The sequence below is a fragment of the Azospirillum sp. TSH64 genome (genome assembly GCF_003116035.1).
Classification (GTDB): domain Bacteria; phylum Pseudomonadota; class Alphaproteobacteria; order Azospirillales; family Azospirillaceae; genus Azospirillum.
On sequence record NZ_LGQW01000015.1, the window covers coordinates 5,368,070 to 5,468,778 of the forward strand.

Here is a 100,709-nt window from a genome sequence, read left to right on the forward strand (position 1 = left end):
CGGAAGGGCCCCAACCCCTCGCCGCCATAGCAGGCATTGGCGGCCTGCCGCACGGCGATGCGGCTGAGGTCCGTGCCGAGAACCTCGACGGTCCAGTCGGTTTCCAGCCCCTGACCGGTGCGGCGGGCGTGCCCGGCGTCGGCCAGGGCCTCCAGCGTCACGATGGCGAGACCGTAGGCCTCCTCCCCGGTGGCGCAACCGGCGCTCCACAGCCGCAGGGTCCGGGCCGCGGCGCGTTCGGCGATCAGGCGCGGCAGCAGATGGCCGCGCAGATAGGCGTGATGCGGCAGGTCGCGGAAAAAATAGGTTTCGTGGATCGTCAGATTCTCGATCAGGCTCAACCAGTCCGGGCTGTCGGCCGGCGCCCTTTCGATCTGCGCCACCCAGTCCTCCAGCACCGCCAGCGGCATCGCCGCCAGGATGCGCACCAGCTTGCGCTCCAGCGGGCGGTCGTGGCGAATCCCCGCCTTGCGTCGGACATCCTCCAGCAGCCGCCGCACCAGATCGTGCAGCGGTCCATCCGACCCGGACGCAGGAGGAGCGGCGCCGCCGGTCACGACGCCCGGAAGCGTTCGGCCAGCCGCCGCGTGTCGTCGGCCAGCCGGGACAGATGGACCATGGTCGCGGTGATCTCCTCCGACGCGGCAGCGTTCTTGGAGGCGACGGTGCGGATGTTGCCGACGTTCGATTCGATCTCGACGATATGGTCCTGCTGGTGGGCCATGGCCGCGGCGACCGACTGGACCATGCGGTCGATCTGTGTGACCCGTTCGGCGATGCCGTCCATCATCTGCACCACTTCCGCCGTGGCAGCCATCCCCTCCTCCGCCATCGCGGCGGCGGCCTCGACGATCTCGGCGATCTGGCGGGCGCTCTCGACGGCGTTGTCGGCGAGCTTGCCGACCTCCTCGGCGACCACCTCGAAGCCCTTGCCCTGCTCGCCGGCGCGGGCGGCCTCGATGGAGGCGTTGACCGACAGGATGTTGGTCTTCACCGCGATCTGGGTGATCGCCTCGGTGATGCGGCCGATGCGCCGGCTGTTGTCTCCGATGGTCTGGGAAACACGGACCAGCCGCGCCATCTCCGCCTTGCCGCGGTCGGCGAATCCGGCGGTGACCCGCACCATGTCGGAGGCGGCGCGGGTGCTGTCGGTGACGTCGGCGATGGCCCGGACGGAGCGGCCGACCGCGTTCACCACCCGGTCGAGATCCTCGGTCTGGATGGCGGCACCGTCGGCGACCTGCGACACCGCGGTGCTGGCTTGCCCGGCGGCGACGGCGACCTGGGCCGCCTGCTGACGGATGTTCCGGAAGGAGGCACGAGCATCCTCCACCAGCGCCGCCATCTCGCCATAGCGGCCGGGGAGAGGCGTTGCGGCCGGTGCGTCGCCGTCGGCCTCATGCGTCAGGCGGCGGAGGGTCGCATGGAGGCCGTCCTGGGTCCGCACGACACGGGCGAGCGCCGCGGCAATGCCTCCGGCCTCGTCGCCGCGGACGGACAACGCGGATGCATCGTTCCGCATCCCAAGAGCCGGCATCCCGGGGTCCGGCGTTCCGGCGGCGAGGCGGTCCGCGGCCGCCTCCAGCCGCGTCATCGCGTCCGACAGATCGAACGCCAGGACACAGCCGATCAGCAGCGCCAGGGCGAGCGTACCGCCTGTGGCGAGCCAGACGGTCTGCGGCGCGGCATCCGGAACCGCCTGGGGAAGCAGAAGGGGAACGAGCGCTGCTGCCGCGGGCAGAAGAACGGCGAGTCCGAAGCGGGGAAGGATCCGCAAGCTGGCCGGAAGGGACATCGCAGTACAGGCTCCTTACGAACGACCAGCGGCATCCCGCGACATCTCGCGGAGACCGCACGCCACCCTTATGACTTGCCGGATGCACCCCAACCGAAGCAAGGTGAATCCGGCAGATGGACCGGGATGCCGCAGGTCACGCGGGGCTTCCGCCGTCCGCCCATCGCTCAACCCGGCGCCGCCCAAGGGGCGGCCTTGATCGGACCCCCACCGGCATGTCCATCGCCACCCGCATCGCCCTGGGCTTCGCCGCCGTCCTGCTGCTGACGCTCGCCGTCGCCGTCGTCGGCTGGAGCGGGCTGAACACCTACGCCTCGCGGGTGGAGATCGCCGCCCAGACCGCCCGTCTGGACACCCTGCTGTACAGCGCCCGGCAGGAGGAATCGCGCTACCTGCTGGACGTCGACCCTTCGGCCAGCCGGCGGGTACGGCAACTGACGGACCAGTTGAGGACGGAGGCCGAGGCTCTGCTGGCCCTGCCCGATCACGCGGTCCCCCCGGAAGCGTTGCGCGAGGCGTTGGAAAAGCTGGCGGCCTACCGCAAATCCTTCGACGAGGTGGTCGGGCTGGAGGTCGACCGCTTCGCCAGCCTGGCAAAGCTGCGCAAGCAGACCGCCGCCCTGCTGGTGATCGCCCAGACGCTGACGCACGAGCAATCGGCACGCTATGCCGACGCGCTGGCGCGGGTGAAAGCGGACCCCGGCGACCGTGCGGCGGTGACGGCGCTGGAATCCTCGGCGCTGCTGGTCGCCATCGCCGGGCGGCTGATCCAGGACACCCGTGGCGCTCTGCTGGATGTGCAACAATTCCTGATCGACCATGGCGGTTCAGGCCGCAACTCCCTCAGCGCCAGCATCGACCGGCTGCTGGCGGTCGTCGGCGATGTCCGCAAGGCGGCCAACGACGGGGAAGCGCTGCGCGAGTCCGAGAAGCTGACCGCCGCCATCATGGGGGTGGAGACGGAGTTCCTGCTGGTGGCCGACATCGTCGTACGGCGCAACGCCGCGCGGGACGCCATGCGCGACGCCGCCAGGATCGTCAACGATCAGGTGACGCAGCTGGTGGCGGCCCAGACGGCCGAGCGCGAGGCCGGGCGGTCGCGTGCAGTCATGCTGTTGTGGAGCGGCGCGCTCGGCGCGCTGGCCGCCGGCACGATCCTGTCCATCCTGATCGCCCGCAGCCTGACCGGCCCCATCGCCGCCACCACCGCGGCGGTCCAGCGCCTGTCGGACGGCGATCTGACGGTGGCGGTGCCGAACACCGGCCGGCAGGACGAGCTGGGATCCATCGGCCGTGCCGTCGCCACCGTCATCCGGGTGCTGCACGGACTGCATGGCGAGATGCACAGGCTGTCCGGCAAGCCGGTGGGATCGGCCGAGACGGTCGGGGCGAAGCAGACCCCGGACTTTCATGGGGCGTATGGCGAGATGGTGGCCCTGCTGCAGGAAACCGGCACGGCCTTCCGCACCATTGGCGAGCAGGCGACCCAGGTCGCCGTCGCCGCCGGGCAGGCCAGCACCGCCATCGCCCATGTGTCGGACGGCGCCTCGGAACAGACCGACGATCTGGATCAGGTGGCGACCGCGGTCGGACAATCGGCCCGCGCCATCGCCCATGTCACCGACAGCACACGCGATGCGTCCGACATGGTGAAGGATGCCGCCGACTTCGCCGACGGTGGACGGCAGGACATGGCGCGGCTGCTGCGCGTCTCGCAGACCATCGCCGACAACAGCCGCCGCATCGGCCGCATCACCGAGGCGATCACCCAGATCGCAGTGAAGACCAACATCCTGTCGGTCAACGCCTCCATCGAGGCCGCCCGCGCCGGTGAGCAGGGCAAGGGCTTCGAGGTGGTCGCCGAAGAGGTCGGCAAGCTCGCCGACAACGCCGTCGAGAGCGCCCGCCAGATTGCCGAGATCGTCGAGGCCGCCGCCGCACTGGCCGAAGAGGGCAAAGCCGTCACCGAACAGGCTCGGCGCCGGATGGACGGTCTGGCCGAACGGGTCGACCGCATCGACGGCGCCTTTCAGTCGGTTGCGGTCGCCATGGAAGAACAGCAGGCCTCCGTCCGCGAGATCGAGCGGTCGGTTGAGAGCGTGCGCACCGTCGCCTCCAAGAATGCCGCCGCGTCGGAGGAGATCGCCGCGACGATGGTGCATCTCTCCCGCCTCGCCGATGAAACACGACGTCAGGTGTCGCGCTTTCAGGCCGGCTGAAGCTTGGCCTTTGCCGAAATTCTGAACAGGGAGTGAGACTGGAAAGCGTTTCCGACGCCGCATGCTTCTGCCCAGGCCCGCCGGTCGCAGTCTCTGAAGTGGTAATTCTTAATCCCAGCCGGGATTACATGGCATTTAAAGTTCTTTTAACCCTATTCCATGCCTAATCGGTTTACGGGAACGCTCGATCCCGAGAAGACGCTCTACCGAACATTAGACCCACACGACACCAAGGGAGTTCCCCATGCCCGCACAGAAGGTCGCCGATGAAGTCCGCCTGGCCAGCCGCATCCACGCGCGCCTGCTGGACGCCTTCATCGATTTGACGGAGCGGGAACTGGCCGGGCTGGCTCCGGGCTTCGCCGAGGAAAGCCTTGCGGAAGCGCTGGAGGCCCTGCGCGCCGCCCGCAAGTCTTACGGCACGACCGCCGGGGTGATGGTCATTTCCAACCTGCAATTGCCGCAGGCTTCGAACGCCGCCTGACCCCGGAAGCCATCCTGCGACCGGTCAGGCCGCGACAGATCAGGCGGTGACCGCCTTGCGGGTCCGCGGCTTGCGCGTCTTCGGGGGCTCGGCAGGCACGGCTTCCGCTTCAGCGGGCTTCACCACACCGCGCGGCTTGGCGTTGGTGGTCTTGCGCGGAGCCTTCACCACGGCAACGACCGGCGCGTGATCGGGAACGGCAACCGCTTCGGCCAGGACCGCGCGTTCTGCCTGGACCCAATGGTCGGCATCGCGGCCATGGGGACAGCCCTCTTCCAGCCAGATCGCATAGGCGCGATCACGGATGCGCTTTTCGACATCCACACTCATTACATCTCCCCGGGGAATGGTGGTCAGTTTTGCTGCAATGCAAAGACTGCCGAATTCCTCGAATGCGCGCAACAAGGCGAAACGTTATCGGCCCTCCGCCCGATCAATCGGCCGTCACTCCGATGACGTTTCGCCGTGCTCGGGCTGGCGGCTCTGCTGGACCTCGCGCCATTTGGTGACGTTGCGGTTGTGGTCGGCCAGCGACTTGGCGAAGACGTGGCCGCCGGTGCCGTCGGCGACAAAATACAGGAACTCGTGCCGTTCGGGCTTCATCACCGCCTGGATCGAGGCCTTGCCCGGATTGGCGATGGGCCCCGGCGGCAGGCCGGTGGTGACATAGGTGTTGTAGGGCGACTCGAACTTCCAGTCATTGCGGGTCAGTGCCCGTCCCAGCTCGCCGCTGCCATCGGTCAGCGCGTAGATCACCGTCGGATCGGACTGCAGCTTCATGCCGGCTTCCAGCCGGTTGACGAAAACCCCCGCCACTCGTGGCCGCTCCGCCGCGATGCCGGTCTCCTTCTCGACGATGGAGGCAAGAGCCAACGCCTGCTGCGGCGTGTCGAACGGCAAATTCTGATCGCGGTTCTTCCAGGCCTCCGCTAGCGCCTGGGTCATTGCCGTCTGCATCCGCTCGATCAGAGCGGCGCGGCTGTCGCCATAGGCGAAGTGGTAGGTCTCCGGCAGAAGGGAGCCTTCCTTCGGCGGCTTGGGCAAATCGCCGGTCAGTCCGGTTTCCCGTGCGAGCAGTGCGACCACCTGGGCGGAGGTCAGCCCCTCCGGCACGGTGAAGCGACGCACGACGGTGCGGCCCTGGCGCATCTGCTCCAGGACGCCTTCGATGCTGATTCCCGCGGGGAACTGGTATTCGCCGGCCTTCAGTTCACGGAAGGTGCCGGACAGCTTGGCCGCGGCGGCGAACACCAGCGGCGAGCCGATCACGCCGGAGTCGCCGAGCGTGATGGCGATGGCCTCCAACCCGCTGCCGCGCGGGATGACGACCGTTTCAGATTGCTCCAACGGCCCGGGGGATGAATAGCGCTGGTAGCCCCAAACACCGATTCCGCCCGCCGCACCGACAGCGAGGACCAGCGTCCCCGCAAAAATCCGGAGACCCCAGCCCATCGCTCACCTCTTGAAGACTGCAGACCGCAACGCGGGTGCGGCGCTTCGTTTACGCAAATTCCTTGAACACCAGCGAGGCGTTGGTGCCGCCGAACCCGAAGGAGTTCGACAGCGCGGCGCGCACGCGGCGCTCCTGCGCCACCTTCGGCACCAGATTGACGCCCAGGCAGCTCTCGGAGGGATTCTCCAGATTGAGCGTGGGCGGCACGATGCCGTGGTTGATCGCCTTGATCGAGTAGATCGCTTCGACCGCACCGGCGGCCCCCAGCAGGTGGCCGATGGCCGACTTGGTGGAGGACATCGCCAGATTGTCCATGGCGTCGCCGAACAGGCGCTTCACCGCACCCAGCTCGATCTCGTCGCCGAGCGGCGTCGAAGTGCCGTGGGCGTTGACGTAATCCACATCGGACGGGTTCATCCCGGCCCGCTTCAACGCGGCCTTCATGGCGCGGAAACCGCCATTGCCGTCTTCCGCCGGAGCGGAGATGTGGTGCGCGTCGCCGGACATGCCGTAACCGACGACTTCGGCATAGATGGTGGCGCCGCGCTTCTTCGCGTGCTCCAGTTCCTCCAGCACGACGACACCGGCACCCTCGCCGATGACGAAGCCGTCGCGGTCCTTGTCATAAGGTCGCGACGCCTTTTCGGGCGTGTCGTTGAAGTTGGTGGACAGCGCGCGCATGGCGGCGAAGCCGCCGACGCCGAGACGGCTGACCGCCGCCTCCGTACCGCCGGCGACCATGATGTCGGCATCGTCCCACATGATCAGACGGGCAGCGTCGCCGATGGCGTGCGCGCCGGTCGAGCAGGCGGTGACGACCGCATGGTTGGGGCCCTTGAAGCCGTGCTGGATCGAGATATGGCCGGAGGCCAGATTGATCAGGCAGGCCGGGATGAAGAAGGGCGACAGGCGGCGCGGACCCTTTTCGTGCAGGGTGACGGCGCCGTCGGCGATGCCCGGAAGGCCGCCGATGCCCGAACCGACCATGACGCCGGTCCGCTCGCGCTCTTCATCGGTCTGGGGAACCCAACCCGAATCCTTGATTGCTTCCTGCGCCGCGGCGATGGCGAAGATGATGAAATCATCCATCTTCCGCTGGTCCTTCGGCGGAATGAAGGTGTCGGCGTTGAACTCGCCCTCACCGTTTCCGCGCGGGACCTGCCCGGCGACTTTGGAGGCCAGGTCCGAAGCGTCGAACCCCGTGATGCCGCGGATTCCCGACGTTGCGGAAATCAGCCGCTCCCAGTTCAGCGTGTGGCCGACGCCGAGCGGCGTGACCATACCGAGTCCGGTGACGACGACACGTCTCATGAGGCTGTTCCTTGACCTTTCCTCGAATAAACTGTCGACGATCTGGTCGTCGACGGCCAGGCCCCGCGCTGCTGGTGTTGCAAATGCGGTTTGCCTGGCCCTCGGGGGCTCAATGCCCGCGGCCCGATCAGGCGGCGGCGTTGGCCTTGATGAAGTCGATGGCGTCCTTCACCGACAGGATCTTCTCCGCGGCGTCGTCCGGGATCTCGACACCGAACTCTTCCTCGAAGGCCATGACCAGCTCGACGGTGTCGAGGCTGTCAGCGCCCAGATCGTCGATGAAGGAGGCGTTCTCCACCACCTTCGACTCCTCGACACCCAGGTGGTCCACAACGATCTTCTTCACGCGCTCGGCGATGTCGCTCATCTTTTAAGACCTTCCAATCCTTGAAACCGCTCGGGATAATCCGGTCGGAGCAACACGCGAAGAACGTGCCGTCCTGCCGCGAAAAGCCCCGTCCGATAACACATTTCAGCAGCCTTGACCAGCACCCGCGAGGGACCCTGGTTGGCGCCGTTCTTCACACGTGGCGATGCCGCCCCGTCTGATCCTCATCAGATCATAGCCATGCCGCCGTTGATATGCAGCGTCTGGCCGGTGACGTAGGCGGCCTCCTCGCTCGCGAGGTACACGACCCCGGCGGCGATCTCCTCCGACTGGCCCATGCGGCCGGCCGGGATAGACGGGAGCAGCTTCTGCTTCTGCTCGTCGTTCAGGGCGTCGGTCATGGCCGTGGCGATGAAGCCCGGCGCGACGCAATTGACGGTGATGCTGCGCGAGCCCAGTTCGGCCGCCAGCGATTTCGACATGCCGATCAGGCCGGCCTTGGAGGCGGCGTAGTTCGCCTGCCCCGCGTTGCCGGTGACGCCGACGATCGACGTGATGTTGATGATGCGGCCCCAGCGGCGCTTCATCATGCCGCGCATGGCGGCCCGCGACAGGCGGAAGGCCGCCGTCAGGTTCACGTCGATCACCGACTGCCAGTCCTCGTCCTTCAGGCGCATGGCGATCTGGTCGCGGGTCAGGCCGGCATTGTTGACGAGGATGTCGACCTTGCCAAGCGCCGCCTCGGCGTCCTTGAACAGCTGCTCGGTTGCGGCGGCTTCCGACAGGTTGCCGGGCACGACGAAGGCGCGCTCGCCCAGTTCGGCGGCCAGGGCCTCCAGCGGGGCGACGCGGGTGCCGGACAGCGCGACGGCGGCGCCCTGGGCGTGCAGCGCGCGGGCGATCGACGCGCCGATGCCGCCGGACGCGCCGGTGACGAGGGCCGACTTGCCGGTCAGGTCAAACATGGATGGCCTCATGACGCTGATTTATCAGAGTGCTGATACAATCACAGGGTTTTCAGGAACGACTCGACATCGGCCGGGGTACCGACCGACACCGCCGCCATATCCTTGTCGATGCGCTTGGTCAGGCCGGCGAGCACCTTGCCCGATCCGACCTCGACCAGCCGTTCGACGCCCTGCTCCTTCATATAGAGCACGCATTCACGCCAGCGGACCATGCCGGTTACCTGCTCGACCAGCAGGCGGCGGATGGCGTTGGGATCGGACACCGCCGAAGCGGTGACGTTGGCAACCACCGGAACCACCGGCGCGGAAATCGTGACGTTCGCCAGAGCCTCCGCCATCGCGTCGGCGGCCGGCTGCATCAGCGAGCAATGGAAGGGAGCGGACACCGGCAGACGCACGGAGCGCTTCAGACCACGTTCCGCCGCCAGCGCGATGGCACGGTCGATGGCGTCGGCACTGCCGGAAATCACCACCTGCCCGACCGAATTGTCGTTGGCGATGCTGCACACCTCGCCCTGGGCCGCGTCGGCGGCAATCCCCTGCGCCTGGTCCAGATCGGCACCCAGCAAGGCCGCCATGGCGCCCTTGCCGACCGGAACGGCCTTCTGCATCGCCTGGCCGCGCAGCTTCAGCAGGCGCGCGGTGTCGCCCAACGAGAAGGCGCCGGCAGCGCATAGCGCCGAATACTCGCCCAGCGAATGGCCGGCGACGAAGGTGGCATGCTTGGACAGATCGACACCGCCCTCGCTCGCCAGCACCCGCATCACCGCGACGCTGACCGCCATCAGGGCGGGCTGGGCGTTTTCGGTCAGGGTCAGATCGGCCTCGGGGCCCTCGACCATCAGGCGCGACAGCCGCTGGTTCAGCGCGTCGTCCACCTCTTCAAAGGTGTGACGAGCGACTTCGAACGCCTCGGCGAGTTCGCGGCCCATGCCGACGGCCTGGCTGCCCTGCCCCGGAAAGACGAACGCCCTGGTCATGCTTCGGTGAAACCCTGGATGAATGCGCCCCGCCCCTGCGGCGGCACCATGGATTGGGCGACAGTCATACCCTCACTTTTGAGCAAGTCAAGCGACGCGCGATGACCAAAGCGACAATGGTGCGATAAAACGCCACGTATTGAGGCAGAAAGCCCACGAAAAACCGCCATTCCAAAGGGGTTGTTCGTGGGCTCGCACAGAGGTGCCGCTCACCGGGTCTTGCACCGTTTGCCGCAGGGCAAATCAAAGGCCTGCGGTCATGCCTTGCCCATCAGCGCCACCCTGGTCCATGGCCTGACCTGCGCCAGCATCTCCAGCACCATCGGGCCGATCAGGCCGGAAAGCAGAGCCCCCCAGAAAATCACGCCGTCCGGAGCCTCCACATGGTGCAGCACCACCCGCGTGCCGGCGGCGAACAGGGCATGATGCAGGTAGATCGCATAGGAGGAGCCGCCGACGGTCCGGAAAATCCGGCTCGACGGCATGGCATGCAGCAGCGTCACCGCTCCCCCCATGCCGCACAACAGGGCAACGCCGCTGTTCCAGCCGAAATGGGGCAGATACCCCCACAGCGACGCCTGATGAAGCGCGACACCGAGGGCAAGTGCAGCACCGGCCGCCGCCTGCATCGTCTGCCGCGGAACCATCGCCCGGAACCGTGTGACGCCCACCCCGAACAGGAAGTGCGGCAACAGGAAGCAGGCCTCGTTGATCGAAAGGATGTTCGATTCGACATGGACCGTCAGGCAGGCCGCCACCGCTGCGGCCATTGCCAGCACGAATCCGCCCGGCCTGTCCATGGCATGGAGCGCGTCGAGCAGCGCCACGACGGAGAAGATCAGGAAAAGCGCCTGCAAATACCAGAAATGGGCATAGGGGTAGACGTAGATCTGCCACATCGACTCGGGGACGAAGCTTCCGTTCGCGCCCGGTGCATGCGTCTGCAGGAAATAGAAGATGGCGGATACCACCAGGAACGGCAAGCCCAGGCGTCGAAGCTTCTTGACGAAGAAGGTCTTCAGCCGGTCGCTCCGGGCCGGGTTCAGGGCATAGACCAAGCCTGAGATGAAGGTGAAGAGCGGCATACGGATCAGCTCGAAGCTGTCGGTGGCGTAGCGGTAGATCGACCCCTCCGCCACCTGCATTCCGGATCCGGGAATGCCGACCACGTGATAGGCGACCAGCAGGATGCAGGCCAACCCCCTCAGTTCCACGACATGGTACGGCAACATGTTCTTGCGCATGGCTACTCCAGGCACCGGGCTGTGATGCCGCCGGCGGAGCATGCGTGGGCGATTCGACACATAGCTCCGCCGGGAACGGCAGTCGCAACATGGCGCCTGGGGCAGTGTATTGCACTTCGGTCAAATGCGCCGGACCGTATCCCGCGCGATATCCACCCTTGCCCCACCCCTACCCAGCCCATTCCCGGCAAGCGCAGCGGTGTTCATCCGGGCAGCACCCCCGTTCATCCGGACAACACCCTATGGCCGACATAGATTTTCCAAAAGGTGGGAAGGTTTTCCACTTGCTACCACCGCCGGCCTGTGCATACTGCGCCGCTTCATAACTCCTTGCCGTCGGTCCGCCGCCGGCTAGGCCCGGGCGGCTGATCCGATCCATGAGGGGTGGGGCGCAGCGCCGGACCATGAACAGCCATGGGGAGTGCAATGGCACTTTACGAGTGCGTGCTGATCGCGCGCCAGGACATTTCGGCCGCCCAGGCCGAGCAGCTCTCTGAGCAGTTTGCCCAGATCGTTCGCGACAACGGCGGCACGATCGCCAAGAGCGAATACTGGGGTCTGAAGACCCTCACCTACAAGATCAAGAAGAACCGCAAGGGTCACTACACCCTCTTCAACATCGACGCGCCGGCCGCTGCCGTCGCCGAGATGGAGCGGAACATGAGCATCAGCGAAGACGTGCTGCGCTTCATGACCGTGCGTGTCGACGAACTCGACGCCAACCCGTCGGCGATGATGCAGAGCCGCAACGAGCGTGGTGAGCGCGGCGAGCGTGGTGATCGTGGTCCGCGTCGCTTCGACGACCGTGGCCCGCGTCCGCCGCGTCGCCAGGAAAACGTTGCCGCCGCCGAAGGGGAGTCCGCGTAAATGTCCGACAAGCAGACCACGGGCGCTCCGGCCCGCACCGGCGGCGCTCGCCGCCCGTTCTTCCGTCGCCGCAAGACCTGCCCGTTCTCGGGCGCGAACGCCCCGGCGATCGACTACAAGGACGTCAAGCTGCTGTCCCGCTTCATCTCCGAGCGCGGGAAGATCGTCCCGAGCCGCATCACCGCGGTCTCGACGAAGAAGCAGCGCGAACTGGCCCGCGCCATCAAGCGCGCCCGTTTCCTGGCCCTTCTCCCCTACGTGGTGAAGTAAGCCCGGCAACGGCCGAATTGTTTCGGTGAAGGTTCTTCAAGGGGTTTCCATGGCCTTGGGTCCGGCCGTTCCGCTGGTGGTCGCCGTCGGCGGCGGTCTGGCGAGCGCGTTCTTCTACCTGTCGGTCACGTTCGGCGGGATGGGTGCGCTGATCCTGGGCTATCTGGCCCCCCTGCCCCTGTTCCTGACGGGACTGTGGCTGGGGGTTCCGGTGGTGGCACTGGCCGGTCTGGCCGGTGCCGCCGCGGTGATGCTGGGCACCTCCGGCAGCATGCTGGTTGCGCTGTCCTACCTGGTGACCGGGGCTGCCCCGGCGATCCTGGTGGTGCGGCAGTCGCTGCTGGCGCGCTCGCGGGAGGATGGTTCCCTTGAATGGTATCCGCCCGGCCGGGTCCTGATGGGCCTGACCGGGATGGGCGTGGCGGCGTTGCTCGCCGCGGTGATCCTGACGCTCGACCAGCCCGGTGGGTTGGAAGGGCTGATGCGGCAGACCCTGGCCCGAGTCGTCGAGCCGGCGTTCCGCTCGCAGGGCCAGCCGGCTCCGGATCCCGAGGCATTCTGGGTGGCGGCCGTCCTGCCGGGACTGGTTGCGGTCTCATGGCTTGTCATGACGATCGTCAACGCGGTGCTGGCGCAGGGGGCGCTGATGCGGTTCGGCCGCAACCGGCGCCCTGCCATGCGTCTGGCAGAGCTGGAACTGCCGAGCTGGTTGGCGCCGCTGTTCGCGGTGTCGGTGGCGGCGGCATCGGCCGTACCGGGAACCGTCGGGTTCCTGGCGGTCAATCTGGCCCTGATCCTGGCAATCCCGTTCGCCTTCGCCGGGCTTTCGGTGGTTCATGTATTCGCCAGCAGTAAATCGGCGCGAACGCTGATCCTGGTTGGCTTCTACATGATGCTGTTTCTCTTCGGGTGGCCGATCCTGCTTTTGGTCGGCCTGGGCATGATCGAGCAATGGATCGGGCTGCGCCGCCGGTTTTCCCCCGCGGCCCCCGGTCAGGAGGACGAGTGATGGAAGTTATTCTGCTGGAGCGGGTCGAGAAGCTCGGCCAGATGGGCCAGGTCGTCAATGTGCGCCCCGGCTTCGCCCGCAACTATCTGCTGCCGCAGCGGAAGGCCATGCGCGCCACCAAGGCGAACCTGGCTGTCTTCGAGAAGCAGAAGGCCCACCTTGAGGCCGTGAACCTCGAGCGCCGCAAGGACGCCGAGCATGTCGCGACCAAGATGGACAACGTGACGGTCGTCGTGATCCGTCAGGCCGCCGAGACCGGCGTCCTGTACGGCTCCGTGACCACCCGCGACGTCTCCGACGCGCTGACCGCCGCCGGCTACAAGACCGACCGCAAGCAGGTCCAGATCGACACCCCGATCAAGACCCTGGGTCTGTTCAAGCTGCGCCTGGTCCTGCACCCGGAAGTGTCGATCACGGTCACGGTCAACGTCGCCCGTTCGGCTGAAGAGGCCGAGCTGCAGGCCCAGCGCGGCGGCATGATCACCGCCGCCGACCTGCGCGACGACGACGAGGAAGAAGAGACCTTCGTCGAAGAGACCGCGACCGAGGAAGAGGAGGGCTGATAGCCCTTCTGCCGCGGCAGTCCCGAAGAGGTCTTCGGGGTTTTCGCGGCACCGTCGCACCGCTCGTCCGGAAGCCGCCCGCCCCACCAGGGGCCGGGCGGTTTTCCGCATTCAGGTCCTCGGCGAGCGTCGCCGCACATAACTCAGCGCATAGGGCAGCAATGCCCAATTGGGTAGCAGCTCTGACCGATTGACGAATTGTCGCACCCCGCCTTGCGCGCGATGCTTGGACGGCACCGCGGAAGGAGTTCGGCATGCTGCTGGTTCGTCTGCTTGCCGCCGCCAAGGGCGACGGAACCCTGAATCTTGTTACGGCCGATGGAAAGCAACACCGGATTGGCTCCGGCCCTCCACATCTGACCCTTCGCCTCCATGACCGCAAGGTCGAGCGTGACCTGCTGATCAATCCCCGCCTGCGTTTTGGCGAAGCCTATATGGACGGCCGCTTTTCAATCGAGGGCGGCACTATCTACGACCTGCTGGCGATGCTGATGAGCGGCGCCGAGGTGCAGGGTGCGCTGGGCCGGGCGTTGGAAACGCTGTCTCCAATGCTGCGCCGTGTGCAGCAATATAACCCGATGCAGCGGTCGCGGCAGAATGTGGAACACCACTACAACCTGTCACGCCAGTTCTATCAACTCTTCCTCGACCGGGACATGCAGTATTCCTGCGCCTATTTCCCGGAGCCGGGACTATCGCTGGACGAGGCGCAGGAGGCCAAGAAGCGGCACATCGCGGCCAAGCTGCTGATCGTGCCGGGCATGCGGGTGCTCGACATCGGCTGCGGCTGGGGCGGCATGGCGCTCTTTCTGGCGCGGCACACCGGGGCACGGGTGACCGGCATCACCCTGTCATCCGAACAGTTGGCGGTCGCCCGCCGTCGGGCGGAGGAAGCGGGGTTGGCCGACCGGGTCACCTTCGATTTGCGCGACTATCGCGAATTCGCCGCCGCCCACCGGGGAGCCTTCGACCGTATCGTCTCGGTCGGCATGTTCGAGCATGTCGGCGTGCCGCATTACCGCGATTACTTCTCGGCGGTACGCGAGATGCTGAACGACGAGGGGGTGGCGCTGATCCACTCCATCGGCCGGCTCGACGGACCGGCGAGCACCAACCCCTGGATCCGCAAATACATCTTCCCCGGCGGCTACTCCCCTGCCCTGTCGGAGGTGCTGCCGGTCATCGAACGGTCCGGCCTGTTCGCCACCGACCTGGAGGTGCTGCGCCTGCATTACGCCGAAACGCTGCGCCACTGGCGTGCCCGCTTCCTCGACCGCTGGGAGGAGGCCAAGTCCCTGTACGACGAGCGGTTCTGCCGCATGTGGGAATTCTATCTGGCCGGTGCCGAGCTGGCCTTCCGCCTGCAGGGGCACATGGTGTTCCAGGTCCAGGTTGCACGCTCGCAGGGAGCGGTGCCCCTGACCCGCGACTACATGCTGAATGCGGAGCGCGACCTTGCCGGTGCGTCGGCCGGTCATCCGGTGGAACGGCGGCCCTCCCGCACACCGGAGTCGGCAACCTGACCGCTCCAGTCGTCGGATTTGCGGCCCCGGCACGGCATTCCGCCGTCAAAGGGCCACAATCCAGCCAACCGGTAATACCAATTGACCATCATTGCCGGGCGCAGGGCCGTGTTGCAAGCGGAATCGTGCGACATCGACGCCTGAACCACCGCCGCGCCTTCCTTTCCGTCACGGGGCGATGCTATATAACCGCGATTGATTTCCGCCCGGGGTACCGGGGAGCCACCCATGCGGCATGCTCCCCGGCAACAAGCGCCCGCTGGACGACGCGCCCGGCTCCCAAGGAATGACAACGCCCTTACCCGTTCGGGGAGATCTCGCACCCATGACCAAGATCAAGGTAGCCAATCCGGTCGTCGAACTCGACGGCGACGAGATGACGCGCATCATCTGGCAGTTCATCAAAGACAAGCTGATCCTGCCCTACCTCGACATCGACCTGAAGTATTACGACCTCGGCATCGAGAACCGCGACAAGACCGATGACAAGGTCACCGTCGAGTCCGCGAACGCCATCAAGCAGTATGGCGTCGGCGTCAAGTGCGCGACCATCACCCCGGACGAAGCGCGGGTGACGGAATTCAACCTCAAGAAGATGTGGAAGTCGCCGAACGGCACGATCCGCAACATCCTGGGCGGCACCGTCTTCCGCGAGCCGATCGTCTGCTCGAACGTCCCGCGCTACGTTCCGGGCTGGACCAAGCCGATCATCATCGGCCGTCACGCCTTCGGCGACCAGTACAAGGCCACCGACTTCGTCGTCCCCGGCCCGGGCAAGATGACGATCAAGTGGGAAGCGGCCGACGGCAGCCAGAAGATCGAGCATGAGGTGTTCGACTATCCCAGCGCCGGCGTGGCGATGGGCATGTACAACCTCGACGACTCGATCGAGGGCTTCGCCCATTCCAGCTTCATGTACGGGCTGGAGCGCGGCTACTCGGTCTACCTGTCGACGAAGAACACGATCCTGAAGGCCTATGACGGCCGCTTCAAGGACATCTTCCAGAAGGTCTTCGACGAGACTTACGCCGACCAATTCAAGGCCAAGGGCTTGGTCTACGAGCACCGCCTGATCGACGACATGGTCGCGTCGGCCCTGAAGTGGGAAGGCGGCTTCGTCTGGGCCTGCAAGAACTACGACGGCGACGTGGAGTCGGACGTCGTGGCGCAGGGCTTCGGCTCGCTGGGCCTGATGACCTCGGTCCTGGTCACGCCGGACGGCAAGACCGTCGAGGCCGAGGCCGCCCACGGCACGGTGACCCGCCACTACCGCGAGCACCAGAAGGGCAAGGAGACCTCGACCAACCCGATCGCCTCGATCTATGCCTGGACCCAGGGACTGGCCTATCGCGGCAAGTTCGATGACACTCCGGACGTGATCAAGTTCGCCCAGACCCTGGAGCGCGTCTGCGTCGAGACCGTCGAGTCCGGCTTCATGACCAAGGATCTCGCCATCCTGATCGGCCCGCAGCAGCCGTGGCTGACCACGAAGCAGTTCCTGGACAAGCTGTCGGACAACTTGGAAAAGAAGATGGCCGCCTGGTCGTAAGGTCGGCGCTTTCTTCAGCCGGCGCTTTCTTCACAGGGTGCGACGCCGCGTCCGGGTCAAACCGGACCGCGGCTCGGCTAGGGTTCGAGCGGGGAGTTTCTGCTCCCCGCTTTTTTCTTGTCCGAATTCAAAAAGGAATGAACCCGATGCCCAACGATCTGTTCCGCGTCGCCGTCATCGGTGCCGGCGAGACCGGAACGCCGCTGCTGCGCAAGCTGCTGGCCGCTCCCTTCGTCGAACTGCTGGGTGTGGCGGATCTCGATCCGGCGGCGCCGGGCATGCGCCTTGTCGAACACCGGGGCGTGAAGACCACCACCAACTTCCACGATCTGGCGGAACTGGGCGATGGTCTGGATGTACTGATCGATGTCACCGGTGTGCCCGCGGTGCGGGAATCGCTGCGCAAGGCGATGCAGGAGACCGGCAACCACCACACCGTGATCGTCCATGAAATGGTGGTGCAGTTGATGTTGTCGCTGTTGAACGGCGAACTGGTGCGGCTGAAGCACGACACCCAGGATTACTGAGGCACGCTGTCGAGGCAGGGGCGGGATTTGCAGCCTCTCCGAATTGGCTCATGATGGGGTGCGAGGGCGTCTGCGACGACGCCCGTCCATGTCAGGAGCGGCGATTGATGGAACTCGGCATTCTGGTCATCGCGGCGTTCGTGCTGGTCGTCATTCTGGCGATCACGAGCGTCCGCACGGTCCCCCAGGGCTTCAACTTCATCGTCGAGCGGCTGGGCCGCTATCAGGAGACCCTGCATCCCGGCTTCAACGTGATCTTTCCTGTCATCAGCTCGATCCGGGCCAAGGTGGATATGCGCGAGACCGTGGTGGACGTGCCGTCACAGAGCGTCATCACCAAGGACAATGCCGCAGTGACCGCGGACGGGGTGCTCTACTTCCAGGTGCTCGACCCGATGAAGGCGACCTACGAGGTCAACGACCTGCAACGGGCGATCCAGACGCTGGCGATGACCACCACCCGGACAGTGATGGGCTCCATGGACCTCGACGAGTTGCTGAGCCAGCGCGAGGCGATCAACGCCAACCTGCTGCGTGCCGTGGACGAGGCGACCGCCTCCTGGGGTGTGCGGGTGACCCGCATCGAGTTGCGCGACATCACCCCGCCCGACGACATTGTCCAGGCGATGGGCCGGCAGTTGAAGGCCGAACGCCTTCGCCGCGCCCAGATTCTTGAGGCCGACGCCGAGAAGGAAAGCCAGATCCGCATCGCCCAGGGCAAGCTGGAAGCCGCCAAGCTGGAGGCGGAGGCGCGCGAGCGGCTGGCGGAGGCCGAAGCCAAGGCGACGCGGCTGGTGTCGGAAGCGGTGGCGCAGGGTTCTAACCAGGCGCTGGGCTATTTCCTCGGTCAGAAATACATGGAGGCGCTGAAGGCCTTCGCCGCCTCGCCCAACCAGAAGACGATGATCCTGCCGGTGGAACTGGCCGGCGTAGCGGGTGCCCTGTCGGGTCTGGGCGAGTTGCTGCGCGACGCGACCCCGCCGAGACCGCCGGAGCCTCCCGCCGCCACCAAGCGCAATCCCTGGTCGGTGCCGCCGACCGCATCCGCTGCGGATGGGGAGTGACGGATGTCACCTCTGCTTTGGGGAGCGTTGGGTGCCGTGCTGATCGCGGCCGAGCTGGTGATCCCCGGCCTGCTCCTGATCTGGTTCGGCGGGGCGGCGATGCTGACCGGGCTGGTCACCGCACTGTGGCATGATTGGGGACTGGTCAACGAGGCCGGATTCTTCACCGTCGCCGCCGGGGCTGCCGTTGCCGTCGCCATGGTCCATGCGCGCCGCCGCAATGCGTCGTCGGACAGCGATGCCGCCCGGATCAACGACCGCGCCGGTCAACTGGTCGGCCGTGCGCTGACGCTGAGCGAACCGATCGTCAACGGACAGGGCCGGGTTTTCGTCGGCGACACGCTCTGGTCGGTCGAGGGACCGGATCGGCCGGCCGGGGCGGCAATGCTGGTCGCCGGCCATAAGGGGATGGTTCTGGTGCTGCGCGATGCGGCGGAGGTCCGGTAGGGTTCCTCCCCATGCAACCAGCCGGCCCACGAACACCCAACAAAAAAGCCCGTCTCTCTCCCGAGAGCGGGCTTTTTTGTTGGGTATCTTACCGAACTGTCAGGCGGCACCGACGTTGCGGTCTTCATCACGCTTCTTGCTGCCCGACGCCGGCTGATAGGCCAGGGCGGCGTGCTCCGCGCAATAGGGCATGCCCGGCAGGGCGGTCTTGCCGCAGAAGTGGAAATCCTGGTGCTTGGGGTCGCCGACCGGCCATTTGCACATCCGCTCCGTCAGAGCGAGGATGGTGGCGCCACGGGTCGGCTTCTTCTTGATGGGCGACGGCCGGCCCGACAAGCCCAGTCGATGGGCCTTGCCGATGACCGCGTTGCGGGTGATGTCTCCCAGAATGTCGGCGATCTCGCTCGCGCTCAAACCCTGGGACCAGAGGTCCTTGAGCTGTTGAATCCGCTCGTCCGTCCAACTCATCCCCGAGTACTCCCGATCCGGTGTCCGGTTATGCTGTGGCAAACAGGTCACGGTCTAGTGCCGTTTTCCATAAGCCGCAACATTTTGTGCCAGCCGGTGAGGAAGCTACCAGATGACGGCCGCGGACGATAGGGGGGCGCGGCAACATTCCTGTTGATAAGTCCGTGGGTAGACTCACGAATTCAGCGCGCCATAGACCTCCTCAGCGACGCCGGACAGGGTATCCCGATCGGTTTCCCCGGCGACGGCCAGAGCCAACCCATTGTCCTGCCAATACAAAGCGCGGACGCCGCCATCCTGGGCGAACCGGAACGCTGAACCGGAGGTGTTGGGAGAGGGGCGGATATACAACGTAATGCGACGCCCGGCCGCATCCTCGTACATGTACATTGCAACAGGTCCAGCGGAATCGGCCAAAAGCCGGCCGCCGATCAGTTGGTACCCCCCTCGTGTGACTTTTGGGCAACGCATATTCTTGCCCAGCCGCTTGGACAGCCAGTTGACCAGATGCGCTTCCTCCTCGACGCCGATCTCGACCGGATGGCGGACCTCGACGGAGAAAACGCGGTGAGCCGCGACGGCGTCGGCGATGAAGGCGGCGGTCGGCGGCTCGGCCCGCACGCCGATGCGGTCGCGCATCACCCAGCCGCTGGCGCCGCCGGCGAGGAACACCAGAAGGGAGGCGGCAATCGCCGTTCCCCACCAGACGGCACGGCCACGGGACGGGAGCGGCTTTTCGGAATGGTCGCGGGCGGTGAAGGGCGGGGTCAGGCGGTCGGGCAGAGGCTGGTCGATCAGCGGACCGAAGCTCTGCCCCAACAGGGAGCGCTGGGCACGGTAGCGTTCGAAGCGCTGGGCAACCTCCGGATGGTCGGCGAGGTGGCGTTCGACGGCGGCCAGCCGTTCCTCCGGCAATTCGCCGTCCAGCCAGGCATGCAGCTCGGCTTCGGTCACGGGATTGCTAATGCCGCTCATCACTTGATCCTCCTGACGACCTGCTGGGTACCACCGTCCAGCAGGAGCCTCAATTTTTCGCGCGCCCGGGCCAGCCGCGACATCACCGTCCCGATCGGCAGTTCCAATACCTCCGCCACCTCGCGGTAGGACAGCCCCTCCATTCCCGTCAGCAACAGGATGGTGCGGTGTTCGTCGGTGAGCTGGGCGAAGGCGCGGACGAAATCGCGCACCGCCCCGCGGTCGGCCGGCGGGGCGCTCAGCGCCAGATCGTCGGCCAGATCCTCCACCGGCACCTCGGCCCCGCGCCGCCGCCGGCCGCGTTGGCTGGAGATGTGCAGGTTGTGCAGGATCGTCATCAGCCAGCCGCCGAGCTTCGACGGGTCACGCAGCGCATGGCGGTTGGCCAGCGCCTTCTCCACGCAGTCCTGCACCAGATCGTCGGCGTCCGGCCGGTTGCCCACCAGGGCGGTGGCATAACGCCGGAGCCGCGGCACATGTGCGGCGATGGCGCGGTCGTCGATGTCGGGCGGGCTCATGTCGGGTCCGGGGATGGCGTCGTCGTCTGTCATGACGCCCTGCCCCGCCGCTTTATTCCCACGCCGCCCATCGGATCACTGGCCCGGCGAGGAGAAGCCGGCCTTGCCGTCGAAATTGCTGAGATTCTCGGTCTGGGTGAAGTCGATCTTGGCCTCGGCCAGGCGGCCCAGCAGCTCGACGATGGCGCCATGCTGCACCGGACCGTGCTGCGCCAGGAAGCGGCAGCGCCAATGATCGGTGCAGAAGACGTCGGCATTGCCGTCCGGCCAGACCCGTTGCGAGCGGTTGGAGATGCTGGTCAGCTTCAACGCATCGGTCGACAGCGGCAGCACCAGCTCCGCCAGATCGTCGGGCAGGCCGCCGGACCATTGCAGGAAGATGTCCACCCCGACCAGTTCCTTCAGCGCGCGGACGCGCGGGGACAGCCGGTTGATGCCGTCATAGGCCGGCCTTGCGGTGGAATAGCCCACCGGCGGCATGGTGACCGGGGTCTGGCCCAGCCGCTCCACCACCGCTTCGGCGAAGGCGGCGGTACCGGCGCGGACCCGGCCCAGCCCGCGGGCGTAGATGTCGGCGGTGTGGATGCCGTCCTCGATGGTCTTCAGCCACGCATTGTGGATGCGGGCGGCGATGTCGCCCTGGCCGATATGGACCAGCATCATCACGGCGGCCATCAGCAGGCCCGAGGGGTTGGCGATGCCCTGTCCGGCGATCATCGGGGCCGAGCCGTGGATCGCCTCGAACATGGCGCAGGTCTCGCCGATGTTGGCGGAACCGGCCAGCCCGACCGAGCCGGTCAGCTGGGCGGCGATGTCGGAGACGATGTCGCCGTAGAGGTTCAGGGTGACGATGACGTCGAAGCGCTCCGGCTGGTCGGCCAGACGGGCGGCGCCGATGTCGACGATCATGTGGTCGGCCTTGATCTCCGGATAATCGGCCGCGATCTCGTAGAAGATCTTCAGGAACAGCCCGTCCGTCATCTTCATGACGTTGTCCTTGACGAAGGCCGTCACCTTTTGCCGGTGGTTGGAGCGGGCGAAGTCGAAGGCGTAGCGGACGATGCGCTCCGACCCCGGCCGCGAGATCAGCTTGACCGACTGGATCACGTCGTCGGTCTGGCGATGCTCGATGCCGGCGTAGAGGTCCTCCTCGTTCTCGCGGATGATGACCACGTCCATGCGCGGGTGCCGGGTCCGCACATAGGGGTGGTAGGAGACGCAGGGTCGGACATTGGCGAACAGGCCCAGCGTGGTGCGGGCGACGACGTTCAGCGACTTGTTGCCGTATCCCTGGGGCATGGTGATCGGGCCCTTCAGGAAGACCCGCGTGCGGCGGATCGAGCCCCAGCCGGCGGCATCCAGCCCGCCGGGATGCCCCCGCTTGTAGACGGCCTCGCCGGCCGGAACCTCTTCCACCTTCAGACGCGCGCCGGCCGCGTTCATCACATAAAGCACGGCATCCATGATCTCCGAGCCGATGCCGTCGCCGCGTGCGACCGTGACGGGGGTGATATCGCGCATGCACTCACTCCAAGGGGACGCGCGACCGTAGACGCAAACAGGGGCCTTTTTCAATGGTTGGAGGCAGCGGCGGATCGCAGCATCGGGTGGGGCGCACTCCCCGCTCCGGGCTTTGCCGAAGCGGGGAGTGCGCGCGTCCGGTCAGTGATGCGCCCCGGCGACGCCGCCGCGGCCATCGGGCACGCCGATGCTGACATTCTGCATCATGCCCTGGTCCTCATGGTCGAGGATGTGGCAGTGCAGCACATACGCGCCGATGAAGCGCTCGTAGCGGGTGCGGACCGTCACCTTGTAGACGCCCTTCGGCGGCTCGGTGGAGGTCAGCGCGCTGCTGTTGTCGCTCTTCACCCAGATGGTGTCCTTCCACACCCCCTTCATGCCGGCATAGTCCGGGTCGCCGGACCCGGGCTCGCTGACGTCGCGCCCGTCGGGACCGATGACCGAGACGATCTGGAACGGGTTGACGTGAATGTGGAAGGGATGGCTGACGAAGTAGGAGGCCAGTTCCCACTGCTGGGCGGTGCCCAGCACCACCGGCCGGTTGTCCAGGTCCGGCCGGTAGGCGGCGGCCCCCTTCGGGCCGTAGGTGCCGTCAGGATTCTCAACCACCTCGAAGCTGTCGGCGACCTGGAACAGCGGGTTGGTGCGCTTGCCCCCGTCCGGCGGCAGGTTGATGAAGAAGGTCAGCTCCTGTTTGGGCTGGTGCATCACCTCATGCTCGGTGATCGGCCGGTGGGCAGTGAACTTCGAGAAGCGCGGGCAATAGGGGGTGTCGGCCATCGTCTTGGCGAAGCAGCGGGCGGTCAGCCCGTCGATGACCTCCTTGGCGACCGAGGGCGCGTATTTGGTCGCGTTGACCGTCAGCCGGCGGATGGTCTCCTTCACCGGATCCTTGACGACGCGGTCGCCCTTCACCCGGACGAAGCCGAGCACGCCGGTGGAGGTGGCGGTCTGGTCGGGGCTGGCATTGGCGGCGGACGGCTTGTTGATGACGCAGTAGATGCCGGGTTCGGGGAAGTTGACCAGCAGATCGTCGCGGTAGCCCGGCTGCATCGGCACGCTGGTGCGCACCTGCCCTTCCTCCATGGTCAGCCCGTCGGAGGCCGCGAGGATGTAGGGCACCGGCTGCCCGACGCAGCGCTCCTTGGCGAAGCGGTCCTGGCCGGCGGCCGACAGGGTCTTCTCGCTCTGGAAGAAGCCGGTCGGGTCGAGCTTGCGGAACTCCACCGTGATGGGGGAGCGGACGCCGCCATGGATCAGGCGCCAGCGTTCCGGCTCGCCGGTCCTGGCGTTGGCGAACATCGGACGGACGCGGCCGTTGACGGTGGTGAAGCGCCCGGACTGCTCCCAGGTGCCCGGACCGAACTGGTCGTAGGACACGACCTCGCCCACCTCGCCCGGCGCGCAGCTCCAGTCGATGGAGCCGTCGGCGTTGATCTTCAGCTTGCCGTCCTTGGTGCAGGCATAGGGGATCTGCTCGAACAGCAGGACCCGGTCGGTCATCGCCACGCCTTTGGGGCTGGTCAGCAGGGTGTCGAGATCGCCGTTCGCCTCGCGCGTCGGCGGACGGTCGCCGCGGATGATCAGCGCGCCGGCCATGCCGCTGCCGACCTGGAGGGCGGTCGAGCCGTGGCGGTGCGGGTGATACCAGAAGGTGCCGGCCGGATGATCGGCCGGAATGTTGTACTCATATTCAAAATCGACGCCCGGATTGAGCGAGATCAGCACATTGTCGCTGTTGCCGGTCGGGCTGACCCAGACGCCGTGGCTGTGCAGGTTGGTGCCATTGAAGCAGTGCGGCTTGTTGATGTCCGCCGCCGGCTGGTCGGTGCAGTTGGGATCGGCCGGCAGCTGGTTGTGCAGCTTGATGCGCACCGTATCGCCCGGCGTCGCTTCGATGGTCGGGGCGACATAGGGATGGTTGGGATCGACGTTGGTGCCGCGGTAGCTGCGCAGCCGCACGGCGTCGGGACGGCCCTGGGCCGGGTTGCGGATATAGCCGTCGGTGAAGGACACGAACAGGTCGTAATTGCGCGCCTGCCCGGTGTGCGGACGGGCGGTCGCCTGCGGCTGGCGCATCAGGAGAGAGCCGACGCGCGGCGATTCGGAATTGGTCAGCAGCGGCGGATTGCCGATGGCTTCGCCGGCCGGCTCCGCACCGTCCTTCGCGGCGGTGGCGGCCAGCGCGCCTGAGGCGTCACCCAGCGCCAAGGGCATCAACAGGCCAAACAAATATGCATGTTTCATGAAATACTCCCTCCGTAACGTCCTATATCGGGAGATATGATTCCTGATAATTGATTTTTGCAACGATGGCACACGCATAAACATATGCCGCCCCGCCCGGATGCGGCCGGAACGGAGGGCCCTGAATCGACAGGGGACGAAGCGGCTGGCGCAATGCAGGGTGGCGCAGCACAATTCATCACCGCTTATTGCTTGCCTGTGCCGCGGAATTCCGCTCATTGCTGCAACCGTGACGGCGAAGCGCCGCCGTGACGCAGCGTTTTGCGCAAGACCCGCCCGACCAGCCGGACCGAACGCGACATCATGAGCGACTCCCCCATTCGGAAGCCCTCCACTGGCCCCGTTCCAAACCCCGGCCGGAGCCTGATCGCATCGGCGATGATCGGGCTGATCGCGGGTATCGACAATCTGGGCAACGGGCTGGCGATTGCAGCACTGCTGTTCACCGGGCCGCTGGCGGCCGGGCTGGGCGCCGGGGTCGGCGTGGTGCTGCTGAGCGCCGCCATCCTGGCGCTGCTGGTCTCCCTGCGCAGCACGCAGCCGAATTCCGTCGCGCTGGTGCAGGAGACCGGCGTCGCCATCCTGGCCTCCACCGTCGCCACCATGGCCGCCGGGCTGGAGGATGCGCCGGAGGGGGTGAGGATCGCCACCGCCTTCGCCATCCTGGGCGGCAGCACGCTGGTGACCGGGCTGCTGTTCTGGAGTGTGGGACGGCTTCGGCTGGGGCGGCTGGTGCGCTTCTTTCCCCACCCGGTGGTGGCAGGATTCCTCGCCGGGTCGGGCTGGCTTCTGGTGGAAGGCGCGCTGGCGATGGTCAGCGGACGCCATGGGCTGGGCGCCGGCATCGCCGGACTGGCGGCACCGATGGTGGCGGTCACCGCGGCGGCGGCGGTCGGGCTGGCCGGACTGCTGGTGCTGGCGATGCGGCGCAGCGACAGCCCCTTCGCCATGCCGCTGGTCCTGCTGGCCGCGGCGCTGGCCTTCCATGCCGGGCTGCCCCTGCTGGGGGTGACGGCGGAGCAGGCGCGCGGCTGGGGCTGGCTGCCCGGCGTGGCCGGCGGCGGCGGGTTCAGCCTGCCGGTGCCAACGGAGGTTCTGGCGCTGGCCGATTGGGGCCGGGTGGCGGCGGCGCTGCCGGCGATGGTCTCGGTCGCGGTGCTGGGCATGCTGGGCCTTCTGCTGAATGTCAGCGGGATCGAGCTGGCGCAGGGGGAATCGGCGCAGGGCCGCGACATCGACGCCGACGCCGAGCTGCGCAGCACCGGGGCGGCCAATTTGCTGGCGGGCGCGCTGGGCGGTCCGTCCGGCTATGTCGGGCTGGGCATGACGCTGCTGGCCGGGCGGATGGGCGCCAGCGGACGCGGCGCCGGGCTGGCGACCGCGGCGGTGATCCTCGGCGGGCTGTTCGTCGCGGGGTGGCTGGTGTCGGTGACGCCGGTGTTCCTGACCGCCGGGCTGATCCTGTTCCTCGGCGTCGAGCTGTTGCAGGAGTGGCTGATCGACGCGCGCCGCCGGCTGCCGCGGACGGAGTGGCTGATCGTGCTGGCCGTGGTGCTGGCGATTGCCGGGATCGGCTTCATGGAGGGGTTGGCGCTGGGTCTGGCGGTGTCGCTGGCGATGTTCGTCTACAGCTATTCCCGGCTGCCGGTGATCCGCGGCCGGCACAGCGGGGCGGAGCTGCGCAGCCGGGTCGACCGCAGCCCGGCGGCCAGCCTGCATCTGACCGGCGCCGGTGCGGCCATCGAGGCGATGCAGTTGCAGGGCTATCTGTTCTTCGGCACCGCCGAGCAGATCGTCGGGCCGGTGCGCGACCGGCTGGAGCGGGCGGGCGGGCAGATGGGCGGACAGGCCGGTGCGCAGCCTCTGCGCTTCCTGATCATCGACTTCCGCCACATCAAGGGCATGGATTCGGCCGCCGCCGGGGTGTTCCGCCGCATCCGCAACCTGATCGGGGCGGCCGGCGCCACGCTGGTGCTGAGCGCCCTGCCCGACGCGGTGGAGGACGCCTTCCGCAGCTGCGGCCTGGATCCCGACCGCGACCCGGTGCTGCGCCGCGCCCCCGACCTCGACCATGCGCTGGAATCCTGCGAGGAGGCGCTGCTGGCCCAGAGTAGCGCGGATGGCGGCGGAGCCGACGCGCCGCTGCTGCGCCATCTGGAGGCGATGACCGGGCCGCACCCGCGGCTGGCCGATGCGGTGGCGGCGCTGGACACCCTGCATCTGGAGCCGGACGAGGTGCTGATCCGCGCCGGCGAGGCGGCCAGCGACGTCTTCATCATCGGGCGCGGCCGGGTGAAGGTGCAGATCGCCCTGCCCGACGGCCGCAGCCTGCGCCTGCGCACCATGACCGCCGGGGCGGTGGTGGGCGAGATCGCCCTGTTGCTTGGCCAGACCCGCGGCGCCGACGTGGTGGTGGAAACCCCCGCCACCATCCACCGGCTGACCGCGGCGACGCTCGCCCGGCTGGAGCGCGAGGATCCGGAACTGGCGCTGGTCCTGCACCGCATCCTGGCGACCACGCTGGCGCAGAAGGTGACGCTGGCGAACCGGCTGATCGAACAGGCGGCGGTGTGAGCCGGCGGTCTGGGGTTGCGGTTTGGGGCGGATGGAACGTGTGAAACGCCGTGAACCGCTTTCCGGGCGGCGTTCCACTGTCGCATCCGCTCAGCGGCGGCGGGGAAACGCCCCTGCCCCGCCCTGGCGCTCCAGGGCCGAGCCGAGATTGGGATAGGGATCGTCGGGGTTGAAGGTCCAGGGATAGGCCCCCTTCGGCCCTTCCGCCTCCGGACGGGCGACGATGGCGGCGATCACCTTGGGGTCGGGCGGGGTATGCTCGCGGATCGCGCCGGGGATGCTGTCGTCGTCGAGACCGGGGAGCGGGGCGGCGACTTCAGCGGCAGTGGCCGGGGGCGCCGACTGGTCCTGCCGGGCGGCGGCCTGCTTGTCGGCCGCTTGCTTGTCGGCGGTCTGCCGGGCAGCAAGATCGTCGAAGTCCCTGAACAGGCCGAGCCGCTCGGCCAGCCAGCGCACGGTGGAGGGATCGCCGGCGGAGACCAGCCGCTCGATCTGCTCGGTCACCAGGGCGCGCAGCGAGCCGAGCCGAAGCTCCGACTCCCGGTTCAGCGCCTGCCGCTCCCACCAGACGCGATGGCGGAAGGCCTGCGAGCCGTAATAGGCCCGCCACAGCGTGGTGCGGCTGCACCCCATGGCGCGGGCGACCTGCTGGAAGGACGCGCCGCGCGCCAGCATGCCGGCGGCCATCACCCACTGTTCCTCGTGGAAGCGCGAACCGGGGACGAGCGAGCCTTCGGGCGGAACCGGCGGCTCCTCGGCCCAGCGGGGGAAGCGGTCGGCGGGGTGGGCGGTGGGGGACAGGCAGTCGGGCATGGGGCGTCTCCTGGGGGCGGTGGGTGGACGCTCCTATTTCAGCGGCGTTTTGCGGATTATGATAGGATAATTTTCATATTTTGGTTTGATTCTGCCTTCCACTGGGTGAGATGCGCGGCGACGCTGTGATGCGGGCATGGAGAAGTCGCGGGCAGCATATTTTCGGGCACAGGCACAAGGTTGATACAGTCATCCTATCGACGATCATATGCGAGATTGCAGGCGGATTGACAACGCCATATACGCCGTTACTCTATGGCGATCATCCACTAATGGTATACGTGTGTGCAGAAATGGATAAGAAAACCAAAGGCGCCTGGATTCTGTCTCAATCTAAAAGCCTCGATCTTGTAACGGGTGAGGGGGCGGCTCGCTTAGAAAATATATCCTATTCCGGAAAAATCGGGCGCCTTTACAATCTAATTAGAAGGAATATGCCGGATGCGATCTCACCGACCATCAATAAAGATGCAGTGCTGAGAGCATGTCAGTTAAATGGAATTGACCGATCAACACGTGAAACTGGTCTCAAAATTCTAAAGGACATGGGCCGAATCGATGTATCAGGTGATGGCTCTGTTTGCGTTCTTGGTGCTAACAGCACCGCTGTATTAGAAGTTACTGCTGAAATTTTTGCAAGCTCATCCCCAACCACTGATGAAGAGGCAGTCTTAGAGTTATCAAACAAAGTCTCTGAGCGACCAGTTGCAAGAATAGAAGCAGAAGAATACATCGGAGATTCTTTTAAGATAAGAAAGGATAGCTTAAGTAACTTAGTGGATCTTTGCAAATTAAGCGCAATTATCGATGAAGAAAAAGATCGAGATAAATCTATCCTTTTTAATTCAAATACTTTTAGAGATGGCAGTTATGCACGTAAAACATACTTGATAATTCAAGGGCTTCCTAAATCAGATGCTGCCACATTAAGCGAGATACAGGAAAGGTTAGCGAAGGAAGGTGCGCTGCATGAGTCTACCGTGGAAGACGTAATTGGAGCAGATCTTTTTAGAAGGTTGCTTAGCGTTGGATTTTTTGATCGTCTTGAAGTTAGCAATAGCGATGAATCTGTAGGATATATAACTTCCCCCAACGACTTTCAAAGATTTGGTAGACCGTTTGAAGAGGATCCAATAGACGATGCAAAAGCTCTCTTGGCATCTCTAACATACGGAAGGACTCGAAGCACATATTTGCGTGGCTCCATCACGATGCCTGACGCTCTGCTAAGCGCACTAATTGATGGAAGAGAAATCGGGAAAAATGGTGTAAAGGCTATAGGGGAAGATTATCACGAACTTGAAGCGCGGCAAGTGGTAAAGGTTACTAAGCGCAGCAACGATCGGTACACCATGAAGCTTCTTAAGAAAGATGTTGGTGAACTAGCTCTATCAATTATTCGGGGAACAGGCGCAGCACAGGGAGCACTTTTATTGGGTGGAGTGGCAGCAAGTGGGTTTAGAGGTCCACATGACGTGAGAACGTCTATCAGACCAAAGAATACTGCAAATGATAAAAAATTCGTAGCAGAGGCGCTCGACCGGCTAAGGAGTGAAGGGTAAAATGGCTATAAGGAAAGGAAGTGATCTCGAAGAGCTGGTCCGCGCCTATTTCTCGCGACAGGGTTTCTTTGCTCTTCGTAGCGTTTCTTACCGTTATGATGAAGAAGAAGTTACGGACATTGATGTATGGCTTTATAGTCGGCAATCAGCAAGCGTCCGTACAAAGATCATAGTTGATGCTAAAGACAAAAAGTCTCCAAAGGCTTTTGAGAGAATATTGTGGACCAAGGGCATGCAGATAGCTCTTGGGTGTGATCGGGCTATTGTTGCCACAACCGACTGCAATCCAAAAGTTGTCCAATTCGCACAACAACAAAAAGTTTCCATACTAAATAAGGGTTTTCTCGAAAAACTTGAGAGGGGAATTGAGACAAAAGGTCGGCTTACCCTTGAACAATTCATCGAAAACATTCAGACTTATCAGTCTCACAAGCAGGATGGAGATTGGCTAAAACGTATCTCTGACGCTAAATCGTCCTTAGCAAGCCTTCATGGATTTCCCGCTTTTAATAAAGCGATGTCTTCTTTCCGTTTTTTTTCTGAACGTGCGGAAACAAGACCTCATCATAGAGAGCAGGCTATACGCTGTGCATTCTTGTCAGCTGCTATCGGATGCATTGCACTAGATTCAGCATTAGAAAGAGTAATCTATGAGGACCATCACGTTCGTTACAACTCTATCCTTAAAGGTGTGACTTATGGAGATGCGGGAGACGCTCGCACGCAAAAAAGTATAGAGACGGTATTGAATATTATATCTCGTGGCGTAGAGAATGGCAGAGTCATAGCAAAGCAAGCAAGGGATGGCATACATGGAATTTTTGAAGGAATAAGGGCAGAAATAATTGCCGAGACATTTTCCAGAGAACAGAACGCCGCAATGCTATTCAGTGTAGCAAGAGAGCTCGACAACAAAGCCTTCGGATCTGAACCCAAAGCTCTTTTAGAGCTAAGCAAAGACGCGAAGTCTATTATCGGAATTTTCGCGGATTTCGTCGAAATAGGGAGAAAATATCTATTAACCCCACCCCAAGAGATAGAAAAAAATGAAAGCAGCGACACTAAGGAGCAGGAACAAATGGGAATGGCCATGCCCCAAAGCGGCAAGAGCGCACCGGATATAAGCCAAGGAGAAGAGCAGAAAAAGTTGTTCTAATCTATTGGAGATTCCCTCTCACCTCCCCAACTCCCGCATAGCCCCGTCCAGCCCCTCCAGCGTCAGTGGGAACATGCGTCCTCCCATCAGGCGCTGGAGCAGGCGGGTGCTTTCCGAGTAGTCCCAATATTGCGGCGCGGTCGGGTTCAGCCATACCGCCTTGGCGTAGACCGACAGCAGGCGCTGCATCCACACCTGTCCGGCCTCCTCGTTCCAATGCTCGACGCTGCCGCCGGGATAGACGATCTCGTAGGGGCTCATGGCGGCGTCGCCGACGAAGACCAGCTTGTAGTCGGCGGGATAGGTGTGCAGCACGTCCCAGGTGGACAGGCGCTCGGTGTGGCGGCGGGCGTTGTCGCGCCAGACGCCCTCATAGACGCAGTTGTGGAAGTAGAAGTGCTCCAGATGCTTGAACTCGCTGCGGGCGGCGGAGAACAGCTCCTCCACGAGGCGGATGTGGTCGTCCATCGAACCGCCGATGTCGAGGAACAGCAGCACCTTGATCGTGTTGTGCCGCTCCGGGACCATCTTCAGGTCGAGCCAGCCGGCGTTGTTGGCGGTGGCGCGGATGGTGCCGGGCAGGTCCAGCTCGCTGGCCGCCCCGCTGCGGGCGAACTTGCGCAGGCGGCGCAGCGCCACCTTGATGTTGCGGGTGCCGATCTCCACCCGGTCGTCGAGATTCCTGAACTCGCGGCGGTCCCACACCTTGACGGCGCGGCGGTGGCGGCTCTCGTGCTGGCCGATGCGCACGCCCTCCGGATTGTAGCCGTAGGCGCCGAAGGGTGAGGTGCCGGCGGTGCCGATCCATTTCGATCCGCCCTGGTGCCGGCCCTTCTGCTCGGCCAGACGCTGGGCCAGCGTCTCCATCAACTTGTCCCAGCCGCCGAGTGCTGCGACCTGCGCCTTCTCCTCGTCGGTCAGGAAGCGTTCGGCCAGCTTGCGCAGCCACTCCTCCGGCAGGTCGGTGACGGGGACCTCGTCGGCGGCCGGGGTGTCGTCGGTCAGGCCCTTGAAGGTGGCGCCGAAGACGCGGTCGAAGCGGTCGAGGTTGCGTTCGTCCTTAACCAAGCATGCACGACTGAGATAATAGAAATCCTCGACGCGGAAGGACGCGGTGCCCTGCTTCATGGCCTCCATGAGCGTCAGGTACTCCGTCAGCGAGACGGGCACGCCGGCCTTGCGCAGATCGAAGAAGAATGACGTGAACATGGGCGCGGTCCTTCGGCATCGGGAGTTCCCGGGGCGGAGAGTAAAGCAATGCCCCAGCCGAGAGAACAGCATGACCTTGCCAAACGCCTCATTGCCAAATTCCTCCTTGCCAGGCGCTCCCCTCCTCGATTTCGCCCGCGCGCTGGATTTCGCCGCGCACAAGCACATCGACCAGCGCCGCAAGGGCGTGCGCGCCGAGCCCTACGTCAACCATCTGTCGGAGGTCGCCCTGCTGGTGGCGGAGGCGACGGCGGGCAAGGATTCCGTCGTGGTGATTGCGGCGCTGCTGCACGACACGCTGGAGGACACCGACGCCAGCTATGAGGAGATCGAGCAGCTGTTCGGCACCGAGGTGGTGCAGGTCGTCGCCGAGACCACCGACGACAAGCGCATGTCGAAGGCCGAGCGCAAGCAGCACCAGATCGACGCCGCCCCCAAGGCCTCGACCCGCGCCAAGCTGGTGAAGCTCGCCGACAAGGTGTCGAACCTGCGCTCCATGGCGCACAGCCCGCCCGCCGACTGGCCGCTGTCGCGCAAGGTCGAGTATTTTGAATGGGCCCATGCGGTGGTCGCCGGCCTGCGCGGCACCGACGCCCGGCTGGAAGCGCTGTTCGACCGCGCCTATCACGACGGGCTGGCGGAGCTGCGCGGGCAGACGGTGTGAGGCGGAAGGGCGGTCGCCCGACCGCAGAGCCGTGTCGCCGCGGGCAACGATTCACACGGATTTTGACACGGATTACACGGATCGGGCCGCTCCTTGGGAGGGAATGTCCGGATATGGAGCGCGCTGAACCGGGGAGGTTCCGTGAAATCCGTTTTTAATCCGTGAAATCCGTGTCGATCTTGCCGGCATCGCCGATGCGTCGGGTTCAAGCGGGCGTTCGCCAGATTAAGCGGGCCGGATTGACATTGCGCAATGCGGCTCCATCACGGAAGTCTTATGGAGAAGGGACGACGCTGACGCCACCCGTGCCGCTGACGGCCGAGGAAAGATGCCATGTCCCTTCGCCAAGAAGACACCACCCTCACCCGCCGCCCGGACCCTGCCGGCAAACCGGCCGCGTCCTCCCATGCCGAGCCGCATGAGGAGCCGGGACGCCACTGGTTCATCAACCGGCCCAAGGTCTATGCCGCCGACGTGAAGGGCCGCTTCCGGCAGCTGAAATGGGCGGTGCTGATCGTCCTGCTGGCGGTCTACTACATCACGCCCTGGCTGCGCTGGGAACGCGGGCCGGGCATCCCGGACCAGGCGGTGCTGATCGACATGGTCGGGCGCCGCGCCTATTTCCTGTGGATCGAGATCTGGCCGCAGGAGGTCTATTACCTGACAGGCCTCCTGATCCTCGGCGCCTTCGGCATCTTCTTCGCCACCACGCTGGCCGGGCGCATCTGGTGCGGCTATGCCTGCCCGCAGACGGTGTGGACCGACCTGTTCATGTGGGTGGAGCGCAAGATCGAAGGCCCGCGCACCACCCGCATCCGGCTGGACAAGGCGCCGATGACCGGGGCCAAGCTGGCGCGCAAGACCGCCAAGCATGCGGCGTGGGTCGGCATCTCGCTGCTGACCGGCGGCGCCTGGGTGTTCTATTTCAACGACGCGCCGACGCTGATGGGCGAGCTGCTGCACGGGCAGATCACCAGCGGGGTGGCGACCTTCATCGCGCTGTTCAGCTTCACGACATATTTCTTCGCCGGCTGGGCGCGCGAGCAGATCTGCATCTATGTCTGCCCGTGGCGCAGCTTCCAGTCGGCGATGGTGGACGAGGACACCTTCCTCGTCACCTATGAGGACTGGCGCGGCGAAGGCCGGGCGCCGCTGCGCAAGTCGCAGAGCTGGGACGACCGGCAGGCGGCGGGCCTGGGCGACTGCATCGACTGCAAGCAGTGCGTCCATGTCTGCCCGACCGGCACCGACATCCGCGAGGGACAGCAGATCTCCTGCATCGGCTGCGGCCTGTGCGTCGATGCCTGCAACGACGTGATGCGGCAGATCGGCCGGCCCATCGATCTCGTGCGCTTCGACACCCAGTCGAACCAGATCGCCAAGATCGACGGCAAGCCGGAGCGGGTGAAGCTGGTGCGGCCGCGCACGGTGATCTACTCGCTGATCATGCTGATCGTGCTGTGCGCCATGGGCATCGCGCTGATGCTGCGGCCGACGCTGGACGTCAGCGTGCTGCGCGACCGGGCGCCGCTGTTCGTCATGCTGTCGGACGGGTCGGTGCAGAACGCCTATACCATCAAGGTGCTGAACAAGACGCACATCGCCCGCAGCTATGCGGTGAGTTTCGAGGGCTTGCGCGATGCGCATCTGTCGGTGGCCGGCTATGAAGCGGCCGGCAGCGGCGGCAGCCTGACGCTGACCGCGGAGGCGGATTCGGTGGCGACCTTCCGGGTGTTCGTGAAGGTGCCGGCGGCGGCGGTGAAGTCCGGGTCGACCGACGTGGCGGTGATCGCCAAGGATCTGGGCAGCGGCGAAGCCGGCAAGCACGCCAGCGTGTTCATGGCGCCGTAGACGGCTGTTTCCGGGGGTCCGTCCCCTCTCCCCCCAGGGAGAGGGTCAGGGTGAGGGGGGTGCGCGGCGGGACTTCGGGGGAGGTTCGGCATGTGGCTTCCCCTCACCCAGCCCTCTCCCCGGGGGGGAGAGGGTTACCGCTCCGAGGGAGAGGGTGTGTTTTACGCCCCCGTCACCTTCGTCCGCGTGCGCTTCACCGTCGCGGGCGGGGGAGCGTCGCCGGTGGGGTCGTCGAGTGCGCTCAGCAGCCGTTCCTTGATCTTGGACAGCTTGCCGTCATGCGTCACCTTCAGGCCGAAGACGTCCTTCACATAGAAGACGTCGATGGCCTTCTCGCCGAAGGTCGAGACCTTGGCCGAGCTGATCTGCAGGGTCAGGTTCGACAGGGCACGGGTCAGGTCGTAGAGCAGGCCGGGACGGTCGCGGCCGTTCACCTCGATCACCGTGTGGGTGGTCGAGGCGTTGTTGTCGATCAGCACGCGCGGCGGCACATGGAAGACACGGGTGCGGCTGGCATGGGGCGTGCGGCGGGTCGACAGCTCGTTCAGCGGCTTCAACTGGCCCGACAGCACCTTCTCGATCATCACCGACAGCTTGGCGAGCTTGTCGCCGCTCTCGAAGGCGCCGCCGCCGGCGGCGTCCTGCACCGAGAAGACGTCGAGCGCCATGCCGTTGGTCATGGTGAAGATGCGGGCATCGACGATGTCGGCGCCGCAGGCGGCCAGCGCCCCGGCGAGGCGGGAAAACAGGCCGCTGTGGTCGGTGGCGTAGATCGTCACCTCCGTCACCGCCCGTCCGCGGTCGACGCGGGTCTCCACCGTCAGCGGCCGCTGCGCCCGCTCCGCCTCGCGGACGATGCGGGCCTGATGGGCCAGCGTGTCGGTGTCGAAGGCCAGCCAGTAGCCGGGATAGCCCAGCCCCTTGTGATGCTCGAACGCCGCCTCGTCGAAGTCGGTCAGCTCGGCACGCAGGGCAGCCTGGGCGGCCTGGATGCGCCGGCCGCGGCCCTCCACCGTCATGCCGCCGGACATCAGCTCTTCGGAGCGGTTGTAGAGTTCGCGGAGAAGCGTGGCCTTCCAGTTGTTCCAGCGCTGCGGGCCCACCGCGCGGATGTCGGCGACCGTCAGCACCAGCAGCAGGCGCAGGCGCTCCGGCGACTGGACCAGCGCCACGAAGTCACGGACGGTCTTGTCGTCCTCCAGGTCGCGCTTGAAGGCGGTGTGCGACATGGCGAGGTGCCAGCGCACCAGCCACGCCACCGTCTCCGTCTCCTCCGCCGTCAATCCCAGGCGCGGGCAGAGCTTCTCGGCGACGCGGGCGCCCAGCACCGAATGGTCGCCGCCGCGGCCCTTGGCGATGTCGTGCAGCAGCACGGCGACATAGAGCGCCCGCTTCGACACCACCTTGTGGATCACCTCGGTGGACAGCGGCAGCTCGTCGGCATGATCGCCGGACGCGATCTTGTGCAGGATGCCGAGAGCGAACAGCGTGTGCTCGTCGACCGTATAGACATGGTACATGTCATACTGCATCTGCGCGACGACCCGGCCGAAGTCGGGGATGAAGCGGGCCATCACCCCGGCCTCGTTCATCCGGCGCAGCGTGATCTCCGGATCCTTCGGCCCGGTCAGGATGTCGAGGAAGAGCCGGTTGGCATCCGGATCGTTGCGCAGCTTCGGGCCGATGGCCGACAACGACCGGGTGATCGACCGGAGTGCGGCCGGGTGGATGTCGATGTCGTTCATCTGCGCGGTGTGGAACAGCCGGATCATGTCGATCGGCTGCTCCTTGAACTGCTTGTCGCTGCGGGCGTTCAGCCGCTCGCCGTCGACGATGAAGCCGTCCACGTCCTTGCGCCTTGCGACCGAGGCCAGGCGCAGCAGGTTGAACTTGGGCGGGCGCTTCGATTCCGCTTCGAGTGCGGCGCAGAAGATGCGCGTCAGGTCGCCGACATCCTTGGCGACCAGGAAGTAATGCTTCATGAAGCGCTCGACGCCCTTGGTGCCGGCATGGTCGGTGTAGCCCATGGCGGCACCGATGCTGGTCTGGACGTCGAAGGTCAGGCGGTCTTCCAGACGGCCGGTCAGGTAATGCAGGTGGCAGCGCGCGGTCCACAGGAAGTTCTGCGCCTTGGCGAAGCGCTGCGCCTCCTCCGGCGTCAGCACATGCTTGCCGACCAGCTCGTCCACCCCCTCGACCCGGTAGAGATACTTGGCGATCCAGAACAGGGTCTGGAGATCGCGCAAACCGCCCTTGCCGTCCTTCAGGTTGGGTTCCAGCACATAGCGGCTGTCGCCCATCTTCAGGTGGCGGTTGTCGCGCTCGGCCAGCTTGGCCTCGACGAATTCGGGACCGGATCCTGCGACGACCTCCTTGTCGTAGCGCTTGCGCAGCTCGGCGAACAGCTTGCCCGGCCCCCAGAGATAGCGGGATTCGAGGATCGCCGTGCGGATGGTGACGTCGGCCTTGGACTGGCGGATGCACTCGTCGATGCTGCGCACGGCATGGCCGACCTTCAGCCCGAGATCCCACAGGATGTAGAGCATGTATTCGACCACCTGCTCCACCCGCGGCGTGCGCTTGTAGGGCAGCAGGAACAGCAGGTCGATGTCGGAGAAGGGCGCCAGCTCGCCGCGGCCGTAGCCGCCGGTGGCCACCACGTCGAACACCTCGCCCGACGTCGGGTTGGCGGTGGGGAAGATGAAGCGGACGGTGAAGTCGGCCAGCGTGCCGACCACGCGGTCGGCGAGGTAGCAGTTCTCCCGCACGCACTGCTCGCCCGATCCGCCGGCATCGAAGCGCCGCCGCACCTCCGCCCTGCCCTCGGCCAGCGACTTGCGCAGGCAGGCGATCAGCGCCGGGCGCAGCTTGTCGCCGGTGCCGTGCTCGGCGACCAGATCCTCAAGCTCCCCCGACAGCTTGCGGCGGGAGATGATGGCGCGCTTGTTGGGGATGGCGGGCGCGGGCGACTCTGGCGGGGCCGGCGTCTTGGAGCGGGAGGACAGCATCGGTCAGGAAAAACCTCGGCGTTCGCGCGGTCCGGACGGGCCGCACCGTTCGCACTATAGCGTTAAAGCCATCAGGTAGCACGATCAGGTAGCGCGTCCAGGATCGAATCCCGGCGCAGGGCGCGGCCCGACCGATCCGCGCGGCGACCGGACCGCAGAAGTTGCGCGCCGACCGCGGCGACGGCCTCACTGCAAGGACGATCATCCATTGGCTGTCGCCTAACGGTGCCTATCGCTTTAGGGGAGGATTTCACTGGACCAATACCCCCTTTTTTAGTAAGAAAATTCGCTGCGCACGAGAAGGTTCCCGCAATTTACGTATCGATTTTCCAGTTCTGACGCTTTTCCTCAACTTTGCGGAGTCATTGGAAGATGAATGGCATGTCTCTGAAATTTTTGCAGAACTCCCTGCTTTCCTTGGCTCTCGTCGTTGGCCTTTCGGCCTGCAATCAGAATCGTGCCAACACCACGCTCGATTCCACCCCGGCCGCGCAAGCGCCGGTGAAAATCAATTTCTCCGCCATCAAGTTAAGGAACACCGTCAACCCCGAAGAAGTCATCCTGATCGACAACGGCCAGCAAAAATCGATGCAGTACCTCACGCCGCAGTTGCGGACGGCCGTGCGGGCCTTGGGTTTTGGTGGTGTCGGACAATATGCGGTGCTGAGAGGCGTTCGCGCGACGCTGCGCCTGACCGGCAAGCAGCCGATGTTCGTGATCGCCGTTCCCAGCAATGCCCAGCCCGAGAGCTACTTCACGCTGGCCAATTTCGCCGTGCGCGACAACGGAACCCGCGAGGTCATCGTCGGCGGCGGCTATATGAGCTACTCGACCGGCGTGAACAAGGACCGCGTCGTTCCGACCTCGGTCGAGAAGATGCCGGATCAATCGAAGGCCCCGAAAGGCTCCATCCTCTACGCGGTGGCGGTGAACGCTCCCCTGAACGAGGGCGAATACGCGATGATCTTCTACAACAGCCAAGTCCGCGCGATCGGTTTCGCTGCCGGCGCCATGGACAGCTACTTCGATTTCGGCGTGGACAAATAATCCGTTCGCGGCCGGCGAAATCGGGAGTCCTCGCGCCGATTGAAGTGATGGGACGAGGGAATCCAGATCAGGGGCCCGATCAGGGGCCCGATCAGGGGATTGATCCGGATTTCACTCGATGCCGCCCCTCGGGCTGGCGGTGCGGACTGCCGCCAGTTTCCGGAAAATGCCACCGAAACGCCGACGGGTGCGGCCCCGGCGTCAGGAGTGTGGGGAAGCGACCGCGTTCCCGACCCTCGGCGCCGGATCGGCGGGCACGAACGCCCGCACTGAAAAAAGCGCCACCGGCGCCGCTGATGCCGCCGGTTGTGACCGCCGTCACAGCGGCACCGCCATCGCGTCGTCAAACTGGTCCCGTGTGGAGCGTAATGCGGGAGACGGGCCATGACCGGCCGGACGAGCACGGGACGCGCGGCGGAGACGTCGCTGAAGGGACGGCGGGAGCTGGCGGCGCTGAACGACGCGCTGGCGCTGGCCGAACGCGGGCTGGGACGGCAGACGGTGGCGGCGCTGATGGCGCGGCTGCTGCGGGTGGCGGCGATGTTCCCGCGCTCGGTGGACGACACGCTGATGTGGCAGGTGACCGACCTCGTCACCGGCGACGACCTGTCGGACGGGGTGAAGCTGACGCTGATCCGCATGGGATGGGCGTCCATCGTCCAGGCGCAGTACCGGGCACACGGGCTGCGGATGGTCGACGCCCCGAAGCGCCGGCAGGCCGCCGCGGCGTGAGGTGAAGGGTCCGCGCAGGCCGGAGCCGGCAGGAACTGGCCGGCAAACCTTGCCCGGCGGCAGGCTCCGCCACCCTGGCGGGCGCCTCAAGCCCCTGGAACGGAAAGACTTCCCGTTCGGCGTTGAAATTGCATCGCGCACCGCACTGCCGGCAGGTGCTGTCCGGCGGCGGCGCAACCGACAGCGGGACCACCGCGATGCAAGTCAACGGCTACAGCGGCTATTCGAACTCCCTCTACACCCAGTCGCAGACGGCGGCCGAGCGCAAGGGCTGGGGCAGCAGTGCCGGGCCCACCACCGACACCGACGCGGTCAACGCCTTCCTGAAGGAATCGAAGAAGACCCCGGCCGAGCGGATCCGCGACGACTGGCTCGCCCGGCACAAGATGACCGAGGACGACCTCAAATCGATGCCGTCGGAGAAGCGGGAGGCGGTCGAGAAGGAAATCGCCGAGGAGCTGAAGCGGAAGCTGACCGGGCAGGATGCCAAGCGCGGCGCCGTGATGAACCTGACCGCCTGACGCCGCCTGCCTGACGCAGCCTCCTTATCCCCTGCCCGACCCTGCCGTTTCCGTCACGCGTCGCGGACGCTCACATGCACGTTGCCGCCGCCCTCGCGATCCAGCAGGGCGGAGGCCTGGGCCTCGCGCTCCGCCGTCTCCACCCGCACCCACAGGATGATGCCGCCGGCCTCCAGCGCGCGGGAGAACTCGTCGGGCTTGGGATGGCTGGTCAGCTCGTCCAGATAATCCTTGATCGCCACGCCGCCGACGCCGGCCGCGACCAGCGCCGCCAGCGCCGCCTCGATGGGGCCGCCGACGATGGCGATCAGGCCGGCGGTGGTCAGGGGGAAGGCGTATTTCAGCTCGCCCACCAGACCGGTCAGCGCCTCGTCGCGCGGCCGGTATTTCGGATCGGCGGCCTCCAGCGAGGTGTGGCTGGCCAGCACCGACAGGTCGGCGCGGTCGAAATCCGCCGCCAGCAGGGCCTCCACCGCGCGGTCGAACGCGGCGCGGGTGGCGAAGAGGGCAACGACCTCCCGCACCTCGGAAGAGGTGGCGGCGGGCACGGTCTGCCCGGTCGATTGCGTCATGATGGCCGTCTCCCTATTTTTGTGGTCGGAGGTTGGTCCGATCATTTCAGGACCGTCGCCGTGGTTTCGCGAGGCCCCACCCAATTTAGCGACCGACAGCGAGCAGCCGTCAACCGCAACGGGGACGCACCCGGAATCGCAGCCGCCCGACCACATGCAGGGGTCGTAACATAGGCCGGACAGTCAGCCGCCGAGCAGATGCTTGGCAACATAAGCCCGGGTGTCGGCGTCGACCTTCTGACTGTGCGACACCTCCTGAAGATATTTCACTGCCGCCGGGTCGCGGCCACGCCGAAGCCACAGGTCATTCCAGTGATCAGGGGCAAAGACGATGGTTTGGAAAAGGTCGGAACTGATCCGACCGGCGCGGCAAAGTTCGAGAAGGCGCCATGCAAGCCCCAGGAAACCCGCGTCGTCCAGCCCTTGCATGGCATAGCCGGCAATTTCCTTTTGAAGATCGCTGACAAAGGGATCCTCCAACAGGGCCAGTGTTTCGGCCAGATAGAGCCTGGGTTGCGCATGGATCGTTCGAAACTCCTCATACCGGGCTAACTCATCGGGAGAGGTAAGATCGACGATTCTGACTTCGATGCCTCGTATGGTAGTCCGAAGTTCTTTCATAGTTCTCTCGCTGGTGACGGTCGGCATGGCCGCAGGTTCGAGACGCGATTGGAAGTGAAACAGAAAGACCAACGTCAGACCCGCTGCGGAAATCGCCACCGCGACCGTCCACATTCGAATCCGCCTCCCGACGGCCCTATTGGCCAACATAGCGCCTGAATACGACGGTCCCCTTCTGGTCGTCGCGGAAGCCCCAGTCATTTTCCACCACCGACTTATCGGTCGCGCTGATCGTTTTCCCATCGCCGGAGACTATCCCGACATGCCCGCTCGCGCCGCCCGCATTCGAGGGGATTGCCGCGACATCGCCCGGTTGAGGATCTGTGACAACCACCCATCCCTGAATGGTATGCGACGGGTCTCCCCATTGACCTGCAAGCGGTGGATAGCTGACATATCCGAAGTTGCTTATGCTCCAGCGTGTTTCAAGCGGCACTTTTGCGCCAGCCTGGGTCAACGCATCATACACGAATAAATTGCATTTCCATTTTCCAGCCCCGCCATAAGGGGGCTTTTCCTTCATCTTCGCCCAGTCGGTGCTATCGACTTTTTCTTTCGCTGTTTCGACAATTTTCTGTTGCTGAGTTTGGGCACTCACGCAAGAAAGGATAGGTGGGTTATAAATCGGAGGTAAATAAATTTGTGAGTTAGAATATTTGAGAGACTCTTCTATGCATTTCCTCAGCTTTTCCTCACGCTCTGCATCTCCATTGTTCTCAGTTGGCATGTATTCCCCCCTGTATACCTTTGACTTTGACATTGGACGGGGGCGGTCGGAAACGCAGCAGAGCTGCGTCGAAAATACGCTCCATTTTCATCGGCAGTGGGTCGCGCAAAATGGAACGCAACCAATCCATTTCCGGCGCTGCAGCGAAATCTTCTCCAAACTCAAATATAAATGATAAAAAAAGAAACAAATCTCTCTCAGATCTCAGATCAAATGGCGCAGATTTTTCGATTACCCTGTCTACAATAATGCAATATTCATGATAAGAAATTCCAGATAATTTCTCTTTATTTGAGTTAGATAAGTAGTTAAATGTTCTCGTTCGGAAATTTTCTAGAGAACTTTTGTAAAATTCTTCTATTTGATTGAAAGTTATAGAAATCATTTTTCTTCACTAGGTTGTTTTGTTAAGTTTAAAAAATCCAAAAAATAGCAATCTTTCGAATGGGTGTACGCTTGGAGAGAGTGTAAAAATAAAAATAAGCGATATTGGTGTTCTTTGCAACAGGTTCGCAGAGCCACTCATGAACCTCTGCATGCCCGTATTCCGTCCTTCAATGTCATCAGGCGAATTGCAGCGGCTACAGGCAGCATTTCAAATAGTTTTTTTCTCGCCCTCTATCCCTCGGCTGCATATCCCGTGATAGGGTGCGCATCCGAAACAACACCCATCCAAGGCTCCGTGGTTCCCGTGTCCGACATCGCAGAAATCGTCATCCCGCCCGACGCCACCCCGATGATGGCGCAGTATCTGGAGATCAAGCAGGCGCATCCCGATTGCCTGCTGTTCTACCGGATGGGCGACTTCTACGAGATGTTCTTCGGGGATGCGGTCAATGCCGCGGCGGCGCTGGACATCGCATTGACCAAGCGCGGCCAGCATCTGGGCGAAGACATCCCGATGTGCGGCGTGCCGGTGCATTCCCACGAGAATTACCTGCAGCGCCTGATCCGCCAGGGCTTCCGCGTCGCCATCTGCGAGCAGATGGAAGACCCAGCCGAGGCGAAGAAGCGCGGGGGCAAATCGGTGGTGAAGCGCGGCGTCATCCGCATCGTCACCCCCGGCACCCTGACCGAGGACAGCCTGCTCGACGCCCGCTCCTCCAATTGGCTGGCGGCGGTGGCGGAGACGGCCGGCGGGCTGGGGCTGGCCTGGCTGGAGATGTCGACCGGCGAGCTGGTGGTGCAGCCGGTGGAGCGCACCGGACTTGGTGCGGCGCTGGGGCGTCTCGACCCGCAGGAGGTGCTGGTCTCGGAAAAGCTGAGCCAGACGCCGGAGCTGTTCGAGCTGTGGGGCGAATGGAAGTCGCGACTGACCATCCAGCCCACCCCGCGTTTCGACAGTGAGAACGGCAGGCAGCGGCTGCTGAGCCAGTATGGCGTCGGCACGCTCGACGCCTTCGGCACCTTCACGCGGGCGGAGGTCGCGGCGGCCGGTGCGCTGGTCGGCTATGTCGAGTTGACGCAGAAGGGGCGCGTGCCCCGGCTGTCGCCGCCGCGCCGGCTGGGGCCGGGTGCGGTGATGGAGATCGACGCTTCCACCGCGCGCAACCTGGAACTGACGCGGACGTTGAGCGGGGAGCGGCGCGGCAGCCTGCTCGCCACCATCGACCGCACGGTGACCGGAGCCGGGGCGCGGCTGCTCTGCGCCCACCTGACCTCGCCGCTGACCGATCCGGCCGCAATCGGCCGCCGGCTCGACATGGTGGAATTCGCGCTTACGGGCGAGCGGCTGCGCGGCGAGCTGCGCGGCGCCTTGCGGAGCTGCCCCGATCTGGAGCGCGCTCTGTCGCGGCTGACGCTGGGCCGGGGGGGCCCGCGCGATCTGGCGGCGATCCGCGACGGGCTGCGGCAGGCCGGGCTGATCAGGGAACTGCTGGCAGGATCCATGCCGCTGCCGGACGGGCTGGCGGCGCTGGACAAGCGGCTGGGCGCGCATTCGGAACTGGTCGACCAGCTGACCCAGGCGCTGGCGCCGGAGCTGCCGCTGCTGGCGCGCGACGGCGGCTTCATCGCCCGCAACTACAGCTATGCGCTGGACGAGCTGGTGACGCTGCGCGACGAGAGCCGGCGGCTGATCGCCGGATTGCAGGCGAAATATGCGGATATCGCCGGGGTGCCGTCGCTGAAGGTCAAGCACAACAACGTGCTGGGCTATCACATCGAGGTCACCGCTGCCCATGCCGACAAGCTGATGTCGGATAAGGGGCGCGAAGTGTTCATGCACCGCCAGACCATGGCGAACGCCGTGCGCTTCGGCACGGTGGAGCTGTCGGATCTGGAGCGCCGCATTTCGGAGGCCGCCGACAGGGCGCTGGCGGTGGAGCTGGAGCTGTTCGCCGGGCTGGTCGAGGTGGTCGCCGGCAAGGCCGACGCCATCGCGCAAGCCGCCCATGCGCTGGCGGCGCTGGACGTCGCCACCTCGCTGGCCGAACTGGCGGAGGAGCGGCGCTACAGCCGGCCGCTGGTCGACGACAGCCTCGCCTTCTCGATCAAGGGCGGGCGGCATCCGGTGGTGGAGGCGGTGCTGGACGCCGCCCATGGCGGGCCGTTCGTGGCGAACGATTGCGACCTGGCGCCGGACAACCGGCTGTGGCTGCTGACCGGTCCGAACATGGCCGGTAAATCGACCTTCCTGCGGCAGAACGCGCTGATCGCGATCCTGGCGCAGATGGGCGGCTTCGTGCCGGCGGAACAGGCCCATATCGGGGTGGTCGACCGGCTCTACAGCCGCGTCGGCGCCGCCGACGATCTGGCGCGCGGGCGCTCCACCTTCATGGTGGAGATGGTGGAAACGGCGGCGATCCTGAACCAGTCGGGCACGCGGGCGCTGGTGATCCTCGACGAGATCGGGCGCGGGACGGCGACCTTCGACGGGCTGTCGATCGCCTGGGCCTGTGTGGAGCATCTGCACGACGTGAATCGCTGCCGGGCGCTGTTCGCGACGCACTATCACGAGCTGACGATGCTGGCGTCGAAGCTGCCGGCGCTGTCCTGCCACACCATGCGCATCAAGGAATGGCAGGGCGACGTGGTGTTCCTGCACGAGGTGACGGCGGGGGCGGCGGACCGCAGCTATGGCATCCACGTCGCCAAGCTGGCCGGGCTGCCGCCGGCGGTGGTCGGGCGGGCCGACGAGGTGCTGAAGCTGCTGGAATCGGGCGACCAGAACGCGACGATCCACCGGCTGGCCGAGGATCTGCCGCTGTTCAGCGCGGCGCTGAAACGGCCGGCGAAGGTGGTGGCGGAGGTCGAGACGGCACCGGCCGGGCCGTCGGCGGTCGAGGTGGCGCTGGCGGGGATCGATCCGGACAGCTTGACGCCGAAGCAGGCACTGGAGGAGCTGTATCGGCTGCGCGGGATGGTAAGGTAAATCCCTTCTCCCCCCTGGGGAGAAGGTTAGGATGAGGGGGTTCGGCGCAGCCGAAGACATCCGGCAGGTGCATCCCCCTCACCCCGACCCTCTCCCCGGGGGGGGAGAGGGGGATTTAGGCAGTCGCTATTGCGCCTGAACCAACTCCCCGTGGCGCTCGCACCCGGCCTCGGCCAATTCCACGAAACGCTCGGTCACGTCGTCGGGCTGGGCGACCTTGGTCGGGTCCTCGCCGGGGAAGGCCTGGGTGCGCAGCTTGCTCGCCACCACGCCGGGGTCGAGCAGGTTGACGCGCAGGGTCGAGCCGGCGACCTCCATCGCATAGGTCTTCACGATCATCTCCAGCGCCGCCTTGCTGGCGCCGTAAGGCATCCAGTAATGGTGCGGCGCCTTGGCGGCGGCCGACGTCACGAAGATGGCGCGGCCGGTGCCCGACGCGCGCAGCAGCGGATCCATCGAACGGATCAGCCGGTAGTTCGCCGTCACGTTCAGGTCCATCACCCGTGACCACAGCTTCGGATCGTACTGGGCGACCGGACCCAGCGCCTCCAGCGCGCCGGCATTGCCGACGACCACGTCCAGCTTGCCGAAGCGCTGGTAGAGCGCATGGCCGAGCTGGTCGATCTTGTCGTAGTCGCGCAGGTCCATCGGCACCAGCGTCGCCGACTGGCCGGAGAGCTTCTGGATGGCGTCATCGGTCTCCTCCAGCCCGCCGACCGTGCGGGCGACCAGGACCAGATGGGCGCCTTCGGCGGCGAAACGCTTGGCGACGGCGGCGCCGATGCCGCGCGAGGCGCCGGTGACGAGGGCGATGCGGCCGGAGAGACGGGACATGGGGACGACTCGTTTCCTGGGATTATTGTTCGTTCACATATGAAAAACCCTCCCCCAGGACGGGAGAGGGTTTTTCGAGGTCAGGCGCGAACCGGGACGTTCGACTCGACCGGCGGCTGGTCCAGCGCGTCGGTCAGCGGGATCGGGTAATCGCCGGTGAAGCAGGCGTCGCAGTAGCCGAGCTTGGCCGGGTCGCGCTTCTCGTCGCCCATCGCGCGGTAGAGGCCGTCGAGCGAGATGAAGGCGAGGCTGTCGGCCTGGATGAACTCGCGCATCTGTTCCACCGTCATGCGGTGGGCCAGCAGCTTGCTCTGCTCCGGCGTGTCGATGCCGTAGAAGCAGGGGTGCGAGGTCGGCGGGCTGGAGATGCGCATGTGCACCTCCTTGGCCCCGGCGGCGCGCACCATCTCGACGATCTTCTTCGACGTGGTGCCGCGGACGATGCTGTCGTCCACCAGCACGACGCGCTTGCCCTCGATCATCGCACGGTTGGCGTTGTGCTTCAGCTTCACGCCGAGATGGCGGATCTGGTCGGTCGGCTCGATGAAGGTACGGCCGACATAATGGTTGCGGATGATGCCGAGGTCGAAGGGCACGCCGGCTTCCTGGGCATAGCCCAGCGCCGCGGGCACGCCGCTGTCCGGCACCGGCACGATCACGTCGGCGGGCACGCCGGCCTCGCGGGCCAGCTCGCGGCCGATGCGCTGGCGCGCCTCATAGACGGAGGTGCCTTCCATCACGCTGTCGGGGCGGGCGAAGTAGATGTATTCGAAGATGCACAGGCGGCGCTGCTGCGGCTGGAACGGGCGCAGGCTGTGGACGCCGCTGTCGTCGATGACGATCATCTCGCCCGGCTCGACGTCGCGGACATAGTCGGCGCCGACGATGTCGAAGGCACAGGTCTCGCTGGCCAGGATGTAGGTGTCGCCGAGCTTGCCAAGCACCAGCGGACGGACGCCAAGCGCGTCACGGACGCCGATGACCTCCTTGGAGGACAGCGCCACCAGGGAGAAGGCGCCCTCGACCTGCCGCACCGCCTCGATCAGCCGGTCGACCGGCGAACCGCCGCGGGCGGTCGCCATCAGGTGGACGATGACCTCGGTGTCGGTCGAGGACTGGAACAGGCAGCCGCGGCGGACCAGCTGGCGGCGCAGCACCTGGGCGTTGGTCAGGTTGCCGTTGTGCGCCAGCGCGAAGCCGCCGAACTCGAAGTCGGCGTAGAGCGGCTGGACGTTGCGGATCGAGGTGTCGCCGGTGGTGGCGTAGCGCACATGGCCGATGGCGCTGCCGCCCTTCAGCTTGGCGATGATCGCCTCGGAGCTGAAATGGTCGCCGACCAGGCCCAGCGTGTGCTGGAGGTGGAACCGGCCGCCGTCGAAGCTGACGATGCCCGCCGCCTCCTGCCCGCGGTGCTGCAGGGCATGCAGGCCCAGCGCCGTGATGGCGCCCGCCTGCGGGTTGCCGTAGATGCCGAACACGCCGCACTCTTCGCGCAGCTTGTCGTCGTCGAACGGATGCGTCGTCAGCATCACCAGAAGTCCTTCGTCCAAGAGGCGCCGTCGGCGCGCGTCAGCACATGCAACGGAAAAAACCACGGTCCCACAAACGTCAATCGCGCCAAAACCGAGCGGTCAAGCTCAGCGGGCGTTGTTCTGCATCAGCCTTTCAAGATCGGCGCGATCGCGGTCCTTATAACCGGTATCGGGCGCCTGCGCACCCCCGGTCTTCGCGGGGCTGGGCACCGGCGTCGACAGGCGGTCGAGCGCCTGCTTGGCCTCCATCGCCTGACGCGCACGGTCGCGCGCCATGTCCATCTGGCCGAGACCTTCCTTGCGCAAATTCTCCGGCACGAAGGCGTAGAGCGTTTCCGCCCCCATCGCCAGGAAGGGCCGGGTCTTCGCCTGCTGGAGCCAGACCGGCTGTTCGGCCTGGTTCGGCACCAGCCACAGGAAGAAGAGGTAGGCGATGGAAACCAGGATCCCACCCTTCACCAGACCGAACGCAAAGCCCAGCGTGCGGTCCAGCGCCGACAGGGCGGAGGCCTGCACCCCGCGCGACAGGCTGCGGCCCAGCAGCGACAGCACGATCAGCGCGACGATGAAGACGCCCACCGCCGAGGCGGCGTAGGCCAGCATCTCGAAGCGGATGTAGATCTGCGCATAGGGCAGGACATGGGGCAGCGCGTAGAGCGTGACGATGGCCGCACCGGCCCAGGCGGCAACCGACACCAGTTCGGCGACGAGGCCGCGGCTGAAGGCGAGCAGTGCGGCCAGGAGCAGCACGGCGAAGACGACGATGTCCACCGGATTGACGGGAAGAGTGTCCATGACCCTGTGCCGATTGCCTGTAGGGATTGATGAGGTGCCGATTGGTGAATGTGCCGAGTGAAGGCGGAATTGCGGTCAGATGTATTCGTCGTCACGCGAGCGGCGCGTGTCGTTGTCGTCATGGCCGCGCCGGGACGGCGGCCGGCCGGAGGAGCCCTGCGGCTGGAACAGCGGCATCAGCTCGCCCAGCTGCTGGAGTTCGACGGTCTTGAGGCCGTTGTCGCCGCGGCTGCCCTTCTTGCCGGCGCGCCGCGCCGGGAAGATGGCGGAGGAGAAGCCGAGCTTCGCCGCCTCCTTCAGCCGGGTGTCGGTCTGGCTCACGGCGCGGACCTCGCCGGACAGGCCGAGTTCGCCGAACACCACCGTGTCGGCCGGCACCGGCTCCCCGGTCAGCGACGACACCAGCGCCGCGGCGACCGCCAGATCGGCCGCCGGTTCGGTGATGCGCAGGCCGCCCGCCACGCTCAGATAGACGTCGTTGGCGCCGATCTGCACGCCGCAGCGCGCCTCCAGCACCGCCAGCACCATAGCGAGGCGCGCCGAATCCCAGCCGACCACGGCGCGGCGCGGCGTGCCGAGCGGCGACGGGGCGACCAGCGCCTGCACCTCGACCAGCACGGGACGGGTGCCCTCCATCCCGGCGAAGACGGCGGCCCCCGACACGTCGCCGCGGCGTTCGGCCAGGAACAGGGCGGACGGGTTGGCGACCTCGCCCAGCCCGGCGTCGCCCATCTCGAACACGCCGATCTCGTCGGTCGGGCCGAAGCGGTTCTTCACCGCGCGCAGGATGCGGAACTGGTGGCCGCGCTCGCCTTCAAAATAGAGCACCGTGTCCACCATGTGCTCCAGCACGCGGGGACCGGCGATCATGCCTTCCTTCGTCACATGGCCGACCAGCAGCAGGACGACGCCGCGCCGCTTGGCGACGCGGATCAGCTCCTGCGCGCTGGCGCGGACCTGGGCGACGGTGCCGGGGGCGCTGTCCAGATTGTCCATGTACATGGTCTGGATCGAATCGATGACGATCACCTCCGGACCCTTGGCGTCGTCGAGCGAGGCGACGATGTCGCGCACGCTGGTGGCCGAGGCCAGATCGACGGGGGCGGTGGCGCAGCCCAGCCGCTGGGCGCGCAGACGGACCTGATCGACCGCCTCCTCGCCCGAGACATAGGCGCAGCGGTGGTCCTGCGACAGCCGGGCCATCGCCTGGAGCAGCAGGGTCGATTTGCCGATGCCGGGATCGCCGCCGATCAGGATGGCCGAGCCGGGGACCAGCCCGCCGCCGCAGACGCGGTCGAACTCGGCGATGCCGGTCATGCGTCGGGGCGGCGCCTCGCTGGAGCCGTGCAGCCCGACGAAGTCGATGCGGCGGCCGCGGGCCGCGCCCAGCCCTTTGGGCGCGCTGTCGGGCGCGGCCTCCTCGACGAGGCTGTTCCATTCGCCGCAGGCGTCGCACTTGCCCGCCCATTTGGGGAAGGAGGCGCCGCAAGCCTGGCAGACATATCGGGTGGTGGGCTTCGCCAAAGGTCTGGTAGTCCAATGGGGATAGGGCCCGCCACATATAGCAAGCCATTCCGCCGAATCCTACGATTGCAGGGGTGGAATGCAGGGGCTTTTTTCAGACGGGTGGCGTGATAGCTTGTTGCGCTGCCTGCGGATGGTCGCAGCGGCCGAAGGTTGGTCAGAGGATTTACGTGACGGATGACGGTTTGATGGACAAGGATGGACGGCGGATCGTTCTGCACGGTCCGGAAGAGTTCGCGGCGCTGCGCAAGGCCTGCCGGCTGGCGGCCGAGACGCTGGACTACATCGCGCCCTTCGTGGTGCCGGGCGTCAGCACGGGGAGACTCGACACGCTGATCGAGGAGTTCCAGCGCGACCGTGGCGGCATCCCGGCGACGCTGGGCTACCAGGGCTATCCGGCCTGCAGCTGCATCTCGCCCAACCATGTCGTCAACCACGGCATCCCCAGCGACGACAAGAAGCTGGTCGAGGGCGACATCGTCAACATCGACGTCACCGTGATCCTGGACGGCTGGTACGGCGACAGCAGCCGCATGTATTTCGTCGGTGAGAAGGTCGGCGTGAAGGCGCGCAAACTGGTCGATTTGACCTACCGCTGCATGATGGCCGGCATCGCCCAGGCCAAGCCCGGCAACCATCTGGGCGACATCGGCCATGCCATCCAGACGATGGCGGAGGCGGCGCGCTGCTCGGTCGTGCGCGATTTCGGCGGTCACGGCATCGGGCGGGAGTTCCACGGCGCCCCGCACGTCGATCATTTCGGCAAGCCCGGCACCGGCGTGGAGCTGCGCCCCGGCATGGTCTTCACGGTCGAGCCGATGATCAACGCCGGCCGTCCCGAGGTGAAGATCCTGTCCGACGGCTGGACCACGGTCACCCGCGACCGCTCGCTGTCGGCGCAGTTCGAGCACCAGATCGGCATCACCGAGGACGGCTGCGAGATCTTCACCCTCTCCCCCGCCGGCCACACCCAGCCGCCCTACGGGAGCGCCGCATGAGCGACGACCGGAAGCAGGACGAACAGAAGCAGGGCGAACAGAAGCCTTGGGACGTGCTCGGCAGCCGTGAGCTGCTGGACGCCAGCCCGTACCTGAAGGTGCGGGCGGAGACGGTGCGGCTGCCGGACGGGCGGACGGTGGATAATTTCTACCAGCTCGACCAGCCCGACTTCGCCCTGATGTATGTGGAGACCGAGGACGGCAAGGTCGTGATGCTGCGCACCTACAAGCACGGGCCGCGCCGCGTCAGCCTGACCTTCCCCGCCGGCGCCATCGAGCCCGGCGAGGATCCGCTGGCCGCCGCCAAACGCGAACTGCTGGAGGAAACCGGCTATGCCGCCGACGACTGGACGGCGCTGGGCGGCTTTGTCGTCGGGGCGAACTCGAAGGGCAGCACCTGCCACATGTTCCACGCCAAGGGCGCCCGCAAGGTGGCGGAACCCGATCAGGGCGATCTGGAGGACATGCGGATCGAGCTGCACAGCGCCCGCGAGCTGATCGACGCGGCGGCCCAGGGCGACTATGCGGTGCTGCCGGTGATCGCCATGCTGGGGGCGATGCTGCTGCCGGAACTGCGCGAGGGGCTGGGCATGGCGGCGCGGACGCGGTCGGTGTAGAAAGACGGGGCGACCTTTCACCGACCGGGAGGGCGGCCATGGCCCTGCGCAAAGAGCGCCGGATGACGCTTGACGAGTTTCTCGCCTGGGAGGAGCGGCAGGACGGCCGCCACGAGTTCCTCCAGGGCGAGATCGTCGCCATGGTCGGCGGAACGGTCGCCCACAACCAGATCGCCGGCAACGTCTATGCCGCCCTGCGCGGCGAGCTGCGCGGGTCGCCCTGCCGGGTGTTCCAGGAGACGATGCGCATCTGGGCCGACGAGTCGGTGTTCTATCCGGATGTCTTCGTCACCTGTGCCAAGCTGGACGACCGCGACCGGCTGGCCCGCGAACCGATCTTGATCGTCGAGGTTCTGTCCGACAGCACCTCCAGCTACGACCACACCACCAAAAGCGCCGCCTACCGCACCCTGCCCTCGCTGACCCACTATGTGCTGATCCATCAGCGCGTGGCGGTGGTCGAGAGCTTCCGCCGGGCCGGCGACGGCTGGACGCATGAGCTGCTGTCCGGGCGCGACGGCGTGCTGGCGATCCCGGCGCTGGAGGTGACGCTGCCGCTGGCGGCGATCTATGAGGACACGCGGGTGTCCTTCGACCTGACCATCCCTGTGAGCGATACCGACAATGCCTGAATACGCCTTGTCCGCCGAGCGGCTGATCGAAATGCTGGAGTTGCAGCCGCATCCGGAGGGGGGCTTCTACGCCGAGACCTACCGTGCGCCGGGCGACGGCGGGCGCGGGGCGGTGACGGCGATCTATTTCCTGCTGAAGGCCGGGCAGCGGTCGCACTGGCACACGGTGGATGCCGTCGAGATCTGGCTCTGGCACGGCGGGGCGCCACTGGAGCTGTCGGTTCATCAGGAGGGCGGAACGGTCGAACGCCACCGGCTAGGGATGGACATCGCCGGCGGCGAGCGGCCGCAGGCGGTGGTGCCGGTGGGAGCCTGGCAGGCGGCGCGCAGTCTGGCCGACGGGCCGGAGGGCTGGTCGCTTGTCAGCTGCACCGTGGCGCCGGCCTTCGAGTTCGCCGGGTTCCGGATGGCGCCGGAGGGATGGGAGCCGACGGAAAAGCTGTGAGGGGCGGGTGACCGTCCCCTCGCCCGGATCGCTCAGTGCTTGATCGTCCCAACGGATCGCCCCGGCACCGGACCGGGAGATCAGGCGATGGCCGGCGCGGCCTGCGTGCGCACCATGTCGGCCAGCGCCTCGGGCGCCATCGGGCGGCCGAACAGGTAGCCCTGCATCATGTCGCAGCCGACCGACACCAGGAAATCGCGCTGTTCCGCCGTCTCCACCCCTTCCGCCACGGTGGTCAGGCCAAGGCCGTGCGCCATGCCGACGGCGGCCCGGACCAGCGCGTTGCTCTTCGGGTTCTCCGGCACGTCGATGACGAAGGCGCGGTCGATCTTCAGCTTCGCCACCGGCAGCTGCTGCACATAGCTGAGCGAGGAATAGCCGGAGCCGAAATCGTCGATGGCCGCCTGGATGCCGAGAGCGGCCAGTTCGCCCAGCGTCCGCACCGCCACCTTCAAGTCGCGCACCGCCGCCTGCTCGGTGATCTCCAGCCCGAGATGGCTGCGCAGCGACGGATGCTCGCCCAGCAACTCCTCCAGGCGCAGGGTCAGGTTGCCGCGCAGGAACTGCTGGCCGGAGATGTTGAGGAAGACGCGGTCGGGCAGCACGCCCTCCGCCTCCCAGGCCGTCATCTGGGCGATGGCGGTGGACAGCACCCAGTCGGTGATCGGCACGATCAGGCCGCTTTCCTCGGCGACCGGGATGAACTCCCCCGGCGACACCGGCCCCAGCGCGTGATGGTCCCAGCGCAGCAGCGCCTCCGCCGAGCGGACCCGGCCGGCCCTGTCGACGATGGGCTGGTAGACGAGGCGCAGCTCGTTGCGTTCGATCGCATGGGTCAGATGCATGGTCAGCATCATCCGCCGCGTCGCCGCCGCCGCCATTTCCGGCGTGTAGAAGCAGATGGCGTTGCCGCCATTGTGCTGCACCGCCTGCAAAGCGAGCTTGGCCTTGGCGTTCAGGTCCTCCAGCGTGCTGACCGTCTCGTCCTGCACCGCGGCGCCGACCGACAGCCGCAGCCGCACCCAATGGCGGTCGGCGTAGATCGACGCGGTCAGCCGGTCGTGCAGCACCCCGGCCAGCGTGCGCGCCTGATCGGCATCAGCCACCCGTGACAGCGCTGCGAATTCGTCGGCGGCGATGCGGCAGATGATGGTGTTGGGTGGCAGCACCTCGGTCACCCGGCTGACCATCGCCTTCAGCGCGGCATCGCCGACATGGAAGCCGAAGGCTTCGTTCACGTCGCTGAACTGGTCGACGTCCAGCGCGAACAGCGCGAACATCCCGCCATTTGCGCTGCCATCCGCGCTGCCGCCCTCCGGCCCGCCGGCGCGGTGGCCGGCGAACAGCGCCTCGCACTCCTCCAGGAAGGCGGTGCGGGTCAGAACGCCGGTCAGCGGGTCGTGCCGCGCGAGGTAGGAGGCGCGCTGCTCCGCCGCCAGACGGTCGGAAATGTCGCGGATGATGCCGACGAAGGTGACGTCGTCGCCCATCCGCGCCTCGCCGACGCTGAGATGGATGGGGAACACCGTGCCGTCCTTGCGCTGGCCCAGCGTATCGCGGCCGATGCCGATGATCTTGGCCCGCTCGGTCCGCATATAGGTGTCGACATAGCGGGCGTGGTCGCGGGAGAAGGGCGGCGGCATCAGGATGGTCATGCTGCGCCCGACCAGCTCGCTGTCCTCATAGCCGAACAGGCGGCAGCAGGCGCGGTTGATCGAGCGGATGGTGCCGCTGCGGTCGGACACGATGATGCCGTCCACCGCCGCGTCCAGCAGGGTGGCGACGAAGCTGTCGCGGCAGGTCACGAACTGGGCGATGCGGTCGGGATCGCCGGTCTGGTGGAAGGTGCCGAGATAGCCGAGAATCGTCCCGGCGCCGTCGCGATGGGCGGTCACGCTGCCGCTGAGAATCGAGCGGCGGCCATCGCAGCCAAGCGTCGGGCAATCGACCGGGGCCGAGCCGTGGGCCGGCGATTGACCCAGGGCGGCGATGGCGGCCCCCAGCGCCGCCGTCACGGGATGGTCGATGGCGGCGAGCGGACGGCCGACCAGCTCCGCCGGCGAACGGTCGAGCGCCGCCGCGAAATGGCGGTCGGCATGCCGGCACACGCGGTCGCGGTCCAGATAGACCAGCGCCATCCCACCCGCCATCCCCCCATCGTCGAGCAGGCTGGCGGCCAGCGAGGCCAGGAAGGCCGGATCGCGCGGCATCCCGGCGGCGTCCGCCGCGCCGGACCCGCTGCACTCGGAACCGTTCATCTGATCCGCCGGTTGTAGGTCCACGAAGCGATCCGTTTCTTCTGTCCGGCCCGAAAGACGGACCTCGTGATACATCGCCGGGATACCGGCTGACCGAATTCGGATACCCGACGGTGGTATTATGACCCCGTCCGGCATCTTTTCCAACGTCAAGCGGACGCGTAAATGCAGGACATTTCCGCAACCCCGCCGCCGTGATGCTTTCGCACTCTAACGGTTGGAAGCCGAAGCACGATTGACATGGTTCAATTCAGGCCGCGGTTTCGGAAACGGACGCGCACCATCCGCCGCATCGCTACATCTTTCGCGCGTGTGGTCTGCGACAATTCGGGGGCATTGGGTCCGGCGTGCTGGACCTTCGGCGGTATACACCCCAAGATATTCGCCGACACCAGTTGCCGGCACCGCCGGTCCGAGAACCGTCCCGGCATTTTTTCAGCCAGTCCCGTCTCTTTGTGCCTGATGGAGGAATAAACCGCAGGTCCCAGGCGTTTTTCCTGACAATGGCCGCAACAACCGACCCCCAGGTCGGCTGGCGCCGGCCCGTCGGGTCCGTCAACGGTCCGCGGTTCGAGAAAAAACGATTGGGAGCATTCCGTCATGACCAACGCATTCAGCCAGATCCGACACACCGACGGCCGTGCATACTACCAGGGCACCCCGCTGTCCCTGGCCGATGCGCAGATCATGCTCAACGACGACATCCTGCGCCGCCGGGTGCGCGTCGGGGCCTATCTGCGGGTGGATGACGGCCGGCTTGTGCTGGTCAACGGCCCTGCCCTGCACCCGTGGGTCAGCCGGCTGGCCCCGTCGGCGCTCAGCCCCCGCGCGGCCCGGCCAGAATAAGCGCCGCTCCGCCCAGACAGATCAGCGCGCCGGCCGCATCCCAACGGTCGGGCCGCGCACCCTCGACCAGCCACAGCCACAGCAGCGACGCCGCGATGTAGACGCCGCCGTAGGCGGCATAGGCCCGCCCGGCGAATTCGGCGTCGGCCCGCGTCAGCAGCCAGGCGAACAGGCACAGGCTGGCCACCCCCGGCAAGACGAGCCACGCGCTGCGGTCCAGCCTTATCCACGCCCAGAAGGCGAAGCAGCCGGCGATCTCCGCCAGCGCCGCCGCGCCATACAGCGCCAGCGTCGCGCCCTGTGTCCGCTCCATCCGCCCGTCCACCCCAGCCCCGCTTCAGACCGGCAGGATGCTGACGGCCGTGCCCCTCGGCGTCAACAGGGTGCACTCCATTGCAAGGCGCCACAGCTCGTTTCAATTTGCCGCCCTAATATTACAGTGCATTCATGGACTTGGCCGGGGGTGCGGCATAAATTCGCTGGGAGGAGGCATACTATGATGCTCATAGACGCTACCGACCCGATGCGGGATGCCATCGAAACGATCCGGGCCACCGACGTGATTTCGGACTCGAAGAAGCGCATCCTGTTCCAGGGGCTGGAGGCGTTGCGGGACCGGCATTGTCCGGACCCGCGTCCGATGGCGGGCCGTTGCGAAGAGTGCTCGTCCCGCAGCCGCTGCCTGCCGGCGGTGCTGGATCTGCTCGGTTCCTGACCACGGGCGGGGAGAACGCGGAATGCGCCTGACGCTCGATGACGAAGCCACGCTGTGTTCCGTCGAGATTATGGCGGAGGCGGTCGAAATGGCCTTCGTTCCCGGTATCCTCGAACTGCGCACCCTGCGCGATTCCCTGAACGATGCCCTGCACACCCGATCCCCGGCGGCCGTGAAGCTGGCCTTCAGCGCCTTCAGCCGGGTCGACCGCGATTTCCGCAACCAGATCACCCATCACGCCCTCCAGCTGGCGGCCCTGCGCCGTCACAGCGCCGGGCCGATGCACCGCGACCTGCCCGTCGATGGCGGCATGCCGGCGCGGTCGGCCGGCCGCGGAGTCGATGGACCACGCCGGGCGTGAGCCGGACGGAAGCGTGGGGCCTGGGCCGCTTGCCTTTCGTGTATTATTTTTAATGGACCCTTTTGCCTTCCGATCCGTTGTCCTGGCATAACCAACACAGATGAGGTTGCCACCATGGACAAGGATCGCATCGAAGGCGCTGCCCGTTCCATCAAGGGTGCCATCAAGGAAGCCGCCGGCAAGCTGACCGGCGACACCAAGACCGAGGCTGAGGGCCGCGGCGAAAAGGCCGCCGGCAAGGTGCAGAACAGCGTCGGCGGCGCCAAGGATGCCGTGCGCGACGCGCTGAAGTAACCGCCGACGCGATCCCGGCGCCCGCGAGGGTTTGCCGATCCGGCGTGACCATCGGACGCCCCGGCCCCGCATTTCGATGCAGGGCCGGGGCGTTCGCATGCTCGGGCCCCGCCGGGCGGGCGCCAGCGGCAACGCCCAAGCCGGAAATGGGCTGTTGCCCCCCCTCTTTCCCCTATCTATGATGCGCCGCCCCGGCCGGATGGCCGAACGACGCGCTTAGATTCGGGTCCCATGCTCCAGTTCATCCGCAATTTCGCCGGCTCCTGGGTCGTCAAGATCCTGTTCGTGCTGTTGATCCTCAGCTTCGGCGTCTGGGGGATCGGCGACGTGTTCCGCTCCTCCACCCCCACCACCGTCGCCGAGGTCGGCAAGGTGGAGATCGGGCAGCAGGCGCTGGACCAGGAATTCCGCCGGCAGATGGAACGGCTGCGCCCGATGCTGGGCGGCAACCTGACCGCCGAGCAGGCCAAGCGCTTCGGCCTTCTGGAACAGTCGCTGCAATCGCTGATCCAGCGCTCGCTGTTCGACCTCGCCGCCGCCGACATGGGCATCGCCGTCGGCCCGGAGGTGGTCCGCCTGCGCATCGCCGACGAGCCGGCCTTCCGCAACCAGCAGGGCCAGTTCGACCCCAACATCTTCCGGTCCGTGCTGCGCAACAACCAGCTGACCGAAGACGGCTATGTCGCGATGATCCAGCGCGAGACCGCCCGCCAGCTGGTCGCCGGTGCGGTGTCCGCCGGCCTGACCCCGCCGCAGCCGCTGGTGCAGGACCTCTACCGCTATCGCGGCGAAAAGCGCGTGGCGGAAGTGGTGACCCTGCCCAACGCCTCCATCGGCGATGTCGGCGTGCCCGACGACGCGACGGTCAAGCAGGCTTACGACGACCATCAGGTCCGCTTCACCGCCCCGGAATACCGCGCCCTGACGGTCGCCCGCCTGTCGCCCGACGCGCTGGCGAAGGACATCAAGATCGACGACGCCCAGCTCCGCAAGGCGTACGAAGAGCGCGCGAACGAGTTCGGCGCCCCGGAAAAGCGCTCGGTCCAGATGGTGGTGACCGACGACGAGGCGAAGGCCAAGCAGATCGCCGAGGCCGCCAAGGCCAAGGGCCTGGCCGAGGCCGCCAAGGATGCCGGCGTCGAGCCGGTGACGCTCGACAACATCGCCAAGGCCGACCTGCCGGAGATCGGCGACGCCGCCTTCGCGCTGGAGCCGGGCAAGCCGTCCGACCCGATCAAGAGCGCGCTCGGCTGGCATGTCATGGCCGTCACCGGCGTCACCCCGGCCTCGACCAAGAGCTTCGAGGATGTGCGCGACCAGCTGGCGGCCGAGCTGAAGAAGGAGCAGGCGCTCGACTCCGTCTTCTCCATCGCCAACCGGGTCGAGGACCAGCTGGCCAGCGGCGCATCGCTCGACGAGGTCGCCCAGGCCCAGGGTCTGGTGCTGAGCAAGGTCGCCGCCATCGACAGCACCGGCAAGGCGCCGGACGGCAAGGACGCCGCGCCGGACCTGCCCGGCCTGAAGGCGCTGCTGCCGAACGCCTTCCAGCTGAAGACCGGCGCCTCCTCCAACCTGACGGAGGGCGAGGGAAGCAACTTCACCGCCGTCCGCGTCGACAGCGTGATCCCCGCCGCCGTCCGTCCGCTGGCCGACGTGCGCGAGCAGGTCATCGCCGACTGGCAGCAGGAGCAGCGCGCCGAGCGCGCCGCCAAGAAGGCGGAGGAGATCGCAGCCAACCTGAAGCAGGGTGCGGAGGCCGCGGCCCAGGACATCGCCACCCAGTCCGGCGCCACCTTCGCCATGACCAGCCCCTTCACCCGCGACGCCCAGGCGGTCCAGGGTCTGCCGGCCGAGATGGTCGCCAAGCTGTTCGCCGCCAAGCCGAACGAGGTCGTCACCGGCAACACCGCCGATGCCCAGGTGGTCACCCGCCTGAAGGAGATCATCCCGGCCGATCCGAAGGCCGCCGATGCCGATCTGGCGCCGGTCCGCGCCGCGGTCGAACAGGGGATGGAGAGCGATCTGGTGGCGGAGTTCACCAACGCGCTGCGCGACAAGTATCCGGTCCGCATCCATCGCCAGCGCATCGACCAGTTCTTCGCCAGCAACTGAGGCTTCGGCGCAGCCGACAGCAATCCGAGAGGTCTCGTGCCGTGAAGGTCCAGCCCGATAACACCAGCTTCGATGCCGCTTACGCCGCCGGTCGGCCGCAGGTGGTGTGGACCACGCTGGTCAGCGATCTGGAGACCCCGGTCTCCGCCTATATGAAGCTGGCGGACGGCCGTCCCTTCGGCTTCCTGCTGGAATCGGCGGAGCGCGGGGCGGGGTCGCGGCGCGACCGCTATTCGGTGATCGGCTTCAAGCCGGACGTGGTGTGGCGGTCGCGCGGCAACCGGGCGGAGATCAACCGCGACGCGCTGCACGATCGCGAGGCCTACAAGCCGCTCGACAACGCACCGCTGGACGAGTTGCGCGCGCTGATCAACGAGAGCCGGATCGACCTGCCGGACGCGCTGCCGCCGATGGCCGCCGGCCTGTTCGGTTACATGACCTACGACATGGTCCGGCTGATGGAGCGGCTGCCGGACAACAATCCGGACGAGCTGAACATCCCGGACGCCATCCTGACCCGGCCCAGCATCGTCGCCATCTTCGACAGCCACACCGATTCGATCACGCTGGTGACCCCGGTGTGGCCGAAGGCCGGCAAGGATGCCGCCACCGCCTACGCCGACGCGCGGGAGCGGCTGACCGACGCGCTGGCCGATCTGGAACGCCCCCTGCCCTACCGGCGGGAACCGCGGGCGGAAACCGAGTTGCCGCTGGCCTGGACCTCCAACACCACGCGCGAGGAGTATCACGCGATGGTGGAGAAGGCGAAGGAGTACATCCGGGCCGGCGACATCTTCCAGGTCGTGCCGTCCCAGCGCATCCGCTTCCCCTTCAAGCCGTCGCCGCTGGCGCTGTACCGCACGCTGCGCCGCCTCAACCCGTCGCCCTTCCTGTTCCACTGCGACTTCGGCGACCTGACCGTCGTCGGCTCCAGCCCGGAGATCCTGGTCCGCGTGCGCGACGGCAAGGTCACCGTCCGTCCCATCGCCGGCACCCGCAAGCGCGGCGCCACCACGGCGGAGGACGAGGCGCTGGCCGCCGACCTGCTGAGCGATCCGAAGGAGCTGGCCGAACACCTGATGCTGCTCGACCTCGGCCGCAACGACGTCGGCCGGGTGGCGAAGGTCGGCACGGTCAAGGTGACGTCCAAGATGATCGTGGAGCTTTACAGCCACGTCATGCACATCGTCTCCAACGTCGAGGGCGACCTCGATCCGAAGTTCGATGCGCTCGACGCGCTGGTCGCCGGCTTCCCGGCCGGCACGGTGTCCGGTGCGCCGAAGGTCCGCGCCATGGAGATCATCAACGAGTTGGAGAAGGCCCGCCGCGGCGTCTATGCCGGCTGCGTCGGCTATTTCGGCGCGTCGGGCGCCATGGACACCTGCATCGCGCTGCGCACCGCCGTGCTGAAGGACGGCATGATGTATGTCCAGGCCGGCGGCGGCGTCGTCGCCGACAGCGACCCGGAAGCCGAGTATCAGGAGACCGTCAACAAGTCGATGGCGCTGATCCGCGCCGCGGAGGAGACCCTGCGCAGCACCGCGCGCGGGTAATCTTCACCGTCACGCCCAACAAGAAGGCCGCATCATGGGGCGGCCTTTTTCATGCGGAAACGGTTGCGGGGCAATGGACCGGCTCCCGCCAATCCGGATTATCCACAGGAAAATGCACGCCACAGGACGGTGGCGTCGCACACATCCGCAACCATGCATCTATAGTGGGGCTGTGTGAACGGGGTGGCGGATTGGCCGCCACCGCCGCACACAAACAAGGGAGAAACGAGGATGGATAAGATCCTCACACTCCTGATCCTGCTGTTGCAGATCGTCAAGGCGTGCCTTGATCTTCTGAACCGCTGATCGGATGGGTGCGTCGGGGCTGGCCGGCCTCGATGCACCTGTCCCTAAAGATAAGCCATTTCCCGCGCTTGCCAAGAGGCTTCCGCACGCCTCCCGCGAGTTGACGGTCAGAGATACCGCCGCTCCAGATGCCGCTTGAACACCGATGCGTCGAGCGGCCGGCCGGTCGCCGCGGTCAGCAGATCGTCGCCGGAGGCATGGAAGCAGCCGGTCTGATGGACATTCACCCGCAGCCAGTTCACCAGCGGCGCGAACTCGCCACGCGACAATGCCGGGACGATCTCCGGATCGGCGCTGCGGGCGGCGTCGAACAGCTGGGCCGCGGTCATCGCGCCCAGCGTGTAGCTGGGGAAATAACCCCAGCCGCCACCGGGCCAGTGGATGTCCTGCAAGCAGCCGAGCCGGTCGTCCGGCGGGACCACGCCGACGAGTTCGGCCATGCCGTCGTTCCAGGCGCCCGGCAGGTCCGGCAGGGTCAGGTCGCCGGCGACCAGCGCCTTTTCCAGGCGGTAGCGCAGGATGATGTGGGCGGGATAGGTCACCTCGTCGGCATTGACGCGGATGAAGCCACGCTCCACCCGGCTGTAGAGGCGGCGCAGATTGTCGGCCTCCCAGGCCGGCCCCTCCCCGCCGAAGGTCTCGCGCACCACCGGCGCCAGCCAGGTGATGAACTCCGCCGAGCGGCAGGCCTGCATCTCCATCAGCAGCGACTGGCTCTCATGCACCGCCATGCCGCGGGACTGGCCGACCGGCTGGGTCAGCCATGCGGCCGGGCGGTTCTGCTCGTACAGCGCATGGCCGGTCTCGTGCAGGATGCCCATCAGCGCATCGGTGAAGTTCGCCTCGTCATAGCGGGTGGTGATGCGCACATCGCCGGTCGCCCCGCCGCAGAAGGGATGCAGCGACACGTCCAACCGGCCGCGACGGAAGTCGAAGCCCAGCCGCTCCATCATGCGGACGCCAAGCTCGCGCTGCTTCTCCACCGGGAACGGCCCCTGCGGCTCGGTCACCGCCGGCGCCGCCGCCTGCTTGTCGAGGACGCGGCCGATCAGGTCGGGCAGGAAGCCGGACAGGTCGGCGAACAGCGCGTCGATCCGCTCCGCCCGCGCGCCCGGATCGTGGCTGTCGAGCAGCGCGTCATAGGCGCTGATCCCCATCACCGATCCGAGCGCCTCCGCCCCCTCGCGGACGCGGGCCAGAACCTCGGTCAGCGAGGGCAGCAGCTTGGCATAGTCGCTTTCCGCCCGCGCGGCGCGCCAGGTCATCTCGCAGACCGACACCGCCTTGCTGGTCGCCTCGACCAGATCGGCGGGAACGGCGGTTGCCTGGATGTGGTGGCGGCGCATCTCGCGCAGGTTGGCGCGTTGCCAGGGGTCGAGGCTGCCGTCGCTCTCCGCCTCGGCCAGCAGATCGCCCATGCGCGGGTCGGTCGCCAGTTCGTGGGCGATCACCGACAGGGTCGCGGTCTGCTCCGCCCGGCCGTCGTTGGCCCCCTCCGGCATGATCGTCTGGGTGTCCCAGCCGAGAATGCCCAGCGCGTCACCGATGGCGGCGATGCGGGCGTGGCGGCGTTCAAGCTCCTGATATGCGGTCATCGGGTCGTCCGTCGGTTCCGGTGTCGGCGCGCTTGCGCTGTGACAGCACGTAGATCCCGGCGAGCGTCACCGCAAGCCCGTACCAGGTCAAGGCATACTGCAAGTGGTTGTTCGGCAGCTCCACCCGCGGCTCGATCCCCGCCAGGGTTCCGGCCGGTGCACCGGGCAAACCGGCGCCCTGCCCGGCGCCATTACCGCTCCCTTGTCCCGGCAGCAGTTCCACCACCACCGGCGCCAGGCCGCTTAGCGACAGCGCGGCGGCCATCGCCGGCGGATCGGCGCGCATCCAGGCGGAACCGGGCGCCGGGGTGCCGTTGCCGGGCTGGAACAGGCCGGGCGGCTGCGGCACGCGGACGATGCCCCTGACGGTCGTCTCGCCCTCGAGCCGGGCGGCGGCGCGGGCCGCCGGGTCGCGGCGGTCCATCGGCACGAAGCCGCGGTTGACCAGCAGGATGCCGGCCCCATCGGCGCGCTCGAACGGGGTCAGCACCTCATAGCCGACCTGCCCCTGGTGCGGGCGGGCGATCACCAGCAGGTCCTTGTCGGTCAGGAAATGCCCGGTGAGCGTCACCGGCCGGAACTCCCAGGCGGCGGGGTCGTCGATCCGGGCGGGCAGCGGTGCCGGCGGCGCGGCCATCTGGCGGGCGATCCGGGCGATCAGTTCCTCTTTCCAATGCAGCCGTTCCAGCTGCCATGTGCCGAGCCCGATGGTGACCGCAAGCCCGGCCAGCGTGACCAAGGTCGCTCCCAGCGTGGGGCGGAAATGTCGCCGCCCTGCCGTCTCGACCGCGGTCGCGCTCAAGAGCCCTTCTCCACTTCGCTGCGGCGATAGCGGTACTGGAGGGCGATCACAGCGGCCTTGGCCGGCCGCAACATGCCCAGCGTCAGGCCCAGCACCACGATGCTCCAGACGATGGCATGCAGCCACAGCGGCCAGTCCACCGTCATCGACACCCAGAGTGCGACCGGAACCACGAGGAAGCCCAGGATGAAGATCAGGAACACGGCGGGGCCGTCGCCGCTGTCGACCTGCGAGAAATCCAGGCCGCAGACATTGCAGCGCTCCGCGACGGTCAAATAGCCGTCGTACAGCCGCCCCTTGCCGCAGCGCGGGCAGACGCTGCGCAGGCCCGCCGACAAGGGGGAAACACTCGGGTAGAGATCGATCACGCCATCACCTCCAGTCCGGACCGTTCCGGCAGCGATACAGACCGCCGCCGGAACGGCTCGGCACCGGTCGCGTCAGTGGACGGCGACCACGCCGCCATGACCGCCCCACCAGTAGACCGACACGAACAGGAACAGCCAGACGACGTCGACGAAGTGCCAGTACCAGGCCGCCGCCTCGAAGCCGAAATGGCTTTCCGGGGTGAAGTGCCCCTTGTTCGTCCGGAACCAGCACACCGCCAGGAAGATGGTGCCGACCAGCACATGGAAGCCGTGGAAGCCGGTCGCCATGTAGAAGGTCGAGGGGAAGATGCCGTCGGTGAACTTGAAGGACGCGTGGACGTACTCGTAGACCTGGAAGAAGCTGAACAGGACGCCGAGCAGAACGGTCAGGCCCAGCGCCTTCGCTGCCACGCGGTTCTGTCCCTCAATGATTGCATGGTGGGCCCAGGTGACGGTAACGCCCGACAGCAGCAGGGTCAGCGTCATCATCAGCGGCATGTCGAAGGCGTCGATGACATGCACATTGGGCGGCGGCCAGATGGCGTCGGGGTTGAGCGGCGACACCTTCGGCTCCAGCGCCGCATGGAAGAAGGCCCAGAAGAAGGCGGCGAAGAACATCACCTCGGACGCGATGAACAGCGCCATGCCATAGCGCAGCCCGATCTTCACCACCGGGGTGTGGGCATGCTCGACCACCGACTCGCGGATGACCGACCGCCACCAGCCGAACATCGTCACCAGGATGGCCAGCACGCCCAGGATCATCAGCAGCTTGCCGCCGCCATGCATGTAGATGACCAGACCGGTCGCGAGAAGCCCGCCGGAAAAGGCGCCGATCAGCGGCCAGGGGCTCGGCTTCAGCAGATGGTAGGGATGCGGGATGCCGGCGCCCGGTTCATGGGCTGACGGTTCGGCGTGCGGCATTTGCCCGTGGGTGATGTCGGCCATCGTCTCACTACCCCATATGGTTCAGTTTGTGGCGGTCGCCCCCGGCTCCGCCTTTTGTTTGCTTGCCCCCGGCGCCGGGGACGTCGATGCGGCGGCCGTGTGCTGTGCCAGCCTGGCCTCGCTGTCCTTGGCGCGGAAGAAGGTGTAGGACAGCGTGATGGTGCTCACGTCGTCCATGTTCGGATCGTCGGCCATCGACGGGTCGACGAAGAAGGTCACCGGCATGTCCACGACCTGACCGGGTTCGAGAATCTGCTCGGTGAAGCAGAAGCACTGCATCTTGTTGAAATAGGCGCCCGCCTTTTCCGGCGTGACGTTGTAGACGGCGGTGCCGACGGTCGGCGCCTTCCCGCGATTCTCCGCCCGGTAGGCGGCGAAACCGGTCTCTCCCAGCTTCAGCACCAGATCCTTCTGTTCCGGCCGGAAGCCCCAGGGAAGGGCGGAGTTGGTGTCGGCGTTGAAGCGGACGGTCACCGTGCGCTCGACGACACGCGCCGCGGCCTGTTCGGCCCGCTGGGTGGTGCCGCCGAAACCGGTGACCGAGCAGAACAGGTTGTAGAGCGGGACCGACGCATACGTCAGCCCGATCATCCCCGCCACCAGCCCGAACAGCGTGCCGAGGACGAGGCGGTTGCGGCGGCGCAGCCTGTCGTCGCGCCCGTTCATCCCGTCACGAGGTATCATCAGTGCGCCCCACCCATCCGCACCACGGTGATCGCATAGAACAGGACCACCAGGGCCAGCAAAGCCGCCAGAACGGCCAGATTGCGCCCGCGCAGCTTTTTAGCCCGCAGGGCAACTTCCTGCCGGCGCTGCTCTTCGACGGAGTTGCGGGTATCGGTCAGGTCATCGCGTTCCATCACCGTCATGCCCACCCTCCAAGGATAAGCCGCTCGCCCATCATCACGGCGAACAGCAGGAACAGGTACAGGATCGAGAAACCGAACATCTTCTTGGCCGGCTTGTCGTCGCTGGCCCGCAGGACGCGGACGGCGCAGCCGACGAACATCAGGCCGAGGATCGATGACGCCGCCAGATAGACCGGCCCGGCGATGCCGAGGAAGGACGGCGCAGCCGCCACCGGCAGCAGGATCAGCGTGTAGAGCAGCATCTGCCGCTTGGTCGCCGCCTCGCCCGCCACCACCGGCATCATCGGCACGCCGGCACGGGTGTAGTCGCCGTTGCGGAACAGGGCCAGCGCCCAGAAATGCGGCGGCGTCCACAGGAAGATCAGCAGGAACAGCATAATCGACGGCAGATCGACGCTGCCGGTCACGGCGGCCCAGCCGATCATCGGCGGGAACGCGCCGGCGGCCCCGCCGATCACGATGTTCTGCGGGGTCCGGCGCTTCAGCCACATGGTGTAGACGAAGACATAGAAGCCGATGGTCAGCGCCAGCAGCGCCGAGGCGGTCCAGTTCACCGCCAGCCCCATCACCACCACCGACAGCACCGACAGGGTGACGCCGAAGCCGAGAGCCTCGGCCGGTTCGACGCGGCCCGACGGGATCGGGCGCTTCACCGTGCGGGTCATCACCGCGTCGATGTCGCGGTCGTACCACATGTTGATGGCACCCGACGCCCCGGCGCCGACGGCGATGCACAGGACGGCGACCAATGCCAGGAAGGGGTGGATGTGACCGGGCGCCAGCACGATGCCGGCCAGCCCGGTGAAGACCACAAGCGACATGACCCGCGGCTTGAGAAGCTCGATGAAGTCACCGGCCGACGCGCCCCCTGTGTGGTTGAGCGCCAGTTCGTTCGTCACGTCCGTCATATCATGTCCTTGTCTTCTAACCCCGGGCCTTCCAACAAAAAGTCGTCACCCCGGCACCCTCACCACCGGCGCCCATGTTCGGGCTGCTCGGCCTGGTCCTGTTTCCCGGACGGGGGGCCTGCTTCTCGGCGACGCCCGCCCGTTAGCACGCTTACTTGACCTGGGGCAACGTCTCGAACGCGTGGAACGGGGGCGGCGAGCTGACCGTCCATTCCAGCGTGCCGGCCTGCGGGCCCCAATAGGCGCCCGGCACCCGTTCGCCGCTGCGCAGGGTCTTCCAGGCGATCCACACGAACAGCAGCGTGGAGGCGAAGGAGAGGTAGGCGCCCAGCGACGAGATCATGTTCCAGCCCCAGAAGGCATCCGGATAGTCCGGGATGCGGCGGGGCATGCCCGACAGGCCGAGGAAGTGCTGCGGGAAGAACACCAGGTTGACGCCGACGAAGGTCGTGTAGAAATGGACCTTGCCCCAGAACTCCGGATACTGGCGCCCCGACATCTTGCCGATCCAGTAGTACCAGCCGGCGAAGATCGAGAACACCGCACCCAGCGACAGCACATAGTGGAAGTGCGCCACGACGTAGTAGGTGTCGTGCATGTAGTTGTCGAGGCCGCCGTTCGCCAGCACCACGCCGGTGACGCCGCCGACCGTGAACAGGAAGATGAAGCCCAGCGCCCACAGCATCGGCACCCGGAACTCGATCGAGCCGCCCCACATGGTGGCGATCCAGGAGAAGATCTTCACGCCGGTCGGCACCGCGATGATCATGGTGGCGGCGGTGAAGTAGGCCTTGGTGTTGACGTCCAGACCGACCGTGTACATGTGGTGCGCCCACACGACGAAGCCGACCACGCCGATGGCGACCATGGCGTAGGCCATCCCGAGATAGCCGAACACCGGCTTCTTGGAGAAGGTCGACACGATGTGGCTGATGATGCCGAAGGCCGGCAGGATCATGATGTAGACTTCGGGGTGGCCGAAGAACCAGAACAGGTGCTGGAACAGGATCGGGTCGCCGCCGCCTTCGGGGTTGAAGAAGGTGGTGCCGAAGTTGCGGTCGGTCAGCAGCATGGTGATGGCGCCGCCCAGAACCGGCACCGCCAGCAGCAGCAGGAAGGCCGTCACCAGCATCGCCCAGACGAACAGCGGCATCTTGTGCAGCGTCATGCCCGGGGCGCGCATGTTGAAGATGGTGGTGATGAAGTTCACCGCGCCCAGGATCGAGCTGGCGCCGGCCAGATGCAGGGCGAAGATCGCCATGTCGACCGACGGCCCGCTGTGCCCCAGCGGCGAGGACAGCGGCGGGTAGATCGTCCATCCCGTGCCGGCACCGGTGCCGACGAAGGCGGAGCCCAGCAGCAGCAGGAAGGCCGGCACGATCAGCCAGAAGCTGATGTTGTTCATGCGCGGGAAGGCCATGTCGGGCGCGCCGATCATGAGCGGCACGAACCAGTTGCCGAAGCCGCCGATCAGCGCCGGCATCACCACGAAGAACACCATGATCAGGCCGTGCGCCGTGATCAGCACGTTCCACATCTGGCCGTCGGAGACGAACTGCAACCCCGGCGACTGAAGCTCCGCCCGCATGATGACGGAGAACAGGCCGCCGATCAGCCCGGCGATGACCGAGAAGATCAGATAGAGCGTGCCGATGTCCTTGTGGTTGGTCGAATAGAACCAACGCTGCACGAAGCCGGGGACGTGATGATCGTCATGCCCGTGCCCATGGTCTCCCACATGCTCACCATGTCCCGGTGTGGCGTTTGCCATGTCTCTACCCTTTGTCGCTGTCCCTGGCCGCCGTCCGCTCCGCTCTGTCGCGGAGCGCCGGCAGCTGGGTTGGGTTCTTCTTATCGCGTCGTCCCTGTGGCGGGCTGTGCGAAGTCCGCTTATTCGACCAGCGTTCCGGTCGGGCGCTGCGCCACGTCGCGGTCACCGTCCTTAGGAGCGTAGGCCGTCTTGGCCTTGGCGACCCAGGCGTCGAACGCTTCCCGAGACACGGCCTCAACCGCGATCGGCATGAAGCCGTGGTTGGTGCCGCAGATCTCGGAGCACTGGCCGTAATAGACGCCTTCGCGCTCGGCCTTGAACCAGGTCTCGTTGATGCGGCCGGGCACGCCGTCCTTCTTCAGGCCGAAGGCGGGAACCGCCCAGGAATGGATCACGTCGCCCGCCGTCACCAGCACGCGGATGGTGGTGTTGACCGGAACGACCACGCGGTTGTCGACCTCCAGCAGGCGCTTCTGGCCCGGCTTCAGGTCGGCATCGGCGATCATGTAGCTGGAGAAGGTGATGTTGCCGTGGTCGGGATATTCGTAATCCCAGTACCACTGGTGGCCGATCACCTTGATGGTCATGTCGGCCTGCGGGATGCGTTCCGCCGCGTAGAGCAGCTTGAAGGACGGAACGGCGATCACGATCAGGATGATGACCGGGACCACGGTCCAGGCGACCTCGAGCAGCGTGTGGTGCGAGGTCTTGGACGGAACCGGGTTCCTCTTCGCGTTGAACCGGACGACGCAGTAGGCCATCAGCCCCGCGACGAAGATCACGATCAGCGTGATGACGACGGTCAGCAGGTCGTTGAACGAGGTCATCAGGTGTTTGACCGGCGAGGCGGAGGGCTGCATGCCCATTTCCCACGGTCGCGGCTCGTTCGCCAGGGCGGCACTGCTCCAGCCGCCCACCATCGACAGGACCGCCGCCAGGCCGGCGGCGTACAGGCTTTGCCTTCTCATCCCCAACCCCTTCTTAGCCGCGACGCTCGTCATGGCCCGCGGTCGTCTCTCCCGCCGACGCTCCCTCCGCCCTGTTGATCCGGACCGGCTTCTGTTCGCGCGGTCCATGGTTGGGCTTATCAGCGAACGTCAGTTTATGCAGGGATCACGCCATCTTAGCGCGACATATACCCGCAGCCGGAGCTTATCCCCGTGCCCCGCTGGGTTACAAGCCTTTCCTCTCGCCCACCGATTGCCCCATCGATTGCATAGACTTTTCCTCACATTCAGATGAGCCGTGGGAACAAAGGTTGAGCGGAAACAGGGGGCATGCCATGCGGCATTCCGCCGCAGTCCGTTGGACCAGCTGATTTTCTCGGGATTGGCTTCGGGACATGAATGCCAGCGCTCAGGCCCTGGCGCGCAGGATTGTTGCGGCGGCGGTGCGCGACTCAGGAGTTGAGGATGGGCAAGGTCCGGGCGTCCCGCCAGATGCGCGAAGGTGATAGACGGCGCCCCTACCCTTCCCCGCCCGGCTAGGGAGGGTTTGCGGCACCTTCAATTCAGATTGGACAGGGCGGCAACCGCGCCGGTCAATGCCCGCCGACCAGCACCTTGCGAATCCGCCTGACACCCGACCAGACGAAGGCGATGACGATGGGGATCATCAGCCCGACCAGCAGGTCGGGATCGACCTTGAGACCGAAGCCTTTCAAGCCCTTGGCCGCATAGCCGACGATGCCGACGAGGTAGTAGCTGATCGCCACCACCGACAGCCCCTCGACCGTTTCCTGCAGGCGAAGCTGCAACTGCGCGCGGCGGTCCATCGACTGGAGCAGCTCGGCATTCTGCCCTTCCACCGCGATCTCGACGCGGGTGCGCAGCAGCGTGCTGGCCCGCGCGACGCGCTGCGACAGCGAATCGAGCCGCTCCTCAACCGCCTCGCAGGTGCGGATCGCCGGGGTCAGGCGGCGGTCCATGAACTCCTGGACGGTCTGCAACCCCTCGATCCGGATCTCGCGCAGCTCCTCGATTCGCCGCTCCACCAGCTCGTGATAGGCACGGGCAGCACCGAATCGATAGGCGGTCTCGGCGGCGATCTGCTCGGTCTGCGCCGCCAGCAGGGTCAGGCGGTCGAGCAGGTCGCGCTCGTCCTGAAGGCCGCGCAGGCTGGCGATGCGGGCGGTGACCTCGGCCAGCCCGGCCTCGATCGGGCCGATGCGGGGCAGCACGCCGCGCGCCATCGGCAGGGCCAGCAGGGCCAGCACGCGGTAGGTCTCGATCTCCAGCAGGCGCTGGACGACGCGGCCGGTCTGGCGCGGCGTCATCGAATGGTCGGCGACCAGCATGCGGGAGAAGCCGTCGCCATGGATGCGGAAGTCGGTCCAGGCGGTGGCCGACCGGCCGGCGATTCGCGAGCCGACATAGCTTTCGGAGCCGAACATCGCCGCCATCATGTTCGCCGAGGGTTCGGGCGTGTCGGGATCGAGCACGGCGACATGGATGCCGACCAGCAGTTCGCCCGGCAGCCCGGCCAGCCAGTCGCGCGGCAGGGCGTGCAGCGCCGGATCGACGAAGGGATCGACGACGGAGCCGGCCGGCATGGCGCTGGGACGGAAGACCGTCCAGGTCGAGAATTCGGTGTGGCGCTCCCATTTCAGGTGAAAGCTGCCGAAGGAGGCGCTGTGGTGGGTGGCGCCCTGCGGCGGACGGACAACGCCGGCCCAGTCGCACAGAGCCTCCAGATGCCGGCGGTCGGCCTCCGCCGCCCCTTCGCCCGACAGCATCGCCAGCATGGTGGCGCGCACCGGGGCGGCCAGCGCCTCCGGCGGGCGGGCATGCACCTCGTTGGTGAGCGTCTGGCGCAGCGGATGGTCGCGCAGCGGGCGCAGGCCGGAGATGGACGCACCGGAGCCACCCGGCCCGGCGCGGTTCAGGGTATCGGTCGTCGTCCGCGCCGCACCGTCGGTCATGATCCCCTCCGCCATCCCAGCACCGCCCCCACTTGGCCGTTCCGTGGCCATCCCCTGGTCTTCCCTGGCCCGTCCGCCGACAGGTTACACAATCGGGCATCGGCGAACTTGCCGGATCGCGCCAGCGTCGCCACACTATAGTCTGTCCGTTAGAACACATCGTACGGTGCGGCGCGAGATCGCCCGCTATGACACTGTGTCCTACCATGGAACAAGGCCGCTACTCCCCGCGGGCCGGGCAGGCCGGGTTCCGCCCCATCACAGGTTCGGAGTTTTCATGAGCGCGCTTGCCGTCACCGACGATCTCTTCTTCAACCGCGCCGGCATGGACCGCGCCCGCGTGGAAGGCGTCGTGCAGGACGCCCTGCACAGTGCCGACGATGGGGAGCTTTATCTTGAATACGCCCAGAGCGAGTCGCTGGGCTGGGACGATGGGAAGCTGAAATCCGCCAGCTTCGACACCACCCAGGGCTTCGGCCTGCGCGCCATCGCCGGCGAGGCGACCGGCTACGCCCATGCCAGCAACCTGTCGGAAGAGGCGATCCGCCGCGCAGCCGCCACCGTGCGCGCCGTGCAGGCCGGCCACGCCGGCACTCTGGCCGAGCCGCCGGCCGGCACCAACCGCGCGCTCTACATCCCCGACAACCCCCTGCACCTCGTCCCCTTCGCGGAGAAGGTGAAGCTGCTGGCCGACATCGACGCCTATGCCCGCGCCAAGGACGAGCGCGTCCGGCAGGTCAGCTGCTCGATCAGCGGCGAATGGCAGGCGGTGCAGATCATGCGCGCCGACGGCGTGCGTGTCGCCGACCTGCGCCCGCTGGTCCGCCTGAACGTCTCGGTCGTGGTGGCCGAGGGCGACCGGATGGAGACCGGCGGCTATGGTGGCGGCGGCCGCGTCACCTACGAACACTACATCCAGCCGGAGACTTGGCGCGGCTTCGTCGACGAGGCGCTGCGGCAGGCTCTGGTCAATTTGTCCTCGGTTCCCGCCCCGGCCGGCGAGATGACGGTGGTGCTGGGCAGCGGCTGGCCCGGCATCCTGCTGCACGAGGCCATCGGCCACGGGCTGGAGGGCGATTTCAACCGCAAGAAGACCTCGGCCTTCTCCGGCCTGCTGGGCCAGCGCATCGCCGCGCCCGGCGTCACCATCGTCGATGACGGCACCATCGAGAACTCGCGCGGCTCGATCAGCGTCGACGACGAGGGCACGCCCGGCCAGTGCACCACGCTGATCGAGGACGGCATCCTGGTCGGCTTCATGCAGGACCGCATGAACGCCCGCCTGATGGGCATGCGCCCGACCGGCAACGGCCGGCGCCAGAGCTTCGCCTACAACCCGATGCCGCGCATGACCAACACGGTGATGCGCAACGGCAACCACAGCCCGGACGAGATCATTGCCTCGGTCAAGAAGGGCATCTACGCCAAGAATTTCGGCGGCGGCCAGGTGGACATCACCAACGGCAAGTTCGTCTTCTCGGCCAGCGAAGCCTACCTGATCGAGGACGGCAAGCTGGGTCCGGCGGTGAAGGGCGCCACCCTGATCGGCAACGGCCCGGACAGCCTGACCCGCGTGTCGATGATCGGCAACGACAGCCGGCTCGACCCCGGTGTCGGGACCTGCGGCAAGGACGGCCAGGGCGTGCCGGTCGGCGTCGGCCAGCCGACGCTGAAGCTGGAAGGCCTGACGGTCGGCGGCACCGCCGCCTGACGCTGCGGCGTCTGACATTTTCCGAGCCTCGATGAAGGGCCGGATCGCTTCTGCGGTCCGGCCCTTTTCGTATTTCGGGCTTGGAGCCGCCGATTGCATCGGTATCGTCACACCGGAGTTTTTCAACTTTCCGGATTGGATGATCACACATGCATTCGTTTTCGCGAATTTTAAAGGCTGCGACGCTCGCTTTCGGACTGGCGCTGGCCGCGGCCCTTCCCGGCCATGCCCAGACCGCCCCGACCGTTGAACAGGCGGCCGCCGCCAAGGCCCCGGGAGCCAGCGCCGACCAGCTGAACGCCCGCGTCGTGGTGGCGAGCTATTTCTACGCCTCCACCGATCTCACTTCCGCCCGCTATGCCGACGATTCCAAGGGAATCGATTTCTCCAAGCCGCTGGAGGTGATCGACGTCGCCGCCGGCACCGGCTGGTACCAGTATGTCCGCACCGGCTACGACAGCGTCCGCTTCGGCAACTTCTTCTCGCCCGTGGTGACGGCGACGCCCGACTGCCTCGGAATCTCCGGCGCCGGCCGGGCCGAGTACAAGGCGGTCCTGCCCGCCGGCCAGGGGCTGAAGTCGGTTGCCGCCCCCATCGTCGACAGCTGGACCACCCCCGGCACCAGCGTGCAGACGGCGGGCGGCTGCGCCCAGGTCGTGGTGCCGAACAGCGTGAAGGCCGGCGTCACCAGCGGCGGTCTGGTACAGTAACGCCCCGCCGCAATCGCAACCCCTTCCATCGCACCCGGAGCCCCGCCATGTCCGACATCGCCACCACCGACGAACTGCGCCGCCGCATCGCGCAGGCCCAGGCCGGGGTTGCCGTGCTGGCGCGGCGGGAACCGGACAGCAGCTGGCTGGCCAGCATCCAGCGCCAGTTGGAGTATGTGGATGGGGCGGCGCGGGACGGGGCCACGCGGCTCGACCGTGCAGAGGAGCTGAATTTCGGCCTGCTCGCCTCGCATTATGTCGACGACGCCGACCCGGCGCTGGCGGCGGAGCTTCATACCATCAGCGCCGCCACCCGCCGGCTGTTCGGTTTCTGAGCGCCATTTTGTGCTGGCGTTCCCGGCACCCCGCTTCGATGATCGCCCTTCCGGACGGCACGGCCGAACCCGTGCCCCTCGAGAACAAGATCAAAACGGGAGATGTGCGATGGCGACGGAATCGACCGCTGGGCTGGCCCTGGTTTCCACCTTCTGCCCCGACCGGGTCGGGCTGGTTTCCGGCATCACCAGCCACCTGTTCGACCAGGGCATCAACCTGCGCGACGCCACCTTCGCCTCGCTGGGCAGCGGGGCCGAGTTCTCCGCCGTCTGTGAACTGCCCGCCGGCCTGACGGTGGCGGAGGTCCAGGCCAGCCTGTCGTCCCTGCCCGTCCTGGCCGGCGCCGAGGTGAAGGTCACCCCCTTCGCCTTCGATCCCCAGCCGGGCCCGCAGGCCATGGTCACCCACCGCGTCGAGGTGTCGGGCGGCGACCAGCCCGGCCTCGTCGCCCGCCTGTCGGAGATCTTCACCCAGTTCGACGCCAACATCGTGCGGCTGGACGCGCAGACCTTGCCCGACCGCGCCGGCGAGCGCTATGTCCTGCGCTTCTCGGTCTCGATCCCGCCGGAGCGGGCGGAGGTCTGCCTGTCGGCGGTGGCCAACACCGCGGAAACGCTGGGGCTGACCTGCCGGGCGGAGGCGCTGTGAGGGGGCTGCCCCCTCACCCATGCAGGACTTTCAGCCCGACGATCCCGCCGACGATTGCCGCAATGCAGAGCAGACGCAGCGCGCCGGCGGGTTCGCCGAACAGCATCATGCCGAGCAGGGCGGTGCCGACCGTGCCGATGCCCGTCCACACCGCATAGGCGGTGCCGAGCGGCAGCGTCTTGAGCGCCGCCCCCAGCAGCAGGATGCTTGCCAGCATCGCCGCGGCGGTCAGCACGCTGGGGACCAGACGGGTGAAGCCTTCGGTGTATTTCAGGCCGACGGCCCAACCGATTTCAAAAAGACCGGCGAAGAACAGCGTGACCCACGCCATGACGGTACCCTCCGTCCTGGAATGGCGGGGTCGTCCCCACCCGGTTGGCCTCTGCAAATCGGCGGGGTCGTCCCCGCGGGCCTGACCGCAGATAGGACAGGCGGCATGCCCCGTCAAGACGGCTGGGTCAAGACGGCAGGGTCAAGACGGCAGGGTCAGGACGGGCGGGGAATGTTGCATCGCCACGCCGGCCCGTGCAGGATGGGGTTCCTGAATGGTTCCCCCCTTCGCCGCTGGTGGCGCTGGGGGCTTTCGACGTTGGACTGCAATGACCGAAAACGGTACCGCACCGGCTCCCGAGAAGGCCGAATCGATCGAAAACCGGCGCAAGCGGCTGCGCTTCCGCTCCTGGCACCGCGGCACGCGCGAGATGGACCTGCTGATGGGCAGCTTCGCCGACGCCCATGTCGGCGACTTCGACCACGCCATGCTCGACCGCTTCGAGGCGCTGCTGGAGCTTAGCGATCCCGACCTCTACGACTGGATGTCGGGGCGCGAGCCGGTCTCGGCGGAGCATGACACTGACGTGATGCGCCTGTTGACGGCGTTCCGTTACACACCACGTCAAGGCTCCTGACGGAGCCCGGTCAAGGCTCCCGACGGAGCCCGGTCAAGGCTCCCCGACACGCACTTCCCATCTCCGAGGCATCCTCCTTTGGTCAGTTACGATCTCCAGCCCGGCCGTGCCGGCCGACTCCTGATCGGCGGCGCGCCCGAGGGTCATGACGCCCGCATCCTGGCGGAGCTGGCGCAGAAGGCCGGCGGCTACGGCCTGCTGCATGTGGCGCTGGACGACACGCGCTGCGCCCTGCTGGCGGAGGCGCTGGCCTTCTTCGCGCCGAAGCTGGAGGTGCTGACCTTCCCGGCCTGGGACTGCCTGCCCTATGACCGGGTGTCGCCCAACGGCGGCATCGTCGCCCGGCGCATCGACACGCTGACCCGGCTGATCGCCCGGCGCGACGCGGCGGCGAACCGCGACGGCCTGGCGCCGCTGATCGTGCTGACCACGGTCAACGCCGTGGTGCAGAAGGTGCCGCCGCGCAGCGCCTTCAGGAATGCGGTGTTCTCCGCCAAGCTGCGCGACCGGATCGACCTGGAGAAGCTGCAGCGCTACCTCGCCGGCAACGGCTACACCCGCGCGCAGACGGTGCGGGAGCCCGGCGAGTTCGCCGTGCGCGGCGGCATCGTCGACCTGTTCCCGCCTGGCACCGAGGAGCCGCTGCGCCTCGACCTGTTCGGCGACGAGCTGGAGGGCGTGCGCGCCTTCGATCCGATGACCCAGCGCACCACCGACAAGCGGGACAGCGTCGAGCTGAAGCCGATGTCGGAGGTCTTCCTCGACGAGACCGGGATCGCCCGCTTCCGCTCCGGCTACCGCGAGCTGTTCGGGGCGGTGACCGACGACGATCCGCTCTATGAGGCGATCTCCGCCGGGCGCAGCTATGGCGGGATGGAGCATTGGCTGCCGCTGTTCCACGAGAGCATGGACACGGTGCTGGACTATCTGCCGCGCGGCATCGTCAGCCTGGACCATCAGGCGGCCGAGGCGCGCGACGCCCGCATCGCCCAGGTGGTCGATTTCCACGCCTCGCGCGACGGCATGATGACCATCGAGAAGCGGGCCGGTTCGCCGGTCTACAAGCCGGTGCCGGTCGCCTCGATGTTCCTCGACGGGATCGGCTGGGACGCGCTGCTGGCGGAGCGCGCGGTGGCGCAGCTCCAGATCTTCTCGACGCCCCCCGGCATCAAGGGGACGGTGGACGCCGGCGGCAAGCGCGGCCATGACTTCGCCGAGGAGCGCAACCGCCCCGACGTGAATGTCTTCGACGCGGTGAAGGACCATATCCGCAGCTTGCGCGCCGACGGGCGCCGCGTGCTGATCGCGGGATATTCCGCCGGATCGCGCGACCGCCTGTCCAACGTGCTGGCCGACCACGGCATCCCCGGCCTGGAGCCGGCGGAGAGCATGGAGGATGTCCGCCGCTTCGACCGCGGCATCATCGGCACAATCGTGCTGGGGATGGAGCACGGCTTCACCTCCGCCGACCTCGCCGTCATCACCGAGCAGGACATCCTCGGCGACCGTCTGGTCCGCCCGGCCAAGAAGAAGCGCAAGGCCGCCAACTTCATCGCCGAGCATTCGGCCCTGCATGAGGGCGACATCGTCGTCCACATGGACCACGGCATCGGCCGCTACGACGGGCTGGAGACGCTGGAGGTCACCGGCGCGCCGCACGACTGCCTGCGCCTGATCTATGAGGGCGGCGACAAGCTCTATGTCCCGGTCGAGAACATCGAGGTGCTGTCGCGCTACGGCTCGGAGGACGCGAATGTCCAGCTCGACAAGCTGGGCGGCGCCGGCTGGCAGGGCCGCAAGGCCAGGGTCAAGAAACGCCTGAAGGACATGGCGGAAGCCCTGCTGAAGATCGCGGCCGAGCGCATGCTGAAGAAGGCCGATCCGGTTTTGACGCCGGAGGGCGTCTATCAGGAGTTCGCCGCCCGCTTCCCCTACCCCGAGACCGACGACCAGCTGAAGGCCATCGAGGACATCTTCACCGACCTCGGCAGCGGCCGGCCGATGGACCGGCTGGTCTGCGGCGACGTCGGCTTCGGCAAGACCGAAGTGGCGCTGCGCGCCGCCTTCATGGTGGCGATGAGCGGCAAGCAGGTCGCCGTCGTCGTGCCGACCACCCTGCTCGCCCGCCAGCATTTCCGCACCTTCTCGACCCGGTTCAACGGGCTGCCGGTGCGCGTCGTGCAGCTGTCGCGCATGGTCACCGCCCGCGAACAGACGCTGGTCAAGAAGGAGCTGGCGGAGGGCACTGCCGACATCGTCGTCGGCACCCATGCCCTGCTCGCCAAGGGCCTCGACTTCAAGCGGCTCGGCATGGTGATCGTCGACGAGGAGCAGCATTTCGGCGTGAAGCAGAAGGAGCGGCTGAAGGAGCTGCGCGCCGACATCCATGTGCTGACGCTGACCGCCACGCCGATTCCGCGCACGCTCCAGATGGCGCTGTCCGGCGTGCGCGAGCTGTCGCTGATCGCCACCCCGCCGGTGGACCGTCTGGCGGTGCGCACCTTCGTCCTGCCCTATGACCCGGTGGTGATCCGCGAGGCGATCCTGCGTGAGCATTACCGCGGCGGCCAGAGCTTCTATGTCTGCCCGCGGGTGGAGGATCTGGCGAAGGTGGCCGAGCGGGTGCGCGAGCTGGTGCCCGAGGTCAAGGTCGTCACCGCCCACGGCCAGATGCCGGCCAGCGAGCTGGAAGACGTGATGACCGCCTTCGACGAGGGCAAGTTCGAGGTGCTGCTCGCCACCAACATCATCGAAAGCGGCCTGGACATTCCCAACGCCAACACGCTGATCGTCCACCGCGCCGACCTGTTCGGGCTGGCTCAGCTCTACCAGATCCGCGGGCGCGTCGGCCGGTCGAAGAAGCGCGGCTATGCCTATCTGACCTATGCGCCGAACAAGCCGCTGAGTTCCACTGCCCAGCAGCGCCTGCACGTCATCGAGACGCTGGACAGCCTGGGCGCCGGCTTCCAGCTCGCCAGCCACGACATGGACATCCGAGGCGCCGGCAACCTGCTGGGCGAGGAGCAGTCGGGCCAGGTGCGCGAGGTCGGCGTCGAGCTGTACCAGCAGATGCTGGAGGAGGCGGTCGCCAGCGCGCGGGCCTCGATGCAGGAGGGGGCGGTCGCCGCCGCGGCGGCGCAGGAGTGGGTGCCGCAGATCAACCTGGGCACCCCGGTGCTGATCCCGGAAAGCTACGTCCCCGACCTGACGGTGCGGCTGTCGCTCTACCGCCGCATCGCCGATCTGGTCGACCGGGCCGAGGTGGACGGCTTCGCCGCCGAGCTGATCGACCGCTTCGGCAAGCTGCCGGAGGAGGTGGAGAACCTGCTGGACGTCGTCACCGTCAAGCGCTGGTGCAAGCAGGCCAACATCGACCGGGTCGATGCCGGGCCGAAGGGGCTGGTGCTGGCCTTCCACGACAATTTCTATGCCGAGCCCGCCAAGCTGCTGACCTACATCGCCCAGCACCTGACGCTGATGAAGCTGCGGCCCGACCACAAGCTGGTCTATGTCCGCGAATGGCCCGATCCGCAGGCCCGCGTGCGCAGCGTGCAGAAGCTGGTCAAGGATCTGGCGGAGATGGCGTCGGGCGGCGGCGTGCCGCGCGGCGAGACCCCGCCGCCGCCCCCTCCCCCGCCGCCGCCCAAGCCGACCGGGGCCAAGATCGCCTCGCGCTTCGGCACGCCGTCGCGGTTCGGCCGTCCGACCGGGCGGCGCTGAGATGGATGAGCTGATCCGCACCGTGTCGCTGGCCCGCCGTCTGGCCATCGGCGACCGGCGTGCAATGGGCGATGCCCCGTCGGTCGCCGACGAGGTGGCGGCCGACCGCGGCAAGCTGGCGGAACTGGTCGGCTGCCTGTTCGACGGGAACGCCAGCGTGCGCATGCGCGCCGCCGACGCGCTGGAACGGGTGTCGCGCGGCAATGCCGGCTGGCTCGACCCCTATGTCGAGCATCTGCTGACCGATGCCGTCGCCATCGAGCAGGCGGAGGTGCGCTGGCACATCGCCCAGATCGTGCCGCGCCTGACCATGACGGAGGAGCAGCGCCACCGCGCCGCCGTCCTGCTGGCCGACTGGTTCGAGAACAGCCCGAGCCGCATCGTCCAGACCAGCGCCCTGCAGGCGGTGGTCGATCTGGCCGAATCGGACGCGGACTTGCGCGCCACTTCGGCGGAGATGCTGGGCCGCGCCATGCGCTCCGGCGTGCCGTCGTTGGCCGCCCGCGCGCGGCGCATCCTGAAGCCCTTCGAGGTGGACGAGGCGACGCTGACCGCGGCCCTGGTGCGCGAGCAGACCGGCCTGACCCTGTCGATCCTGCCGGAACGGCTGGCGGTGGCGCAGTTGCCGCCGGGCAGCGGCCTGCCGGACTGGCTCGACTGGACCGACCCGCTGGTCGGCGCCACCCGCACCGGCGAGGAGCTGTCGATCCTCTGCCGGGAGGAGCGCGTGCCCGACGGGGTGAAGGCCGAACGCGGCTGGCGCGCCTTCCGGGTGGAGGGCGTGGTCGATTTCAGCCTGTTCGGCATCCTGGCCCGCATCGCCGTGCCGCTGGCCCAGGCCCATCTGCCGATCTTCGCGATCTCCACCTACAACACCGACTATGTGCTGGTCCGCGCCGACGACCTCGACAAGGCGGCGGACGTGCTGGCGCTGACCTGCACGGTGAAGCGGTAGGGGCGGCCGTCAGGCGCCGCCGCCCTCCCGCCGGCTTTGCTCGGCGATCTCCTCGCGCTCGCCCATCTTCTCCCACTTCTTCTGGACAGGCTTGTCGGGATCGCCGGCGGCCTTGCCGGTCTCATCGACCAGCTTGTCCTCGATCTGCTGGGCGGCTTCGGAAGGGGCATCGGAGGTGCGGGAAGCGGGGCGGTCTTCGGTGGCCATGGCGGCGATCTCCGGATTTTTGCTGAACACACGAACGGTTCCGTCCTGATAACGGCATGGCCGGCCCGGCGGTTCCGCTCCGGTTTCAAAAATTGCATGTAGAAAAGAAATACAATTTTTCTGTTGCCCGGGCTCATTTATCACAGCGACAGTGGGGTCATTGACCATCAACCCACGCGCGTGGAGGTTACGCCCATGAATGCGTCTCGCCTGTCGATTGTGGCGGCGGTCGGCCTGCTGCCGCTGACTTTGCTCGGCGCCTGTGCGCCGGCGCTGCCGACACCGGCCCCCACCAAGGAAGCGGTCTGGCTCGACCAGAACTGGAAGCCGGGCGAGCGCTATTGGTACCACCATGCCAGCCAGGGCACCTCGACCTTCCCGATCCCCTATTCCTGGTTCACGGCGCTGGAACAGCCGGACATCCGGGTCTTCGGCGAACCCAAAATGCTGGCGGACGAATCGTATCTGCAGCAGTTCGGCTTCATCCCCAGCCCGAAGCGGCTGGGCGGCACCACGGCGCGCGATTACGGCTATGGGGCGGAGCCCGGCTCGGCCAAGGCGGTGCTGGCCGCCTACAACCAGTCGGAGGACGAGGTCAACCCGGACGGCCTGCCGGTCGGCTTCGCCCGCACCAAGGGCTATGTCGACCCGACGACCGGCCAGTCGCTGCCCGACCAGATCGGCCTGACCTGCGCCGCCTGTCACACCGGCCACATCGAGTATAACGGCGTCAGCCTGCGCATCGACGGCGCGCCGGCCGTCATCAACCTCGATGCGCTGACGGCGGCGCTCGGCTATTCGCTGGCCTACACCAAGGTCCTGCCCGGCCGGTTCGACCGCTTCGCCGACCGCGTGCTCGGCCCCACCCGCACCGCCGAACAGACGGCCGCCCTGCGCGAACAGTTCGAGCAGACGCTGACCACCCTGGAAACCCTGGCGAAGCGCGGCGCGGCGCAGAGCGGCAATCCGGCGGTCACCGAGGGCTTCAACCGTCTGGACGCGCTGACCCGCATCGGCAACACCGTCTTCACCAATGACCTGCTGAACGGCAAGGTGGAGTTCGATCCCTTCACCAACGTCGCCGCCATCACGGCGCCGGTGAAGTATCCGCACATCTGGAACGCGTCCTGGTTCGACTGGGTGCAGTATGACGCCTCGATCATGCAGCCGATGGTGCGCAACGCCGGCGAGTCGATGGGCGTGGCGGCGCGGGTGAACCTATCGAACCCGGACCGCAAGCTCTATGCCTCCTCCGTGCCGGTCGACAATCTCTACAAGATGGAACAGCTGCTGGCCGGCCCGAACCCGCTGGCCCGCAAGCCGGACGGCAGCGTGACCGGGTTCCAGGGGCTGACCGCGCCGAAATGGCCGCAAGCCGTGCTCGGCACCGTCGATGAGACCAAGCGGGCACGCGGCGCGGGCCTGTACCAGGAGCTGTGCCAGGGCTGCCACCTGCCGCCGGTCGATACCCCGGCCTTCTGGGATGCGAAATACTGGACCAAGCCGAACGCCGCCAAGCAGAGCTATCTGAAGGTCACGCCGATCAATGTCGGCACCGACCCGGCCCAGGCCAACATCCTGCAAACCCGGACGGTGCAGCTGCCGGCCTTCCTGAAGGTCGATCCATCCAGCCTGTGCAACGGCAAGCCGGGCGAGCCGGTCACGAAGACGACTTTCGCGGCGGCGCTGGGCTACGTCGTCCAGAAGACGGCCGAGACCGCCTATGACGAGAACAAAATCCCGCCCGCCAAGCGGGAGGAGATGAACGGCTTCCGTCCGAACTGCCTCCAGGCGGAAGGCGGCTACAAGGCCCGTCCGCTGGACGGCATCTGGGCCGCCGGCCCCTACCTGCACAACGGCTCGGTCCCCACGCTCTACGACCTGCTGTCGCCGCTGGCCGAGCGGCCGAAGAGCTTCTGCCTCGGCCTGCGCAGCTTCGATCCGGTGAAGGTTGGCTACCGCACCGACTGCGCCGACGGCACCTTCACGCTGGACACCAAAATTCCCGGCAACACCAATGTCGGGCACCAGTTCGTCGGGTCCGGCGTCGCCGGCAGCGGCATCATCGGCCGCGGCCTGTCGGAACAGGAGCGCTGGGATCTGGTGGAATATCTGAAGACCCTGTAACGCCTGCCCCGCCGGCCCGGCCCCCGCGACCGGGCCGGCGGTCAATCCTCCGTGGGCAGCGCGTCGGCCATCAGCGCGTCGGCCAGCCGCTGCGCCAGGGCCGCCGCCGCCGCCGGCTGGTAGGGCTCGGCATGGCCGCATCCCCAGACCGGACCCGGCCATGCCGGATCGCCGCGCGTCCGCCCGATCACATGGACGTGCAGCTGCGGCACCATGTTGCCGAGCGCCCCGACATTCATCTTGTCCGGCGCGAACAGCCGCTCCACCACGCGGGAGGCTCGCGCGATCTCCCGCATCAGCGTCGCCTGGTCCCCGTCGCCGAGCCGGTGGATTTCCACGGCACCCTCGCGCATCGGCACCAGGATCAGCCAGGGCCACAGCCGGTTGTTCATCAGCAGGACCCGGCAAAGATCCAGATCGGTCACATGAAGTGTGTCGGCCTGTAGCCGTTCGTTAAGGGAAAACATGCTCCACTCCTCTCTGGCACTCGCTGTCTGGCACTGATCGGAAGCATCATCCGGGAATAATCCGGAGGCTGCCCTGTTGTAGCCGGCAGTGGCGGGCCAACCGCGAAGCTTGTATAGAAGGCCGTGCGCGCCGGCCATACGGCACGGGCGGCTTTCGTTGGACGTTTATAGAGTTCGGTCCGAGGCAATGGTCGGGGCGGCAACGATCCCCTTGCGCCATTTCCGCGGGCCGTATCCATGTTTTCTGGTGCGGCGAGCGAGAACGACCCACATGCGCAAATCGGCCTTTGCGGTTCTGATCCTGGTGATCCTCGGCAACATCGCCTTCTGGGCGCTGTGGAACCGTCCGGTGGACGAGCGGTCCTGGGCCGGCGCCATCACCGGCGTCGCCTATACCCCCTTCCATTCGGACAAGAGCCCGTCGAAGGGCGACAAGGCGTCCGCCGACGACATCGAAAAGGACATGACCGCACTGGAAGGTGCTGTAAAGGCGGTCAGAACCTATTCGACCACCGACGGCTCGGAAATGGTCGCGGCCATCGCCGCCAAGCACGGCCTGCCGGTGACCGCCGGCGCCTGGACCGCCGGCAAGCCGGAGATCGACGAGCCGGAACTGGCCGGCCTGATCAAGCTCGCCCGCGCCAACAGCAACGTCCGCCGCGTGCTGGTCGGCAACGAGGCGATCCTGCGCGCCGACCTGACGGTCCCGCAGGCCATCGAGTACGTCAAGCGGGTGAAGAAAAAGGTCAACGTCCCGGTCTCCATCGCCGAGCCGTGGCACGTCTGGCTGAAGAACCCCGAGCTGGCCGACGCGGTGGACTTCCTCGCCGTCCATCTGCTGCCCTACTGGGAAGGCGTGCCGGTCGACCAGTCGGTCGATTACGCCATGTTCCGCTACAACGAGCTGAAGGCGAAGTTCCCGAACAAGCACATCCTGATCGGCGAGATCGGCTGGCCGGCCGACGGGCCGTGGCGCCGCGGCGCCGAGGCGAGCCAGGTCAACCAGGCCAAGTTCATCCGCAACTTCCTGAACGTCGCCGCCCAGAACAAGCTCGACTACTTCATCATGGAGGCCTTCGACCAGCCCTGGAAGCGGGAGATCGAGGGCACGGCGGGCACCAGCTGGGGCCTGTGGGACTATCAGCGCAACCCGAAATTCCCGATGATCGGCGGGGTGCACGAGATCCGCAACTGGGAGATCAAGTGCGCCACCGCCGTGGCGCTGGGCTTCCTGCCGCTGGTGTTCTTCCTGTGGCGCCGCAGCGACCTGAAGATCGGCGGGCAGATCTTCTACGGCGCGCTGATCCAGGCGGTCGCCTCCGTGCTGGTCTTCACCGTCAGCGCCGCCTCGGCCGCCGGCCTCGCACTCACCACCGAAATCGCCTGGGGCCTGCTGATCTTCTGCCAGCTCGTCCTGTTCGCGGTCATGCTGATCGACGGCATGGAGCTGACCGAGGTCGTCTGGCAGCACAAGTTCAAGCGCAAGTTCATCCCCTGCTCCGCCGCCCCGCTGCCCAATGCGGCGAAGGTGTCGATCCATGTGCCCTGCTACAACGAGCCGCCGCACATGGTCATGCAGACGCTGGACGCGCTGGCCGCCCTCGATTACCCGAACTACGAAGTCCTGCTGCTGGACAACAACACCAAGGATCCGGCGGTCTGGCGGCCCATCGAGGAGTATTGCAAGAAGCTGGGGCCGAAGTTCCGCTTCTTCCACCTCGACAACTGGCCGGGCTTCAAGGCCGGCGCGCTGAACTTCGGTCTGGCGCAGACCGCCCCGGATGCCGAGCACATCGCCGTCATCGACAGCGACTATCAGGTCCATCCCGACTGGCTGAAGGCCACCATCCCGCACTTCAACCGGCCGGAGGTCGGCTTCGTCCAGTCGCCGCAGGATTATCGCGAGTGGGAGCACGACCTGTTCCAGCGCATGACCAACTGGGAATATGCCGGCTTCTTCCACATTGGCATGATCCAGCGCAACGAGCGCAACGCGATCATCCAGCACGGCACCATGACCATCATCCGCAAGTCGGCCCTGGAAAAGGTCGGCCGCTGGGGCGAATGGTGCATCACCGAGGACGCCGACCTCGGCCTGCGCCTGTTCGAGCATGGCTATGAGGCCGTTTACATGCCGGAGAGCTACGGCAAGGGCCTCGTGCCCGACAGCTTCTCCGCCTACAAGACGCAGCGCTTCCGCTGGGCCTATGGTGCGGTGCAGATCCTGAAGCATCATTGGCGCCAGCTGTCGCCCGGCGCCAAGGAGCTGACCGCCGGCCAGAAGTATCACTTCATCACCGGCTGGCTGCCCTGGTTCGCCGACGCCGCCCACATGGTGTTCGGCATCGCCGGCATCCTGTGGTCCATCGGGCTGATGGCCTTCCCGAAATATTTCGAGTTCCCGCCCAACGTCTTCATGATCCCGACGCTCAGCGTCTTCGCCTTCAAGGTCGGCGCCTCGCTCTGGCTCTACGAGGCGCGGGTGAGGTGCGGCTTCTGGGACAAGGTCGGCGCGGCGGTGGCCGGCATGGCGCTGACCCACACGGTCGGCCGCGCCATGTGGCTCGGCATGTTCACGTCCGGCCGTCCCTTCGTCCGCACGCCGAAATGCGAGAACCAGCCGGCGCTGATGCAGGCCTTCCTGATGGCGCGGGAGGAGCTGGTGCTGCTGGTGTCGCTGTGGGGGGCGGCGCTCGCCATCGTCATGGTCTTCGGCCATGAGAACCGCGACGCCTTCATGTGGTCGGGCCTGCTGGTGGTGCAGTCGCTGCCCTATCTGGCCGCCTTCATCACCGCACTGATCAACGTCTTCCCGACGCTGGGCTTCGGCAGGAACAAGCCGCAACCGGCCGACAATGCGGTGGCCGGCGCCGGCGACTGATGGTCATAGGCCGGCGCTTCGGCTTGGAAGGAAGCGCCGGCTCTGCCAGACTGGATCGCCAGGGGTAACCAGTCCCGGGAGGCGGCTCATGTCCGGCAATCTCACCTCCGGACGCGGCATCGGCCCACCGGAGTTCAGTGTCCGCACCACAGCCGGCGTCGAGCGGACCGGCAGCGCCACCGACCGCAACCACCGCCGCAACCCGCGGCGGGAGCAGCAGGAGCGCGAGCAGGAGCGGCGCGACCAGAGCCCGCCCAACCCGCAGCGCCGCCGCCTCTACGATCTGCTGTTCGATGAGGTCGACCAGTTCGATGGGCTCGACGACGGGCAGCGCAGCCGGCTGAAGGACAGTCTCCGCAGCCACCTGTCCCGCCGTGCCGCTGCCCTTGCCCCTGCCCCTCAGGCCGCAGCCAATTTCCCAGCCGGGTCGGTTCCCCATGACGAAGAGGCGCTGGCCGAGGCCCTGCTGAAGGACCCGGCGGCGCCGATCCCGGTCGATGCCGAGCACATCGTCCAGGCCGTCACCGCGGCAGCGCCGGCGCAGGATGCGGAAACCGCCCGGATGGCCGAACAGCTGCGCGACTGCCTCTCCCGCAACACCGACCGCGCGCGCAAGGTGGCGGTCTATCTGCACCTGCTGCTGACGCTGGAGGGGGCGTTCCGGCCGCATGTGGTGATGGATGTGTAGGCAGGGGCCTCGATAGCCGCCAAAAAACAGAAAGCCCCGCCTTCCTTTCGGAAAGCGGGGCCTTTCGTCACGCATGACCGGATGGCGTCACTCCGGCGTGGAGGCTTCGCCGTCGGCTTCCGGGGTGCCCATCATCGCGTCGGCGACCAGACCGGCGTTGCCGCGGATCTTGGCCTCGATGCCGTCGGCCATCTCCGGGTTGTTGCGCAGATAGGTCTTGGCATTCTCGCGGCCCTGGCCGATGCGGGTGCCGTCATAGCTGAACCACGCGCCCGACTTGTCGACCACGCCGGCCTGGATGCCGAGGTCGAGCAGCTCGCCGACCTTCGACACGCCCTCGCCATACATGATGTCGAACTCGACCACCCGGAACGGCGGGGCCATCTTGTTCTTCACCACCTTGACGCGGGTCTGGTTGCCGACGACGGTGTCGCGGTCCTTGATCGAGCCGATGCGGCGGATGTCGAGGCGGACGGAGGCGTAGAACTTCAGCGCGTTGCCGCCGGTCGTCGTCTCCGGGTTGCCGAACATCACGCCGATCTTCAGGCGGATCTGGTTGATGAAGATCACCAGGCAGTTCGACTTGGAGATCGAGCCGGTCAGCTTGCGCAGGGCCTGGCTCATCAGGCGGGCGTGCAGGCCGACATGGCTGTCGCCCATCTCGCCCTCCAGTTCGGCGCGCGGCACCAGGGCCGCCACCGAGTCGACCACCAGCACGTCGATGGCGCCGGAGCGCACCAGCGTGTCGGCGATCTCCAGCGCCTGCTCGCCGGCATCCGGCTGGGAGATCAGCAGTTCGTCGATGTTGACGCCCAGCTTGCGGGCATAGGACGGGTCGAGCGCATGCTCCGCATCGACGAAAGCGCAGGTGCCGCCGGCCTTCTGGGCCTGGGCGATGGCATGCAGGGCCAGCGTCGTCTTGCCCGAGCTTTCCGGCCCGTAGATTTCGACGATGCGGCCCTTCGGCAGGCCGCCGATGCCCAGCGCGATGTCGAGACCGAGCGAGCCGGTGGAAATCACCTCCGTCTCGACCAGGTTCTCCTTGGCGCCGAGCTTCATGATCGAGCCCTTGCCGAACGCGCGTTCGATCTGGCTCAGGGCGGCATCGAGCGCCTTCTGCTTGTCCATGGAATCCTTCTCGACCAAACGAAGCTGTGCGGACGACATGCCCGGTACCCCTCTCTTAGAACACACGGTCGGCGCTCTTGCAACGAGGCTGAATGTACTCTCTTCGTTCTCGTTTGCAAGCGCCGATGTTGCCGGTGCGTTCCTATTTTTCCGGTGTTGTCCAGGCTCGTTTTCGCGAACGAATTCGTTCCCCCATCCGCTGTCCCGGCTGTCCGTCACCGCCCGTCGCGGATGACCTCCTTCACCTTGGAGGCCAGCTGCTTCAGCGAGAAGGGCTTGGGCAGGAAATGGGCGACTTCGACGCCGTCGATCTCGCCCAGCCGGTCCTCGGCATAGCCGGAGATGAAGATGACCCGCATCTCCGGGCGCAGCCTGCGGACATGGCGGGCCAGCGTCGGCCCGTCCATCTGCGGCATCACCACGTCGGTGATCAGCAGGTCGATGGAGGCGCCGTTGGTCTCGATCTGCTGCAAGGCCGCCTCGCCGTTCTTGGCCTCCAGCACCTGATAGCCCTTGTTGCGCAGCGCGCGGGCGGAGAAGACGCGCACCGCATCCTCGTCCTCCACCAGCAGGATGATGCCGGTGCCGGTCAGGTCGCTGCCGCGCCGCTCGCGCGGCTCCGCCGTATCGACCGGACGCAGCTCGCCCTGGTGGTGGGGCAGCAGGATGGTGAAGGTGGTTCCCTCCCCCACGGCCGAATCGACCAGCACGAAGCCGCCGGTCTGCCGCACGATGCCGTAGACCGTCGACAGGCCGAGCCCGGTGCCCGACCCGACCTCCTTGGTCGTATAGAAGGGCTCGAAGATGCGCTGGAGATTCTCCCGCGCGATGCCGCAGCCGGTGTCGATCACCTCGATGGAGACATAGCTGCCGGCCGGCACCGTCTCGTGCTCCCGCCGCTCCGGCTGGCTGACGACGTAGTTGGTGGTGTTGACGATCAGCTTGCCGCCGCCGGCCATGGCGTCGCGGGCATTGACCACCAGATTGATGATGACCTGCTCCAGCTGATTCTGGTCGACCTTGACCAGACCCAGGTCGCGGCCATGGATCATCTTCAGTTCGATGTTCTCGCCGATCAGCCGGCGCAGCAGGTTCGCCAGCTCCGCCAGCACGTCGGTCACGTTGATGACACGCGGCTGCAGGGTCTGCTGGCGCGAGAAGGCCAGCAGCTGCCGCACGAGGTTGGCGGCGCGGTTGGCGTTCTGCTTGATCTGCATGATGTCGCTGAAGGACTGGTCGCCCGGCTTGTGCCGCAGCAGCAGCAGGTCGCAGAAGCCGATCATCGCCGTCAGCAGGTTGTTGAAGTCATGCGCCACACCGCCGGCCAGCTGGCCGACCGCCTGCATCTTCTGCGACTGGGCGAACTGGGCCTCCAGGCTCTTGCGCTCGGTCATGTCGATGAAGTGCAGGATCAGGCCGACACCGTCGCCGCGCGCCCCATCGCCCCTGGCACCATCGCCCCTGCTACCCTCGCCGCGTCCATCCGTCCGCACCGGGTTGGCGAGGCGCCGGGCATAAAGCTGGGCGGTCAGCTCGCGCCCGCCGGACAGCCGGACCTCCAGCGGGTGGGCCGGGTCGGCGCCGCCCTGCACCGACCGCAGCCGGGCGATCACCGCCTCGCGCTCCGCCGGAACGATCAGGTCGGCCATCGGGCGGTTGATGACGCTGCCGGACTCGCTGCCGATCAGCGCCAGGAAGGCCTCGTTGCATTCGGTCAGCTGCCCGGTCTCGTCGACGAGCGCGATGCCGATGGGCGCATCCTCGAAGAAGCGCTGGAACCGCTGCTCGGACTGGCGCAGCGCCTCCTGCCATTCCCGTTCCGGGGACAGGTCGCGCACCACCGACCGGGTGTGGATGGTGCCGTCGTCGGCCTGCACCACGCTCTGCGCCACCGCGACCTGGAACCGCCGGCTGCGCAGACCCACCATGGTCAGCTCGCCGCGCTGCTCGCCGCCGCCATGGTCGAACAGGTCGTAGGGGGCGGCGGATACCGGGGGAGCCGCCAGGATGCCGTGCAGCCGCGATTCACCGTCGGTCAGGTCGCCGGGGGCGGCCTCCAGCCATTGGGCCAGGGTGGCGTTCACGAACAGGAAATGGCCGTTCTGATCGACCGAGAAGAAGCCGACCGGCGCATGCTCCATGAAGTCGGCGAGCTTGGCCTGCTCGCGCAGCATGACATGCTCCAGCTCGCGCCGCGCGGTGATGTCCTCGATCCGCCAGTGGACGGAGCCGGGGAAGCCGGCCACCGGCTGGCCCTGCACTTTGCGCCATTCCGGCGGGTGCCCGTCCAGCGCCGGGATCGCCAGTTCGGCCGAGGCGGCCCCCCCCGCCTTCACCCGTTCGCGCAGGCGGCGGAATTCGCGCGCGCTGTCGGGGTCGCCGGAGAATTGGCGGGCCAGGGCGTCCAGCGGCCGTTCGCCGCGGCGCCAGCCCGACAGCTCGCGGAAGGCGGCGTTGACGAACACCACATCGTCCGTTCCGTCGCAGACCAGCTGTCCGGCCGGCATCCCTTCCAGCGCGCCGCCGAGAAGCGCGCCGATGTGGGCCGACCGCCGCACCACCGACACGCTGCGGGCGATCAGCAGGGCCACGCCCAAGGCCACCAGCGCCGCCCCCAGCCAGCCGACCGCATCGTGCTCCAACAGCAATCCGGCGGCCAGCACCAGCAGTCCGGCCGGCGCCAGCGCATACTGCACCAGCATCAACACCCCGCCGGACGAAGCCTTGCGGTTCACTGCATCGCGCGCGGTGTCGGAAAGGGAAGTTGCGTCGTCCACCAATACTCCAAACCCCACACGGTCCGGCCGGGACATGCCCCGGTCCGCACTTGCCCGTCACACCACCTGCGATGGCCGACCGATCCAGCCGATCCCGTCAACCGCCCCTTCAACCGTCAAGGGGCCGGAGCCGTTGCACCCAGATCGAATGAATCCGGATCGATTGAACCGGATCGGTTGCCCCGGATCAATTGCGCAGCGACCGCCCTTTCAGCTTGAAGACATAGGTGATGACTTCGGCGACCGCCCGATAATGCTCGGATGGAACTTCCTCGTCGATATCGCAAGCGGCATAGAGCGCACGGGCAAGGGGCGGGTTCTCTATGACCGGGACATTGTTCGATTCGGCGATCTCGCGAATCTTGAAGGCGACCTGATCGACGCCCTTCGCCAGCACCATCGGCGCGCCCATCTGGGTGGGATCGTATTTCAGCGCAACCGCAAAGTGAGTCGGGTTGGTGACGACCACGTCGGCATTCGGCACCGCGGCCATCATGCGCTTGCGCGCGCGCTCGAACCGGATCTGCCGGATGCGGCCCTTGACCACGGGGTCGCCTTCCTGCTGCTTGTGCTCGTCCTTCACCTCCTGCTTGGTCATCCTCATCTTCTTGTCGAACTGCTGCTTCTGCCACAGGAAGTCGCCAGCGGCGATGAAGGTCAGGACGACGAGGACCCAGACCAGCAGGCGATGGGCCAGCCCGTCCATCTGCAACAGCATGGCGACGATGTCGATGCCGATATAGGCCTCGATGCCGCCGAACATCGGCACCAGCGCCATATAGGCGACGCCGCCGACCACCCCCAGCTTGACGATGCTCTTCAGCAGCTCGACGCCCTGGTTGGCCTTGAACATGTTCATCAGGCCGGGCAGCGGGTTCAGCTTGCCGAACTTCGGCGAGATCAGCTCCCACGAGACGTGGAAGCCGGTCTGCCCGATGGTCGACAGGACGCCGGCCACCACGAACAGCAAGATGGGCAGCCACAGCGCCCACATGGCGTCGGTCATCACCCGGAACAACAGCGCCCCGACCCCGGCCCGGTCGAAGGTGATGCGGTCCAGATTCTCGAAATAATAATTCAGGCGGAAGACCAGCCCCTTCAAGGTGCCGGGCAGGATGGAGACCAGAACCACCAGCATCGCCGCGACCATCAACCAGTTCGCGGCCTCGCGGGTCATCGCGAACTGGCCCTGTTTGTGGGCCTCGTCGAGCTTTTTTCCCGTCGGGTCTTCTGTTTTGGAGGACTCGTCAGCTTCTTCCGACACCGGCGTCCTCCTTCTACAGCGGCTTCAGGAATTCGATGAAGGTCGACTCGAAGCGCGACAGCCAGAACAGCATCATCGCCCCCAGCGTCAGGGCGAACATGAACAGCCCAAGCAGCACCTGGACCGAGGTGAACAGCTGGAACACCTGCACCTGCGGCGCCAGCTTGTTCAGGAGCCCGAGCGCCAGCGCGAACAGGATGCCGGTGATCAGGAAGGGGGCAGCCATCTGCACCCCCATCATGAAGCTCTTCGACACCAGCTGCCCGACCACGTTCGCCATGTCGTCGACCGGGATGGCGGCACCGGGCGGGAAGGTGGAATAGCTGTCGACCACCGCCATGATCAGCAGATGGTGCAGGTCGGTGACGAACAGCAGAAGCAGTCCCAGCCACCCCATCAGCGAACCGGGCAGCGACCCGGCGGACGCCAGCGCCGGGTTGAAGATCTGCGCGTTGGCCAGCCCGCTCTGCAGGCTGATGATGGTGCCGGCCACCTCAAGCGCGCCCATCAGCAGCCGGGCGATGGTGCCCATGAAGATGCCGATGGTCATCTCGCCGGCGGCCAGCACCAGCAGCTGGAACGGGTTGCCCGGCATCGGCGGCAGCATCGGCCGGATCGCCGGCGCCGCCACCATGCTGACCACCAGCGCGAACAGCAGCCGCGCGCGGGTGGGAACGAAGGCGTCGCCGATGGTCGGCATCACGCTGAAGGCGGTGCCGACCCGCATGAAGACCAGCATCCAGACGAAGATCTGTTCGCCCAGCAGCTGCTGCAGGATGGTCATTGGCCCGCCGCGGCGGCGGTCGGGGCCGGGGCGGGCGTCACGCCGGTGCCGGGGGTGAAGGGCGCGCCGCCATTCTCGTTGGCGCCGACGCCGATGGCGACGATGCGGTCGGCGACCTCATGTTCAAAGAACTCGGTCAGCTTGCTCAGCATGAAGGGCATCAGCAGGATGCTGAGCCCGAAGACCAGCATCACCTTCGGCACCATGGCGATGGTCTGCTCGCTGATCTGGGTGACGGCCTGGAAGATGGAGATGACGGTGCCGAGCGCCATCATGATGACCAGAATCGGTCCGCACACGATCACCAGCGTGACGATCGAGGTGCGGCAAAGCTCGATGACTTCGGTCTCGTTCATAACTGCAAGCTGGGCATGACGGCGGCTGGGACCGGGCGCAGGCCGTCACATCGGCATGCGCAGGATTTCCTGGTAGGCGTTCAGCACCTTGTCGCGCACGGCGGTGACGGTCTGCAACGTCACCTCGGCGTTGGTCACCGCCTGGACGACGTCGTTCAGGTCGGCCTTGCCGACGGCCGCCATCGCCGAGATGTCCTCGCTCTTCCTCAGGGTGCCGATGCTCTCCTTGGCCGCCTGCTCCAGCACGTCGCCGAAGGAGGCGCCGTCGCGCGCGGGCATGCCGGGGCCGGTCGTCTTGGCGGCGGTAGTGGCATAGGCCGCGGCGGCGTTCAGCGGATTGATCATGGCGGCGGTTCCGGTCGGTCAGGAGGGTTTGCGGCTGAGCAGGCGAAAATCAGGTGCGGAGAAGGTCGAGCGTGCGGGTCAGCATCTGGCGCGCGGTGTCGATGGCCGACAGGTTGGCTTCGTAGCTGCGCTGGGCCTCGCGCATGTCCATCGCCTCCACCACCGAATTGACGTTGGGCATCAGGACATAGCCGTCGGCGTCGGCCGACGGGTGCGACGGGTCGTACTTGCGCTGGAAGTCGCTCTTGTCGACATCGACCTTGGCGACGCGGACCTTGTCGACGTCCATCGCCCGGTCCAGCTCGTTCTTGAAGATGACGGTCTTGCGGCGATAGGGCAGATCGCCGGGCGTCTCGGCGGTGGTGTTGGCGTTGGCCAGATTCTCCGAGATGACCTTCAGGCGCGTGCCCTGCGCCTTCATGCCCGAGGCGGACACCGCCATCGACTTGTAGAGATCCATCGCACCGCCTCCTCAAAACCCGGCCGGAAAGATCGGCCGGAATGACGCTCAGCTGCCCGAGCGGATCGCCGACTTGATCATCGCCACCTGCTTCTTATACAGGTTCGTGATGGTCTGGTAATCCATCGAACTCTGGCTCATCCGCATCATCTGGTCTTCCAGCACGACGTTGTTGCCGTCCGGCGCCGTCTCGTACGGATCGCGCACCTTCTGTTCCTGGGCCATGCCGCCGGCGCCGCGGGTGCCGGCCAGATGGGACGCGTTGGTCGCCACCGGGGTCAGCCGCCGGCTGTCGCTCAGCGCGTCGCGGAAGCTGAAGGGCTTGAGGTCCCGGCTCTTGTATTCGGGCGTGTCGGCGTTGGCGATGTTCTGCGACAGGACTTCCTGGCGTTGGGTCAGCCAGTCCATCTTGCGCGACATCAGTTTGAAGAGTCCGAGATTTCCGAGGTCCATCGCCCTGATCCCGCCACCAATACCGCCGCCGATCCCGCCGAATGCCGCCCTGACGGCGGCGTCCGGCAAGGATATCGCCATGGAGTGCAATGGTCGCCCGTTTGCGTTAACGAAGGATGAATCCTTACCTGCGAGAATCGGCCGGGACAACCGCCTTTACAGTTCGTTAAGCCTACCGGTCCAGGATGCGGCGCAGGAAGGACCCCCTGACCAAGGCCGCCTGTTGTCCGCGCAAGCCCGCCCTCCCGCCCCGTCGCCTGCCGGCCCGACTGCCGGCAAGAGGCAGCCTGCCGCCCGGCGCCCGGCGCAACGCCCGGTCGCGGTGGCGCTGAAGTACGAGCTGGGCACCGAGAGCCTGCCGCGGATCGTGGCCACCGGCAAGGGCACGGTGGCGGAACAGATCCTGGAGGTCGCCTTCGCCAACGGCGTGAAGGTGCGCGAGGACGCCGATCTGGTCGAAATCCTGTCCGCCACCGAGGTCGACAGCGACATTCCGGTCGAAGCCATCGCCGCGGTGGCCGAAATCCTGGCCTATGTCTACCGCGCCAACGGCACCCTGCCGCCGGAGCCGCGATCCGAAGAGAGTCCGGAGGAGGACAAGCCGTGACCCGTCCGCCATCCATGCCGCCATCCGCCCTTTCGCCCTCCCCCGCTCCTCCCGGTCCAGACGGCACCGAGTCGGCAGCCGGCATCGCGCAACGGGCGGCAGCGCTGGGCGCCACGCTCGACGACGCGCGGGCGCAGGCGGAGGCCGGCGTCCTGATCGATCTCGCCGGGCTGGAGGACCGCGTCGCCCATCTCTGCCTTGCCGCGGAGACGCTGCCGCGGGGCGAGGCGCGCACGCTGCTCGGCCCGCTCGGCGATCTGGTTGCGGCGCTGGGTCCGCTCGCCGCCGCCCTGACCGACCAGCAGAAAGGACGCGAGGAGGCCGTCTCCGCCGCACTGGCCGGCCGCGACGATCCGCACACCGCCCGCCAGCGCGCGGCGGCCGCCTATGGCCGCAGCGCCGGCCCGGCCGGATCCGGTCTGGCGGATCCCGGCCTGACAGATACCGGCCTGGCCGACGACACGCCCTGACCAGAGAAAGCCTGCCGTTTCCATGGATCTCGACCAGTATATCAAATTCCTGATGGCGCTCGTCTTCGTCGTGGCGCTGATCATGGTCGTCGCCTGGGTGATGCGCCGGGTCGGCATGGCCGGCGGAACGGTGCGCGGACGCGCCCGCCAGCGCCGGCTGAGCGTGGTGGAGGCCCTGCCGATCGACGCCAAGCGGCGGCTGATCCTGGTCCGCCGCGACGACCGCGAGCATCTGATCCTGCTGGGCGCCAACGGCGACCTGCTGGTCGACAGCACCCCGGCGGGCGGCTTCGACAGCGCGCTTGCCGGGGCGGAGGCCGCACCCACCGACACCCGCCCGGCGGGGAGCGATCCGCGATGAGGCTGGCCATCCTCCGCCGTCTCCGGGCCTGCTGGAAGCCGGCCGCCGCCGGGCTGGCGCTGGCGCTCGCCGTCGGCGTGGCGCTGGGCCTGAGCGCCGGGCCGGCGCTGGCGCAGAGCCTGACCTTCGACCTGGGCGACGCCGGCGGCACCGCCACCGGCCGCATCGTCCAGACCATCGGGCTGATCACGGTGCTGTCGCTGGCGCCGTCAATCCTGATCATGATGACGGCTTTCACCCGCATCGTCATCGTGCTGTCCTTCCTGCGCAACGCGCTGGGCGTGCAGCAGGTGCCGCCGACCACGGTGATGATGTCGCTGGCGCTGTTCCTGACCTTCTTCGTCATGGCCCCGGTGTTCGAGCGCAGCTACGCCCAGGGCATCCAGCCGCTGATGAACCAGGAAATCGACGAGATGGAGGCGTTCCGCCGCACGATGGCGCCGCTCCGCGATTTCATGCTGCACCACACCGCCGAGAAGGACCTGCGCCTGTTCATGGACATGGCCCGCATCCAGTCGGTGCCGGAGGCGAACGACATGCCTCTGCATGTGCTGGTCCCGGCCTTCATGATTTCCGAGATCAAGCGGGGCTTCGAGATCGGCTTCCTGCTGTTCCTGCCCTTCCTGATCATCGACATGGTGGTGTCGTCGATCCTGATGTCGATGGGCATGATGATGCTGCCGCCGACCATGGTGGCGATTCCGTTCAAGATCATCTTCTTCGTGCTGGTCGACGGGTGGTATCTGATCGCCGGCTCGCTTGCCCGCAGTTTCGGAACGCTCTGAGGCGACACGCACAGCGGGAAAAGTCCTGCGCACTTCGTCGCATCCCCCCGGCGCCGGAGGGGCCGCGCAAGCACGCTCTGGCGTCGGGCGCCGTAAACGCGTATGAGGAAAGGCGATGCGCGTTTACGGCGGGATGGGCGGCCCGGCGACCATCGCCGCCACCACGGGCGCCATCGAACGGGCGTTTTGAACGACGGACCAACTTCGGACCGCAATCACTGCATGACTGATACCGCTTTGAAGGCCGCGCAGCCCGACACCGGCAAGCTCGCGACGCTGACCCTCGGTGCCCTGGGCGTCGTCTTCGGCGACATCGGCACCAGCCCGCTCTACACGCTGCGCGAATGCTTCGGCGGCGAGCATGGGTTGCCGCTGACCCACGACAACGTGCTGGGCATCATGTCGCTGGTGTTCTGGGCACTGGTGATGGTCGTCACCGTCAAATATGTGGGCTTCGTCATGCGGGCCGACAACAAGGGCGAGGGAGGCATCCTCTCCCTGCTGGCGCTGGCGTCGAAGACGCGGCCCGACGCCTCGGGCCGGCTGACCGTGCTGACGGCGCTGGGGCTGTTCGGTGCCGCGCTGTTCTACGGCGACGGCATGATCACCCCGGCGATGTCCGTGCTGTCCGCGGTGGAAGGCCTGGGCGTGGCCGAGCCGGCGCTGGAATCGGCGGTGGTGCCGCTGACCGTCGCCATCGTGATCGCCCTGTTCGCCATCCAGAGCCACGGCACCTCGCGCGTCGGGGCGCTGTTCGGTCCGATCATGCTGGCCTGGTTCGCCACGCTGGGCGTCCTCGGTCTGCTGGAGGTGATCGAGCAGCCGAGCGTGCTGGTCGCCTTCAACCCGCTCTACGCCATCTCCTTCTTCGCCGACCACGGCATCGCCGGTTTCCTGGTGCTGGGTGCCGTGGTGCTGGCGGTGACCGGCGGCGAGGCGCTCTATGCCGACATGGGCCATTTCGGCCGCCGCCCCATCCAGGTGGCCTGGCTGGCCGTGGTGCTGCCGGCGCTGCTGCTGAACTATCTGGGCCAGTGCGCGCTTTTGCTGAACGACCCGACGGCGGTGCGCAGCCCCTTCTACCTGCTGGCGCCGGACTGGGCGCTCTATCCGCTGATCGGCCTGTCCACCGCCGCCGCCGTCATCGCAAGCCAGGCGGTCATTTCCGGCGTGTTCTCGCTGACCCGGCAGGCGGTGCAGCTCGGGCTCTGCCCGCGTCTCGACATCCGCCACACCTCCAACGAGGAGGAGGGGCAGATCTACATCCCCCGCGCCAACTGGGGCCTGCTGGCCGCGGTGCTGGGCCTCGTCCTGGTGTTCCAGTCCTCCAGCCGCCTCGCCGCCGCCTACGGCATCGCGGTGACCGGCGACATGATCATCACCACCAGCCTGTTCCTGGTGGTGGCCCGCCGCCGCTGGAACTGGAGCCTGCCGGTCTGTTTCGGGGTCGGCGCCGCCTTCCTGACGGTGGAGGTCTCCTTCTTCGCCGCCAACGCGGTGAAGATCCCCCATGGCGGCTGGGTGCCGCTGGTGATCGCCTGCGTCACGCTGGGCCTGATGTCCACCTGGCGCCGCGGCCGCGCGGTGCTGACCAAGCGGCTGGCCGAGGAATCGCTGCCGCTCGACGCCTTCATCCAGCGGCAGGCGAAGAAGGGCGACATCCATCGGGTGAAGGGCACGGCGGTCTTCATGACCTCCAGCTCCAACACCGTGCCGATCGCCCTGCTGCACAATTTGAAGCACAATCAGGTCCTGCACGAGCGCGTCGTCTTCGTCACCGTGGTGGTGGACGACGTGCCGCGCGTCCCGGCCAAGGACCGCGTGCTGGTCGAGGGGCTGGCCGACGGCTTCTACCGCATCACGGTGCGCTACGGCTTCTCGCAGGAGCCGAACATTCCCAAGGCCCTGCGCCTGTGCAAGGCGTTCGGGCTGGAGTTCGACGTGATGGCGACCTCCTTCTTCCTGGGCCGGGAGACGCTGATCCCGCAGATGAACTCCCAGATGGCGCTGTGGCGGGAGAAGCTGTTCGTGGTGATGTCGCGCACCTCGGTCAGCGCCACCGACTTCTTCAAGCTGCCGCCCAACCGCGTGGTGGAACTCGGCACGCAGGTACAGCTGTAGCCGGTTGAAGGACGGCTGGGCACGACCGAAGACTTACCTCCTTCGCTCTCGCGGAAATCGCCGCCACCAACAGAAAAAATGGTGATCTGAGCGAAAGAAGCCTCCGTATCGGTGTTGTGTCCGCGGGAAGCGGACCTTCACCGATAAGAGGAAATGCTATGAAGAAGGTTGCCACCGTGGCGATCGCCACCCTTCTTTTTGCCGGCTGCGCCAATGCCGCCATGGAAAAGATGGTCGGGGGCGCGCCGATGTACCCCAGCAAGACCATCGTGGAGAACGCATCCCAGTCGAAGGACCACACCACCCTCGTCGCCGCCGTGAAGGCCGCCGGGCTGGTCGACACGCTGAACGGCAAGGGGCCCTTCACCGTCTTCGCCCCGACCAACGAGGCCTTCGCCGCACTGCCCGCCGGCACCGTCGACACGCTGCTGAAGCCTGAGAACAAGGGCCAGCTGACCAAGGTGCTGACCTACCACGTCATTCCGGGCAAGCTGGACGCCAAGGACCTCGTGGCGGACATCAAGAAGGGCAACGGCAAGGCGATGCTGAAGACGGTGGAAGGCATGCCGCTGACCTTCACCCAGTCCGGCGATGCCGTGATGGTCGCCGACGCGTCGGGCAACACCGCCCGCGTCACCATCGCCGACGTCCAGCAGTCCAACGGCGTCGTCCATGTCATCGACAAGGTTCTGCTGCCGAAGTAACCGCAGGAATGCGGGCGGCGGCGGGCGGCGTTTTCCGCCCGGCATTCCGCCGATTTAAGAGGTCGGCTTGTCCGCGGATTGCTTGCCGCCGCGATACTGCTTCAAAAACTTCTTGAACATATCCACTTCCGCGACGCGGGAGCGGATCGTGCCGACGTCGATCAGGCCCATCGCCTGTTCGGGGCGGGTCAGAATGCGGAAAGCATCCTCGTTCGGCCCGCCCTTCATCGACCCTTCAAAATCCTTTTTCAGCAGGTTGAGCCCGTTGCCGTCGCCGGCCAGCGCCAGCGCGACGGCACGGTTCAGCACGAGCTGCGACATGTTGGGATCGAGCGGCTTGCCCGGTGCTGGCGGCGCTCCGATCACCTTGTTCAGCGCCAGCGCCGCCGCATCCCACTTCTGCCCCTTCCAGGCGATGTCGACGCGCAGCAGATTGGCGTTGGTGCTGTCGTCCTGGGCCAGAATCTGCATCGCCTCGTCGCCGCGGTTCAATTCCGCCAGCGCCTTGGCCTGCATCAGCCGCCGCTCCGCCGCCAGATCGGCCGGCAGCCCGGCGACGTTCGACAGTTCCAGCGCCTTCAACGCCTCTTCCGGCTTGTTGTCGAGCAGCCGGACCGAGGCCAGCCGGGTGCCGACCCGCGCCTTGTCGAGCCCGGACAGGCGGTATTCGACCTGATGCTGCAGCAGGTCGGCGGCGCGGTTCAGCAGGTCGATGGAAATCAGCCGTTCCGCCAGTTGCCGGATGATCTCGTCGCCGGCCTCGCCCACCGGGGTCAGCTCGCGGAACTGGTCGTAGAGCTGCATGGCGTCCAGCGTGGGCAGGCGCTGCGCCCCGTCCTTGTAGAGGTCGGCGAAGATGCGCGACATTTCCTTGGTGATCGCCTCGGCACGCGGCGTGTCGGCGACCAGGGCTGCCGTCTCCTTCATCGTGTTGAAGCCCTTGGCATATTCACCGCCAGCAATCAGCACCTCGCCCATGCGCGAGCGGATCTGCATCTCCAGATCGTCGCCGCGCCAGGTGAAGGTCAGGCCGGCCAGCTGTTCCGCCGCCGCGGTCGGCGACATCTTGCCTTCCGACAGCTCCAGATTGGTCAGCGCCAGCCCGGCCTTGGCACGGTAGAAGCGGTCGTAGCTGTTGTAGGCGGCGGTCAGCTGCTGGCGTGCCTGATCGATCTCGCCGGTCTGGGCATAGAGCAGGCCGCGCAGATACTGGGTCTGCGGGTTCTCCTCCTGATCCGGGCCGCCATGCTCGATGACGCGGTCGAACAGCCGCTTGGCGGTCGCGGTGTCGCGGGTTTCCAGCGCCGCCTCCGCCGCCCGCAGCCCGAGCTTGCCCAGCATCGGATCGGGATAGCTGTTCAGGATCTGGCCCGACGCCTTGAAGCCGGCCATCGCCTTGGGCCAGTCGCGGCGGTCGGCGGCGATGGCGGCGCGCCACAGATTGGCTTCGGGATTGCCGGCGAGCGAGGGGATCGACAGGTCGGCCTCGCCGCCGTCGAGATCGCCGGTCAGCACGCGGGCGGCGCCGCGCAAGGCCCGGAACTCCGGCCAGCCTTCCAGGTCGGGCTGGTTCTGTTGCAGCACGTCCAACAGGCCGAGCGTCTCCTGCCCGAACCCGTTGGCGAAATAGAAGCGGGCGAGATCGAGCTGCGCCTTCGGCCGTTCCGATTCCGGCGCGTTGACGACGGCGAGCTGGAGATCCTGCCGCGCCTCGGTGAAATGGTCGAGCTCGCCGCGCTTCCAGGCCGGCAGGTTGAACAGCCGGCGCCCCTGCATCTGGGCGGGCGTTTGGGCGGGCTGGACCTTGGGCGGCTCCATGGCGGCGGACGACCCGCCGGCCGGCGGCGCCGGCATCGGCGCGGCGGCCAGCTGCGCCGGAACCGGCTGCGGAGCGGCCGACGGCGGGGCGGCGGCGGCGGGCGGCGGCGGTGACGCCGCGTTGCCGGAATCGGCGGTGGGCGAGATGTGCAGGC

General features: G+C 66.6%; 94 protein-coding genes and 1 pseudogene. 46 read left to right on the plus strand and 49 right to left on the minus strand.

Annotated features, from left to right (window positions below; genetic code table 11):
* The coding region (locus TSH64_RS25650; protein WP_282188124.1) for a CheR family methyltransferase at nt 1-557 on the minus strand (557 nt) is incomplete at its 3' end.
* Nucleotides 554-1,795 (minus strand): methyl-accepting chemotaxis protein, encoded by a 1,242-nt coding sequence (locus TSH64_RS25655; protein ID WP_109449372.1) that lies wholly within the window; start codon nt 1,793-1,795, stop codon nt 554-556. The genes TSH64_RS25650 and TSH64_RS25655, both read right to left, overlap by 4 nt.
* 215 nt (nt 1,796-2,010) lie before the next feature.
* Between TSH64_RS25655 and TSH64_RS25660 the strand changes: the two genes are divergently transcribed.
* Both TSH64_RS25660 and TSH64_RS25665 read left to right on the plus strand, forming a co-directional pair.
* Entirely contained in the window at nt 2,011-4,014 is a 2,004-nt protein-coding gene (locus TSH64_RS25660; protein ID WP_109449374.1) for a methyl-accepting chemotaxis protein, read from the plus strand.
* 244 nt (nt 4,015-4,258) lie between these two features.
* Nucleotides 4,259-4,498, plus strand: a complete 240-nt coding sequence (locus TSH64_RS25665; RefSeq protein WP_109449376.1) for a hypothetical protein — start codon at nt 4,259-4,261, stop codon at nt 4,496-4,498.
* A gap of 39 nt (nt 4,499-4,537) precedes the next feature.
* Here the strand turns inward: TSH64_RS25665 and TSH64_RS25670 are convergent, their stop codons facing one another.
* From TSH64_RS25670 to TSH64_RS25700, 7 genes are all read right to left on the minus strand, one after another.
* Nucleotides 4,538-4,900: a DUF2934 domain-containing protein gene (locus TSH64_RS25670; protein ID WP_247873150.1), complete on the minus strand. Its 363-nt coding sequence runs from the start codon at nt 4,898-4,900 to the stop codon at nt 4,538-4,540.
* Nucleotides 4,901-4,942: 42 nt separating this feature from the next.
* Nucleotides 4,943-5,950 (minus strand): endolytic transglycosylase MltG, encoded by a 1,008-nt coding sequence (mltG, locus tag TSH64_RS25675; RefSeq protein ID WP_109449380.1) that lies wholly within the window; start codon nt 5,948-5,950, stop codon nt 4,943-4,945.
* 49 nt (nt 5,951-5,999) lie between these two features.
* Nucleotides 6,000-7,262 (minus strand): beta-ketoacyl-ACP synthase II, encoded by a 1,263-nt coding sequence (gene fabF / locus TSH64_RS25680; RefSeq protein WP_109449382.1) that lies wholly within the window; start codon nt 7,260-7,262, stop codon nt 6,000-6,002.
* Between the two features lie 127 nt (nt 7,263-7,389).
* A complete protein-coding gene (locus tag TSH64_RS25685; RefSeq protein WP_014247969.1) occupies nt 7,390-7,629 on the minus strand; it encodes an acyl carrier protein in 240 nt (79 codons plus the stop codon).
* Between the two features lie 188 nt (nt 7,630-7,817).
* Nucleotides 7,818-8,555: a 3-oxoacyl-[acyl-carrier-protein] reductase gene (gene fabG, locus TSH64_RS25690; RefSeq protein WP_109449384.1), complete on the minus strand. Its 738-nt coding sequence runs from the start codon at nt 8,553-8,555 to the stop codon at nt 7,818-7,820.
* Nucleotides 8,556-8,596: 41 nt separating this feature from the next.
* On the minus strand, nt 8,597-9,538 hold the full coding sequence (gene fabD / locus TSH64_RS25695; RefSeq protein WP_109449386.1) for an ACP S-malonyltransferase: 942 nt from the start codon (nt 9,536-9,538) through the stop codon (nt 8,597-8,599).
* A 257-nt stretch (nt 9,539-9,795) separates the two neighbouring features.
* On the minus strand, nt 9,796-10,782 hold the full coding sequence (locus tag TSH64_RS25700; protein ID WP_109449388.1) for an acyltransferase: 987 nt from the start codon (nt 10,780-10,782) through the stop codon (nt 9,796-9,798).
* A gap of 426 nt (nt 10,783-11,208) precedes the next feature.
* Here TSH64_RS25700 and rpsF point away from each other — a divergent pair, with 426 nt between their 5' ends.
* The 9 genes from rpsF (at nt 11,209) to TSH64_RS25745 (ending at nt 18,601) form a co-directional block, all read left to right on the plus strand.
* Entirely contained in the window at nt 11,209-11,649 is a 441-nt protein-coding gene (gene rpsF / locus TSH64_RS25705) for a 30S ribosomal protein S6 (RefSeq protein WP_109047679.1), read from the plus strand.
* Complete coding sequence (gene rpsR / locus TSH64_RS25710; protein ID WP_012974291.1) at nt 11,650-11,919, plus strand: 30S ribosomal protein S18; 270 nt, start codon at nt 11,650-11,652, stop codon at nt 11,917-11,919. It abuts the gene before it with no gap.
* 49 nt (nt 11,920-11,968) lie between these two features.
* A complete protein-coding gene (locus TSH64_RS25715; protein ID WP_109449390.1) occupies nt 11,969-12,928 on the plus strand; it encodes a DUF2232 domain-containing protein in 960 nt (319 codons plus the stop codon).
* Nucleotides 12,928-13,491 carry a 50S ribosomal protein L9 gene (gene rplI, locus TSH64_RS25720; protein ID WP_109449392.1) on the plus strand — a complete coding sequence of 188 codons (564 nt, stop codon included), beginning with the start codon at nt 12,928-12,930 and terminating at the stop codon, nt 13,489-13,491. Before TSH64_RS25715 ends, rplI begins: the two co-directional genes overlap by 1 nt.
* Before the next feature lie 254 nt (nt 13,492-13,745).
* On the plus strand, nt 13,746-15,014 hold the full coding sequence (locus tag TSH64_RS25725) for a cyclopropane-fatty-acyl-phospholipid synthase family protein (RefSeq protein WP_247873151.1): 1,269 nt from the start codon (nt 13,746-13,748) through the stop codon (nt 15,012-15,014).
* Nucleotides 15,015-15,339: 325 nt separating this feature from the next.
* Complete coding sequence (locus TSH64_RS25730) at nt 15,340-16,563, plus strand: NADP-dependent isocitrate dehydrogenase (protein ID WP_109449394.1); 1,224 nt, start codon at nt 15,340-15,342, stop codon at nt 16,561-16,563.
* Between the two features lie 146 nt (nt 16,564-16,709).
* On the plus strand, nt 16,710-17,090 hold the full coding sequence (locus tag TSH64_RS25735) for an oxidoreductase (protein WP_109449396.1): 381 nt from the start codon (nt 16,710-16,712) through the stop codon (nt 17,088-17,090).
* A 107-nt stretch (nt 17,091-17,197) separates the two neighbouring features.
* Complete coding sequence (locus tag TSH64_RS25740; RefSeq protein WP_109449398.1) at nt 17,198-18,154, plus strand: SPFH domain-containing protein; 957 nt, start codon at nt 17,198-17,200, stop codon at nt 18,152-18,154.
* Between the two features lie 3 nt (nt 18,155-18,157).
* Nucleotides 18,158-18,601: an NfeD family protein gene (locus TSH64_RS25745; protein WP_109449400.1), complete on the plus strand. Its 444-nt coding sequence runs from the start codon at nt 18,158-18,160 to the stop codon at nt 18,599-18,601.
* A gap of 99 nt (nt 18,602-18,700) precedes the next feature.
* On the opposite strand, the gene TSH64_RS25750 is transcribed toward TSH64_RS25745, so the two are convergent.
* The 5 genes from TSH64_RS25750 to TSH64_RS25770 form a co-directional block, all read right to left on the minus strand.
* Complete coding sequence (locus tag TSH64_RS25750; RefSeq protein ID WP_014247983.1) at nt 18,701-19,069, minus strand: GcrA family cell cycle regulator; 369 nt, start codon at nt 19,067-19,069, stop codon at nt 18,701-18,703.
* 174 nt (nt 19,070-19,243) lie between these two features.
* Nucleotides 19,244-20,044 carry an anti-sigma factor gene (locus TSH64_RS25755; RefSeq protein WP_109449402.1) on the minus strand — a complete coding sequence of 267 codons (801 nt, stop codon included), beginning with the start codon at nt 20,042-20,044 and terminating at the stop codon, nt 19,244-19,246.
* Complete coding sequence (locus tag TSH64_RS25760) at nt 20,044-20,595, minus strand: RNA polymerase sigma factor (protein ID WP_109449404.1); 552 nt, start codon at nt 20,593-20,595, stop codon at nt 20,044-20,046. Before TSH64_RS25760 ends, TSH64_RS25755 begins: the two co-directional genes overlap by 1 nt.
* A gap of 42 nt (nt 20,596-20,637) precedes the next feature.
* Nucleotides 20,638-22,083, minus strand: a complete 1,446-nt coding sequence (locus TSH64_RS25765; protein WP_109449406.1) for an NADP-dependent isocitrate dehydrogenase — start codon at nt 22,081-22,083, stop codon at nt 20,638-20,640.
* 141 nt (nt 22,084-22,224) lie between these two features.
* Nucleotides 22,225-24,330 carry a multicopper oxidase family protein gene (locus TSH64_RS25770; protein WP_109449407.1) on the minus strand — a complete coding sequence of 702 codons (2,106 nt, stop codon included), beginning with the start codon at nt 24,328-24,330 and terminating at the stop codon, nt 22,225-22,227.
* A 303-nt stretch (nt 24,331-24,633) separates the two neighbouring features.
* On the opposite strand from TSH64_RS25770, the gene TSH64_RS25775 reads away from it, so the two are divergent.
* Entirely contained in the window at nt 24,634-26,904 is a 2,271-nt protein-coding gene (locus tag TSH64_RS25775) for a SulP family inorganic anion transporter (protein ID WP_199237665.1), read from the plus strand.
* A gap of 90 nt (nt 26,905-26,994) precedes the next feature.
* Here TSH64_RS25775 and TSH64_RS25780 read toward each other — a convergent pair whose 3' ends face one another.
* Nucleotides 26,995-27,717: a hypothetical protein gene (locus TSH64_RS25780; RefSeq protein ID WP_109449409.1), complete on the minus strand. Its 723-nt coding sequence runs from the start codon at nt 27,715-27,717 to the stop codon at nt 26,995-26,997.
* Between the two features lie 293 nt (nt 27,718-28,010).
* Between TSH64_RS25780 and TSH64_RS35425 the strand changes: the two genes are divergently transcribed.
* Nucleotides 28,011-29,279 carry a hypothetical protein gene (locus tag TSH64_RS35425; RefSeq protein ID WP_146208071.1) on the plus strand — a complete coding sequence of 423 codons (1,269 nt, stop codon included), beginning with the start codon at nt 28,011-28,013 and terminating at the stop codon, nt 29,277-29,279.
* A 1-nt stretch (nt 29,280) separates the two neighbouring features.
* On the plus strand, nt 29,281-30,435 hold the full coding sequence (locus tag TSH64_RS35430) for a hypothetical protein (protein WP_146208072.1): 1,155 nt from the start codon (nt 29,281-29,283) through the stop codon (nt 30,433-30,435).
* A gap of 18 nt (nt 30,436-30,453) precedes the next feature.
* Here the strand turns inward: TSH64_RS35430 and TSH64_RS25785 are convergent, their stop codons facing one another.
* A complete protein-coding gene (locus TSH64_RS25785; protein WP_109449410.1) occupies nt 30,454-31,644 on the minus strand; it encodes a VWA domain-containing protein in 1,191 nt (396 codons plus the stop codon).
* A 106-nt stretch (nt 31,645-31,750) separates the two neighbouring features.
* Between TSH64_RS25785 and TSH64_RS25790 the strand changes: the two genes are divergently transcribed.
* On the plus strand, nt 31,751-32,308 hold the full coding sequence (locus TSH64_RS25790; protein WP_247873152.1) for an HD domain-containing protein: 558 nt from the start codon (nt 31,751-31,753) through the stop codon (nt 32,306-32,308).
* Nucleotides 32,309-32,641: 333 nt separating this feature from the next.
* Nucleotides 32,642-34,159: a cytochrome c oxidase accessory protein CcoG gene (gene ccoG / locus TSH64_RS25795; RefSeq protein ID WP_109449412.1), complete on the plus strand. Its 1,518-nt coding sequence runs from the start codon at nt 32,642-32,644 to the stop codon at nt 34,157-34,159.
* A gap of 161 nt (nt 34,160-34,320) precedes the next feature.
* On the opposite strand, the gene TSH64_RS25800 is transcribed toward ccoG, so the two are convergent.
* Nucleotides 34,321-37,167, minus strand: a complete 2,847-nt coding sequence (locus TSH64_RS25800; protein WP_109449414.1) for a [protein-PII] uridylyltransferase — start codon at nt 37,165-37,167, stop codon at nt 34,321-34,323.
* A gap of 372 nt (nt 37,168-37,539) precedes the next feature.
* Here TSH64_RS25800 and TSH64_RS25805 point away from each other — a divergent pair, with 372 nt between their 5' ends.
* The 3 genes from TSH64_RS25805 (at nt 37,540) to TSH64_RS25815 (ending at nt 39,467) form a co-directional block, all read left to right on the plus strand.
* Nucleotides 37,540-38,214 carry a hypothetical protein gene (locus TSH64_RS25805; protein ID WP_146208073.1) on the plus strand — a complete coding sequence of 225 codons (675 nt, stop codon included), beginning with the start codon at nt 37,540-37,542 and terminating at the stop codon, nt 38,212-38,214.
* 384 nt (nt 38,215-38,598) lie between these two features.
* The gene (locus TSH64_RS25810; RefSeq protein WP_109449418.1) at nt 38,599-38,946 is read left to right on the plus strand and encodes a hypothetical protein; all 348 of its coding nucleotides are present in this window, start codon (nt 38,599-38,601) and stop codon (nt 38,944-38,946) included.
* A gap of 197 nt (nt 38,947-39,143) precedes the next feature.
* Nucleotides 39,144-39,467 (plus strand): hypothetical protein, encoded by a 324-nt coding sequence (locus TSH64_RS25815; protein WP_146208074.1) that lies wholly within the window; start codon nt 39,144-39,146, stop codon nt 39,465-39,467.
* A 53-nt stretch (nt 39,468-39,520) separates the two neighbouring features.
* Here the strand turns inward: TSH64_RS25815 and TSH64_RS25820 are convergent, their stop codons facing one another.
* The 4 genes from TSH64_RS25820 to TSH64_RS35695 form a co-directional block, all read right to left on the minus strand.
* Nucleotides 39,521-40,039: a hypothetical protein gene (locus TSH64_RS25820; protein WP_109449420.1), complete on the minus strand. Its 519-nt coding sequence runs from the start codon at nt 40,037-40,039 to the stop codon at nt 39,521-39,523.
* A gap of 183 nt (nt 40,040-40,222) precedes the next feature.
* Nucleotides 40,223-40,774, minus strand: a complete 552-nt coding sequence (locus TSH64_RS25825; RefSeq protein WP_109449421.1) for a hypothetical protein — start codon at nt 40,772-40,774, stop codon at nt 40,223-40,225.
* A gap of 22 nt (nt 40,775-40,796) precedes the next feature.
* Entirely contained in the window at nt 40,797-41,387 is a 591-nt protein-coding gene (locus TSH64_RS25830; RefSeq protein WP_158285413.1) for a CHAP domain-containing protein, read from the minus strand.
* Entirely contained in the window at nt 41,377-41,772 is a 396-nt protein-coding gene (locus TSH64_RS35695) for a hypothetical protein (RefSeq protein WP_158285414.1), read from the minus strand. Before TSH64_RS35695 ends, TSH64_RS25830 begins: the two co-directional genes overlap by 11 nt.
* Nucleotides 41,773-42,123: 351 nt before the next feature.
* Here TSH64_RS35695 and mutS point away from each other — a divergent pair, with 351 nt between their 5' ends.
* A complete protein-coding gene (gene mutS, locus TSH64_RS25835) occupies nt 42,124-44,760 on the plus strand; it encodes a DNA mismatch repair protein MutS (RefSeq protein ID WP_109453042.1) in 2,637 nt (878 codons plus the stop codon).
* Between the two features lie 126 nt (nt 44,761-44,886).
* On the opposite strand, the gene TSH64_RS25840 is transcribed toward mutS, so the two are convergent.
* The 4 genes from TSH64_RS25840 to radA all read right to left on the minus strand — a co-directional run bounded on the left by TSH64_RS25840 (nt 44,887) and on the right by radA (nt 49,445).
* The gene (locus TSH64_RS25840) at nt 44,887-45,594 is read right to left on the minus strand and encodes an SDR family NAD(P)-dependent oxidoreductase (RefSeq protein WP_109449424.1); all 708 of its coding nucleotides are present in this window, start codon (nt 45,592-45,594) and stop codon (nt 44,887-44,889) included.
* Nucleotides 45,595-45,674: 80 nt separating this feature from the next.
* Nucleotides 45,675-47,123 (minus strand): amidophosphoribosyltransferase, encoded by a 1,449-nt coding sequence (gene purF / locus TSH64_RS25845; RefSeq protein WP_199237667.1) that lies wholly within the window; start codon nt 47,121-47,123, stop codon nt 45,675-45,677.
* Nucleotides 47,124-47,231: 108 nt separating this feature from the next.
* Complete coding sequence (locus tag TSH64_RS25850; protein WP_109449428.1) at nt 47,232-47,921, minus strand: CvpA family protein; 690 nt, start codon at nt 47,919-47,921, stop codon at nt 47,232-47,234.
* Between the two features lie 75 nt (nt 47,922-47,996).
* Nucleotides 47,997-49,445: a DNA repair protein RadA gene (radA, locus tag TSH64_RS25855; protein WP_109449430.1), complete on the minus strand. Its 1,449-nt coding sequence runs from the start codon at nt 49,443-49,445 to the stop codon at nt 47,997-47,999.
* Between the two features lie 188 nt (nt 49,446-49,633).
* Between radA and map the strand changes: the two genes are divergently transcribed.
* Genes map through TSH64_RS25875 form a run of 4 tightly spaced genes read left to right on the plus strand, consistent with a single transcriptional unit; the run spans nt 49,634 to nt 52,137 of the window.
* On the plus strand, nt 49,634-50,443 hold the full coding sequence (gene map / locus TSH64_RS25860; protein WP_109449432.1) for a type I methionyl aminopeptidase: 810 nt from the start codon (nt 49,634-49,636) through the stop codon (nt 50,441-50,443).
* Nucleotides 50,440-51,060 (plus strand): NUDIX hydrolase, encoded by a 621-nt coding sequence (locus TSH64_RS25865; protein WP_109449434.1) that lies wholly within the window; start codon nt 50,440-50,442, stop codon nt 51,058-51,060. Before map ends, TSH64_RS25865 begins: the two co-directional genes overlap by 4 nt.
* A gap of 38 nt (nt 51,061-51,098) precedes the next feature.
* Nucleotides 51,099-51,692 carry a Uma2 family endonuclease gene (locus tag TSH64_RS25870; protein WP_109449436.1) on the plus strand — a complete coding sequence of 198 codons (594 nt, stop codon included), beginning with the start codon at nt 51,099-51,101 and terminating at the stop codon, nt 51,690-51,692.
* Entirely contained in the window at nt 51,685-52,137 is a 453-nt protein-coding gene (locus tag TSH64_RS25875; RefSeq protein ID WP_109449438.1) for a cupin domain-containing protein, read from the plus strand. The genes TSH64_RS25870 and TSH64_RS25875 overlap by 8 nt, the downstream gene beginning before the upstream one ends.
* A gap of 80 nt (nt 52,138-52,217) precedes the next feature.
* Here TSH64_RS25875 and TSH64_RS25880 read toward each other — a convergent pair whose 3' ends face one another.
* A complete protein-coding gene (locus tag TSH64_RS25880) occupies nt 52,218-54,395 on the minus strand; it encodes a bifunctional diguanylate cyclase/phosphodiesterase (protein WP_109449440.1) in 2,178 nt (725 codons plus the stop codon).
* Nucleotides 54,396-54,995: 600 nt separating this feature from the next.
* On the opposite strand from TSH64_RS25880, the gene TSH64_RS25885 reads away from it, so the two are divergent.
* Nucleotides 54,996-55,241, plus strand: a complete 246-nt coding sequence (locus TSH64_RS25885; protein WP_109449442.1) for a hypothetical protein — start codon at nt 54,996-54,998, stop codon at nt 55,239-55,241.
* Here the strand turns inward: TSH64_RS25885 and TSH64_RS25890 are convergent.
* Nucleotides 55,213-55,554 carry a YnfA family protein gene (locus TSH64_RS25890; protein WP_109449445.1) on the minus strand — a complete coding sequence of 114 codons (342 nt, stop codon included), beginning with the start codon at nt 55,552-55,554 and terminating at the stop codon, nt 55,213-55,215. The two genes, TSH64_RS25885 and TSH64_RS25890, sit on opposite strands and share 29 nt — an antisense overlap.
* Before the next feature lie 183 nt (nt 55,555-55,737).
* Here TSH64_RS25890 and TSH64_RS25895 point away from each other — a divergent pair, with 183 nt between their 5' ends.
* The 5 genes from TSH64_RS25895 (at nt 55,738) to trpE (ending at nt 60,276) form a co-directional block, all read left to right on the plus strand.
* Nucleotides 55,738-55,956, plus strand: a complete 219-nt coding sequence (locus TSH64_RS25895) for a hypothetical protein (protein ID WP_146208075.1) — start codon at nt 55,738-55,740, stop codon at nt 55,954-55,956.
* A 22-nt stretch (nt 55,957-55,978) separates the two neighbouring features.
* Nucleotides 55,979-56,317 carry a hypothetical protein gene (locus TSH64_RS25900; RefSeq protein ID WP_109449449.1) on the plus strand — a complete coding sequence of 113 codons (339 nt, stop codon included), beginning with the start codon at nt 55,979-55,981 and terminating at the stop codon, nt 56,315-56,317.
* A gap of 114 nt (nt 56,318-56,431) precedes the next feature.
* On the plus strand, nt 56,432-56,611 hold the full coding sequence (locus tag TSH64_RS25905) for a CsbD family protein (protein WP_098740061.1): 180 nt from the start codon (nt 56,432-56,434) through the stop codon (nt 56,609-56,611).
* 231 nt (nt 56,612-56,842) lie between these two features.
* Nucleotides 56,843-58,723 carry a peptidylprolyl isomerase gene (locus TSH64_RS25910; protein WP_109449451.1) on the plus strand — a complete coding sequence of 627 codons (1,881 nt, stop codon included), beginning with the start codon at nt 56,843-56,845 and terminating at the stop codon, nt 58,721-58,723.
* Nucleotides 58,724-58,764: 41 nt separating this feature from the next.
* Complete coding sequence (gene trpE / locus TSH64_RS25915) at nt 58,765-60,276, plus strand: anthranilate synthase component I (protein ID WP_109449453.1); 1,512 nt, start codon at nt 58,765-58,767, stop codon at nt 60,274-60,276.
* A gap of 413 nt (nt 60,277-60,689) precedes the next feature.
* On the opposite strand, the gene TSH64_RS25920 is transcribed toward trpE, so the two are convergent.
* The 10 genes from TSH64_RS25920 to TSH64_RS25965 all read right to left on the minus strand — a co-directional run bounded on the left by TSH64_RS25920 (nt 60,690) and on the right by TSH64_RS25965 (nt 70,763).
* On the minus strand, nt 60,690-62,177 hold the full coding sequence (locus tag TSH64_RS25920) for a carboxypeptidase M32 (protein WP_109449455.1): 1,488 nt from the start codon (nt 62,175-62,177) through the stop codon (nt 60,690-60,692).
* Nucleotides 62,155-62,979 carry an SURF1 family protein gene (locus tag TSH64_RS25925; protein WP_109449457.1) on the minus strand — a complete coding sequence of 275 codons (825 nt, stop codon included), beginning with the start codon at nt 62,977-62,979 and terminating at the stop codon, nt 62,155-62,157. Before TSH64_RS25925 ends, TSH64_RS25920 begins: the two co-directional genes overlap by 23 nt.
* On the minus strand, nt 62,976-63,347 hold the full coding sequence (locus TSH64_RS25930) for a DUF983 domain-containing protein (protein ID WP_109449459.1): 372 nt from the start codon (nt 63,345-63,347) through the stop codon (nt 62,976-62,978). Before TSH64_RS25930 ends, TSH64_RS25925 begins: the two co-directional genes overlap by 4 nt.
* 72 nt (nt 63,348-63,419) lie before the next feature.
* The gene (locus TSH64_RS25935) at nt 63,420-64,295 is read right to left on the minus strand and encodes a cytochrome c oxidase subunit 3 (RefSeq protein ID WP_199237668.1); all 876 of its coding nucleotides are present in this window, start codon (nt 64,293-64,295) and stop codon (nt 63,420-63,422) included.
* Nucleotides 64,296-64,316: 21 nt separating this feature from the next.
* A complete protein-coding gene (locus TSH64_RS25940) occupies nt 64,317-64,979 on the minus strand; it encodes a cytochrome c oxidase assembly protein (RefSeq protein ID WP_247873153.1) in 663 nt (220 codons plus the stop codon).
* Nucleotides 64,979-65,164, minus strand: coding sequence for a hypothetical protein (locus tag TSH64_RS25945; RefSeq protein ID WP_109449463.1), 186 nt, complete (start codon nt 65,162-65,164; stop codon nt 64,979-64,981). Before TSH64_RS25945 ends, TSH64_RS25940 begins: the two co-directional genes overlap by 1 nt.
* Nucleotides 65,161-66,072, minus strand: coding sequence for a heme o synthase (gene cyoE, locus TSH64_RS25950; protein WP_109449465.1), 912 nt, complete (start codon nt 66,070-66,072; stop codon nt 65,161-65,163). The genes TSH64_RS25945 and cyoE overlap by 4 nt, the downstream gene beginning before the upstream one ends.
* A gap of 151 nt (nt 66,073-66,223) precedes the next feature.
* Nucleotides 66,224-67,843, minus strand: coding sequence for a cytochrome c oxidase subunit I (ctaD, locus tag TSH64_RS25955; protein WP_098740070.1), 1,620 nt, complete (start codon nt 67,841-67,843; stop codon nt 66,224-66,226).
* Nucleotides 67,844-67,962: 119 nt separating this feature from the next.
* Nucleotides 67,963-68,811, minus strand: coding sequence for a cytochrome c oxidase subunit II (coxB, locus tag TSH64_RS25960; protein ID WP_109449467.1), 849 nt, complete (start codon nt 68,809-68,811; stop codon nt 67,963-67,965).
* Nucleotides 68,812-69,383: 572 nt separating this feature from the next.
* On the minus strand, nt 69,384-70,763 hold the full coding sequence (locus TSH64_RS25965; RefSeq protein WP_109453044.1) for a DUF3422 domain-containing protein: 1,380 nt from the start codon (nt 70,761-70,763) through the stop codon (nt 69,384-69,386).
* Nucleotides 70,764-71,040: 277 nt separating this feature from the next.
* On the opposite strand from TSH64_RS25965, the gene tldD reads away from it, so the two are divergent.
* From tldD to TSH64_RS25985, 4 genes are all read left to right on the plus strand, one after another.
* The gene (gene tldD / locus TSH64_RS25970) at nt 71,041-72,474 is read left to right on the plus strand and encodes a metalloprotease TldD (protein WP_109449469.1); all 1,434 of its coding nucleotides are present in this window, start codon (nt 71,041-71,043) and stop codon (nt 72,472-72,474) included.
* Nucleotides 72,475-72,623: 149 nt separating this feature from the next.
* Nucleotides 72,624-73,184 carry a polymorphic toxin type 46 domain-containing protein gene (locus tag TSH64_RS25975; RefSeq protein WP_109449471.1) on the plus strand — a complete coding sequence of 187 codons (561 nt, stop codon included), beginning with the start codon at nt 72,624-72,626 and terminating at the stop codon, nt 73,182-73,184.
* Between the two features lie 47 nt (nt 73,185-73,231).
* A complete protein-coding gene (locus tag TSH64_RS25980) occupies nt 73,232-73,519 on the plus strand; it encodes an immunity protein Tsi6 family protein (RefSeq protein WP_109449473.1) in 288 nt (95 codons plus the stop codon).
* Nucleotides 73,520-73,628: 109 nt separating this feature from the next.
* Complete coding sequence (locus TSH64_RS25985) at nt 73,629-74,168, plus strand: ACT domain-containing protein (RefSeq protein ID WP_109449475.1); 540 nt, start codon at nt 73,629-73,631, stop codon at nt 74,166-74,168.
* Between the two features lie 13 nt (nt 74,169-74,181).
* Here TSH64_RS25985 and sugE read toward each other — a convergent pair whose 3' ends face one another.
* Nucleotides 74,182-74,499, minus strand: a complete 318-nt coding sequence (gene sugE, locus TSH64_RS25990) for a quaternary ammonium compound efflux SMR transporter SugE (protein ID WP_098740076.1) — start codon at nt 74,497-74,499, stop codon at nt 74,182-74,184.
* Nucleotides 74,500-74,767: 268 nt separating this feature from the next.
* Here sugE and TSH64_RS25995 point away from each other — a divergent pair, with 268 nt between their 5' ends.
* The 3 genes from TSH64_RS25995 to TSH64_RS26005 all read left to right on the plus strand — a co-directional run bounded on the left by TSH64_RS25995 (nt 74,768) and on the right by TSH64_RS26005 (nt 79,751).
* Entirely contained in the window at nt 74,768-75,076 is a 309-nt protein-coding gene (locus tag TSH64_RS25995; RefSeq protein WP_109449477.1) for a succinate dehydrogenase assembly factor 2, read from the plus strand.
* A 78-nt stretch (nt 75,077-75,154) separates the two neighbouring features.
* Nucleotides 75,155-78,796: a transcription-repair coupling factor gene (mfd, locus tag TSH64_RS26000; protein WP_109449480.1), complete on the plus strand. Its 3,642-nt coding sequence runs from the start codon at nt 75,155-75,157 to the stop codon at nt 78,794-78,796.
* A 1-nt stretch (nt 78,797) separates the two neighbouring features.
* Complete coding sequence (locus TSH64_RS26005; RefSeq protein WP_109449485.1) at nt 78,798-79,751, plus strand: ACT domain-containing protein; 954 nt, start codon at nt 78,798-78,800, stop codon at nt 79,749-79,751.
* Nucleotides 79,752-79,760: 9 nt separating this feature from the next.
* Here TSH64_RS26005 and TSH64_RS26010 read toward each other — a convergent pair whose 3' ends face one another.
* Complete coding sequence (locus tag TSH64_RS26010; RefSeq protein ID WP_109453045.1) at nt 79,761-79,958, minus strand: hypothetical protein; 198 nt, start codon at nt 79,956-79,958, stop codon at nt 79,761-79,763.
* Nucleotides 79,959-80,153: 195 nt separating this feature from the next.
* Here TSH64_RS26010 and TSH64_RS26015 point away from each other — a divergent pair, with 195 nt between their 5' ends.
* A complete protein-coding gene (locus TSH64_RS26015) occupies nt 80,154-82,085 on the plus strand; it encodes a di-heme-cytochrome C peroxidase (protein ID WP_109449488.1) in 1,932 nt (643 codons plus the stop codon).
* Nucleotides 82,086-82,126: 41 nt separating this feature from the next.
* Here TSH64_RS26015 and TSH64_RS26020 read toward each other — a convergent pair whose 3' ends face one another.
* Nucleotides 82,127-82,552: an HIT family protein gene (locus TSH64_RS26020; RefSeq protein ID WP_109449490.1), complete on the minus strand. Its 426-nt coding sequence runs from the start codon at nt 82,550-82,552 to the stop codon at nt 82,127-82,129.
* 271 nt (nt 82,553-82,823) lie between these two features.
* Between TSH64_RS26020 and TSH64_RS26025 the strand changes: the two genes are divergently transcribed.
* Together TSH64_RS26025 and TSH64_RS26030 are read left to right on the plus strand one after the other, a co-directional pair.
* Nucleotides 82,824-85,433 (plus strand): glycosyltransferase, encoded by a 2,610-nt coding sequence (locus TSH64_RS26025; RefSeq protein WP_109449492.1) that lies wholly within the window; start codon nt 82,824-82,826, stop codon nt 85,431-85,433.
* An 88-nt stretch (nt 85,434-85,521) separates the two neighbouring features.
* The gene (locus TSH64_RS26030) at nt 85,522-86,121 is read left to right on the plus strand and encodes a hypothetical protein (RefSeq protein ID WP_109449494.1); all 600 of its coding nucleotides are present in this window, start codon (nt 85,522-85,524) and stop codon (nt 86,119-86,121) included.
* Nucleotides 86,122-86,208: 87 nt separating this feature from the next.
* On the opposite strand, the gene recA is transcribed toward TSH64_RS26030, so the two are convergent.
* The 8 genes from recA to flgB all read right to left on the minus strand — a co-directional run bounded on the left by recA (nt 86,209) and on the right by flgB (nt 93,688).
* Nucleotides 86,209-87,288 (minus strand): recombinase RecA, encoded by a 1,080-nt coding sequence (gene recA / locus TSH64_RS26035; protein ID WP_109449496.1) that lies wholly within the window; start codon nt 87,286-87,288, stop codon nt 86,209-86,211.
* A gap of 176 nt (nt 87,289-87,464) precedes the next feature.
* Nucleotides 87,465-90,026: a PAS domain-containing sensor histidine kinase gene (locus TSH64_RS26040; RefSeq protein WP_109449499.1), complete on the minus strand. Its 2,562-nt coding sequence runs from the start codon at nt 90,024-90,026 to the stop codon at nt 87,465-87,467.
* 187 nt (nt 90,027-90,213) lie between these two features.
* Complete coding sequence (gene flhB / locus TSH64_RS26045) at nt 90,214-91,290, minus strand: flagellar biosynthesis protein FlhB (RefSeq protein ID WP_109449501.1); 1,077 nt, start codon at nt 91,288-91,290, stop codon at nt 90,214-90,216.
* Nucleotides 91,291-91,303: 13 nt separating this feature from the next.
* On the minus strand, nt 91,304-92,074 hold the full coding sequence (gene fliR, locus TSH64_RS26050) for a flagellar biosynthetic protein FliR (RefSeq protein ID WP_109449503.1): 771 nt from the start codon (nt 92,072-92,074) through the stop codon (nt 91,304-91,306).
* Nucleotides 92,071-92,430 carry a flagellar biosynthetic protein FliQ gene (locus TSH64_RS26055; RefSeq protein ID WP_098740089.1) on the minus strand — a complete coding sequence of 120 codons (360 nt, stop codon included), beginning with the start codon at nt 92,428-92,430 and terminating at the stop codon, nt 92,071-92,073. The genes fliR and TSH64_RS26055 overlap by 4 nt, the downstream gene beginning before the upstream one ends.
* Nucleotides 92,431-92,475: 45 nt before the next feature.
* Nucleotides 92,476-92,775: a flagellar hook-basal body complex protein FliE gene (gene fliE, locus TSH64_RS26060; protein WP_109449505.1), complete on the minus strand. Its 300-nt coding sequence runs from the start codon at nt 92,773-92,775 to the stop codon at nt 92,476-92,478.
* Between the two features lie 49 nt (nt 92,776-92,824).
* Nucleotides 92,825-93,235, minus strand: a complete 411-nt coding sequence (gene flgC, locus TSH64_RS26065) for a flagellar basal body rod protein FlgC (RefSeq protein WP_098740091.1) — start codon at nt 93,233-93,235, stop codon at nt 92,825-92,827.
* Nucleotides 93,236-93,283: 48 nt separating this feature from the next.
* Nucleotides 93,284-93,688 (minus strand): flagellar basal body rod protein FlgB, encoded by a 405-nt coding sequence (gene flgB / locus TSH64_RS26070; RefSeq protein ID WP_109086563.1) that lies wholly within the window; start codon nt 93,686-93,688, stop codon nt 93,284-93,286.
* 223 nt (nt 93,689-93,911) lie between these two features.
* Between flgB and TSH64_RS26075 the strand changes: the two genes are divergently transcribed.
* The 6 genes from TSH64_RS26075 (at nt 93,912) to TSH64_RS26100 (ending at nt 98,736) form a co-directional block, all read left to right on the plus strand.
* Nucleotides 93,912-94,295: an EscU/YscU/HrcU family type III secretion system export apparatus switch protein gene (locus TSH64_RS26075; protein WP_109449507.1), complete on the plus strand. Its 384-nt coding sequence runs from the start codon at nt 93,912-93,914 to the stop codon at nt 94,293-94,295.
* The gene (locus TSH64_RS26080; RefSeq protein WP_146208076.1) at nt 94,292-94,765 is read left to right on the plus strand and encodes a hypothetical protein; all 474 of its coding nucleotides are present in this window, start codon (nt 94,292-94,294) and stop codon (nt 94,763-94,765) included. Before TSH64_RS26075 ends, TSH64_RS26080 begins: the two co-directional genes overlap by 4 nt.
* A gap of 22 nt (nt 94,766-94,787) precedes the next feature.
* Complete coding sequence (locus TSH64_RS26085; protein WP_109449511.1) at nt 94,788-95,126, plus strand: flagellar biosynthetic protein FliO; 339 nt, start codon at nt 94,788-94,790, stop codon at nt 95,124-95,126.
* The gene (gene fliP / locus TSH64_RS26090; protein ID WP_109449513.1) at nt 95,123-95,911 is read left to right on the plus strand and encodes a flagellar type III secretion system pore protein FliP; all 789 of its coding nucleotides are present in this window, start codon (nt 95,123-95,125) and stop codon (nt 95,909-95,911) included. The genes TSH64_RS26085 and fliP overlap by 4 nt, the downstream gene beginning before the upstream one ends.
* Before the next feature lie 222 nt (nt 95,912-96,133).
* Entirely contained in the window at nt 96,134-98,032 is a 1,899-nt protein-coding gene (locus tag TSH64_RS26095; protein WP_109449515.1) for a potassium transporter Kup, read from the plus strand.
* A 158-nt stretch (nt 98,033-98,190) separates the two neighbouring features.
* Nucleotides 98,191-98,736 carry a fasciclin domain-containing protein gene (locus tag TSH64_RS26100; RefSeq protein ID WP_109449518.1) on the plus strand — a complete coding sequence of 182 codons (546 nt, stop codon included), beginning with the start codon at nt 98,191-98,193 and terminating at the stop codon, nt 98,734-98,736.
* Nucleotides 98,737-98,790: 54 nt separating this feature from the next.
* On the opposite strand, the pseudogene TSH64_RS26105 reads toward TSH64_RS26100, so the two are convergent.
* Nucleotides 98,791-100,709: pseudogene (locus TSH64_RS26105) on the minus strand (tetratricopeptide repeat protein); the annotation flags it as partial.

Bases quoted from the DNA above. Each gene is read 5' to 3' on its own strand.
- TSH64_RS25655 (WP_109449372.1), bottom strand. From the start codon at position 1,795: ATGTCCCTTCCGGCCAGCTTGCGGATCCTTCCCCGCTTCGGACTCGCC.
- TSH64_RS25660 (WP_109449374.1), top strand. From the start codon at position 2,011: ATGTCCATCGCCACCCGCATCGCCCTGGGCTTCGCCGCCGTCCTGCTG.
- TSH64_RS25665 (WP_109449376.1), top strand. From the start codon at position 4,259: ATGCCCGCACAGAAGGTCGCCGATGAAGTCCGCCTGGCCAGCCGCATC.
- mltG (WP_109449380.1), bottom strand. From the start codon at position 5,950: ATGGGCTGGGGTCTCCGGATTTTTGCGGGGACGCTGGTCCTCGCTGTC.
- fabF (WP_109449382.1), bottom strand. From the start codon at position 7,262: ATGAGACGTGTCGTCGTCACCGGACTCGGTATGGTCACGCCGCTCGGC.
- TSH64_RS25685 (WP_014247969.1), bottom strand. From the start codon at position 7,629: ATGAGCGACATCGCCGAGCGCGTGAAGAAGATCGTTGTGGACCACCTG.
- fabG (WP_109449384.1), bottom strand. From the start codon at position 8,555: ATGTTTGACCTGACCGGCAAGTCGGCCCTCGTCACCGGCGCGTCCGGC.
- fabD (WP_109449386.1), bottom strand. From the start codon at position 9,538: ATGACCAGGGCGTTCGTCTTTCCGGGGCAGGGCAGCCAGGCCGTCGGC.
- TSH64_RS25700 (WP_109449388.1), bottom strand. From the start codon at position 10,782: ATGCGCAAGAACATGTTGCCGTACCATGTCGTGGAACTGAGGGGGTTG.
- rpsF (WP_109047679.1), top strand. From the start codon at position 11,209: ATGGCACTTTACGAGTGCGTGCTGATCGCGCGCCAGGACATTTCGGCC.
- rpsR (WP_012974291.1), top strand. From the start codon at position 11,650: ATGTCCGACAAGCAGACCACGGGCGCTCCGGCCCGCACCGGCGGCGCT.
- TSH64_RS25715 (WP_109449390.1), top strand. From the start codon at position 11,969: ATGGCCTTGGGTCCGGCCGTTCCGCTGGTGGTCGCCGTCGGCGGCGGT.
- rplI (WP_109449392.1), top strand. From the start codon at position 12,928: ATGGAAGTTATTCTGCTGGAGCGGGTCGAGAAGCTCGGCCAGATGGGC.
- TSH64_RS25725 (WP_247873151.1), top strand. From the start codon at position 13,746: ATGCTGCTGGTTCGTCTGCTTGCCGCCGCCAAGGGCGACGGAACCCTG.
- TSH64_RS25730 (WP_109449394.1), top strand. From the start codon at position 15,340: ATGACCAAGATCAAGGTAGCCAATCCGGTCGTCGAACTCGACGGCGAC.
- TSH64_RS25735 (WP_109449396.1), top strand. From the start codon at position 16,710: ATGCCCAACGATCTGTTCCGCGTCGCCGTCATCGGTGCCGGCGAGACC.
- TSH64_RS25740 (WP_109449398.1), top strand. From the start codon at position 17,198: ATGGAACTCGGCATTCTGGTCATCGCGGCGTTCGTGCTGGTCGTCATT.
- TSH64_RS25745 (WP_109449400.1), top strand. From the start codon at position 18,158: ATGTCACCTCTGCTTTGGGGAGCGTTGGGTGCCGTGCTGATCGCGGCC.
- TSH64_RS25750 (WP_014247983.1), bottom strand. From the start codon at position 19,069: ATGAGTTGGACGGACGAGCGGATTCAACAGCTCAAGGACCTCTGGTCC.
- TSH64_RS25755 (WP_109449402.1), bottom strand. From the start codon at position 20,044: ATGAGCGGCATTAGCAATCCCGTGACCGAAGCCGAGCTGCATGCCTGG.
- TSH64_RS25760 (WP_109449404.1), bottom strand. From the start codon at position 20,595: ATGACAGACGACGACGCCATCCCCGGACCCGACATGAGCCCGCCCGAC.
- TSH64_RS25765 (WP_109449406.1), bottom strand. From the start codon at position 22,083: ATGCGCGATATCACCCCCGTCACGGTCGCACGCGGCGACGGCATCGGC.
- TSH64_RS25770 (WP_109449407.1), bottom strand. From the start codon at position 24,330: ATGAAACATGCATATTTGTTTGGCCTGTTGATGCCCTTGGCGCTGGGT.
- TSH64_RS25775 (WP_199237665.1), top strand. From the start codon at position 24,634: ATGAGCGACTCCCCCATTCGGAAGCCCTCCACTGGCCCCGTTCCAAAC.
- TSH64_RS25780 (WP_109449409.1), bottom strand. From the start codon at position 27,717: ATGCCCGACTGCCTGTCCCCCACCGCCCACCCCGCCGACCGCTTCCCC.
- TSH64_RS35425 (WP_146208071.1), top strand. From the start codon at position 28,011: ATGGATAAGAAAACCAAAGGCGCCTGGATTCTGTCTCAATCTAAAAGC.
- TSH64_RS35430 (WP_146208072.1), top strand. From the start codon at position 29,281: ATGGCTATAAGGAAAGGAAGTGATCTCGAAGAGCTGGTCCGCGCCTAT.
- TSH64_RS25785 (WP_109449410.1), bottom strand. From the start codon at position 31,644: ATGTTCACGTCATTCTTCTTCGATCTGCGCAAGGCCGGCGTGCCCGTC.
- ccoG (WP_109449412.1), top strand. From the start codon at position 32,642: ATGTCCCTTCGCCAAGAAGACACCACCCTCACCCGCCGCCCGGACCCT.
- TSH64_RS25800 (WP_109449414.1), bottom strand. From the start codon at position 37,167: ATGCTGTCCTCCCGCTCCAAGACGCCGGCCCCGCCAGAGTCGCCCGCG.
- TSH64_RS25805 (WP_146208073.1), top strand. From the start codon at position 37,540: ATGAATGGCATGTCTCTGAAATTTTTGCAGAACTCCCTGCTTTCCTTG.
- TSH64_RS25810 (WP_109449418.1), top strand. From the start codon at position 38,599: ATGACCGGCCGGACGAGCACGGGACGCGCGGCGGAGACGTCGCTGAAG.
- TSH64_RS25815 (WP_146208074.1), top strand. From the start codon at position 39,144: ATGCAAGTCAACGGCTACAGCGGCTATTCGAACTCCCTCTACACCCAG.
- TSH64_RS25820 (WP_109449420.1), bottom strand. From the start codon at position 40,039: ATGACGCAATCGACCGGGCAGACCGTGCCCGCCGCCACCTCTTCCGAG.
- TSH64_RS25825 (WP_109449421.1), bottom strand. From the start codon at position 40,774: ATGTGGACGGTCGCGGTGGCGATTTCCGCAGCGGGTCTGACGTTGGTC.
- TSH64_RS25830 (WP_158285413.1), bottom strand. From the start codon at position 41,387: ATGCCAACTGAGAACAATGGAGATGCAGAGCGTGAGGAAAAGCTGAGG.
- TSH64_RS35695 (WP_158285414.1), bottom strand. From the start codon at position 41,772: ATGATTTCTATAACTTTCAATCAAATAGAAGAATTTTACAAAAGTTCT.
- mutS (WP_109453042.1), top strand. From the start codon at position 42,124: ATGATGGCGCAGTATCTGGAGATCAAGCAGGCGCATCCCGATTGCCTG.
- TSH64_RS25840 (WP_109449424.1), bottom strand. From the start codon at position 45,594: ATGTCCCGTCTCTCCGGCCGCATCGCCCTCGTCACCGGCGCCTCGCGC.
- purF (WP_199237667.1), bottom strand. From the start codon at position 47,123: ATGCTGACGACGCATCCGTTCGACGACGACAAGCTGCGCGAAGAGTGC.
- TSH64_RS25850 (WP_109449428.1), bottom strand. From the start codon at position 47,921: ATGGACACTCTTCCCGTCAATCCGGTGGACATCGTCGTCTTCGCCGTG.
- map (WP_109449432.1), top strand. From the start codon at position 49,634: ATGGACAAGGATGGACGGCGGATCGTTCTGCACGGTCCGGAAGAGTTC.
- TSH64_RS25865 (WP_109449434.1), top strand. From the start codon at position 50,440: ATGAGCGACGACCGGAAGCAGGACGAACAGAAGCAGGGCGAACAGAAG.
- TSH64_RS25870 (WP_109449436.1), top strand. From the start codon at position 51,099: ATGGCCCTGCGCAAAGAGCGCCGGATGACGCTTGACGAGTTTCTCGCC.
- TSH64_RS25875 (WP_109449438.1), top strand. From the start codon at position 51,685: ATGCCTGAATACGCCTTGTCCGCCGAGCGGCTGATCGAAATGCTGGAG.
- TSH64_RS25880 (WP_109449440.1), bottom strand. From the start codon at position 54,395: ATGAACGGTTCCGAGTGCAGCGGGTCCGGCGCGGCGGACGCCGCCGGG.
- TSH64_RS25885 (WP_109449442.1), top strand. From the start codon at position 54,996: ATGACCAACGCATTCAGCCAGATCCGACACACCGACGGCCGTGCATAC.
- TSH64_RS25890 (WP_109449445.1), bottom strand. From the start codon at position 55,554: ATGGAGCGGACACAGGGCGCGACGCTGGCGCTGTATGGCGCGGCGGCG.
- TSH64_RS25895 (WP_146208075.1), top strand. From the start codon at position 55,738: ATGATGCTCATAGACGCTACCGACCCGATGCGGGATGCCATCGAAACG.
- TSH64_RS25900 (WP_109449449.1), top strand. From the start codon at position 55,979: ATGCGCCTGACGCTCGATGACGAAGCCACGCTGTGTTCCGTCGAGATT.
- TSH64_RS25905 (WP_098740061.1), top strand. From the start codon at position 56,432: ATGGACAAGGATCGCATCGAAGGCGCTGCCCGTTCCATCAAGGGTGCC.
- TSH64_RS25910 (WP_109449451.1), top strand. From the start codon at position 56,843: ATGCTCCAGTTCATCCGCAATTTCGCCGGCTCCTGGGTCGTCAAGATC.
- TSH64_RS25920 (WP_109449455.1), bottom strand. From the start codon at position 62,177: ATGACCGCATATCAGGAGCTTGAACGCCGCCACGCCCGCATCGCCGCC.
- TSH64_RS25935 (WP_199237668.1), bottom strand. From the start codon at position 64,295: ATGGCCGACATCACCCACGGGCAAATGCCGCACGCCGAACCGTCAGCC.
- TSH64_RS25940 (WP_247873153.1), bottom strand. From the start codon at position 64,979: ATGATACCTCGTGACGGGATGAACGGGCGCGACGACAGGCTGCGCCGC.
- TSH64_RS25945 (WP_109449463.1), bottom strand. From the start codon at position 65,164: ATGACGGTGATGGAACGCGATGACCTGACCGATACCCGCAACTCCGTC.
- cyoE (WP_109449465.1), bottom strand. From the start codon at position 66,072: ATGACGGACGTGACGAACGAACTGGCGCTCAACCACACAGGGGGCGCG.
- ctaD (WP_098740070.1), bottom strand. From the start codon at position 67,843: ATGGCAAACGCCACACCGGGACATGGTGAGCATGTGGGAGACCATGGG.
- coxB (WP_109449467.1), bottom strand. From the start codon at position 68,811: ATGAGAAGGCAAAGCCTGTACGCCGCCGGCCTGGCGGCGGTCCTGTCG.
- TSH64_RS25965 (WP_109453044.1), bottom strand. From the start codon at position 70,763: ATGACCGACGGTGCGGCGCGGACGACGACCGATACCCTGAACCGCGCC.
- tldD (WP_109449469.1), top strand. From the start codon at position 71,041: ATGAGCGCGCTTGCCGTCACCGACGATCTCTTCTTCAACCGCGCCGGC.
- TSH64_RS25975 (WP_109449471.1), top strand. From the start codon at position 72,624: ATGCATTCGTTTTCGCGAATTTTAAAGGCTGCGACGCTCGCTTTCGGA.
- TSH64_RS25980 (WP_109449473.1), top strand. From the start codon at position 73,232: ATGTCCGACATCGCCACCACCGACGAACTGCGCCGCCGCATCGCGCAG.
- TSH64_RS25985 (WP_109449475.1), top strand. From the start codon at position 73,629: ATGGCGACGGAATCGACCGCTGGGCTGGCCCTGGTTTCCACCTTCTGC.
- sugE (WP_098740076.1), bottom strand. From the start codon at position 74,499: ATGGCGTGGGTCACGCTGTTCTTCGCCGGTCTTTTTGAAATCGGTTGG.
- TSH64_RS25995 (WP_109449477.1), top strand. From the start codon at position 74,768: ATGACCGAAAACGGTACCGCACCGGCTCCCGAGAAGGCCGAATCGATC.
- TSH64_RS26005 (WP_109449485.1), top strand. From the start codon at position 78,798: ATGGATGAGCTGATCCGCACCGTGTCGCTGGCCCGCCGTCTGGCCATC.
- TSH64_RS26010 (WP_109453045.1), bottom strand. From the start codon at position 79,958: ATGGCCACCGAAGACCGCCCCGCTTCCCGCACCTCCGATGCCCCTTCC.
- TSH64_RS26015 (WP_109449488.1), top strand. From the start codon at position 80,154: ATGAATGCGTCTCGCCTGTCGATTGTGGCGGCGGTCGGCCTGCTGCCG.
- TSH64_RS26020 (WP_109449490.1), bottom strand. From the start codon at position 82,552: ATGTTTTCCCTTAACGAACGGCTACAGGCCGACACACTTCATGTGACC.
- TSH64_RS26025 (WP_109449492.1), top strand. From the start codon at position 82,824: ATGCGCAAATCGGCCTTTGCGGTTCTGATCCTGGTGATCCTCGGCAAC.
- TSH64_RS26030 (WP_109449494.1), top strand. From the start codon at position 85,522: ATGTCCGGCAATCTCACCTCCGGACGCGGCATCGGCCCACCGGAGTTC.
- recA (WP_109449496.1), bottom strand. From the start codon at position 87,288: ATGTCGTCCGCACAGCTTCGTTTGGTCGAGAAGGATTCCATGGACAAG.
- fliR (WP_109449503.1), bottom strand. From the start codon at position 92,074: ATGACCATCCTGCAGCAGCTGCTGGGCGAACAGATCTTCGTCTGGATG.
- TSH64_RS26055 (WP_098740089.1), bottom strand. From the start codon at position 92,430: ATGAACGAGACCGAAGTCATCGAGCTTTGCCGCACCTCGATCGTCACG.
- fliE (WP_109449505.1), bottom strand. From the start codon at position 92,775: ATGATCAATCCGCTGAACGCCGCCGCGGCCTATGCCACTACCGCCGCC.
- flgC (WP_098740091.1), bottom strand. From the start codon at position 93,235: ATGGATCTCTACAAGTCGATGGCGGTGTCCGCCTCGGGCATGAAGGCG.
- flgB (WP_109086563.1), bottom strand. From the start codon at position 93,688: ATGGACCTCGGAAATCTCGGACTCTTCAAACTGATGTCGCGCAAGATG.
- TSH64_RS26085 (WP_109449511.1), top strand. From the start codon at position 94,788: ATGGATCTCGACCAGTATATCAAATTCCTGATGGCGCTCGTCTTCGTC.
- fliP (WP_109449513.1), top strand. From the start codon at position 95,123: ATGAGGCTGGCCATCCTCCGCCGTCTCCGGGCCTGCTGGAAGCCGGCC.
- TSH64_RS26095 (WP_109449515.1), top strand. From the start codon at position 96,134: ATGACTGATACCGCTTTGAAGGCCGCGCAGCCCGACACCGGCAAGCTC.
- TSH64_RS26100 (WP_109449518.1), top strand. From the start codon at position 98,191: ATGAAGAAGGTTGCCACCGTGGCGATCGCCACCCTTCTTTTTGCCGGC.